The 108,843-nt window shown below is 72.3% G+C and carries 105 protein-coding genes (1 of these 105 only partly in view); 46 read left to right on the top strand and 59 right to left on the bottom strand.

Annotated elements, in window-relative coordinates; genetic code table 11:
• The 11 genes from AC5JJ1_RS06730 to AC5JJ1_RS06680 form a co-directional block, all read right to left on the bottom strand.
• Window positions 1–1,108 carry the 5' portion of a hypothetical protein gene (locus AC5JJ1_RS06730; RefSeq protein WP_495784337.1) on the bottom strand. Its footprint begins 191 nt before the window's first position, so only the first 1,108 of its 1,299 coding nucleotides appear in the window; its start codon is at window positions 1,106–1,108; its stop codon lies beyond the left edge, outside the window.
• Window positions 1,105–1,470: a VOC family protein gene (locus AC5JJ1_RS06725; protein WP_495784336.1), complete on the bottom strand. Its 366-nt coding sequence runs from the start codon at window positions 1,468–1,470 to the stop codon at window positions 1,105–1,107. The genes AC5JJ1_RS06730 and AC5JJ1_RS06725 overlap by 4 nt, the downstream gene beginning before the upstream one ends.
• The gene (locus tag AC5JJ1_RS06720) at window positions 1,467–1,922 is read right to left on the bottom strand and encodes a molybdenum cofactor biosynthesis protein MoaE (RefSeq protein ID WP_495784335.1); all 456 of its coding nucleotides are present in this window, start codon (window positions 1,920–1,922) and stop codon (window positions 1,467–1,469) included. The genes AC5JJ1_RS06725 and AC5JJ1_RS06720 overlap by 4 nt, the downstream gene beginning before the upstream one ends.
• Window positions 1,919–2,170 carry a molybdopterin converting factor subunit 1 gene (moaD, locus tag AC5JJ1_RS06715; RefSeq protein ID WP_495784334.1) on the bottom strand — a complete coding sequence of 84 codons (252 nt, stop codon included), beginning with the start codon at window positions 2,168–2,170 and terminating at the stop codon, window positions 1,919–1,921. The genes AC5JJ1_RS06720 and moaD overlap by 4 nt, the downstream gene beginning before the upstream one ends.
• A gap of 9 nt (window positions 2,171–2,179) precedes the next feature.
• Window positions 2,180–2,866, bottom strand: a complete 687-nt coding sequence (locus AC5JJ1_RS06710) for a hypothetical protein (RefSeq protein WP_495784333.1) — start codon at window positions 2,864–2,866, stop codon at window positions 2,180–2,182.
• A 91-nt stretch (window positions 2,867–2,957) separates the two neighbouring features.
• The gene (gene pgsA, locus AC5JJ1_RS06705) at window positions 2,958–3,578 is read right to left on the bottom strand and encodes a CDP-diacylglycerol--glycerol-3-phosphate 3-phosphatidyltransferase (protein WP_495784332.1); all 621 of its coding nucleotides are present in this window, start codon (window positions 3,576–3,578) and stop codon (window positions 2,958–2,960) included.
• A gap of 48 nt (window positions 3,579–3,626) precedes the next feature.
• Window positions 3,627–5,525: an excinuclease ABC subunit UvrC gene (gene uvrC, locus AC5JJ1_RS06700; RefSeq protein ID WP_495784331.1), complete on the bottom strand. Its 1,899-nt coding sequence runs from the start codon at window positions 5,523–5,525 to the stop codon at window positions 3,627–3,629.
• 298 nt (window positions 5,526–5,823) lie between these two features.
• On the bottom strand, window positions 5,824–6,222 hold the full coding sequence (gene folB / locus AC5JJ1_RS06695) for a dihydroneopterin aldolase (RefSeq protein ID WP_495784330.1): 399 nt from the start codon (window positions 6,220–6,222) through the stop codon (window positions 5,824–5,826).
• Window positions 6,219–6,998, bottom strand: a complete 780-nt coding sequence (locus AC5JJ1_RS06690) for an SDR family oxidoreductase (RefSeq protein ID WP_495784329.1) — start codon at window positions 6,996–6,998, stop codon at window positions 6,219–6,221. The genes folB and AC5JJ1_RS06690 overlap by 4 nt, the downstream gene beginning before the upstream one ends.
• Window positions 6,999–7,030: 32 nt before the next feature.
• Complete coding sequence (locus AC5JJ1_RS06685) at window positions 7,031–8,293, bottom strand: DNA polymerase IV (protein WP_495784328.1); 1,263 nt, start codon at window positions 8,291–8,293, stop codon at window positions 7,031–7,033.
• A gap of 1 nt (window position 8,294) precedes the next feature.
• Complete coding sequence (locus tag AC5JJ1_RS06680; protein WP_495784327.1) at window positions 8,295–9,185, bottom strand: ROK family protein; 891 nt, start codon at window positions 9,183–9,185, stop codon at window positions 8,295–8,297.
• Window positions 9,186–9,226: 41 nt separating this feature from the next.
• Here AC5JJ1_RS06680 and AC5JJ1_RS06675 point away from each other — a divergent pair, with 41 nt between their 5' ends.
• The 4 genes from AC5JJ1_RS06675 to AC5JJ1_RS06660 are packed head-to-tail and all read left to right on the top strand — an operon-like array spanning window position 9,227 to window position 12,309.
• Complete coding sequence (locus tag AC5JJ1_RS06675; RefSeq protein WP_495784326.1) at window positions 9,227–9,460, top strand: sulfurtransferase TusA family protein; 234 nt, start codon at window positions 9,227–9,229, stop codon at window positions 9,458–9,460.
• Window positions 9,457–10,383, top strand: coding sequence for a histone deacetylase family protein (locus AC5JJ1_RS06670; protein WP_495784325.1), 927 nt, complete (start codon window positions 9,457–9,459; stop codon window positions 10,381–10,383). Before AC5JJ1_RS06675 ends, AC5JJ1_RS06670 begins: the two co-directional genes overlap by 4 nt.
• Window positions 10,384–10,443: 60 nt before the next feature.
• On the top strand, window positions 10,444–11,406 hold the full coding sequence (locus AC5JJ1_RS06665; protein WP_495784324.1) for a methyltransferase: 963 nt from the start codon (window positions 10,444–10,446) through the stop codon (window positions 11,404–11,406).
• Window positions 11,407–11,409: 3 nt separating this feature from the next.
• Window positions 11,410–12,309 (top strand): iron-containing redox enzyme family protein, encoded by a 900-nt coding sequence (locus AC5JJ1_RS06660; protein ID WP_495784323.1) that lies wholly within the window; start codon window positions 11,410–11,412, stop codon window positions 12,307–12,309.
• A gap of 9 nt (window positions 12,310–12,318) precedes the next feature.
• Here the strand turns inward: AC5JJ1_RS06660 and AC5JJ1_RS06655 are convergent, their stop codons facing one another.
• On the bottom strand, window positions 12,319–12,579 hold the full coding sequence (locus tag AC5JJ1_RS06655; protein WP_495784322.1) for a hypothetical protein: 261 nt from the start codon (window positions 12,577–12,579) through the stop codon (window positions 12,319–12,321).
• 63 nt (window positions 12,580–12,642) lie between these two features.
• On the opposite strand from AC5JJ1_RS06655, the gene AC5JJ1_RS06650 reads away from it, so the two are divergent.
• Both AC5JJ1_RS06650 and AC5JJ1_RS06645 read left to right on the top strand, forming a co-directional pair.
• A complete protein-coding gene (locus AC5JJ1_RS06650) occupies window positions 12,643–13,065 on the top strand; it encodes a VOC family protein (protein WP_495784321.1) in 423 nt (140 codons plus the stop codon).
• A gap of 54 nt (window positions 13,066–13,119) precedes the next feature.
• Window positions 13,120–14,364: a Zn-dependent hydrolase gene (locus AC5JJ1_RS06645; protein ID WP_495784320.1), complete on the top strand. Its 1,245-nt coding sequence runs from the start codon at window positions 13,120–13,122 to the stop codon at window positions 14,362–14,364.
• A 175-nt stretch (window positions 14,365–14,539) separates the two neighbouring features.
• Here AC5JJ1_RS06645 and AC5JJ1_RS06640 read toward each other — a convergent pair whose 3' ends face one another.
• Complete coding sequence (locus AC5JJ1_RS06640; RefSeq protein WP_495784319.1) at window positions 14,540–15,277, bottom strand: VIT1/CCC1 transporter family protein; 738 nt, start codon at window positions 15,275–15,277, stop codon at window positions 14,540–14,542.
• A 335-nt stretch (window positions 15,278–15,612) separates the two neighbouring features.
• Here AC5JJ1_RS06640 and AC5JJ1_RS06635 point away from each other — a divergent pair, with 335 nt between their 5' ends.
• From AC5JJ1_RS06635 to AC5JJ1_RS06605, 7 genes are all read left to right on the top strand, one after another.
• Entirely contained in the window at window positions 15,613–16,143 is a 531-nt protein-coding gene (locus AC5JJ1_RS06635; protein ID WP_495784318.1) for a hypothetical protein, read from the top strand.
• A gap of 215 nt (window positions 16,144–16,358) precedes the next feature.
• Complete coding sequence (tkt, locus tag AC5JJ1_RS06630; RefSeq protein ID WP_495784408.1) at window positions 16,359–18,305, top strand: transketolase; 1,947 nt, start codon at window positions 16,359–16,361, stop codon at window positions 18,303–18,305.
• Window positions 18,306–18,341: 36 nt separating this feature from the next.
• Window positions 18,342–19,382 carry a type I glyceraldehyde-3-phosphate dehydrogenase gene (gene gap / locus AC5JJ1_RS06625; RefSeq protein WP_495784317.1) on the top strand — a complete coding sequence of 347 codons (1,041 nt, stop codon included), beginning with the start codon at window positions 18,342–18,344 and terminating at the stop codon, window positions 19,380–19,382.
• Window positions 19,383–19,442: 60 nt separating this feature from the next.
• A complete protein-coding gene (locus AC5JJ1_RS06620) occupies window positions 19,443–20,639 on the top strand; it encodes a phosphoglycerate kinase (RefSeq protein WP_495784316.1) in 1,197 nt (398 codons plus the stop codon).
• A 63-nt stretch (window positions 20,640–20,702) separates the two neighbouring features.
• Window positions 20,703–20,981: a hypothetical protein gene (locus tag AC5JJ1_RS06615; protein WP_495784315.1), complete on the top strand. Its 279-nt coding sequence runs from the start codon at window positions 20,703–20,705 to the stop codon at window positions 20,979–20,981.
• Between the two features lie 37 nt (window positions 20,982–21,018).
• Window positions 21,019–21,564 carry an NUDIX hydrolase gene (locus AC5JJ1_RS06610; RefSeq protein ID WP_495784314.1) on the top strand — a complete coding sequence of 182 codons (546 nt, stop codon included), beginning with the start codon at window positions 21,019–21,021 and terminating at the stop codon, window positions 21,562–21,564.
• Window positions 21,561–21,971: a hypothetical protein gene (locus AC5JJ1_RS06605; protein WP_495784313.1), complete on the top strand. Its 411-nt coding sequence runs from the start codon at window positions 21,561–21,563 to the stop codon at window positions 21,969–21,971. Before AC5JJ1_RS06610 ends, AC5JJ1_RS06605 begins: the two co-directional genes overlap by 4 nt.
• Here the strand turns inward: AC5JJ1_RS06605 and AC5JJ1_RS06600 are convergent.
• The 6 genes from AC5JJ1_RS06600 to AC5JJ1_RS06575 all read right to left on the bottom strand — a co-directional run bounded on the left by AC5JJ1_RS06600 (window position 21,965) and on the right by AC5JJ1_RS06575 (window position 28,172).
• Window positions 21,965–22,765 (bottom strand): creatininase family protein, encoded by an 801-nt coding sequence (locus AC5JJ1_RS06600; RefSeq protein WP_495784312.1) that lies wholly within the window; start codon window positions 22,763–22,765, stop codon window positions 21,965–21,967. The two genes, AC5JJ1_RS06605 and AC5JJ1_RS06600, sit on opposite strands and share 7 nt — an antisense overlap.
• A gap of 15 nt (window positions 22,766–22,780) precedes the next feature.
• Window positions 22,781–23,227 carry a hypothetical protein gene (locus AC5JJ1_RS06595; protein WP_495784311.1) on the bottom strand — a complete coding sequence of 149 codons (447 nt, stop codon included), beginning with the start codon at window positions 23,225–23,227 and terminating at the stop codon, window positions 22,781–22,783.
• On the bottom strand, window positions 23,224–24,204 hold the full coding sequence (ftsY, locus tag AC5JJ1_RS06590; RefSeq protein WP_495784407.1) for a signal recognition particle-docking protein FtsY: 981 nt from the start codon (window positions 24,202–24,204) through the stop codon (window positions 23,224–23,226). Before ftsY ends, AC5JJ1_RS06595 begins: the two co-directional genes overlap by 4 nt.
• Window positions 24,205–24,482: 278 nt before the next feature.
• Window positions 24,483–25,721: a tRNA (N(6)-L-threonylcarbamoyladenosine(37)-C(2))-methylthiotransferase MtaB gene (mtaB, locus tag AC5JJ1_RS06585; protein ID WP_495784310.1), complete on the bottom strand. Its 1,239-nt coding sequence runs from the start codon at window positions 25,719–25,721 to the stop codon at window positions 24,483–24,485.
• Between the two features lie 10 nt (window positions 25,722–25,731).
• The gene (gene dapF / locus AC5JJ1_RS06580; RefSeq protein WP_495784309.1) at window positions 25,732–26,541 is read right to left on the bottom strand and encodes a diaminopimelate epimerase; all 810 of its coding nucleotides are present in this window, start codon (window positions 26,539–26,541) and stop codon (window positions 25,732–25,734) included.
• Window positions 26,542–26,582: 41 nt separating this feature from the next.
• A complete protein-coding gene (locus AC5JJ1_RS06575; protein WP_495784308.1) occupies window positions 26,583–28,172 on the bottom strand; it encodes a helicase HerA-like domain-containing protein in 1,590 nt (529 codons plus the stop codon).
• A gap of 176 nt (window positions 28,173–28,348) precedes the next feature.
• On the opposite strand from AC5JJ1_RS06575, the gene rpmI reads away from it, so the two are divergent.
• The 6 genes from rpmI to AC5JJ1_RS06545 all read left to right on the top strand — a co-directional run bounded on the left by rpmI (window position 28,349) and on the right by AC5JJ1_RS06545 (window position 35,622).
• Window positions 28,349–28,555: a 50S ribosomal protein L35 gene (rpmI, locus tag AC5JJ1_RS06570; protein ID WP_495784307.1), complete on the top strand. Its 207-nt coding sequence runs from the start codon at window positions 28,349–28,351 to the stop codon at window positions 28,553–28,555.
• A gap of 13 nt (window positions 28,556–28,568) precedes the next feature.
• Window positions 28,569–28,943, top strand: a complete 375-nt coding sequence (gene rplT, locus AC5JJ1_RS06565; RefSeq protein ID WP_495784306.1) for a 50S ribosomal protein L20 — start codon at window positions 28,569–28,571, stop codon at window positions 28,941–28,943.
• Window positions 28,944–29,026: 83 nt separating this feature from the next.
• A complete protein-coding gene (pheS, locus tag AC5JJ1_RS06560) occupies window positions 29,027–30,103 on the top strand; it encodes a phenylalanine--tRNA ligase subunit alpha (RefSeq protein ID WP_495784305.1) in 1,077 nt (358 codons plus the stop codon).
• A 1-nt stretch (window position 30,104) separates the two neighbouring features.
• Entirely contained in the window at window positions 30,105–32,600 is a 2,496-nt protein-coding gene (gene pheT / locus AC5JJ1_RS06555) for a phenylalanine--tRNA ligase subunit beta (protein ID WP_495784304.1), read from the top strand.
• 98 nt (window positions 32,601–32,698) lie between these two features.
• Window positions 32,699–34,504 (top strand): translation elongation factor 4, encoded by a 1,806-nt coding sequence (gene lepA, locus AC5JJ1_RS06550; RefSeq protein WP_495784303.1) that lies wholly within the window; start codon window positions 32,699–32,701, stop codon window positions 34,502–34,504.
• A gap of 143 nt (window positions 34,505–34,647) precedes the next feature.
• On the top strand, window positions 34,648–35,622 hold the full coding sequence (locus AC5JJ1_RS06545; protein WP_495784302.1) for a tripartite tricarboxylate transporter substrate-binding protein: 975 nt from the start codon (window positions 34,648–34,650) through the stop codon (window positions 35,620–35,622).
• A gap of 44 nt (window positions 35,623–35,666) precedes the next feature.
• Here the strand turns inward: AC5JJ1_RS06545 and AC5JJ1_RS06540 are convergent, their stop codons facing one another.
• The 3 genes from AC5JJ1_RS06540 to AC5JJ1_RS06530 are packed head-to-tail and all read right to left on the bottom strand — an operon-like array spanning window position 35,667 to window position 38,442.
• Entirely contained in the window at window positions 35,667–36,881 is a 1,215-nt protein-coding gene (locus AC5JJ1_RS06540; RefSeq protein ID WP_495784406.1) for a PAS domain-containing HWE histidine kinase family protein, read from the bottom strand.
• Between the two features lie 9 nt (window positions 36,882–36,890).
• Window positions 36,891–37,532, bottom strand: coding sequence for a PAS domain-containing protein (locus tag AC5JJ1_RS06535; RefSeq protein ID WP_495784301.1), 642 nt, complete (start codon window positions 37,530–37,532; stop codon window positions 36,891–36,893).
• Between the two features lie 46 nt (window positions 37,533–37,578).
• Complete coding sequence (locus AC5JJ1_RS06530; RefSeq protein WP_495784300.1) at window positions 37,579–38,442, bottom strand: HpcH/HpaI aldolase/citrate lyase family protein; 864 nt, start codon at window positions 38,440–38,442, stop codon at window positions 37,579–37,581.
• A gap of 52 nt (window positions 38,443–38,494) precedes the next feature.
• Between AC5JJ1_RS06530 and AC5JJ1_RS06525 the strand changes: the two genes are divergently transcribed.
• Window positions 38,495–39,139, top strand: a complete 645-nt coding sequence (locus tag AC5JJ1_RS06525; RefSeq protein ID WP_495784299.1) for a GntR family transcriptional regulator — start codon at window positions 38,495–38,497, stop codon at window positions 39,137–39,139.
• 3 nt (window positions 39,140–39,142) lie between these two features.
• Here AC5JJ1_RS06525 and AC5JJ1_RS06520 read toward each other — a convergent pair whose 3' ends face one another.
• The 9 genes from AC5JJ1_RS06520 to AC5JJ1_RS06480 are packed head-to-tail and all read right to left on the bottom strand — an operon-like array spanning window position 39,143 to window position 51,023.
• Entirely contained in the window at window positions 39,143–39,865 is a 723-nt protein-coding gene (locus tag AC5JJ1_RS06520) for a PP2C family protein-serine/threonine phosphatase (RefSeq protein WP_495784298.1), read from the bottom strand.
• Window positions 39,862–40,401, bottom strand: a complete 540-nt coding sequence (tagF, locus tag AC5JJ1_RS06515) for a type VI secretion system-associated protein TagF (protein WP_495784297.1) — start codon at window positions 40,399–40,401, stop codon at window positions 39,862–39,864. Before tagF ends, AC5JJ1_RS06520 begins: the two co-directional genes overlap by 4 nt.
• Window positions 40,380–43,847 (bottom strand): type VI secretion system membrane subunit TssM, encoded by a 3,468-nt coding sequence (gene tssM / locus AC5JJ1_RS06510; RefSeq protein WP_495784296.1) that lies wholly within the window; start codon window positions 43,845–43,847, stop codon window positions 40,380–40,382. Before tssM ends, tagF begins: the two co-directional genes overlap by 22 nt.
• The gene (tssL, locus tag AC5JJ1_RS06505; RefSeq protein ID WP_495784295.1) at window positions 43,847–45,250 is read right to left on the bottom strand and encodes a type VI secretion system protein TssL, long form; all 1,404 of its coding nucleotides are present in this window, start codon (window positions 45,248–45,250) and stop codon (window positions 43,847–43,849) included. The genes tssM and tssL overlap by 1 nt, the downstream gene beginning before the upstream one ends.
• Window positions 45,247–46,584, bottom strand: a complete 1,338-nt coding sequence (tssK, locus tag AC5JJ1_RS06500) for a type VI secretion system baseplate subunit TssK (RefSeq protein WP_495784294.1) — start codon at window positions 46,582–46,584, stop codon at window positions 45,247–45,249. The genes tssL and tssK overlap by 4 nt, the downstream gene beginning before the upstream one ends.
• 27 nt (window positions 46,585–46,611) lie before the next feature.
• Window positions 46,612–48,135: a type VI secretion system-associated FHA domain protein TagH gene (tagH, locus tag AC5JJ1_RS06495; protein ID WP_495784293.1), complete on the bottom strand. Its 1,524-nt coding sequence runs from the start codon at window positions 48,133–48,135 to the stop codon at window positions 46,612–46,614.
• A 1-nt stretch (window position 48,136) separates the two neighbouring features.
• Entirely contained in the window at window positions 48,137–48,424 is a 288-nt protein-coding gene (locus AC5JJ1_RS06490) for a PAAR domain-containing protein (RefSeq protein ID WP_495784292.1), read from the bottom strand.
• Window positions 48,424–49,020 (bottom strand): DUF6931 family protein, encoded by a 597-nt coding sequence (locus AC5JJ1_RS06485; RefSeq protein ID WP_495784291.1) that lies wholly within the window; start codon window positions 49,018–49,020, stop codon window positions 48,424–48,426. Before AC5JJ1_RS06485 ends, AC5JJ1_RS06490 begins: the two co-directional genes overlap by 1 nt.
• Window positions 49,021–49,025: 5 nt before the next feature.
• A complete protein-coding gene (locus tag AC5JJ1_RS06480) occupies window positions 49,026–51,023 on the bottom strand; it encodes a type VI secretion system Vgr family protein (protein ID WP_495784290.1) in 1,998 nt (665 codons plus the stop codon).
• A 191-nt stretch (window positions 51,024–51,214) separates the two neighbouring features.
• Between AC5JJ1_RS06480 and AC5JJ1_RS06475 the strand changes: the two genes are divergently transcribed.
• Both AC5JJ1_RS06475 and AC5JJ1_RS06470 read left to right on the top strand, forming a co-directional pair.
• Window positions 51,215–51,922, top strand: a complete 708-nt coding sequence (locus AC5JJ1_RS06475) for an RraA family protein (RefSeq protein ID WP_495784289.1) — start codon at window positions 51,215–51,217, stop codon at window positions 51,920–51,922.
• Window positions 51,923–52,092: 170 nt separating this feature from the next.
• Window positions 52,093–52,299 carry a hypothetical protein gene (locus AC5JJ1_RS06470; protein WP_495784288.1) on the top strand — a complete coding sequence of 69 codons (207 nt, stop codon included), beginning with the start codon at window positions 52,093–52,095 and terminating at the stop codon, window positions 52,297–52,299.
• Here the strand turns inward: AC5JJ1_RS06470 and AC5JJ1_RS06465 are convergent.
• Window positions 52,281–53,273, bottom strand: a complete 993-nt coding sequence (locus AC5JJ1_RS06465; RefSeq protein ID WP_495784287.1) for a diguanylate cyclase — start codon at window positions 53,271–53,273, stop codon at window positions 52,281–52,283. The genes AC5JJ1_RS06470 and AC5JJ1_RS06465 overlap by 19 nt on opposite strands.
• Before the next feature lie 130 nt (window positions 53,274–53,403).
• On the opposite strand from AC5JJ1_RS06465, the gene AC5JJ1_RS06460 reads away from it, so the two are divergent.
• Window positions 53,404–53,853: an acyl-CoA thioesterase gene (locus AC5JJ1_RS06460; protein ID WP_495784286.1), complete on the top strand. Its 450-nt coding sequence runs from the start codon at window positions 53,404–53,406 to the stop codon at window positions 53,851–53,853.
• A 100-nt stretch (window positions 53,854–53,953) separates the two neighbouring features.
• Here AC5JJ1_RS06460 and AC5JJ1_RS06455 read toward each other — a convergent pair whose 3' ends face one another.
• Both AC5JJ1_RS06455 and AC5JJ1_RS06450 read right to left on the bottom strand, forming a co-directional pair.
• On the bottom strand, window positions 53,954–54,895 hold the full coding sequence (locus tag AC5JJ1_RS06455) for a tripartite tricarboxylate transporter substrate binding protein (RefSeq protein WP_495784285.1): 942 nt from the start codon (window positions 54,893–54,895) through the stop codon (window positions 53,954–53,956).
• An 11-nt stretch (window positions 54,896–54,906) separates the two neighbouring features.
• Window positions 54,907–55,857: a tripartite tricarboxylate transporter substrate binding protein gene (locus tag AC5JJ1_RS06450; protein ID WP_495784284.1), complete on the bottom strand. Its 951-nt coding sequence runs from the start codon at window positions 55,855–55,857 to the stop codon at window positions 54,907–54,909.
• 109 nt (window positions 55,858–55,966) lie between these two features.
• Here AC5JJ1_RS06450 and AC5JJ1_RS06445 point away from each other — a divergent pair, with 109 nt between their 5' ends.
• The gene (locus AC5JJ1_RS06445; protein ID WP_495784283.1) at window positions 55,967–56,716 is read left to right on the top strand and encodes an enoyl-CoA hydratase; all 750 of its coding nucleotides are present in this window, start codon (window positions 55,967–55,969) and stop codon (window positions 56,714–56,716) included.
• A 14-nt stretch (window positions 56,717–56,730) separates the two neighbouring features.
• Window positions 56,731–57,738, top strand: a complete 1,008-nt coding sequence (locus AC5JJ1_RS06440) for an NAD(P)H-dependent flavin oxidoreductase (protein ID WP_495784282.1) — start codon at window positions 56,731–56,733, stop codon at window positions 57,736–57,738.
• Window positions 57,739–57,759: 21 nt separating this feature from the next.
• Here the strand turns inward: AC5JJ1_RS06440 and AC5JJ1_RS06435 are convergent, their stop codons facing one another.
• The 5 genes from AC5JJ1_RS06435 to AC5JJ1_RS06415 all read right to left on the bottom strand — a co-directional run bounded on the left by AC5JJ1_RS06435 (window position 57,760) and on the right by AC5JJ1_RS06415 (window position 66,657).
• Complete coding sequence (locus AC5JJ1_RS06435; RefSeq protein ID WP_495784281.1) at window positions 57,760–59,289, bottom strand: DHA2 family efflux MFS transporter permease subunit; 1,530 nt, start codon at window positions 59,287–59,289, stop codon at window positions 57,760–57,762.
• Between the two features lie 78 nt (window positions 59,290–59,367).
• Window positions 59,368–60,459 carry an HlyD family secretion protein gene (locus AC5JJ1_RS06430; protein ID WP_495784280.1) on the bottom strand — a complete coding sequence of 364 codons (1,092 nt, stop codon included), beginning with the start codon at window positions 60,457–60,459 and terminating at the stop codon, window positions 59,368–59,370.
• Between the two features lie 11 nt (window positions 60,460–60,470).
• Complete coding sequence (locus AC5JJ1_RS06425) at window positions 60,471–60,926, bottom strand: MarR family winged helix-turn-helix transcriptional regulator (protein WP_495784279.1); 456 nt, start codon at window positions 60,924–60,926, stop codon at window positions 60,471–60,473.
• A 71-nt stretch (window positions 60,927–60,997) separates the two neighbouring features.
• The gene (locus AC5JJ1_RS06420; protein WP_495784278.1) at window positions 60,998–64,795 is read right to left on the bottom strand and encodes a translocation/assembly module TamB domain-containing protein; all 3,798 of its coding nucleotides are present in this window, start codon (window positions 64,793–64,795) and stop codon (window positions 60,998–61,000) included.
• A 2-nt stretch (window positions 64,796–64,797) separates the two neighbouring features.
• Window positions 64,798–66,657 carry an autotransporter assembly complex protein TamA gene (locus tag AC5JJ1_RS06415; RefSeq protein WP_495784277.1) on the bottom strand — a complete coding sequence of 620 codons (1,860 nt, stop codon included), beginning with the start codon at window positions 66,655–66,657 and terminating at the stop codon, window positions 64,798–64,800.
• A gap of 73 nt (window positions 66,658–66,730) precedes the next feature.
• On the opposite strand from AC5JJ1_RS06415, the gene AC5JJ1_RS06410 reads away from it, so the two are divergent.
• Window positions 66,731–67,885 carry an amidohydrolase gene (locus AC5JJ1_RS06410; RefSeq protein ID WP_495784276.1) on the top strand — a complete coding sequence of 385 codons (1,155 nt, stop codon included), beginning with the start codon at window positions 66,731–66,733 and terminating at the stop codon, window positions 67,883–67,885.
• On the top strand, window positions 67,882–68,514 hold the full coding sequence (locus AC5JJ1_RS06405; protein WP_495784275.1) for a hypothetical protein: 633 nt from the start codon (window positions 67,882–67,884) through the stop codon (window positions 68,512–68,514). The genes AC5JJ1_RS06410 and AC5JJ1_RS06405 overlap by 4 nt, the downstream gene beginning before the upstream one ends.
• Here AC5JJ1_RS06405 and AC5JJ1_RS06400 read toward each other — a convergent pair.
• Window positions 68,489–69,505: a P1 family peptidase gene (locus AC5JJ1_RS06400; RefSeq protein WP_495784274.1), complete on the bottom strand. Its 1,017-nt coding sequence runs from the start codon at window positions 69,503–69,505 to the stop codon at window positions 68,489–68,491. The genes AC5JJ1_RS06405 and AC5JJ1_RS06400 overlap by 26 nt on opposite strands.
• A 62-nt stretch (window positions 69,506–69,567) precedes the next feature.
• Between AC5JJ1_RS06400 and AC5JJ1_RS06395 the strand changes: the two genes are divergently transcribed.
• Window positions 69,568–69,999 carry a GNAT family N-acetyltransferase gene (locus tag AC5JJ1_RS06395; RefSeq protein ID WP_495784273.1) on the top strand — a complete coding sequence of 144 codons (432 nt, stop codon included), beginning with the start codon at window positions 69,568–69,570 and terminating at the stop codon, window positions 69,997–69,999.
• On the opposite strand, the gene AC5JJ1_RS06390 is transcribed toward AC5JJ1_RS06395, so the two are convergent.
• Window positions 69,977–70,927 (bottom strand): alpha/beta hydrolase, encoded by a 951-nt coding sequence (locus tag AC5JJ1_RS06390; RefSeq protein WP_495784272.1) that lies wholly within the window; start codon window positions 70,925–70,927, stop codon window positions 69,977–69,979. The genes AC5JJ1_RS06395 and AC5JJ1_RS06390 overlap by 23 nt on opposite strands.
• A gap of 68 nt (window positions 70,928–70,995) precedes the next feature.
• Between AC5JJ1_RS06390 and AC5JJ1_RS06385 the strand changes: the two genes are divergently transcribed.
• On the top strand, window positions 70,996–73,623 hold the full coding sequence (locus AC5JJ1_RS06385; protein ID WP_495784271.1) for a bifunctional acetate--CoA ligase family protein/GNAT family N-acetyltransferase: 2,628 nt from the start codon (window positions 70,996–70,998) through the stop codon (window positions 73,621–73,623).
• Here the strand turns inward: AC5JJ1_RS06385 and AC5JJ1_RS06380 are convergent, their stop codons facing one another.
• The 3 genes from AC5JJ1_RS06380 to otnI form a co-directional block, all read right to left on the bottom strand.
• Window positions 73,624–74,502, bottom strand: a complete 879-nt coding sequence (locus tag AC5JJ1_RS06380; RefSeq protein WP_495784270.1) for a helix-turn-helix domain-containing protein — start codon at window positions 74,500–74,502, stop codon at window positions 73,624–73,626.
• A gap of 239 nt (window positions 74,503–74,741) precedes the next feature.
• On the bottom strand, window positions 74,742–75,629 hold the full coding sequence (locus AC5JJ1_RS06375) for a 2-hydroxy-3-oxopropionate reductase (protein WP_495784269.1): 888 nt from the start codon (window positions 75,627–75,629) through the stop codon (window positions 74,742–74,744).
• A gap of 41 nt (window positions 75,630–75,670) precedes the next feature.
• Window positions 75,671–76,450 carry a 2-oxo-tetronate isomerase gene (gene otnI, locus AC5JJ1_RS06370; protein WP_495784268.1) on the bottom strand — a complete coding sequence of 260 codons (780 nt, stop codon included), beginning with the start codon at window positions 76,448–76,450 and terminating at the stop codon, window positions 75,671–75,673.
• Window positions 76,451–76,662: 212 nt separating this feature from the next.
• Between otnI and AC5JJ1_RS06365 the strand changes: the two genes are divergently transcribed.
• The 5 genes from AC5JJ1_RS06365 (at window position 76,663) to AC5JJ1_RS06345 (ending at window position 81,748) form a co-directional block, all read left to right on the top strand.
• Window positions 76,663–77,745, top strand: a complete 1,083-nt coding sequence (locus AC5JJ1_RS06365) for an AI-2E family transporter (RefSeq protein WP_495784267.1) — start codon at window positions 76,663–76,665, stop codon at window positions 77,743–77,745.
• Window positions 77,746–77,809: 64 nt separating this feature from the next.
• The gene (locus AC5JJ1_RS06360; protein ID WP_495784266.1) at window positions 77,810–78,793 is read left to right on the top strand and encodes an ABC transporter permease; all 984 of its coding nucleotides are present in this window, start codon (window positions 77,810–77,812) and stop codon (window positions 78,791–78,793) included.
• Between the two features lie 3 nt (window positions 78,794–78,796).
• Window positions 78,797–79,708, top strand: coding sequence for an ABC transporter permease (locus AC5JJ1_RS06355; protein WP_495784265.1), 912 nt, complete (start codon window positions 78,797–78,799; stop codon window positions 79,706–79,708).
• The gene (locus tag AC5JJ1_RS06350) at window positions 79,708–80,709 is read left to right on the top strand and encodes an ABC transporter ATP-binding protein (RefSeq protein ID WP_495784264.1); all 1,002 of its coding nucleotides are present in this window, start codon (window positions 79,708–79,710) and stop codon (window positions 80,707–80,709) included. Before AC5JJ1_RS06355 ends, AC5JJ1_RS06350 begins: the two co-directional genes overlap by 1 nt.
• Window positions 80,702–81,748, top strand: coding sequence for an ABC transporter ATP-binding protein (locus AC5JJ1_RS06345; protein ID WP_495784263.1), 1,047 nt, complete (start codon window positions 80,702–80,704; stop codon window positions 81,746–81,748). Before AC5JJ1_RS06350 ends, AC5JJ1_RS06345 begins: the two co-directional genes overlap by 8 nt.
• Here the strand turns inward: AC5JJ1_RS06345 and AC5JJ1_RS06340 are convergent.
• Complete coding sequence (locus AC5JJ1_RS06340) at window positions 81,715–82,179, bottom strand: CreA family protein (protein WP_495784262.1); 465 nt, start codon at window positions 82,177–82,179, stop codon at window positions 81,715–81,717. The two genes, AC5JJ1_RS06345 and AC5JJ1_RS06340, sit on opposite strands and share 34 nt — an antisense overlap.
• A gap of 183 nt (window positions 82,180–82,362) precedes the next feature.
• Here AC5JJ1_RS06340 and AC5JJ1_RS06335 point away from each other — a divergent pair, with 183 nt between their 5' ends.
• Window positions 82,363–83,493: a UDP-galactopyranose/dTDP-fucopyranose mutase family protein gene (locus AC5JJ1_RS06335; RefSeq protein WP_495784261.1), complete on the top strand. Its 1,131-nt coding sequence runs from the start codon at window positions 82,363–82,365 to the stop codon at window positions 83,491–83,493.
• On the opposite strand, the gene ggt (AC5JJ1_RS06330) is transcribed toward AC5JJ1_RS06335, so the two are convergent.
• From ggt (AC5JJ1_RS06330) to AC5JJ1_RS06315, 4 genes are read right to left on the bottom strand one after another with little or no spacing between them, the layout of a single operon-like run.
• Window positions 83,494–85,164 (bottom strand): gamma-glutamyltransferase, encoded by a 1,671-nt coding sequence (gene ggt, locus AC5JJ1_RS06330; protein ID WP_495784260.1) that lies wholly within the window; start codon window positions 85,162–85,164, stop codon window positions 83,494–83,496.
• Between the two features lie 30 nt (window positions 85,165–85,194).
• Window positions 85,195–86,727, bottom strand: coding sequence for a YifB family Mg chelatase-like AAA ATPase (locus AC5JJ1_RS06325; RefSeq protein WP_495784259.1), 1,533 nt, complete (start codon window positions 86,725–86,727; stop codon window positions 85,195–85,197).
• Window positions 86,728–86,760: 33 nt separating this feature from the next.
• The gene (locus tag AC5JJ1_RS06320) at window positions 86,761–87,741 is read right to left on the bottom strand and encodes a dipeptidase (protein ID WP_495784258.1); all 981 of its coding nucleotides are present in this window, start codon (window positions 87,739–87,741) and stop codon (window positions 86,761–86,763) included.
• Window positions 87,741–88,766 carry a histone deacetylase family protein gene (locus AC5JJ1_RS06315; RefSeq protein ID WP_495784257.1) on the bottom strand — a complete coding sequence of 342 codons (1,026 nt, stop codon included), beginning with the start codon at window positions 88,764–88,766 and terminating at the stop codon, window positions 87,741–87,743. The genes AC5JJ1_RS06320 and AC5JJ1_RS06315 overlap by 1 nt, the downstream gene beginning before the upstream one ends.
• Window positions 88,767–88,851: 85 nt before the next feature.
• Between AC5JJ1_RS06315 and AC5JJ1_RS06310 the strand changes: the two genes are divergently transcribed.
• Genes AC5JJ1_RS06310 through AC5JJ1_RS06280 form a run of 7 tightly spaced genes read left to right on the top strand, consistent with a single transcriptional unit; the run spans window position 88,852 to window position 97,927 of the window.
• Window positions 88,852–90,441 (top strand): ABC transporter substrate-binding protein, encoded by a 1,590-nt coding sequence (locus tag AC5JJ1_RS06310; protein ID WP_495784256.1) that lies wholly within the window; start codon window positions 88,852–88,854, stop codon window positions 90,439–90,441.
• Window positions 90,441–91,427, top strand: a complete 987-nt coding sequence (locus AC5JJ1_RS06305; protein WP_495784255.1) for an ABC transporter permease — start codon at window positions 90,441–90,443, stop codon at window positions 91,425–91,427. Before AC5JJ1_RS06310 ends, AC5JJ1_RS06305 begins: the two co-directional genes overlap by 1 nt.
• Window positions 91,424–92,269 (top strand): ABC transporter permease, encoded by an 846-nt coding sequence (locus tag AC5JJ1_RS06300; protein WP_495784254.1) that lies wholly within the window; start codon window positions 91,424–91,426, stop codon window positions 92,267–92,269. The genes AC5JJ1_RS06305 and AC5JJ1_RS06300 overlap by 4 nt, the downstream gene beginning before the upstream one ends.
• Window positions 92,266–93,864 (top strand): ABC transporter ATP-binding protein, encoded by a 1,599-nt coding sequence (locus AC5JJ1_RS06295; RefSeq protein WP_495784253.1) that lies wholly within the window; start codon window positions 92,266–92,268, stop codon window positions 93,862–93,864. The genes AC5JJ1_RS06300 and AC5JJ1_RS06295 overlap by 4 nt, the downstream gene beginning before the upstream one ends.
• A 10-nt stretch (window positions 93,865–93,874) precedes the next feature.
• Entirely contained in the window at window positions 93,875–95,167 is a 1,293-nt protein-coding gene (locus tag AC5JJ1_RS06290; protein WP_495784252.1) for an ArgE/DapE family deacylase, read from the top strand.
• 4 nt (window positions 95,168–95,171) lie between these two features.
• Window positions 95,172–96,428 carry a Zn-dependent hydrolase gene (locus AC5JJ1_RS06285; protein WP_495784251.1) on the top strand — a complete coding sequence of 419 codons (1,257 nt, stop codon included), beginning with the start codon at window positions 95,172–95,174 and terminating at the stop codon, window positions 96,426–96,428.
• A 5-nt stretch (window positions 96,429–96,433) separates the two neighbouring features.
• Window positions 96,434–97,927, top strand: a complete 1,494-nt coding sequence (locus AC5JJ1_RS06280; protein WP_495784250.1) for a M81 family metallopeptidase — start codon at window positions 96,434–96,436, stop codon at window positions 97,925–97,927.
• Here the strand turns inward: AC5JJ1_RS06280 and AC5JJ1_RS06275 are convergent, their stop codons facing one another.
• From AC5JJ1_RS06275 to AC5JJ1_RS06255, 5 genes are all read right to left on the bottom strand, one after another.
• Window positions 97,928–98,329, bottom strand: coding sequence for a hypothetical protein (locus tag AC5JJ1_RS06275; protein WP_495784249.1), 402 nt, complete (start codon window positions 98,327–98,329; stop codon window positions 97,928–97,930).
• Between the two features lie 41 nt (window positions 98,330–98,370).
• The gene (locus tag AC5JJ1_RS06270) at window positions 98,371–99,300 is read right to left on the bottom strand and encodes a sugar kinase (protein ID WP_495784248.1); all 930 of its coding nucleotides are present in this window, start codon (window positions 99,298–99,300) and stop codon (window positions 98,371–98,373) included.
• Between the two features lie 11 nt (window positions 99,301–99,311).
• Window positions 99,312–99,941, bottom strand: coding sequence for a bifunctional 4-hydroxy-2-oxoglutarate aldolase/2-dehydro-3-deoxy-phosphogluconate aldolase (locus AC5JJ1_RS06265; RefSeq protein WP_495784247.1), 630 nt, complete (start codon window positions 99,939–99,941; stop codon window positions 99,312–99,314).
• 84 nt (window positions 99,942–100,025) lie between these two features.
• Window positions 100,026–100,304 (bottom strand): hypothetical protein, encoded by a 279-nt coding sequence (locus tag AC5JJ1_RS06260; protein ID WP_495784246.1) that lies wholly within the window; start codon window positions 100,302–100,304, stop codon window positions 100,026–100,028.
• Window positions 100,305–100,371: 67 nt separating this feature from the next.
• Window positions 100,372–100,815, bottom strand: coding sequence for a DUF3429 domain-containing protein (locus AC5JJ1_RS06255; RefSeq protein ID WP_495784245.1), 444 nt, complete (start codon window positions 100,813–100,815; stop codon window positions 100,372–100,374).
• An 87-nt stretch (window positions 100,816–100,902) separates the two neighbouring features.
• On the opposite strand from AC5JJ1_RS06255, the gene AC5JJ1_RS06250 reads away from it, so the two are divergent.
• On the top strand, window positions 100,903–102,210 hold the full coding sequence (locus AC5JJ1_RS06250; RefSeq protein ID WP_495784244.1) for a hemolysin family protein: 1,308 nt from the start codon (window positions 100,903–100,905) through the stop codon (window positions 102,208–102,210).
• A gap of 4 nt (window positions 102,211–102,214) precedes the next feature.
• Here AC5JJ1_RS06250 and gpt read toward each other — a convergent pair whose 3' ends face one another.
• Window positions 102,215–102,691: a xanthine phosphoribosyltransferase gene (gene gpt, locus AC5JJ1_RS06245; protein ID WP_495784243.1), complete on the bottom strand. Its 477-nt coding sequence runs from the start codon at window positions 102,689–102,691 to the stop codon at window positions 102,215–102,217.
• A complete protein-coding gene (locus tag AC5JJ1_RS06240) occupies window positions 102,691–103,032 on the bottom strand; it encodes a tRNA-binding protein (protein WP_495784242.1) in 342 nt (113 codons plus the stop codon). The genes gpt and AC5JJ1_RS06240 overlap by 1 nt, the downstream gene beginning before the upstream one ends.
• Before the next feature lie 118 nt (window positions 103,033–103,150).
• On the opposite strand from AC5JJ1_RS06240, the gene ggt (AC5JJ1_RS06235) reads away from it, so the two are divergent.
• The 3 genes from ggt (AC5JJ1_RS06235) to AC5JJ1_RS06225 are packed head-to-tail and all read left to right on the top strand — an operon-like array spanning window position 103,151 to window position 106,757.
• Entirely contained in the window at window positions 103,151–104,764 is a 1,614-nt protein-coding gene (gene ggt / locus AC5JJ1_RS06235) for a gamma-glutamyltransferase (RefSeq protein ID WP_495784241.1), read from the top strand.
• 5 nt (window positions 104,765–104,769) lie between these two features.
• Window positions 104,770–105,264, top strand: a complete 495-nt coding sequence (locus AC5JJ1_RS06230; protein WP_495784240.1) for an O-acetyl-ADP-ribose deacetylase — start codon at window positions 104,770–104,772, stop codon at window positions 105,262–105,264.
• Complete coding sequence (locus AC5JJ1_RS06225; RefSeq protein ID WP_495784239.1) at window positions 105,261–106,757, top strand: amidase; 1,497 nt, start codon at window positions 105,261–105,263, stop codon at window positions 106,755–106,757. Before AC5JJ1_RS06230 ends, AC5JJ1_RS06225 begins: the two co-directional genes overlap by 4 nt.
• Before the next feature lie 3 nt (window positions 106,758–106,760).
• Here AC5JJ1_RS06225 and AC5JJ1_RS06220 read toward each other — a convergent pair whose 3' ends face one another.
• From AC5JJ1_RS06220 to AC5JJ1_RS06210, 3 genes are read right to left on the bottom strand one after another with little or no spacing between them, the layout of a single operon-like run.
• Entirely contained in the window at window positions 106,761–107,012 is a 252-nt protein-coding gene (locus AC5JJ1_RS06220; RefSeq protein WP_495784238.1) for a hypothetical protein, read from the bottom strand.
• 58 nt (window positions 107,013–107,070) lie between these two features.
• Entirely contained in the window at window positions 107,071–107,325 is a 255-nt protein-coding gene (locus AC5JJ1_RS06215) for an Lrp/AsnC ligand binding domain-containing protein (protein ID WP_495750186.1), read from the bottom strand.
• Window positions 107,326–107,368: 43 nt separating this feature from the next.
• Entirely contained in the window at window positions 107,369–108,601 is a 1,233-nt protein-coding gene (locus tag AC5JJ1_RS06210) for a Coenzyme F420 hydrogenase/dehydrogenase, beta subunit C-terminal domain (RefSeq protein ID WP_495784237.1), read from the bottom strand.
• Window positions 108,602–108,843 lie beyond the last annotated feature (242 nt).

The raw sequence follows: 108,843 nt of genomic DNA, 5'->3' as shown, positions 1-108,843 counted from the left end.
GGTCCCCCACGCGCCAGGCCCGCCAGCCGCCGAGCACCGCCCCCGCCGCGCCGAGCGCCAGCACCAGCAGATGCAGGACGAGGAAGGGTGCCGCCATGATCCGCAGCAGCCCGCGCGCCTGCAGCCCCTCGGCGAAGCGCCGCTGCTCGCCCGCGGGGAAGCCGAGCGCGAGCTGATGGCCGACCGAGCCGGCCAGGTTCTCCGGCCCGAGCGTATCCCCCACCCGGTTGCGCAGCAGCTGCCGCCACCCGTTCCCGAGCATGGCGCGGAGCACGCCGAGCGGCTCCCGCCGCAGCGTCTCGGCGAGGATGGCGGTCGCCTCCGGCGCTAGGCCGATCGGCCCGTCCGGCGCGCTCCAGACCGGGCCATCCGCCTGCCAGAGGAAGTCGTCCGAATCGGCCGGCAGCTGCCCGACCCAGGCGCAGAGCGACCAGCCCGCCTCCGGGCAGCGTGCCTCGATGGTCCGCGCCGCCGGCCCGTCCGCCACCAGCCGCGCGAGCGGGAAGAGCGCGCCGTGGGGCGAGAGCGCCGGCCGCCCATGCATCGCCCAGTTGCCGGCGACCAGCAGCCCGATCGCCAGCCCGATCGGCAGCAGGCAGCGCCTTGCCATTCCCCTGAGCGCCGCGACCAGCAGCAGCAGAGCAAGGCCGAGCGGCAGGTGCGAGGGATGCGCGGCGACGGCAAAAGTCGCCAGCGCCTGCAGGCCGAGCCGCTCCCGCCGGCCGAGCTCGACGAAGCCCAGCAGCACGACGGCGAGCACCAGCATCGGCGCCAGCAGGTCCGGCATCAGCAGCGCGCCGAACCAGGGCGCCGCGCTCCCCGCCGCCAGCCCGGCGCAGAGCAGCAGATGCCCCTCCTGTCCCGTCATCGCCCGCTGCACCTGCCGCAGCAGCCAGGAAAGCAGCAGCCCTTGCGCCAGCAGCGGCCCCCACAGGCTCAGGCGCCAGTGGAAGGCATGCAGCGCCAGCCCATAGGCCGGCGGCTTGTCCCAAACCGGCCAGCGCTCGACGGTGAGCGCGAGGAAGGCACCGGTGTCGCTGAAGACCAGCGGATACCCGTTGAGCAGCGCCGGCCAGGTCAGCAGCAGCGCGCCGAGCAGCAGACTCACGCCGGGACGAAAAGCTCGATGAGGTTGCCCTCCGGATCGGCGACCCGCATGACGCGGGGCGGCGCCCCCGCCGGCCCCGGCGCCTCCAGGACGGCGATGCGCAGCGTCAGCATCCGCCGGTGCCAGCGATCGAGCTCCGCATCCTCGACCGGGAAGGCGAGCAGCGTCGCCGGCTCCCCCGGCGCGACGGAGGCGGCGAAGAGCGCATCCCCCCGCGGCCGCAGCGCCAGCTCCACCGGCCCGAGCGCGAAGGCGGAGCCCGGCCCCATCGCCGGCAGGCCGAGCACGCGCCCATAGAAGTCCCGCTGCCGCGCCAGGTCGTGGCAGGCCAGCTCCACGCGGGCGAGGGGGCCGAGGGTCAAGCCGGCGTCCAGCGCGCCGCCGCGGCATCGTCGGCTGGCCTGGCCTCCACCCAGCGCTCGGCGCCGCCCGCGAATTCCTCGCGCTTCCAGAAGGGCGCGCCGGTCTTCAGCCAGTCGATGAGGAAGGCGCAGCTTTCGAGCGCCGCGGTGCGATGGGCGGAGGCGGTCAGCACCAGCACGATCGGCGCCCCCGGCTCCAGCCGCCCGACCCGGTGGATCACCGTCAGGCCGAGCAGCGGCCAGCGCTCCGCCGCCTGCCCGGCGATGCGGCCGATGGCCCGCTCGGTCATGCCGGGATAGTGCTCGAGCACCATCGCCGCCAGCCCGTCATCCGCCCGGCACAGCCCGACGAAGCTCCCCAGCCCGCCGACATCCCGCCGCCCCTCGGTCAGCCGCGCCATCTCGGCCGCCAGGTCGAAGGGCTCCTCCTGGATGGCGATGCGCGGCGTCATCCGCCCGTCACCGGCGGGAAGAAGGCGACCTCGTCGCCCGCCGCCACCGGATGGTCGGGCCCGGCGAAATCCTGGTTCACGGCGGCGCGGATGGTGCGCCGGTTGGCGAAGGCCTCGGCATGGCCCGCACTGCGGCCGGCGAGCCAGTCGATCAGCCCGGCCACGTCCCGCACCTCTGGCGGCGGGGCGACCTCCTCCTCGGCCACCCCGACGCGCTGCTTCACCCAGGCAAAGTAGAGAACCCGCACCGAATGGCCTCAGCGCGGCGTCGGCATGGTCTGGACCTGACCGTTGGGGCCGAACAGGGTGGTGGTATTGCCGTCATTGTGCAGCGTGCCGACGCCGCCGCCCGGGGTGACGTAGCTCTGCACCCGGTCGGTGCCGCCCGTGCTGGTGACAGGGCCGGAGGGCGCCTGGATCACCCGCCCCTCGAGCCGGCGGGGGGGAGGGGAGTTGGCGCCGGGCGGCGGCGGGTAGACGGTGGCGCGCGGCGGCTCCAGTTGCTGGACCGGCGGGGGGGGCGGGGAGGAGCTGCCGCTGAGGCCGGGCGGCACGCCGCGCACCGGGGGCGGGTCGGTTGGCTGCCAGGTGGAGCGGCCGGCCGGGGCCGACATGCGGTCGAGTTCGCCAGGGCGGTAGGCCGGGATGTTGCGCATCGCCGCATCCGGATTGGCGAGGGTCGCGCGCGGGCCCTCCTGTGCCGGCCAGACATTTCCCTCCTCCGGCTGCAGCAGGGCCACCTGCGGCGAATTGCCGGTGACGCGGGCGATCGTCTCGCTTTGCTCCATCGGCACTGGCCGGTTGCGGCCCCAGGGCATGCCTATGGCGGCGCCGGCATTGGTGATGCCGTCCACCGCGGAATAGCTGGCCCGGTCCGCCCAGCCGCACCCCGCGAGCAGCGCGGCCAGGCCGAGTGCCGCCGCCGATCCGCCAATCCGTCGCATCGTCAACTCCTGTGGTCCGCCAGGGCGCCGGCCCGGTCGGGAATCGGCTGCACCATGCGCTGCCGCCGGCCGCGCCTCAAGCGAAAGAGCGTCACGGACGGATGGCGGGTTCCGCGTGACGGTCGGGCGGCTTCGGTGGCGAAGTCGTCCCCGCATTGCGCAGCCCGGCGAGCAGGTAGTCCCAACCGGTGACCAGCGTCAGCGCCGCCGCCGTCCAGAGCATCGCCTCGCCGATCAGCGCCACGGGCAGGAAGGAGAGGTGCAGCACCGCCGCCCCCGTCTCGCCGGCGATCAGCGTGCCGAGCGCGCCCATCTGGAAGCCGGTCTTCCACTTGGCGAGCTTTGTCACCGGCAGCCCGATCCGCAGCTCGGCCAGGTACTCGCGGAGGCCGGAGACCAGGATCTCCCGCAGCAGGATGAGGATCGCCGGATAGAGCGCCAGCCCCGGCAGACGGTCGAGCCCGGCCAGCAGCATCAGCGCCGCGCCGACCAGCAGCTTGTCGGCGATCGGGTCCAGCATACGGCCGAAGCCGGAGATGCTCTGCCGCTGCCGGGCGATCTTGCCGTCGAAATAGTCGGTGATGGCGGCGAGCGAGAAGACCAGGCAGGCGCCGACATCGCCCCAGGGCGTGCGCAGCGCCACCAGCAGCACCAGCAGCGGGATCGCCGCGATGCGCGACAGCGTCAGCAGGTTCGGCAGGTCGGTCGGCATGTCGGCGCAGTCATGACGGAGCGGCGGGCCTGCGTCCAGTCACGGTCTTCAGCCGCCACCGGGGTGGAAGTGATCGTGAATCTTGCGCGCGACCGTCGGGCCGATGCCGGGCGCATTCTCGAGGTCCTCCAGCGCCGCATTCCGCACCCCGCGGGCCGAGCCGAAATGGTTGAGGAGCTTCCGCTTCAACGCGCTGCCGACGCCCGGGATCTCGTCGAGCTCCGAGGTGGTGAGCGCCTTCGACCGCCCCGCCCGGTGCGTGGTGATGGCGAAGCGATGCGCCTCGTCCCGCAGCCTCTGCAGGTAGTAGAGCACCGGGTCCCGCGGCGGCAGCTGGAAGGGGGCCTGCCCGGTGCGATGGAACCATTCCCGCCCGGCATCCCGGTCGGGCCCCTTGGCGACGGCGACCAGCGGGATGTCATGCGCGCCGAGCTCGGCCATGATCTCCCGCGCGGCATTGAGCTGGCCGAGCCCGCCATCGATCAGCACCAGGTCGGGCCAGGTGCCGCTCTCGCGCTCCGGGTCCTCCTTCAGCGCGCGGCCGAAGCGGCGCTCGAAGACCTCGCGCATCATGCCGAAGTCGTCGCCCGGCCTGACGGGGCCGCGGATCGAGAATTTCCGGTAGGCCTGCTTGAGGAAGCCGCTCGGCCCGGCGGCGACCATCACCCCGTAGGCATGCGCGCCCTGGATGTGGCTGTTGTCGTAGACCTCGATCCGCTCCGGCATGGCGGGCAGGTCGAAGAGGGTGGCGACGCCCTGCAGCAGCGTCTGCTGCGCCGTGCCCTCGGCCATGCGGCGCTCCAGCGCCTCGCGCGCATTGGTCTCGGCATGCTCGACCGCCGCACGCTTGTCGCCGCGCTGCGGCCGGTGCAGCTCCACCTTTCGGCCGGCCTTGATGGTGAGCGCCTCGGCGATCAGCGCCCGCTCCGCCGGCTCGTGGCTGAGCAGGACGAGGGGCGGCGGCGGCAGGTCGTCATAGAGCTGGCCGAGGAAGGCGCCGATCACCTCCTCCGGCCCCTGCTCGCCCTTGGAGAGGAAATAGGGCCGGTTGCCGTTGTTCCGCCCGCCGCGGAAGAAGAAGACCTGGACGCAGGTCTGACCGGCGAGCTGGTGCAGCGCCACGACATCGGCATCGCCGATCCCTTCCATATTGATCCGGTCGCGCCCCTGCACATGGGTCAGGCCGCGGATGCGGTCGCGGATCGCCGCCGCGCGTTCGAATTCCAGACGCTCCGCCGCCTCCTCCATCTCGCGCGCCAGGGTCTTCTGGATGGAGGGGGTCTCGCCGGAGAGGAACTGCTTTGCCTCCTGCACCAGCTCCGCGTAGTCCTCCTTCGAGATGCGGTCGACGCAGGGCGCCGAGCAGCGGCGGATCTGGTAGAGCAGGCAGGGCCGGTCGCGGCTGTCGAAGACCGTGTCCCGGCAGGAGCGCAACAGGAAGACGCGCTGCAGGGCGGTCAGTGTCTGGTTGACCGCCCAGGCCGAGGCGAAGGGACCCCAGTAGCTCGCCCCCTTGCGCCGCTCGCCGCGATGCTTGGTGATCTGCGGATAGGGGTGGTCCTCGGTCAGCACCAGCCAGGGATAGGACTTGTCGTCGCGGAGGACGATGTTGTAGCGCGGCCGCAACTTCTTGATGAGGTTGGCCTCGAGCAGCAGCGCCTCCGCCTCCGAGGCGGTGGTGATGACCTCGAGGCTCCGCGTCTCATGCACCATGCGCCGCAGCCGCTCGGGCAGCCGGCCGACCTGGGTATAGGCGACGACCCGCTTCTTCAGCGCCCGCGCCTTGCCCACGTAAAGGGCATCGCCCTTGGCATCGAGCATCCGGTAGACGCCGGGCGAGAGGGGCAGGGTGGCCAGCGCCGTCTCGATGACCCGGACGCCCTCCATGACCGGGGCGGTATCGGCTTCTGCTAGGGTTGATTCGGGCGTGGTGCCGGCGTCACTCATACCCGGTGATAAGGGTAAGCGGCCGCCGCATCGCAACGGAGGTTTCTCCACCGATCCTGTGGAAAACTCTGTGGATGCGGTGCGGGCAGAGGGCCGGAAATGGCTGTCATCCGCCAGTCATAAGGGATTGCGCGAATTTTGAGCATTTCCGCAACATGTTGATATTAAACATTTTTCTGTTTTGAGCCCTTCGGTTGACAGGTCAAGACCTATGTTGGCCTTGACAGACCTCACGACATCGTGGGTGTCAAATTTTCCGGTGGATGATTTTCGCGGGAACCGTTGATGCTCTGCCAATTCATTCGGCCCGATTGCGCGTTCGCTCTATCGTAACGCCTACGGTTGCGGCGTCTTGAAATGCGTCCGGCTTCTCAACCGTGACGCGAGCGGATGCGACCCGAGGGTCCGCCAGCGCCGCCGCGGCGATCCGCTCGGCAAGGGTCTCGACCAGCAGCGTGTGCCCGTCCTCGGCGGCGGCGCGGGCGGCGCGCACGACGCTTTCGTAGTTCACCACCCGCCGCAGCTCGTCCGGCCCGACCGAGGCCGGTGCCGACTCGTCCTCAACCGCAAGTTCGACGCCGATGACGACGCGCTGCGGCTGCGCCTTCTCGTGCGGGTAGATGCCGAGCCGCGCCTGCAGGACGAGGCCGCGGACGAAGACCAAGCGCAGCCGCCGCGCCGCATCCGGGGCATTCATTCCTCCGGCGCCCCGGCCTCGGCGCTCGGCGCCCATTGCAGGTGCTGCCCGCCGTCGAGGGCGATCATCTGCCCGGTCATCGAGGGCAGGGCGAGGATGGCGAGCGCCGCCCGGGCGATCTCCTCCGGGCTGGTGCCGCGGCGGAGCGGGACCGACTGGCATTGGCGGCGGAACTGCTCCTCGCTCTGGCGCGGGCTCGGCAGGGCAGGGCCCGGCCCGATGCCGTTCACCCGGATGCGCGGGGCGAGGGCCAGCGCCAGCGTCCGGGTCAGCGCCCAGAGCCCGGCCTTGGAGAGGGTGTAGCTGGTGAAATGCGGCGTCAGCGACCAGACCCGCTGGTCGAGCATGTTGAGCACCAGCCCCTCCGCCTCGGCGGGCAAGGCACGGGCCATGGCCTGGGCCAGCAGGAAGGGCGCGCGGAGATTGGGCTCGAGATGCCGGTCCCAGCTCTCCCGCGTCGCATCCGCCCATTCGTCGCGCTCGAAGGTGCTGGCGTTGTTGACCAGCACCCCGATGGGGCCGAGCGCCGCCGTCGCCTCCGGCAGCAGCCGCGCCGTCCCCGCCTCCCGGCCGAGATCGGCCTGCAGCGCCAGGGAGCGGCGCCCGAGGGCGCGGATCGCCTCCGCCGTCTCCGCCGCCGCCTCGGCGCTGCCCGCGTAATGGATGGCCACGTCGAAGCCGGCCTCGGCGAGGCCGAGCGCGATTGCCCGGCCCAGGCGCTTGGCGCCGCCGGTGACCAGGGCCGCACGGGGGATGGCATCGGAGATCGGGATCATGCGCCGCGCTGTAGCGCGACGGCGGCCCGGCGTCACGCCCGCGGCTTCAGCCCGCGCCCCTGCATCACCGCCGCCTCGCCGAAGCGTGCGCGCAGCGCCTCCACCGCCTGCCAGCGCGCGGCGCGCCTCGGCGCCTCCAGGTCGGCGAGGTCGCCCCGGTCGGCGCCGGCGGCCGGCGCCAGCGGCTGCGCGCCGATGCCGATCAGCCGGAAGGGCGTGCCATCCGCCTCGCGCAGCAGCAATGGCCGGGCGGCGGCGAAGAGCGTCTCCGGTAGGCGGGTGGGGGAGGGCAGGCGGGCATTGCGGGTGCGGAGCGCGAAGCCGGCGGTCTTCAGCTTCAGGACGATGCCGCCCGCCGCCAGCTCCTTCTCCCGCAGGCGCCGCGCCAGCTTCTCGCACATCCGCCAGAGCGGCGCCTCCAGCTCCGGCACGGTGGCGAGGTCGCGGTCGAAGGTGGTCTCGGCACTGATGCTCTTGGTCTCGCGCTCCGGATTGACCGTGCGGCTGTCCTCGCCCCGCGCGCGGGCGACGAGGCCCGGTCCCTCCTCGCCGAAGCGCCGCGCCGCCTCGATCGGGGTGAGCGCCGCGAGCTGGCCGAGCCGGGTGAAGCCCGCCGCCTCAAGCCTCCGCGCCAGCGCCGGCCCGACGCCGGGCAGCAGGGTGACGGGCTGCGGCGCCAGCCACCCGGCCGCCTCCCCGGCGCCGATGACGGCGAAGCCGCGCGGCTTGTCCCGCTCCGCCGCCAGCTTGCCCATCAGCCGGTTGGCGGCGAGGCCGATGGAGACGGTGACGCCCACCTCCCGCTCCACCTCGCGGGCGAAGCGGGCGAGCACCGCGGCCGGCGGGGCGCGGTGCAGCGCCGCCGTGCCGCGCAGGTCGAGCACCGCCTCGTCGATCGAGAGCGGCTGGACGAGCGGCGTCAGCCCCTCCATCAGCCCGCGGATCTGCCGTGCCGCGGCCGCGTATTTTGCCATCTCCGGCCTGATGACGACGGCATCGGGGCAGAGCGCCAGCGCCTTGAACATCGGCATGGCGCTGCGCACGCCGCGGGTGCGGGCGATGTAGCAGCAGGCCGCGACCACGCCCCGCCTGCCGCCGCCGACGATGACGGGCATGGCCAGCAGCTCCGGCCGGTCCCGCTTCTCGATGCTGGCGTAGAAGGCGTCGCAGTCGACATGCGCGACGGTGAGGCCGAACAGCTCCGGGTGCCGCACGACGCGGCGCGAGCCGCAGGCCGGGCAGGCGGCCCGCGCCTCGGGCACCTCGCGGAAGCAGTCGCGGCAGAGGGCGGGCATGTCAGTCCCACAGCCGCGCCGCGCCGAGCACGCCGGAGCTGTCGCCATGCCTCGCCTTGAGCAGCGGCGTCCCCACCACGTCGGAGAAGACGAAGCCGCCCCAGCGCCGCGGCACCTCCTCGTAGAGATGCGCCATGTTGGAGAGGCCGCCGGCGAGGACGACGCAGTCCGGGTCGAGCAGGTTGATCACATGGGCAAGCGCCCTGGCCAGCCGGTCGGCATGGCGGGCGAGCGCTCCCGCCGCCGCCGCATCCCCCGCCGCCGCCCGCGCCGGCAGCCCGCCGGCATCGCGCGCGCCCGGCCCATCCGCATCGGCGGCCAGCGCCGGGCCGCAGAGGAAGGTCTCGATGCAGCCGCGCCGCCCGCACCAGCAGGCGGGGCCCGGATACTCCTCCGGCGTCATCCAGGGCAGCGGGTTGTGCCCCCATTCCCCGGCGATGCGGTTGCGCCCCTCCTCGATCCGGCCCTCCGTGGTGATCCCCGCCCCGCAGCCGGTGCCGAGGATGACGGCGAAGACCCGGCGATAGCCGGCCCCCGCCCCGTCCGCCGCCTCGCTCATGGCGAGGCAGTTGGCATCGTTCGAGACCCGCACCGGCCGGCCGAGCCGCGCAGCCAGGTCCACGTCCAGCCGCCCGCCGTTGAGCCAGGTGGAGTTCGCCCCCCGCACCAGCCCCGTCGCCGGCGAGAGGCTGCCGGGGATGCCGATGCCGACCGAGCCCTGCCCCCCGAGCTCCGCCTCCGCCGCCTCCACCAACCCGCCGATGAGGGCGATGACGCCGCCATAGTCGGGCGGCGTCGGCGCGCGGCGGCGGAGCCGCAGGGCGCCCGCGGCATCGAGCGCCGCGATCTCCGTCTTGGTGCCGCCGAGGTCGATGCCGAGGCGGAAGGGCATGGTGCTTGTCATGGGAGGGGCCGGGTGCTGTCCTCCCCAGCATGTCGGAAACGCTGCTCGATGTGCAGGGGCTCTCCTGCCCGCTCCCGGTGCTGAAGGCCAACAAGGCGCTGCGGGCCCTCCCGCCCGGCGGGCGCCTCGTCGTGCTCGCCACCGATCCGGCCGCCGCCCGGGACTTCCCCGCCTTTTGCGCCGAGACCGGCCATGCCCTGGTCGAGGCCGGGGAGGCGGAGGGCGTCTGGCGCTTCGTCCTGCAGAAGAGGGAGGCCGCATGAGCGTGCTGCTGCTGAGCCACCGCGCCTGCCTGCGCCACGAGACGGGCGAGTACCATCCGGAATGCCCGGACCGGCTGCGCGCCGTGCTCGCGGCGCTGGAGGCGGAGGAGTTCAGCGACCTCATCCGCGCCGAGGCGCCGGAGGCGACGGTCGAGCAGCTCGAGCGCGCCCATCCCCGCCACTATGTCGAGGCGATTCTCAGCATCCGTCCGGCCCCCGGCGAAAGCATCGCCCTCGATGCCGATACGGTGATGAGCGCCGGCAGCGCCGAGGCCGCGCTCCGCGCCGCCGGCGCCGCCACGGTGGCCGTCGACGCCGTGATGCGGGGCGAGGTGCGCCGCGCCTTCTGCGCCACCCGCCCGCCGGGCCACCATGCCGAGCCGGCGCGGCCGATGGGCTTCTGCTTCTTCGCCAATGCCGTGGTCGCGGCCCGCCATGCCCAGGCGGCGCATGGGGCGGAGCGCGTCGCCATCATCGATTTCGACGTCCATCACGGCAATGGCAGCCAGGCCTGCGTCGAGGCGGATGGGACCATCCTCTACGCCTCCTCGCACCAATGGCCGCTCTACCCGGGCACGGGCGACCGGCGGGAGCGCGGCTGCGGCAACATCTTCAACGCTCCGCTTCGGGCCGGGGCGGACGGGGCGGCGTTCCGCGAGGCCTGGGAGGGGCTGCTGCCCGCGATCGAGGGATTCGATCCGGACCTGCTGGTGATCTCGGCCGGGTTCGATGCCCATGCGCGGGACCCGCTGGCCCAGCTGCGCCTGCGCGAGGCGGATTTCGCCTGGGTGACGGAGGCGCTCTGCGCCATCGCCGAGCGGCGCTGCGGCGGGCGCGTCGTCAGCCTGCTGGAGGGCGGCTACGACCTCGACGCGCTGGCCTCCAGCACGGCGGCGCATGTACGGGTGCTGATGCAGGCTTGAGGACCGGCCCGCCTCCGACGGGCGGAACCTGATGCCACAGCAGCCGTTCGATCTGCCCGAATGGCTCGCCCGTCCTCCTTTCACCAGTCCGATGCATCGCTGCTCGCCCTTGCAGAGGCGGTACGAGATACGGGCTACGGCTTCGTCACGCCGACGCCTGCGACGCATGCCCGGGTCAACCGCCGGCCCGGCAATGCCGTGGCGCGGGACCTCCGCGGCGTCCTCGGCTGGAGCCGCCCCTTCGCGCCGGAGGTGATGCCGCCCGGCCTGTTCGAGCTGATGCGCCGGGCCGAGGCAGCGGTGCCCGAGGCGGAGGGCGGGCTGTGGCGCAGCCTGGTGCGGCTCTCCTCCCTCGCCGGCGAGCTCTTCCTCCATTCTGCCTTCCCGACCAGCGCCGCCGATGCGGTGTTCTTCGGCCCCGACACCTATCGCTTCGCCGCGGCCATCCAGGCGGAGCTCGCCACCCGCACCGCGCCCATCCGGCGCGCGGCCGATATCGGCTGCGGCGCGGGCCCGGGCGGGATCGTCATCGCCAAGGCCCGGCCGGAGGCGGAGGTGGCGATGCTCGACATCAACGAGGTCGCGCTCCGCCTCGCGCGGGTCAATGCCGCGCTCGCCGGCGCCACGCGCGCCATGGCGCTGCGGAGCGACCTTCTGGGCGGGGTGGGTGGCGAGTTCGACCTCATCGTGTCCAACCCGCCCTACCTGCTCGACCCGGCGCGGCGGGCCTACCGGCATGGCGGCGGGGCGCTGGGCGAGGGGCTCTCCATCGCCATCCTGGAGGCCGCGCTCGGGCGCCTCGCGCCGGGCGGCACCCTCCTTCTCTACACCGGCGTCGCCATCGTGGACGGCCAGGATGCCTTCCTCGACGCCGCGACGCGGCGCCTCGCCGGAAGCGGCCTTGCCTGGGGCTACCGCGAGGCCGATCCGGACGTCTTCGGCGAGGAGCTGGAAGGCGACACCTATGACCGGGCCGACCGCATCGCCGCGGTCGTCCTCACCGTCACGAAGCCAAGGAGTTGACCGATGCCTGAAGGCAGCCTGTACCCGACGAACACGCCGGAGGACGCCGCGCAGGATCGGCTGCAACGCCGGCTCGCCGAGCTCAACCGCCGCCGCTTCACCCCGGCCCTGCCCGAACGCGACTGGGCCGAGGACCGGGAGGAGATGGCCGCGCTGGAGCGCGAGGAGATCGCCTTCATCGAGGAGCGCCGCGCCGCGGTCGCCGCCCGCGCCGCCGAGGCCCCGACCGACCCGGACGGCTTCGTCGCCTGGTTCGAGGAGCTGGACCGCAGCGGCCCCGGCCAGGGCGACCCGCTCTTCCCCTGGCTCGCCGAGCGGGCCTCGATGGCGGAGATGCGCTGGTTCCTGACGCAGGAGGTCGCCGGCGAGGCGGGCTTCGAGGACCTGGCGGCGCTGACCCAGGTGCGGATGCCGCAGCAGCCGAAGCTCGAGATCGCCCGCAACTACTGGGACGAGATGGGCCGTGGCAATCCGAAGGGCATGCATGGCCCGCTGCTGGAGACGCTCGCGCACCGGCTCGGCCTGGAGCCGCGGATCGAGACGACGGTGTGGGAGTCCCTCGCGCTGGCTAACACCATGGCCGCGCTCGCGGCCAACCGGCGCTATGCCTACCACTCGGTCGGCGCGCTCGGGGTGATCGAGCAGACGGCACCGGGCCGCTCGGCCCTGGTCGCCAAGGGGCTCAAGCGGCTGAAGGTGCCGGCGGGCGACCGGCACTATTTCGACCTGCATGCCATCCTCGACGTGAAGCACTCCGCCGCCTGGAATGCCGAGGCCATCCGACCGCTCGTCGCCGAGGATCCGCGCTATGCCACGGCCATGGCCGAGGGCGCGCTGATGCGTCTGGAATGCGGCGCGGCCTGCTTCGCGCGCTACCGGCGGGCGCTGCGCCTCGCGCTCTGAGCCGGTGGATTAGAAAGGAGGCAACGGGAGGCCGCGCCGCCTGTCGCTCTGCCGGTTCCAGCGCTCGAACTGGTCGCGCGTCAGGTTGCGGCGCGCCTCGCGCGGGCCGTTGATGGCGCGGTCGGTCGCCTCCTTCTCGCGCTGGCGGGCCCACCAGGCGTCCAACTGGCGCTGCCGCTCGGCGGGCGTCGCCGGGGCCGGGGGCAGCTGCTGCGCCGCGGCCGGCCAGGCCGCGCCGATCAGGCCGAGGAGGAGGAGGCGCCGCGTCATTCTTGGCATATCGTGTTCCGCGCCCTGTCTTGCGAGGGGCGCCGCCGGACAGGAGGATGGGCCATGACCGATGCCCCGCCGCTCGCCGGACTGCTGGAGACCGCGCTCTATGCCGATGACATGGCGCGGGCGCGCGGCTTCTACGAAGACGTGCTCGGCCTCGCGCCGATGTTCGCCGATGAGCGGCTGACCGCCTATCCGGTCGGCGGCCGGAGCGTGCTGCTGGTCTTCCTCCGCGGCAGCACGACGGCGACCGTGCATCTGCCGGGCGGCACCATCCCGCCGCATGACGGCATCGGCGGCGTGCATGCGGCGCTGGCCGTCACGGCGGAGGCGCTGCCGGCCTGGGAGGCGCGGCTGGCCGAGCACGGCATCGCCATCGAAGGGCGGACGCGCTGGCCGCGCGGCAGCGAGAGCGTCTATTTCCGCGACCCGGACGGCAACCTGCTGGAACTGGCGACGCCCGGGCTCTGGCCGGTCTGGTAGCCTTGCCCGCGGTGCCCGTCCGGCCTATGGCGCGGGCAGCAAGGGGATCGGGCGATGAGCGGCACCAACCAGCGGATCGACGGCAAGCGGCTGTGGGACAGCCTGATGAGCATGGCCGAGATCGGCGCGACGCCGAAGGGCGGCGTGAAGCGCCTGACCCTCACCGAGGTCGACCGGCAGGGGCGGGAGCGGTTCCATGGCTGGTGCGAGGCGCTCGGCCTCGCGGTGCGCGTCGACGCCATCGGCAACATGTTCGCAAGGCGCGAGGGACGCGACCCGAACCGCCTGCCGGTGCTGATGGGAAGCCATCTCGACAGCCAGCCCTCGGGCGGGAAATTCGACGGGGCTCTCGGCGTCATCGCCGGGCTCGAGGTGATGCGGACGCTGCATGACCTCAACATCCAGACCGAGGCGCCGGTCGAGCTGGTCAACTGGACCGATGAGGAGGGCAGCCGCTTCGGCCATTCGCTGATGGGCAGCGGCGCCTGGGCCGGCGTCTATCCGCTGGAGAAGGTCTACGGGCTGCGCGACGTCGAGGGCGTCTCGGTGGAGGAGGCGCTGACCGCGATTGGCTACAAGGGCGAGGCGCCGGCAGTCCCGTTCCCGGCCGATGCCTATTTCGAGCTGCATATCGAGCAGGGGCCGACCCTCGAGCGCGAGGGCAAGCAGATCGGTATCGTCACCGGGGCGCAGGCGCAGGTCTGGTACGATGCGGTCGTCACCGGGCAGGACGCACATGCGGGGACGACGCCGCCCTCGGCGCGGCGGGATGCGCTGGTCTGCGCGGCGCGGATCATCGACCTCGTCGACCGCATGATGCGGGCCCGCGGCGAGGACGGGCGCGGCACGGTCGGGCAGCTGCATGTGCTGCCGAACAGCCGCAACGTGGTGCCCGGCGAGGTGCGGTTCAGCGTCGAGTTCCGCCACCCGGACTTCACCGAGATCGAGCGGCTGGCGGCGCAGTTCCCGCGCGAGGCGGGCTTCATCGCCCGCGACTGCGGGACGCCGCTGAAGCTCGAGGAGCTGTTCCTGCTGCCGGCGCAGCCCTTCGACCCGGGCTGCGTCGACCTGGTGCGGCAGGCGGCGGCGAGGCTTGGGCTGCCGGCGCGGGAGATCGTTTCGGGCGCCGGGCACGACGCGGTCTATGTGGCGCGGAGCGTGCCGACGGCGATGATCTTCACGCCCTGCAAGGACGGGCTGAGCCACAACGAGGCGGAGAGCATCGAGCCGGGCGAGGCGGAGGCGGGGTGCCAGGTGCTGTTCGAGGCGGTGGTGGCGCGGGCGAACCGGGCGGCCTGAAAAGGACAAGCCTTGATGCGGCAGCCGGGCGGGCCGTTGAGCTTGCCCGGTCTTTCGCCCGGCCTTGAGGATTTGACGGATTGAGGCGGGGCTTCCGCTCCCCCCGGGCGCATTCCCACCCCGGGTGATTAGGCTATGGCAACAAAGAGGGGGCGGCGTCCAGTGCCCGGCCGGATCAGGCGCCGACCCACTGGGCGATGAGGTAGGCGACCGTCGCCGCGAGCGCGCCGATGCCGAAGGTCTGCACCGCGCCGCGGACCGGGGGGAGGCCTGTAGCCCGCGCCTTCAGCCAGCCGAAGGCAAGCAGGGCGAGGCCGGTCAGCGTGGCCGAGGCGGCCAGCGCAGGCCGCGTCTCCGCCATCAGGATGTAGGGAGAGAGCGGGATCAGCCCGCCCACCGCATAGGCGCCGCCGATGGTGGCTGCCGAGCGGGCGGCACGGCCCTGGATGGGCTCGGCCAGCTCCAGCTCGAAGCGCATCATGAAATCGACCCAGCGGCGGCGGTCGGCGGCGATGGCCTCGGTGGCATTGCGCAGGGTCTCGCCGCGCAGGCCGTAGCGGTGGAGGATGGCGGCGACCTCCCACCGCTCGCGGTCGGGGTAGTCGCGGGTCTCCTGCTCCTCGCGGGCGCGCTCGGCCAGGAAATGCTGGGCCTCGGTGCGGGCGGCGAGGTAGCCGCCGAGGCCCATGGCGACGCAGCCGGCAGCGATCTCGGCGAGGCCGGCGGTGACGATCAGCGGATTGGCGGCGACGGCGCCGGAAAGGCCGGCGGCCAGCGCGAAGGGGACCGTGAGGCCATCCGCCATGCCGATGACGAGGTCGCGGACTGTTTCGGAGGCGGTGAAATGCTGCTCGCCCTCGGGCGGGCCGGGGGGCGCGGGCGGCAGTTCCTCACGGGGAAGGGCGGTGTTCATACGGCATGGTACCGCCGGCCGCGCGGGCGCGCATGTCCGGCCTCGGATCTCCGCCGCGAAGATGCGCCGCCGGACGGACCCCAAGGGCTGGCCCCATGCCCCGGGGCCGCGGCAGCCGGCTTCGATTTCGCTGGTCTCCCGGGCGGAAGACGGTCTTCATTGCGAGATCGAGATATGGAAGGGTCACCCAGGATGCCGCCGGATTTCGGGACTGCCGCGTTCCTGCAGGACCCCCTGGCCTTTGCCAACGCCAACATCATCCTCCCGGCGAATTTCGGCGCGACCGCCAGTGCCGGCCGCATCCACGAGATGACCTGCGGTACTCGCCGAATGCCGTGGGCAAACGCCATGGCGCCGTCATTCCCATCTATTCCCTGTCCAGGCCGGCGCCGAACGACCCTCCCGGGCAGAGCTTCTTCGCCTACTGGTGCCCCTATGCGCAGAACAAGACCTTCTCCGTCACGCTCGGGAACGGCGCGAAATTCATGTTCACCGCCACGATGGATGGGTGCAGCTTCGGTGTCGGCAGCCCAGGCGGGCCGGGCACGGTGCGGGTCGGGCATGCCAACACGGCCGCGCTGGGCGCGGCGCTGGAAGAGGCCGGGCTGGATGTCGCGCGGCAGCAGCAGGCCCTTGGGCAGCGCAATGCGCTCTGGGCCGAGCTTGGCTCCTCGAACCTGTCGATCATCGGCCCCGGCCAGTACCGGAACGACCATGACGGCGCCGCCGTGCTGACCTCGACGACCTTCGGCTGGCACGACCTCGGCAAACCTTGGGTCTTCTTCACCCAGCGCTACTACAAGCACTCGCCCCCGGGGTCCTTCCAGACCACGCGCTACCTCCGCGACGTGATCCAGCAGGTCTGACCGACCGCCGAAGCCGGTCAGGGCGCGCCGGACCGCGCGGGCCGTGCCGCCCGCCCGGGTTGCCCCTCCCGGCCTCGCGCCCTATAGGGCGCGCAGCGCAGGAGAAACCCGCCTTGGCCAGCCTCGAACCCGACTCCCAGCCCCAGGCCAGGCCCAACCCGGCGCTGGCGCTGCAGGCCGGGATCCTCGCCCGGCCGGCGACGGAGGAGCGGCGGATGGCGGATGCCATCCGGGCGCTGGCGATCGATGCCGTCGAGACGTCGAAATCCGGCCATCCCGGCATGCCGCTCGGCATGGCGGATGTGGCGACGGTGCTGTTCGGTCAGTTCGTGAAGTTCGACGCGGCCGATCCGCACTGGCCGGACCGGGACCGCTTCGTGCTCAGCGCCGGGCACGGCTCGATGCTGCTCTACGCGGTCCTGCACCTCACCGGCCAGCCGGGGATGACGATCGAGGACATCCGACAGTTCCGGCAGCTGCATTCGCCGGCGGCGGGGCATCCGGAATTCGGCGAGGCGCCGGGCATCGAGACGACGACCGGGCCGCTCGGCCAGGGCATCGGCAATGCGGTGGGGATGGCGCTGGCCGAGCGCATCCTGGCGGCGCGCTTCGGCAAGAGCCTGGTCGACCACCGCACCTGGGCGATCTGCGGCGATGGCTGCCTGCAGGAGGGGATCAGCCATGAGGCGGCCTCGCTCGCCGGGCATCTCGGCCTCGACAAGCTGACGCTGCTCTGGGACGACAACAGCGTCACCATCGACGGCTCGACCGAGCTGTCCTTCACCGACGACACGCTGCGGCGCTTCCAGGCCTATGGCTGGGCGGTGCGCCGCGTCGACGGGCATGACACGGCCGAGGTGGCGGCGGCGCTGGCCTGGGCCTGCAGGACGCCGAAGCCGGTGCTGATCGCGTGCAAGACCATCATCGGCTTCTCCGCCCCGAAGAAGGCGGGGACGGCGGCGAGCCATGGCAGCCCGCTCGGCCCCGAGGAGGCGGCGGCGGCGAAGTCGGCGCTGGGCTGGAACCACCCGCCCTTCGAGGTGCCGGAGGGCTTGCGCGAGCGTTGGGAGGCGGTGGGGCGGCGCTCGGCGGCGACGCGGCGGGCCTGGCTGAAGCGGCTGGCGAAGCACCCGATGAAGGCCGAGTTTGAGCGCGCCATCGCCGGACGGCTGCCGGAGGCCTGGCACGAGGCGCTGGCGGCGCTCAGGGTGAGGACCGCGGAGGAGCGGCCGAAGCTCGCCACCCGGATCGCCGGCCAGCGGGCGCTGGAGGCGCTGGTGCCCTCCATCCCGGAGCTGGTCGGAGGCTCGGCCGACCTCACTGGCTCCAACAATACCAACGTGAAGGGCGTGCCCTCGGTGAGGCCGGGGGATTTCTCAGGCCGCTACGTGCATTACGGCGTGCGCGAGCATGGCATGGCCGCGGCCATGAACGGGATGGCCCTGCATGGCGGCATCATCCCCTACGCCGGCACCTTCCTCGTCTTCGCCGACTACATGCGGCCGGCGATCCGGCTGGCGGCGCTTATGCGCCAGCGCGTCATCCATGTGCTGACGCATGACAGCATCGGCCTCGGCGAGGACGGGCCGACGCACCAGCCGGTGGAGACGCTGGCGGGGCTGCGCGCCATCCCGCATCTCTTCGTCTTCCGCCCCGGCGATGCGATGGAGACGGCGGAGTGCTGGGAGCTCGCGGTGAAGCGGTCGGACGGGCCGAGCGTGCTGGCGCTGTCGCGGCAGCCCCTCGCCCCCTTCCGCGGCGAGGCGGGCGAGAATCGGTGTGCGCGTGGCGGTTACGTCGTCGCGGAGGCTTCCGGGCCGCGGCGCGCAACCTTGATCGCCACTGGCTCGGAAGTGTCCCTCGCGGTGGTTGCCCGGGCGGCGCTGGAGGCTGAAGGTATCCCCACGGCCGTCGTCTCGCTGCCCTGCTGGGAGCTGTTCGTCGCCCAGGATGGCGGGTACCGCGAGCAGGTGCTGGGCAGCGCGCTGCGCGTCGGGATCGAGGCGGCGCTCGGCTTCGGCTGGGAGCGCTGGCTGGGGCCGGAGGGGCTCTTCATCGGGATGGAGGGCTTCGGCGCCTCCGGCCCGGCGGAGGAGCTGTACCGCCATTTCGGCCTGACCGCCGAGGCGGTGACGGCGGCGGTGAAGAAGCGTATCGGGTGAGCCCATCGGGCTCCAATCGGGAAGAGGAAGACGAGCATGGCCGTGAAGGTCGGGATCAACGGGTTCGGGCGCATCGGTCGCCTGGTGCTGCGCGCGATGATCGAGAGCGGGCGCGACGACGTCGAGTGCGTCGCCATCAACGACCTCGGCTCGGTCGAGGCGAACGCCCACCTGTTCCGCTACGACAGCGTCCATGGCCGCTTCCCGGGCGAGGTGCAGGTCGAGGGCAACTCGATGATCATCTCGGCCAATGGCCGGCGCTACGCGCCGATCAAGGTGACGGCCGAGCGTGACCCGACCAAGCTGCCCTGGCAGGGCGTCGACGTCGCGGCCGAGTGCACGGGCATCTTCACGAACTCCGACAAGGCCTCGCTGCTGCTGCAGTCGGGCGCGCGGAAGGTGCTGGTCTCCGCCCCCGTCACCTGGGCCGAGGCGCATGCCGACGACAGCGCGCAGGCGACCATCGTCTACGGCGTGAACCACAAGATCCTGAAGCCGTCGCACCAGATCGTCTCGAACGCCTCCTGCACCACCAACTGCCTGGCCCCCGTCGCCAAGGTGCTGCACGAAAAGTTCGGCATCCTGCGCGGCTACATGGTGACCATCCACGCCTATACGGGCGACCAGAACACGGTCGACACGCTGCACAAGGACCTGCACCGGGCGCGGGCCGCGGCGGTGTCCGCCATCCCGACCTCGACGGGTGCGGCGAAGGCCGTCGGCCTCGTGCTGCCGGAGCTGAAGGGCAAGCTGGACGGCACCGCCATCCGCATCCCGACGCCGAATGTCTCGCTCATCTCGCTCGACGTGAACCTGAAGGCCGAGGGCGTGACGAAGGAGATGGTGAACCAGGCGATGAAGGAGGCCTCCGAGGGCGAGCTGCGCGGCATCCTCGGCTACAACACGGCGCCGCTGGTCTCGATCGACTTCAACCATGACAGCCATTCCTCGACCTTCGACGCGACGCAGACCCAGGTGGTCGACGGCGCGCTGGTGCGGGTGATGAGCTGGTACGACAACGAGTGGGGCTTCTCCAACCGGATGTCGGACACCGCGGCGCTGCTCGGCAGCCTGTAAGACCAGACCAACGCGGCGCCCGCCCCCTGCTGGGCGGGCGCCGGCATGAGGACCCCTCGGATGCCCCGCTTCCGCACGCTCGACGACCTCGACCCCAAGGGCCGCCGCATCCTGCTGCGCGCCGACCTCAACCTGCCGGTGCGCGACGGCGTCATCACCGACCGCACCCGGATCGACCGGCTGGCGCCGACCATCCAGGAGCTGGTGGAGAAGGGCGGGCGAGTCATCCTCTGCAGCCATTTCGACCGGCCGAAGGGCAGGCGCGTGCCGGAGATGTCGCTGAAGCCGATGCAGGAGGCGCTGGCCCAGGCGCTCGGCCGGCCGGTCGGCTTCGCCGATGACTGCGTCGGGCCGGAGGCGGAGGCAGCGGCCGCCGCGCTGCGGGACGGCGAGGTGCTGCTGCTCGAGAATACCCGCTACCATGCGGGGGAGGAGGCGAACGACCCGGCCCTCGCCGCCGCGCTGGCGAAGCTCGCCGAGGTCTATGTGAACGACGCCTTCTCGGCGGCGCATCGCGCGCATGCCTCGACCGAGGGCGTGGCGCGGCTGCTGCCTTCCTATGCCGGGCGGCTGATGCAGGCGGAGCTGGAGGCGCTGGACGCGGCGCTCGGCAACCCGGCGCGGCCGGTGGTCGCCATCGTCGGCGGGTCCAAGGTCAGCACCAAGCTCGACCTGCTCGGCAACATGGTGAAGCGGGTCGACGTGCTGGTCATCGGCGGGGCGATGGCGAATACCTTCCTCGGCGCGCAGGGGCATGCCATGGGCAAGTCGCTGCAGGAGGCCGGGATGTACGACACCGCGCGGTCCATCCTGGAGACCGCCCGGGCGTCCAATTGCGAGATCATCCTGCCGAGCGACCTGGTGGTGGCGGCGGCCTTCGCCGAGCATGTGCCGACGCGGAAGGTGGGCATCGATTCGGTGCCGGCGGACATGATGGCCCTCGATGTGGGGACGGATACCATCGCCGCGATCGAGGCGCGGCTGCGGCAGGCCTCGACCCTGGTCTGGAACGGGCCGCTCGGCGCCTTCGAGACGCCGCCCTTCGATGCGGCGACGGTCGCGGTGGCGCAGTCGGTGGCGGGGCTGACGCAGTCGATGGGGCTGAAGTCGATCGCCGGCGGCGGGGATACCGTCGCAGCGCTGAAGCATGCCGGGGTCGAGGAACGGATGACCTATGTCTCGGCCGCGGGCGGCGCCTTCCTCGAATGGCTGGAGGGGAAGACGCTGCCGGGAGTCGCAGCGCTGGAGAGCGCCTAGGTTTCAGGCAGATGCGACCAAAACCTACTGGACGGTTAACGGGCGTGGGCGCGATGCTGCGGCATGCGCATTCCGCCCCGCGACCGCCGCTATCGCGCTTCCGCCTTTACCGGGGATTCAGACCTCGAGGGCATGATCCGGCGCATGATCAGCGCCAATGCGCTCGCCGCCGTCACGACGCAGGTGGCACAGACCAGGCCGGCCCAGCCGGTCAGGGGCGTCGGCCCGGGGCAGAACGGCCCGTCCGAGGCCGCCCAGCCCGGACAGCGGACGCTGGAGGCGGTTCCGGCGGCGCCGGCCCGGCCGCCGCCGCGCGGTTCCCTGCTCGACCTGCGCGTCTGAGCTTGCGTCGGCCGGAGGGGCCACCCATCCTCTGGCCATGGCGAGCTTCGTGCGCAGCGTCCCGGAAGGTGAGGACCGCGAGCGGCTGACCTGTGCCGATTGCGGTTTCATTGCCTATGAGAACCCCAAGATCGTCGTCGGCAGCGTCGTCGAGGTCGAGGGACAGGTCCTGCTGTGCCGCCGGGCGATCGAGCCACGGCGCGGCTTCTGGACCCTACCGGCCGGCTACATGGAAATGGCCGAGACGGTGGAGGAGGGCGCCCGGCGCGAGGCCTGGGAGGAAGCCCAGGCGCGAATCGCGATCGAGGGCGTGCTCGCCATCTATTCCATCGCCCGCATCGGCCAGGTGCAGGTGATCTTCCGCGCCGGGCTCGCCGAGCCGGGCTTCGCGCCGGGGCCGGAGAGCCTCGAGGTGCGGCTGTTCCGCTGGGAGGAGATCCCCTGGGGCGAGATCGCCTTCCCCTCCGTCCAATGGGCCCTGAATCGGTGGCGGGAGGCGGCGGGGGCACCGCTCGGCCTGCCGGCGATGAACCCGCCCGAGGATGCCAGGGGCCTGCGGCCGCTGCCGGGAGGTGCGCTGTGAGGCGGACGCTGCTCGCGCTGCTGCTGCTCGCCGGGCCGGCGCTGGCCGAGGAGGCGGCGGTGCTCTCGCCGGGGCCGGAGGCGCGGCCGCCGGAGCGGGCGGCGCCGGCACGGCCACGGCCCCGCACGCCGGCGCTGCGGAAGCCGCCGCCGCTCGACCTGTCGAAGCAGGCGGCGCGGCCCCTGCCGCCGCGCCAGCCCCAGCTCGGCAGCCTGGCGCCGGTGCCGAACCGCGATGTCGAGCGGCAGCCGACCCTGCCGGACCCGCGGACGACCCTCGGCCCCAGCCTGCTCTACCGGAACCTGCCGGGGCGGGGTCTGGCGGAGGAGGGCGCGCCCAACCTCCTCGAGGAGAAGCTTTACCGGCCGGCGCCGGGGGCGCGGCTCAGGGTGCCCTTCGCCTATTGAGGCTTGAGGCCGCGGCCGACGTTCCAGACCGGGTCGGGGGTGGTCCAGAGCACCGGGTCGCGCATGGCCGCGGCCAGCGCCCGGGTGACGGCGGCGAAGATGGCCTCGCCCTTCTCGGCGGTGGCGGCGCGCGGGTCGCCGCGGACGCCGGTTCGGGGCGCGCGCTCCTCGAAGGAATAGAAGCGGACGAAGCCCGTGGGCGGGTTGGGCGGAGGGTTGGAGAGGCTCTCGGCGATCCTGTCCTGGCGGACCTGAGCCGCGTCGAGAGCCAGCCAGAGGCTCGTCTCGCCCTCGCAGGCGTGCTGGACGCCGGGCTGCGTCGTCAGGATGGCGCCGATCTCCTTGGCCGCGACCTGGGGCCAGGTGGTGGTGACGATGGGGATGCCGAACTCGACCGCGAGCTCCCGCCCGGCGACGGCCAGCGGGTCGATATTGCCGCCATGGCCGTTGACGATCAGCAGGCGGCGGAAGCCGTCCGCCACCAGCGAGCGGACGACGCAGCGGAGCACGGCCTGGAAGGTGGCGTGGTCGAGGGTGATGGTGCCGCCGAACGGCAGGTGATGCTCCGAGAGGCCGAGCCAGAGCGGGGGCAGGACGGCGACGGGGAGGTCGTCGGCGACCGCAGCGGCGGCGCGAAGGGCGAATTCATGGGCGCAGGCGCTGTCGGTCCAGACCGGAAGGTGCGGCCCGTGCTGCTCGAGGCTGCCGATCGGGAGGATGACGAGGGCATCGCGGGCAGCGAGGGCCTTCAGCTCGGGGCCGGTCATGCGGTCCCAGCGGATCTCGGTCGGCATCGCTGTCTCCCCCTCTCATTGCGCAGCGGCAATGGCCGCCATGGCTTCCGCCACAGTCTCGCGCACCGCGACGTCGGTGGCAAAGCGGAGGCCAGCGACCACGATGGCGGCGCGGGCGCCGGCCGCATGGCGCTCCTCGGAGGGCCGGACCAGGACGATGCGGTCGAGCGCTAGGTAGGTGCGGCTGCCGTTGAGGTCGGTGAGCGCGACGAGGCGGAGGCCGGCCCCCTGCAGGCGGCGGATGACGAGCTCCAGCCCCTCGCTGCTGCGCTGCTGGACATAGGCGGTGGTGTCGAGGACGGTCGCGCCGTCGAGCCGGGCGACGCGGACCACCTGCCTGGCGTTCAGCCGGACCGCGGCACGGCCTTCCGTCGGGACCAGTTCGATGAAGCTCGCGGGCGGTTCCTGGGCCGCGGCGGCGGGGGTAAGGAGGAGGAGCGGCAGCAGGCGCCGGGGGATCATGGCAGGCCGACCAGGCCTCTCGCATAGTCGCGGGCGGTGAAGGGTCGGAGGTCGGCGGCCTTTTCGCCGACGCCCACCACATGCACGGGCAGGCCGAATTCCTGGGCCAGCGCCACAACGACGCCGCCCTTGGCGCTGCCGTCGAGCTTGGTGACGGCGAGGCCGGTGACGTCGACCATCTCCTTGAAGACCTTCACCTGTTGCACGGCGTTCTGGCCGGTGGTGGCGTCGAGCACCAGGAGGACGGAATGCGGCGCCTCGGGGTCCACGCGCTTCATCACGCGGACGACCTTGCGCAGCTCCTCCATCAGCGCCGTCTTGTTGTGGAGGCGGCCGGCGGTGTCGACCAGCAGCACCTGGGTGCCGGCGGCACGGGCGGCGGTGAGCGCGTCGAAGGCGAGGCCGGCGGCATCCGCGCCCTCCTTGGCCGGGGTGAAGACGCGGGCGCCGGTGCGCTCGCCCCAGATCTGCAGCTGCTCGACGGCGGCGGCGCGGAAGGTGTCCCCGGCGACGAAGGCGCAGGAGAGGCCCCCCTCGCGGTATTGCTGGCCAAGCTTGGCGATGGTCGTCGTCTTGCCGGTGCCGTTGACGCCGACCACCAGCACGACATGCGGGGCGCGGCCCGGCTCGAGGGTGAGGGGCTGCGCGACCGGGGCGAGGATGGCCGCGATCTCCTCGGCGAGCGCGGCCTTCACCTCTTCATCCGTCACTTCCTTGCCGAAGCGGGTGCGGCGGAAGCCCTCCACGATGCGGCGGGCGGCGGCGACGCCGAGATCGGCGCTGATCAGCGTATCCTCCAGCTCCTCCAGGGCTTCCTCGTCGAGGCGGCGCTTGCGGAAGAGGGTGGTGACGCTCTCGGTGAGCCGCGCGGTGGAGCGCGAGAGGCCGGTGCGGAGGCGGGTGAACCAGCCGGTGCGGGCGGCCTCTTCCGATGCGTCGGCGGGGAGGAGGGCGGGGACCTCGGGCGACGGCTCGATGGCGGGCTCGGGCGGCGGCGGGGCGGGCTTCTCCTCCTCCTCGATCTCGGCCGGGGCAGGCACGGCGCCGATGCGGGCGAGCGGGGCCTGGGGGGTGAAGGGGGGCGGCACCGGGAGGGGTGCCATCGGCAGCGAGGGGCCGGCCGGTCCGGGAAGGGTCGGGGCGCCTTGGGGGGGCTCCGGCTCCGGCAGCTGGCCGGGCGGGGTGGAGAGGGGGGCCTCGGTCTCGGTGGGCGCCTTGCCGCGGAGGCGGCCGATCCAGTCCTTCAGCGCCATGGTCAGGCGGCCTCGGCGAGGAGGCCGTCGGCATCGGCGGCGGTGACGCGGAGGCGGCGGAGCGTGCCCGGCTCGGCCCGGCCGGCGGCCAGGCGGATGGGGGCGAAATGCGCGGTGTGGCCGCGATCCTCACGCTCGAACAGCACCGCTTCCTCCTCGCCAAGCCGCGCCGCGTAGAAGCGGGCCGCGCCCTCCGCGCCCGCCGCGCGGAGGCGGGCGGCGCGGGCCTTTCGCACCGGCATCGGCACGGCGGGCATGCGGGCGGCGGGCGTGCCGGGGCGCTCGGAATAGGGAAAGACATGCAGGAAGGCGAGTTCCATCTCGCCGACCAAGTCGAGCATCTCGGCGAAGTGCTCCTTCGTCTCGGTGGGGAAGCCGGCGATGAGGTCGGCGCCGAGGGCAATCCCTGGCCGCAGCGCCCGGGCGCGGCGGACCACCTCGATGGCGTCGGCCTTGAGGTGGCGGCGCTTCATGCGCTTCAGGATGAGGTCGGCGCCGTGCTGCAGCGAGAGGTGGAGATGCGGCATCAGCCGCGGCTCCTCGGCGATGAGGCGCCAGAGGTCGTCGTCGATCTCCACCGGGTCGAGGGAGGAAAGGCGGAGGCGGGGCAGCTCCGGCACCAGGGCGAGCAGGCGGCGGATCATCTGGCCGAGGCGCGGCTGGCCGGGGAGGTCGGGGCCGTAGCTGGTGATGTCGACGCCGGTGAGGACGACCTCCTTGTAGCCATGGGCGACGAGGGCGCGGGCCTGCTCGACGATGGCGCCGATCGGGACGGAGCGGGAGGGGCCGCGGCCATAGGGGATGACGCAGAAGGTGCAACGGTGGTCGCAGCCCTGCTGCACCTGGACGAAGGCGCGAGCACGGCCGGCGAATTCGGTGACCAGATGCGCCGCGGTCTCGGTCGCGGCCATGATGTCCGTCACCGGGGCGGGAGGGGCGTCGAGCACCCAGGCTTCCGGCTTCAGCTTCTCGGCATTGCCAATGACGCGGGTGACGCCGGGCAGAGCGGCCCATCGGTCGGGCGCGATCTGGGCAGCGCAGCCGGTGACGATGATCGGTGTGCCCGGATTCTCGCGGGCGGCGCGGCGGATGGCCTGGCGGGCCTGGCGCTCGGCCTCCGCCGTCACGGCGCAGGTGTTGACGATGATCCCGCGCTGGCCCGCCTTGCCGGCCAGGTCGCGCATGGCTTCCGACTCATAGGTGTTGAGGCGGCAGCCGAAGGTGAGGAGCTCGAGCGTCACGGCTGGGGTATCATTGGGGCAGGGCGTCGAGGTCGATGGTGCCGGTGAAGGCGGTGGCGACGGGGCCGGTCATCAGCACATGGCCGTCGGCGCGCCACTCGATGAAGAGGTCGCCGCCGGGGAGGGTGACCGTCGCGGCCCGGTCGGTCAGGCCGCGGCGGGCGGCATTCACCAGCGCGGCGCAGGCGCCGGAGCCGCAGGCGAGGGTCAGGCCCGCGCCGCGTTCCCAGACGGTGAGGCGGATATGCTCCGGGTTGAGGACCTGGACGAAGCCGATATTGGCGCTTTCCGGGAAGAGCGGGTCCCGCTGGAGGCGGGGGCCGAGCGTCTCGACCGGGACGGCGTCGAGGTCGGGGACGAAGACGGTCGCATGCGGGTTGCCCATGGAGCAGGCGGCGGCGTCGGCCACGGGCAAGTGGAGGGTGTCCATCGCCCGGGCGAGGGGGACGTCCTGCCAGCCGAGGCGGGCGGGGCCCATATCGGCGCGCCAGAGGTCGCCGAGGCGCTCGACGGGAAGGTCGCCGGCGATGGTGCGGACGGTGATGCGGTCGGCGCCGGTCTCCTCGGCGACCAGGGAGGCGATGCAGCGCGTGGCATTGCCGCAGGCGCCGGCCTCGGAGCCGTCCGGGTTGCGGATGCGCATGAAGACATCGGCGCCGTCCGTGCCCGGCTCCATGACGATGAACTGGTCGCAGCCGATGCCCCGCCGCCGGTCGGCGATGGCGGCGGCGCGGGCGGGCGTCATCGGCAGCTCGGCGCGGCGTGCGTCGAGCAAGACGAAATCGTTGCCGAGGCCGTGCATCTTGCGGAAGGGAACCATCACGGGGGGAGATATGCCCCGTGCGGCGCGCTCTTCCAACCCTACCGTTTCAGGATGGAGCCCAGCACGCCGCGCAGGACGGCCTGGCTGATCTGCCGGCCGACCGAGCTGCCGATGCTGCGGGCGGCGGATTTCGCCATGGATTCGGCCACGCCCTCCCGCTTGCCGCCGCGGCCGGTCAGGATGTCGCCGAGGATGCCGCCCATGCCGCCGCCGTCCTGCGGGATCTGCGGGACGCGGCTGGTGCGGCCAGGGCGCGGCGCCGGCAAGGGGGGCAGGGAGGTGGCGCCGCCCCAGGGATTGCTGTCGCGGGTCGGCGCCGGGCCGCTGCGCCAGGGACCCGAGGCCGGGGCTGCGGTGGTGCGGCCCTGCAGCCGCTCATAGGCGGAGTCGCGGTCGATCGCCTGGTCGTAGCGGCCGGCCAGCGGGCTCGCCGCCAGCGCCGCGGCGCGCTCCTCGGGCGTGATGGCGCCGATGCGGCCGCGGGGGGGCAGGATGCGCGCCTGCTCCACCATGCTCGGCGTGCCGTCCTCCTGCAGCGTCGAGACCAGGGCTTCGCCGACGCCGAGATGGGTGATGGCGTCCTCCACCCGGAGCTTCGGGTTGGGGCGGAAGGTCTCGGCGGCGGCGCGGACGGCCTTCTGCTCGGCGGGGGTGAAGGCGCGGAGCGCGTGCTGGACGCGGTTGCCGAGCTGGCCGAGCACGGTCGCCGGGAGGTCGAGCGGGTTCTGGGTGACGAAATAGATGCCGACGCCCTTGGAGCGGATCAGGCGGACCACCGTCTCCACCTTCTCCACCAAGGCCTTGGGGGCATCGCGGAAAAGGAGATGCGCCTCGTCGAAGAAGAAGACGAGCTTCGGCTTCGGCAGGTCGCCAACCTCGGGCAGCTCCTCGAACAGCTCGGAGAGGAGCCAGAGCAGGAAGGTGGCGTAGAGGCGGGGGGAGGCGATCAGCTTGTCGGCGGCGAGGACGTTGACGGCGCCGTGGCCGTCGGGGGTGAGGAGCATGAGGTCGGCGAGGGAGAGCGCAGGCTCGCCGAAGAACTGCTCGCCGCCGGCCTGCTCCAGCATCAGCAGGCGGCGCTGGATGGTGCCGATGGTCGCCTTGCTGACATTGCCGTAGGTGGCGCCGAGCTCGCCGGCGCGCTCCGCCACATGCGTCAGGATGGCGCGGAGGTCCTTGAAGTCGAGCAGCAGCAGGCCCTCGTCATCGGCCAGCTTGAAGGCGATGGTGAGCACGCCCTCCTGCGTCTCGTTCAGCTCGAGCATGCGGGCCAGCAGCAGCGGGCCCATCTCGGCGACCGTCGCGCGCAGCGGGTGGCCCTGCTGGCCGAAGACGTCCCAGAGGATGGCGGGGGAGGGCTGATAGGCGAAGTCGGCCTCGCCGAGCTCGTGGGCGCGCTGCTCCAGCTTCGGGTTGGGGCGGCCGGGCTGGGAGAGGCCGGCGAGGTCCCCCTTGATGTCGGCGCAGAAGACGGGAACGCCGGCGCGAGAGAAGCCCTCGGCCAGCGTCTGGAGCGTGACGGTCTTGCCGGTGCCCGTCGCGCCGGCGACCAGCCCGTGGCGGTTCGCGCGGGAGAGGAGGAGGGTGCAGGGGCGCTCGCCGGCGCCGATCAGGATATGGTCCGCCATGGGATGGTTATAGGCGAGGGCGGCGGCGCTTGCATCCCGGGCGTGGCGCCGCTATACGCCGCCCTCTCCCGCGCAGGATTGTCTTGCGCGCTCCGCGCGACGGGCCTGTAGGGCATGCCCGGCCGCGGCTTCGTGCGCCCTTGCGGCGCGCATCCACGACCGGCCAGGAGGTCCAAATGCCCAAGATGAAGACGAAGTCTTCCGTGAAGAAGCGCTTCAAGGTGACGGCCACGGGCAAGGTGCTCGCCGGCCCCGGCAAGAAGCGGCACCAGCTGCGCAACCGCTCCTCCAAGGTGAAGCGGCAGAACACCGGGACCCAGGTGCTGCGGCACCAGGACGGGCTGACGGTGATGCAGTGGGCGCCCTATGGGCTGGTCCGGTAAGGGGGTCTGATCCATGGCACGCGTCAAGCGGGGCGTCACTGCGCACGCCCGTCACAAGAAGGTCCTCAAGCTCGCCAAGGGCTATGTCGGCCGGTCTTCCACCAATTTCCGTCCCGCGCTGGAGCGGGTCGAGAAGGCGCTGCAATACGCCTATCGCGACCGCCGCAACAAGAAGCGTGACTTCCGCGGCCTCTGGATCCAGCGGATCAACGCCGCCGTCCGCGAGCATGGGCTGACCTACTCGCAGTTCATCGCCGGCATCAAGGCGGCGGGGATCGATCTGGACCGCAAGGTCATGGCGGCGATCGCCTTCGACGATCCCGCGAGCTTTGCGGCGCTGGTCGAGAAGGCCCGCGCCGCACGTCCGGCGGCCAGCCCGGCCGCCTGACACCTCCCGTCCTTCGGGAAAGCTGTTGCGCAAGGGGCCGCTCCCGGCAGGGTGCGGCCTTTTGCCTGTTCGGGACCTGATGCATGAGCGATGACCTCGACGCCCTCCGGGGCGAGACCGCCGCAGCCCTCGCCGCCGCCGCCGATCTCCGCGCCTGGGATGCGGTGCGGGTCGGGACGCTCGGCAAGAGCGGGCGGCTGACGGCGCTGCTGAAGGGGCTCGGCGGCGTGCCGGCCGATGAGCGCCGCGAACGCGGGGCAGCGCTCAACCGGCTGAAATCGGAGCTGGAGGCGGCGCTCGAGGCGCGGCGGGTGGCGCTCGACGGGGCGGCACTGGAGGCGCGGCTGGCCTCGGAGCGGATGGACGTGTCGCTGCCGCCGCGGGCGCATCCGCCGGGCGAGCCTGGGGGCATCCACCCGATCAGCCGGACCATCGAGGAGCTGACCGCGATCTTCGGCGCCATGGGCTTCCGGGTGGCGGAGGGGCCGGACATCGAGAGCGACTGGCTGAACTTCTCGGCGCTCAACATCCCGGAGCACCATCCGGCGCGGCAGGACCACGACACCTTCTACCTGCCGGCGGGCGCCGATGGGCGGCGGCCGGTGCTGCGGACGCATACCTCGCCGGTGCAGGCGCGGACCATGCTGGGCCAGGAGCCGCCGATCCGCGTCATTTGCCCAGGGCGGACCTGGCGGGCGGACCACGACGCGACGCACAGCCCGATGTTCCATCAGGTCGAGGGGCTGGTGATCGACCGCGGCATCACGCTCGGGCACCTCAAGGGCTGTATCATCGACTTCCTGCGCGCCTTCTTCGGCATTGGCGACCTGCCGGTGCGGTTCCGGGCCTCCTACTTCCCCTTCACCGAGCCCTCGATGGAGGTCGATGTCGGCTGGAACCGGAAGACCGGCGAGCTCGGCAAAGGGGGCGACTGGCTGGAGATCCTGGGCTCGGGCATGGTGCATCCGCGGGTGCTCGCCAATTGCGGCATCGATGCGCGGGAGTGGCAGGGCTTCGCCTTCGGCATGGGGATCGAGCGGATCACCATGCTGAAGCACGGCATGCCGGACCTGCGCCCCTTCTACGAGAGCGACCTGCGCTGGCTCAGGCACTGGGCGGCCGACCCGCTCTCGCCCCCGTCCCTCACGGAGGGTGTGTGAGATGAAGTTCACCCTGTCCTGGCTGCGCGCGCATCTCGAGACCGAGGCGCCGCTCGACGACATCCTTGCCGCGCTCAACACCATCGGCCTCGAGGTCGAGGGAGTGGAGGATCGCGGCGCCGCGCTCGCCTCCTTCCGCATCGCCCATGTGGTGGAGGCGGTGCAGCACCCGAATGCCGACCGGCTGCGGGCGCTGAAGGTCGATCCCGGTGACGGCCGGCTGCTCTCCGTCGTCTGCGGCGCGCCGAATGCGCGGGCGGGGATGAAGGGGGTGCTGGCGCTGCCGGGGGCCTTCATCCCCGGCACGGGGATTACGCTGAAGAAGGGCGAGATCAGGGGCGTCGCCTCCGAGGCGATGATGCTCTCAGCCCGCGAGATGGGGCTCGGGGACGATCATTCGGGCATCGTCGACCTGCCGGAGGATGCGCCTCTCGGCGAGAGCTATGTGCGCTGGGCGGGGATGGACGACCCGATCATCGAGATCAGCGTGACGCCGAACCGGGGCGATGCGCTCTCGGTGCACGGCGTGGCGCGCGACCTGGCGGCGGCGGGGCTCGGGCGGCTGAAGCCGCGACCGGAGGCGAAGGTCGCGGCGGCCTATCCGGCGCCGCTGCGCTGGGAGATCGCCGATCCGCGCGCCTGCCAATGGGTGCTGGGGCGGGGGATCCGGGGCTTGCGCAACGGGCCCTCGCCGAAATGGCTGCAGGACTGGTTGGTGGCAATCGGGCAGCGGCCGATCAATGCGCTGGTCGATGTGACGAACCTCTTCACCTTCGGCCTCGGCCGGCCGCTGCATGTCTTCGACGTGGCGAAGGTCAGGGGCGGGAGGCTGACGCTGCGGATGGCGCGGGAGGGCGAGGAGCTCGCCGCGCTGAACGGCAAGACCTATGCGTTGACCGCGGAGGATGGCGTGATCGCCGACGAGGCGGGCGTGGAATCGCTCGGCGGCATCATCGGCGGCGCGCATTCGGGCTGCGACGAGGCGACGGCCGAGTGCTTCATCGAATGCGCGGTCTTCGACCCGGTGCGGATCGCGCTGTCCGGCCGGCGGCACGACATCCGCACCGATGCGCGGGCGCGGTTCGAGCGGGGCGTCGACCAGGCACTGCCGCCCGCCGCGCTCGATCTTGCCACGGCGCTGATGATCGAGCTCTGCGGCGGGGAGGCGAGCGAGGTCTCGGCGGCCGGGGCGGAGCCTGGCTGGCGGCGGAGCGCCTCGATGCGCTTCGAGCGGCTGGCGGGGCTAGGCGGGGCCGAGGTGGCGCCGGATGAGGCGGTCGGCATCCTGGAGCGGCTCGGCTTCGCCATCGAGGCGCGGGATGCGGAGCGGGTGACGGTCGCGGTGCCGCCCTGGCGCAACGACGTCGCCCAAGGGCGTGCGTCGCACGACGCCGGGGCCGGCGGGCTGGACCAGGCGCCGGGCCTCGCGCCCGAGCGGGCGCGGGCCGCGGCGGAGGGCTGTGCGCAGGTGGAGCCGGAGGCGGACCTGGTCGAGGAGGTGCTGCGCATCCGCGGGCTGGACCGCATCCCCGCCGTCTCGCTGCCGGTCGGGAGCATCGTGCCGCCGCCGGCGCTGAGCCTGAAGCAGGCGCGGGCCGCGCTGGCGCGGCGGGTGCTGGCGGCGCGGGGAATGATGGACTGCGTCAGCTTCGGCTTCCTCGAGGCAAAGGTCGCGGCGTTGTTCGGCGAGACGCCGGCGGCGCTCCGGCTCGAGAACCCGATCGCGGCGGATCTCGACCAGATGCGCCCGACGCCGATCGCCAGCCTGCTGCAGGCGGCGGCGCGGAACGCGGCGCGGGGCTATCCGGATGTCGCGCTGGCGGAGCTCGGCGCGGCCTACCGGGATGCCTCGCCGGAGGCGCAGCTGCAGGTGGCCGCCGGGGTGCGCACCGGGCATACGCCGCGGCACTGGGCGGAGGCCTCGCGTCCGGTCGATGCCATGGATGCCAAGGGGGATGCGCTGGCCGTGCTGGCGGCGCTCGGGGTGCCGATGGCGGCCGTGAGCGTCACCGCGGATGGCCCTGGCTTCTACCACCCGGGGCGGAGCGGCGTGCTGCGGCAGGGGCCGAAGGTGGTGCTCGCCACCTTCGGGGAGATCCATCCGCGGGTCCGGGCGGCGCTCGACCTCACGGGGCCGGCGGTCGGGTTCGAGGTCTTCCTCGATGCCATCCCGGAGCCGAAGCGCCGCAAGAAGGGTGCGCCCGACCTGCCGGCCTTCCAGCCGGTGCGGCGGGATTTCGCCTTCCTCGTCGATGAGGGGGTCGCGGCCGAAGCCGTGCTGCGGGCGGCGCGGGGGGCGGACAAGGCGCTCATCGCCGAGGTGGTGCTGTTCGACCGCTATGCGGGGGACAAGCTGCCGGAGGGAAAGGTGAGCCTCGCCATCCAGGCGGTGCTGCAGCCGCGCGAGGCGACGCTGACCGATGCCGAGATCGAGGCGGCGGCGGCGAAGATCGTCGCCGCCGTGGCCAAGGCGACGGGGGCGACGCTGCGCGGCTGAACCCAGGGCCGACCAATCCAGTGCTTTGACTTGGCCGGCTCCTGCCTTATCTGCAACCCCAAGAGGCTGGGCACCCCTGACCCGGCCGCCGGAATCCCATGCCCGATACCCCGCTCGCCCGCATCCGCAACTTCTCGATTATCGCCCATATCGACCATGGGAAATCGACGCTCGCCGACCGGCTGATCCAGGCCACCGGCACCGTGACCGCGCGCGAGATGAAGGAGCAGCTGCTCGACAACATGGAGCTGGAGCGGGAGCGGGGCATCACCATCAAGGCGCAGACGGTGCGGCTCGCCTACCAGGCGAAGGATGGGGAGACCTATATCCTCAACCTGATGGACACGCCCGGCCATGTCGACTTCGCCTATGAGGTGAGCCGAAGCCTGGCGGCCTGCGAGGGCTCGCTGCTGGTGGTGGACGCCTCGCAGGGGGTGGAGGCGCAGACGCTCGCCAATGTCTACCAGGCGATCGACGCCAACCACGAGATCGTCCCGGTCCTGAACAAGATCGACCTGCCGGCCGCCGAGCCGGAGCGGGTGAAGCAGCAGATCGAGGACGTCATCGGCATCGACGCCTCGGATGCCGTCGAGATCAGCGCGAAGACCGGCCTCAACATCGAGGGCGTGCTGGAGGCGATCGTCACGCGGCTGCCTCCCCCCACCGGCGATGCCGCGAAGACGACGACGGCGCTGCTGGTCGATAGCTGGTACGACGCCTATCTCGGCGTCGTCGTGCTGGTGCGGGTGAAGGACGGGCACCTGAAGAAGGGCCAGCGCATCCGCATGATGTCGAACGGCGCGGCGCATACCATCGAGCAGGTCGGCATCTTCACGCCGAAGATGGTTGCGGCCGAGAGCCTCGGGCCGGGCGAGATGGGCTATGTGACGGCGGCCATCAAGACGGTCGCCGACACCAATGTCGGCGACACCATCACCGACGACCGCAACCCGGCCAGTGCGGCGCTGCCGGGCTTCAAGCCGAGCATCCCGGTGGTGTGGTGCGGGCTCTACCCGGTCGATGCCGACGATTTCGAGAAGCTGCGGGAGAGCGTCGGCAAGCTGCGGCTGAACGACAGCAGCTTCCACTATGAGGCGGAGACGAGTGCGGCGCTGGGCCTCGGCTATCGCTGCGGCTTCCTCGGGCTGCTGCACCTCGAGATCGTGCAGGAGCGGCTGTCGCGGGAGTTCGACCTTGACCTGATCGCGACCGCGCCCTCCGTCGTCTACAAGATCCGCCGCACCAACGGCACGCTCGAGGAGCTGCACAACCCGGCGGACATGCCCGACCCCTCGCTGATCGACGAGATCGAGGAGCCCTGGATCAAGGCGACGATCATGGTGCCGGACGACTATCTCGGCGCCGTGCTGACGCTCTGCAACGAGCGGCGGGGCCAGCAGGTGGAGCTCACCTATGTCGGCGCGCGGGCGATGGCGGTCTACCGCCTGCCGCTGAACGAGGTGGTGTTCGACTTCTATGACAGGTTGAAGTCGGTCAGCCGCGGCTATGCCAGCTTCGACTATCAGGTGGATGGCTACGAGCCGGGCGACCTGGTGAAGATCTCCATCCTGGTGAATGCGGAGCCGGTGGATGCGCTCTCCTTCATGGCGCATCGCAGCCAGGCGGAGCGGCGGGGTAGGCAGATTTGCGAGAAGCTGAAGGAGTTGATCCCGCGCCAGCTCTTCAAGATCCCGATCCAGGCGGCGATCGGCGGGCGGGTGATCGCGCGCGAGACCATCTCTGCGATGTCGAAGGACGTGACGGCCAAGTGCTACGGCGGCGACATCAGCCGCAAGCGGAAGCTCCTCGACAAGCAGAAGGAGGGCAAGAAGCGCATGCGGCAGTTCGGCAAGGTCGAGATCCCGCAGAGCGCCTTCATCGCCGCGTTGAAGATGGACGCCTGAGCGGGCACCCTCTTTGCGGACGAAACGCGAGACGGTTCCCTGAGTTGATAGGCCCGGTGCCGCTGTTCTGATTGGGGCTTGCGCAATAAAGCCCATGTCATCTAAGCGGCAGGAACGAAACGCTACCGCACCGGGAGACCTTCATGAACCGCCTTGCCCGCCGCGCCCTGATGGCGCTGTCCCTGCTCGCCGCCGGCCCTGCTGCGGCGCAACAATTCCCGGGCCGCACCATCACGATCATCGTCCCCTTCGCTGCCGGCGGGCCGACCGATACGGTGTCCCGCCTGGTGGCCGAGGCCATGGGGCGCGACCTGGGCCAGACGGTGGTGGTGGAGAATGCGGGCGGGGCGGGGGGCACCATCGGCTCGCAGCGCGTGGCCCAGGCTCGGCCGGATGGCTACACGCTGCTGCTCCACCATATCGGCATGGCGACGGCGCCGACGCTCTACCGGCGGCTCGGTTATGACCCGGTCGGCGGGTTCGAGCCGATCGGGCTGATCACCGAGGTGCCGATGACCCTCGTCGCCAAGAAGGACTTCCCGGCGACCAACCTGGCCGAGGCGATTACGGTGATCCGGCGGGAGCGGGAGAACCTCAATTACGCCAATGCCGGCATCGGCGCGGCGAGCCATCTCTGCGGGCTGCTGCTGATGAAGGCCGTCGATGCGCCGATGACGACCGTGCCCTTCCGCGGCACGGGGCCGGCGATGCAGGAGATCCTCACCGGGCGCATCGACCTGATGTGCGACCAGACGACCAACACCACCGAGCAGATCAATGCCGGGGCGCTGAAGGTCTTTTCGGTGACGACCGAGGCCCGCATCCCGGCGCTGCCGAATGTGCCGACCTCGGCCGAGGCGGGGCTGCCGTCCTTCCAGGTGAGCGTGTGGCACGGGCTCTACGCGCCGAAGGGGACGCCGGCGCCGGTGGCGCAGCGGCTGTCGCAGGCGCTGCAGGTGGCGCTCCGCGATGAGCGGCTGGTGGCGCGCTTCAACGAGCTAGGCACCGCGCCGGTCGCGCAGGAGCGGGCGACGCCGGAGGCGCACCGGGCCTTCTGGCTGGCGGATATCGACAAGTGGCGGCCGATCATCCAGGCGGCCGGACAGTACGCCGACTGAGAGCGAGTCCGGCGGATGCGCCCCGCGACGCATCCCCGTCCGGGCTAAGGATCGGCCGGGCGGAGCGGAAGCTCCATCATGCAGGCCAGCCCGGCCGGATTCCAATCGAGCACGACGGTGCCGCCGAGCTGGCCGCGCACCGTCCCGTCCAGCACGCGGGTGCCGAAGCCGCAGCGTGCCGGCGGGGCGATGACCGGGGGGCCCCCTGCTTCGGTCCAGCTGAGGCGGAGCCGGGCGGTCGGCTCGGCCATCAGCTCCCAGCGCAGCGCGACCGTCCCGCCGGGGACGGAAAGGACGCGGTATTTCACCGCAATGGTGGCGAGTTCGTGCAGGGCCATGGCCAGGGGCTGCGCCGCATGGACGGGCAGGGCAACGGCCGAGCCCTCGAGCGCGATGCGCTGCTGCGGTCCGATGAAGGGCGCAAGTTCGCCCTCCAGCAGGGTGCCGAGATCGGCGCCTGTCCAGCGGTCCTGGGCAAGCAGGCTTTGCGCCCGCGCCAGGGCGGCGACGCGGCCGTTCACTGCCGTCACGAAGCTGGGCACGTCCGGCGCCCGGGTCAGCCGCAGGGCGGACTGGACCACCGCCAGCGCGTTCTTCGCCCGGTGGTCCACCTCGCGGGAGAGCAGGGCCTGGCGCTCCTCGGCCTGCTTCCGCCCGGTGATGTCCCAGACCAGCCCGGCCATCCGCAGCTCGCCGGTGACCGGGACACGCTCGGCCGTTGCCCGCTCTTCCAGCCAGACCACCTTGCCGTCGCTCGGGCGGATGACGCGGAATTCCGAATGCCAGGCGGTGCCCTGCTCGACGGCGGACCGCACCAGGACGGCATGGCGCTCCCGGTCTTCTGAGTGAAGAAGGCGGAGGCCCGCGGCGGCGTTGTCCACCGCCTCGCCGGGGCGCAGGCCGAAGAGCTCGGCCGCCCGGGCGGAGTAGGTCACGCGGTCGGCGGCGGGATCCCAGCTCCAGGCGGCCATGCGGGCAGCGGAGAGGGCCGCGTCGAGCCGTGCCTCGCTGTCGCGCAGCGCCGCCTCGGCCCCCATCTCCTCGGTCATGTCGCGCGTGGTGCCGGCCACCGCCTCGACCCGGCCATCGGCGCCGAGGACGGGGACGAAGATGTAGTCGTAGATGCGCCGGCCGAAGGTGCCGGTGAAGGGGACTTGGCCGCGGATCGGCTCGCGGGTGGCGATCACATGCTCGATCTCGCGGTCATGCATCGCGGCATGCCAGTCGGGATAGCCGAGCTCGAGGCAGGTACGGCCGATCGCCTCCTCTCAGCTGCGGCCCCACATCCGCAGCAGGCCCTCATTGGCATAGATGAAGCGGTGGTCGAGGTCGAAGACATAGGCGAGGTCGGGGGTATTGGTCAGGATGGCCTCGTAGAGGCGGCGCTGGCGCTCGGCCTCGCTGCGGTCGCGGCAGCCCTCAGCATCGAGCGCCTGCTGGGCGAGGACCTTCTCCGTCGTCTCGACCGCCATGCAGAGGAAGCCGGCAACGGCGCCGGCCTCGTCGCGCAGCGGCGTCCAGGAGAAGGTGAACCAGCTCGTCGGCCGGCCGGCGAGAGGGATCGCGCGGTCGACGACATGCTGCGCCTCGCCGGCGAGCGTCGCGGCGACCACGGACCGGTAGTTGTCCTCGATCCCGGCGAAGAGCTCGGCATGGGGCTGGCCGAGGCCGGCCGGGTGCTTGGCGCCGAGGATCGGGATACAGGCGTCGTTGTAGAGCGAGGTGAGCCGCTCGCCCCAGGCGAGGCAGGCCGGCTGGCGCGTCTGCAGCATCAGGCCGACCACGCTGCGCAGGCTCTGCGGCCAGGTCTCGATGGGGCCGAGCGGGCTGGAGGCCCAGTCATGCGCCAGGAGGCGCTGGCTCATGTCGCCCGGGGCACGGAGGAAGGCGGGCGGGGCGTCTTCGGGCATGAGGCAACAGGTGGGCTTCGGGGGCGCCTGTCAACGGGCCGGGCCATCACGGATGGCGGGCGAGCACCCGCCGGGCGCGTTCCACCACCGGCTCGTCGATCATCTGCCCCTCGAAGCTGACGGCGCCGATGCCCTGGGCGAGGCTGGCCTCGAAGGCCGCGACCATGCGGCGGGCGCGGGCGATCTCCTCCGGGCTGTCGCCGTACTCCTCGTTGATGACGGCGACCTGCGAGGGGTGGATGCAGCTCGCGCAGGCGAAGCCGAGCTTGCGGGAGCGGCGGAGCATCGCCCGGTACCCCTCCGGGTCGTCGAGGCCGGCGACGGTGCCGATGAAGCCGAGGGGCAGGATGCCGGCAGCGCGGGCGGCCATCAGCGCCATCATCTTCGGCAGGTAGAGCGCGTCGGGCGTGGGTTCGGCGCCGAGGTCGGTGGCGAGGTCCTCGCCGCCGGCGCCGAGGGCGACGAGGCGCGGCTCGGCGCGGGCGATGGCCTCGAGCGAGGGCAGGGCGTCGGCGGTCTCGACCAAGCCGATGCAGCTTGTGCGGCCGACCGGCACGCCATGCGCGTCCTCGCTCTCGGCGATCAGCTCGGAGAGCAGGCGGAGATGGTCGGGGCCCATCAGCTTGGTCAACACCAGCGCATCGGCGCCGGAGGCGACGGCGGCGTCGATGTCGAGGGCGGCGAGGCGGAGGAGGCGGTTGATGCGGACGCAGGCGGCGGCGCCATTCTGCGTCACGCGGGGAATGGCGGAGGCGAGGGCAGCGCGCGCGGCCGGCTTCTCGGCCGGGGCGACGGCATCCTCGAGGTCGAGGATGATGGCGTCGGCACCGCGGGTATGGGCGCGGGCGACGAAGCTTTCCCGCGTCGCAGGGACGTAGAGCAGGGACCGCCAGGCGGGGAGCGTGCGCATGGGGCGATGCTCAGCCCCTCGCTCCGCCCGGTCAATGCCGGTATGCAAGGGCATGCCGCGCGCTTCCGGAAGCCTCGCCGACCAGGCCTATGACCGTTTCCGCGAGGGGTTGCGCAGCGGCAGCCTCCGCCCTGGCCAGCGCGTGCTGGAGGTGGAGCTGGCCGAGCGGCTCGGCATGAGCCGGACGCCGGTGCGGGAGGCGATCCGGAGGCTGCAATCCGAGGGGCTGATCGCGCATGGGCCGGGCGGCGGGCTCTGCGTCGCGCAGTACGACCATGCCGAGGTCGCCGAGCTCTACGGCATGCGCGAGGCGCTGGAGGGCACCGCGGCAAGGCTGGCCGCGCGGCAGGCGGGGCGGCCCGACCTCCTGCTGCTCGAGGCGCTGGTGCAGGCGGAGGCCGCGCTGCCGCCGGAGATGGTCGCCGAGCACAACCGGCGATTCCATCGGGCGCTGCACCAGGCGGCGCATAACCGCTACCTGCTGCGGGCGCTGGCGCCGATCGGCGATGCCCTGCTGCTGCTCGGGCCGACGACGCTCGCCCATCCCGGCCGGGCGGCGGCGGCGCGGGAGGAGCATGCGCGGATCGTCGCGGCCATCGCCGCCGGGGATGCGGATGGGGCGGAGGCGGCGGCGCGGGCGCATATCGCGGCGGCGCATGCGGCACGGCTGGCGATGGCGGCGGAGGAGCCCGCCTGAGCGTCAGACGGCGCGCAGCAGGACCACACTGACATTGTCGCGGGCGCCGCGGTCGACAGCCGCGTCGATGATGGCGGCGGCCGTCGCGCCCTGGAGGAGCATCGCGGCCAGCTCCTCCTCCGGCAGCGCCTTGAACAGCCCGTCGCTGCAAAGCAGCAGCATGTCGCCCGGGGCGATGCGGCCGCTCACCTTGTCGAGCAGCAGCTCGCCCGTGGCGCCGACGGCGCGGAGGATGACGTTGGCCTGCGGATGCACCTCGGCCTCCGCCTCAGTCAGCGTGCCCTGGTCGACCATCTCCTGCACCAGAGAGTGGTCGCGGGTCACGCGCTGAAGCAAGCCGTCGCGCATGAGGTAGGCGCGGCTGTCGCCGGCCCAGAGGCAGGCGAAGTGGCCATGGCGGGCGAGCAGCAGCACGACGGTGGTGGCGATGATGCGCCCCTCGCCCAGCGCCGCGGCCTGGGCCTGGAGCTCGGCATGCACGCCGGCGAGGCGAAGGCGGGCCTGGGCGAGGATCTCGGCGGCGGAAAGGCCGGGGGGGATGGCGTCGAGCGCGGCGGCGACGGCCTGGCTCGCCACATCGCCCGCGCCATGGCCGCCGGCGCCGTCGGCGACCGCCCAGAGGCCGAGATCGGGGCGGTGGACCAGGCTGTCCTCGTTCCGCTTGCGCACGGCGCCCGGATGGGTCGCGGAGTCGGAGACGAGGCCGGGCTCGATCGAGGCGCTCATGGCTGGGCATCCAGCAACAGGACGAATTCGAAGGGCTCCGGTAGGGCAGGGAGCGGCCAGACCAGGCCGGGCTCCCCCGCAGTCCACCAGCCCGGCTCGGGCGCCTCGGCGGCGTCGGCCCCGCCCGGCTCGGGCAGGAGGGCGGCCAGGGCGTCGGCGGTCAGCGCCTCGGCCTGGGCATGGCGGAGGGTGCCCTCCAGCGCGGCGAACCAGGGGGCGGGCCAGAGCGGATTGCCAGGGGCGGTGGCGGCCAGCGTCAGCGGGAAGCGGCGGCCGACGCCGTCCATCGAGGGGGCCATGAGGCCGGCGACCGCATCCGGCCCGCAGGCGCCGGGAGGGAGCGCGAAGCGCCAGGCGGGGGCCGCGGCCCAGGCGGCATCGAAGCCGTCGCCGAGGCTGTCGCGCGCGGCGGTCATGCCGGCTTGCAGCCAGGCATCCCAGGGCTCGCAGAAACTGGGCGGCAGCGCGCGGCGCACGAAATCCCCATGCGCCGGGAGCTTGCCATGGAGGCCCGTCACGGCGCGAGTTGCGGGCATCGGAATTCCTGCAGCTCGCGCAGGCCGAAGGGGTGGATCGTGCTGCCGGTCCGCAGCTCGAAGACGACCGAGCGGTCGCCCTGCGTCACCGTGGCCCGCAGCCGATCGGCCTGGCCGGTCGCCTGGAGCGCCGCCTGACGGCCGGTGACGAGCTTGAAGGCCGACCAGCCGCTGTCGAAGCCGAGCGGCCCGGCCGAGGAGGCCGGCTCGAAATTGAGGGTCAGGTTGCCGCGGCTCGGCCAGCCGAGGGGGATGGGCCGGCCGGAGCCGCCGCGCGGCATTTCGTAGCGGGTGCCGTCGACTTCCAGGATCGCTCCTTGGGCATTCGGGTCGAGGCCCTGCGGGACCAGCTCGAAGCGGAGCCCGCCCATCATCGCGCCGCCGGGGAAGAAGGCGTCGCGGATGGCCTGGGCGCGCTCGAATTGCAGCACGTCGGCCTGGGTCACCGGCGGGGCGAGGCCCGCCGTCGCCACCAGCCGCCAGGGGCGCTGGGTGGTGTCGACATAGGGGCGGATCCACTGGGCGAAGAACTGGTCCAGCGCTCCGCCCGGGCTGAAGAGCCGGGCGAAGTCGTCGACCGGCATGTCCTGCGCCGAATCGCGGCGGAAGGGGAAGGGGATGCCGCGCGGGTCGGCGAGCGCGCGGCAGACCGGGCCGAGCGCCTGGCCGCCGGCGGCGGCGATGGCGGCCTTGGCGCCGCCGCTGCGCTGGGTCGCGGTCGACTGGCCGAGGGCGGTGAGCCAGCGGGCCAGCGGTTGGGGCTGGCGGGCCGCCTCGGCGAGCAGGCGCTGGCCGGGGTCGAGGCCCGCGGTCGGCGCCGGCACCACCGTCCCTGGCGGGGAGGAGGCGAGGCGGGCGACCTGCACATAGAGCTCGTTGACGATGGCCAGCACGCCGTCGAGCGGCTGGCCGGCGGCGGTGCGGAGCGCCTGGAAGCGGGTCTCCACCACCTGGGCGACGGGCTCGGCGCCGGTGGGGGCCGCAGCCTGGCCCTGGGCGGCCTGGACACGCTGGGCCTCGGCGCCGCGGCCGGGGGCGGCCCAGCCCTCCGGCGGGGTGCCCGGGGAGAGCTGGCGGGCGGCGGCGCGGAGCAGGTCGCGGATGGGGGAGGTGGGCGCGCCGAGGACGTTCAGCCCCTCGGCGGCGTCGGTGAGGTTGCGGAAGGGGGGGAGGACGAGGTCGTCGAGCATCGCCTGCCAGGCGCGGGCATAGTCCTCGGCATAGAGGGCGAGGATGGCGGCTTCGAGCCGGGCCGGGTCCTCGGCGCCGGAGGCCCGGGCCTCGGGGCCGAGCACCCAGGCTTCGCCGGCGGCGGCGCGGACGGCGTCGCCAAGGGCGGGCATCAGGCCCTTGTAGAGCCCGTCCACGGTGTAGAGGCCGGGGACGCCCTCGGTCAGCGGGCGGCCGGAGGCGCGGGTGAAGAAGCGCTGGCCGGCGGGGCCGACCGCCTCGGCGGGCGTCCAGGGGCGGAGCTGCTGGCCGAGGGGGCGGAGGCGGGAATAGACGCGCTCGGCCATCGGCAGGCGGGAGAAGACGCGGCGGGCGCCGTCGACCAGCGCGCCGTCGAGCGGATAGCCGGAGAAGTCCATCGCCAGCAGGGCGTCGAGATGACCGAGGAGCGTGTCGCGCTGCGGCGCGCCGGTGGCGCCGGGGAAGCTGCGGAGCCAGTCGGCCAGCAGCCATTCGCGGACCAGCGGCTTGTCGAGCGGGCCCTGGCGGCCGAGCATCAGGTAGACGCGCGTCGCCTCGTAGAGAAAGTCGGGGCGCTGGAAATTGGCGCGGATCTGCGCCTCCAGCCCGGCGAGCAGGCGGGGCAGCATCACCCGGTCGAGCGTGCGGCGATAGGCGGCCTCGGCGCCCGTCGCCAGCTCCGCCTCCTGCGACAGGCCGAGGCCGCCGCCGGGGGTGCGGGCGGCCGCCGGCAGGGGTTTCGCGGCGTCGAGATAGGGCAGGACGGCGGCGAGGTTGGCATCCAGCACCGGGTCGAAGCGGACGGTGCGACCGGCGCCCTCGGCCTTGGCCAGCGCCTCCTCGAGGGCGGCGGCGCGGCGTTGCTCGGCGGTATAGGCGCTGTAGGACCAGCCGAGGCCGCCAAGCGTCACGACCGCGGCGAGGGACCAGGCGGCGATCGCCACCATGCGGCGGCGGCGTTCCGCTCCGCGGTCGCGGGCGGCGAGGCGGGCCTCGTTGAACACCACCTCGCGCAGCAGCCGGCCGAGGAAGAAGCTGCGGCCGCGCTGGCCGAGCACGCCGACGGGGCGGCGCGGGTCGAGGCCGAAGGCGCGGCTGAGGGCGCCGGTGAGGCGGTCGATCGGCGTGCCTTCCTGGGTGCCGGAGGCGAAGTAGACGCCGCGCAGCATCGGCGCCGGGTCGAGCCTTGTGCCGCCGAAGGCCGCCTGGACGAAGCCGCCGACCGGCTCGGCCAGCGAGGCCACCTGGCCGGGGAAGGCCATGATGGCGGCGCGCTGGGAGGGGCCGCGCTCGGCCTGGAGGCGCTCCAGCAGGCGGGCCTGGAGGCGGGTCATCAGCGCGGCGAACTCACCAGCGAATTTGCCGGAGCTGCCTTCCGGGCCGCTCTCCAGCGGGAAGGTCATGCCCCAGACCTGGGCGCGGGTCTCCTTGTCGAGGTCGTCGAAGAATTCGGTGAAGCCGGAGAGCAGGTCCGCCTTGCTGACGAACAGGTAGACGGGCAGGCGCTGGCCTAGCTTCTCCTCGAGCTCCTTGATGCGCTTGCGGACGGCGCGGGCATGGTCTTGCCGCCCTTGCGCGTCGAGCTTGCTCAGCATGTCGACGCCGAAGCAAACCAGCACGCCGTTCAGCGGCTGGCGCGGGCGGTTGCGGCGGAGCATGGCGAGGAAGCGGTCCCACCCGGCCTTGTCGGCCGCGGCGTCGCTGTCCTGCGTGGTATAGCGGCCCGCGGTGTCGATGAGGACGGCGCGGTCGGTCAGCCACCAGTCGCAGTTGCGGGTGCCGCCGACGCCGGCGACGCGGCCCTCTGCGAGCGGGAATTCGAGGCCCGACTGTGCGATCGCCGTGGTCTTGCCGCTGCCGGGCGGGCCGATGAAGACATACCAAGGGAGGTCGTAGAGGTAGCCGCCCTTGCCGCCGGTCGCCTGCTTGAGGGCGGCGAGGGCCGCGGTCAGCTTCTCGCGGAGCGCGGCCTCCTCCTCGGCGCTGGCCTGAGCGGAGGGGTCGGGTGCGGCGGCCTCGGCGACGAGCGCCTTGTCGCGCTTCGCCCGGCGCAGGCCGATGATGGCGACGGTGACGAGGAAGACAATGACCGGCAGCGCGGCGAGGGCGAGCCGGGGAAGGAAGGACTCGAAGGGGTAGAACTCGCCGGCGCCGATCAGCGGGCCGTACACCCAGAAGAGCGCGGCCATGGCCAGCGCCGCGACCAGCCCGGCCAGCGCCGGGACGGAGCCGAGGACGGAGAGCAGCGCGTCCATCAGCGGGCGCTCCCAAAGGTCACCACGACCTCGATGCGGCGGTTCTCCTCGCGGCCCTCGGCCGTGGCGTTGGCGGCGACCGGCTCGCTCTCGCCTCTGCCTTCGGAGCTGAAGCGGCTGCGGTCGCCACCCGTGGCTGTGGCGATGACGTCGAGCGCCGCCTGCGCCCGGGCCGCGGAGAGGTGGTAGTTGGAAGGGAAGCGGGCGGTCTTGATCGGCTGGTTGTCGCTATGGCCGAGGATCTGCACCGAGCCCGGCTCCTCGCGCAGCGCCTCGCCGATGCGGTTCATCAGCGGCAGGAAGCGCGGGTCGAGCGCGGCGCTGCCGGAGGCGAACATGCCGCGGTTGCGGATGCGGACGATGACGCGGTTGGGGTCGGAGAGCACGGTGACGAGGCCCTGCTGGATCTCGGGGGCGAGGAATTGGCGGAGGCGCGCGGGCAGGTCGGGCCGTGCCGGCGTGGCCGCAGGCGGCGGCGGGGCGGGCGGCACGGGCGGGGCGGCGCGCTGGATGGTCGGCAAGGCGCCGGGCGGGAGGGCGGCGAGGCGGGCGAAGAGATCCTCCGACTTCCCGCCGAGGCTGCTGGCGAGGCCGGCATAGGCGATGCCGAGCACGGCGACGGTCATCACCGCGGCGACCCAGCTCGGCACGCTACGGCTGGTGCGGCGGTGCGGGGCATCGACGCCGCGCCAGTGTGGTGAGAGCTCCCGTTCATAGGGACCGCGGAGTTGGACGAGGAGCTGGTAGAGGCCCTCCCTGATCCGGTCGAGCTCCGCCGTGCCGCGCTGCGAGAGGCGGTAGCGCCCTTGTAGGCCAAGCGCGAGGCAGAGATAGGAGACCTCGAGCGCCTGGCGGTATCGGCCCGGGTCCTTCTGCATGCCGGCGAGCATGTCGAAGAAGCGGTCGCCCGCCTTCACCTCCTGATGGAAGGTGGAGACGAGGGAATGGGCGCCCCAGCCGCTCTGCTGGCCCCAGGGCGTCGCCATGGCGACGTCGTCGATGGCGGCGCAGAGGCCGTAATGCGCGGCGCGGATCTCGTCCGAGTTGATCTCGGCGGCGCGGGCCTCCGCCTCGAAGCCGCGCATGGCGCGGATGGCGCGCTGGCGCAGCTCCTCCGGGTTCGGGACATGGACGCTGGCGACCAAGCGCGAAAGCAGGTCGAGCAGCGGCGCGGCAGCGGCGGAGAGCGGGCCGAGGCCGATCTTCGGCAGCGTCTCCGCCTCGCCCGCCATGCGGGGTGTCGGCCCGAAATCCGGCATGGGCGCGGATGGCGGTGGGGCGCCGAAGGCCGGGGGCGGTGGGGTGGCCGGGGCGGCGGCCGGCATCGGCGTGGTGGCGCGGGCCGGGCCGCGCACCACCGTGCGGTCGCTGTCGTCGGGCTCGGAGAAGGGATTGTCGCTCATGCGAGGATCGCCCAGAGCTCCATGCGAAGATTGGGGAATTCACCGGCGACGTGGATGGCGAAGCCGCCCGAGGTCTGCATCTGCTGCCAGTGCGGGCTGCCGCGATCCAGCTCGAAATAGGTGGCGCCGGCATGGAAGGGGATCTGCCGCGGCGCGACGGGCAGGGGCCGCACGGCGATGCCGGGCAGCGCCACGTTCACCAGCTCGCGGATATGCTCCACCGCGCCGATCTTCACCTGGTTCGGGAAGAGGCGGCGGAGGTGCTCGGAGGGCATGTCGGCCTGCACCGAGAGCACGAAGGAGCCGGCGCGCAGCCAGTTGCGGTCGGTGATCGGGCCGATGCGCACGCCGTGCCGCGCATCGCGCAGCGGGATGGAGACGGCATTCTGGTCGATATCGGCAGATAGGGCGCGGCGCAGGTCGGCGATGACGGGGGCGAAGCTGCGCTGCAGGTCCTCGTGCCGGTAGCCAGGATAGGAGGCGGCGCGGCGGTTCGGGTCGGTGAAGGTGGCGAGCTCGCCGGCGAGCTGGACCAGGCCGCTGTAGAGAGCCTCCGGATGGACGTTGCCGGCATCGGCCCAGTGGGCGAGCAGCGGCTGCCAGCGGTTCAGCGCCTGCAGCAGCAGGAACTGGCTGACATCGGCGACGCCGCGCGAGCCGGGCTGGGCGAGGCGCCCGGCCAGCGCCTCGGCGCGCTGGCCGATCATACCGACCAGCTCGGCGATCAGGTTGGCGAGCGGCGCGGCGGCGGAGATGCGGAGGCAGGTCGGAATGTAGCGCTCATCGACGACGACGCGGCGGTCGGCCTGGACCTCGACGATCCGGGCGATGCCGATGCCGGTGAAGCCGGCGCGCTCCTCCGTCTCCAGCATGAAGCGCAGCCGCGGGCGGCCGACCTGCAGCTCGGCGGGGAGGGTGCTGTCGGAATGGGTGTCGAAGGCCTCGAAGCTGCGCAGCGCGTAGCGGGCGCCGCCGCTCTCTGGCCCCTCGGTGAAGGCGACCTCGGGACTGCCGGGCTGGCGGATCGGCGCGGCGAGATAGACAACTGCGTTGCGCGTGCCCTCGGGCAGGTCGAGCGGCAGGGGCTGGTCGGCCTGGCCCGGGATGGCGAAGGGCGTGCCGTCCTCCAGCACGCCCGCGGCATTGGCGAGGGCGAATTTGCCCGCGCCCAGCAGGTCGCGGTCGAGGGAGAGCTCCGTCACGCCCCAGGGATGCGGGCGCAGCGGCGCGGTGCGCGCCTGGAGCAGGTGCTCCAGGTAGCGGTCCTGCTGCTGGAAGTGCTGGGCGCGGAGGAACATCCCCTCCTGCCAGACCACCTTGTCGTACCAGCTCATTCCCCGAACTCCCCCCGGCGGCGCCGGCTACCGCCCGCCATCCTTGCGCGACGCTTCCTCATAGGCCCGCGCGAAGGCCTTGCCGAAGGCGCTGTCGAAATCATCCTCGAACTGGTCGATGAGCTGGCCGTGCAGTGCCTTGTAGGCATCCCACAGCCGCTTCTCCTTCGCCCCGAGGAAGCCGCCGCCCTTGTCCGCCGCCTCGAGCCCGGCCGGCGCCAGCTTGTCGAGCAGGGCGCGGGCCGCGGCCTGGGTCGCGGCGAGCGAGGCCACCTGATGCGCGTTGAGGTCGGCGACCGTCTCCTCGACGGCCTTCACCTGCGGCTTGGGGCCGAGCAGCGCGGCGAGCGCGGCGTCGTCGGTCGCGGCGAATTTCAGCGGGTTGTTGCCGGCGGCCCGGAGCATGGTCTGCTCGATGCGGAACTCCCGCTTCACATCGGCCCGGGCGATGAGCAGGGCACGCAGCCCGGCCACGGCGGCGCGGAGGCTGGCGCCGGCGGCGGTGAGCGCGGCGGCCGGGTCGGCACCCGCGAGCGCGGTCGGCGGCAGGCCGGCGCCTCGCAGCAACAGGGCGAGGGCGGCGTCCGGCGCGAGCGGCGCAGTGGGAGGTGGCACTGATGCCGCAACCGGCTGGGCGATGGGAGCCGGCGTTGCAAGGGCGGCCGGTGCTGGGATGGCGATGCTTGGCACGCCCTCCTCGGCGAAGGGGTCGGACGGATCCGGCGCGGCCGGCACCGGCGCCGGCTGCGGCGGGTTCCAGGCGGGCGCCGCGGCCGGGGCTGGCGCGACGGGCGACGGCAGCACGGCCTCGGCGACGGGCAGCGGTGCGACGGCGGCCGCGACCGGGATCGGCGGCACGGGCCGCGCGGCCGGGGCCGGCGCGGTGGCTGGCGCCGGCCGGATCGGGGCCGCACCCGGCGGCGAGAGGTCGAAGTCGAGGTCCCAGTCATCCGGCAGCGGCGCCGCGGCGGGCACTACCGCGCGGGGCGGGGTGAAGGCATCCGAGGCCGCCGGCCGGTGGTCCGGCATCGGCGCATCGTCGATGAAGGCGTCGAAATCCGCCGGCAGGGCGACGCCGCCGCTCGGCAGGGGCGGGGTGGCGAAGCCGGGCGAGGCATCGAGCGCCGGCGCCGGGGCGAAGGGATCGGCGAAGGGGTCGGGCACGGCGCGGCCGGTGCCGGGGAGGGATGAGGCGCCCCAGCCCGGCGCGCCGCCGAAGCCCTGCTGCGCCGCGGCCGCGCTAATCCGCACCTCGATCTCGTAGCTGCCGAGACGCAGCCGGTCGCCATCGGAGAGGGAGGCGACGAGGTCGCGGCCGATCGGCGCCGCCGCGTGGTTGAGGAAGGTGCCGTTGGTCGAAAGATCGCGCACCTGCCAGAAGCCGCCGCGGAATTCGAGCACGCAATGCCGCTTCGACAGCACGCGCTCGGGGTCCTGCAGCTGCCACTCGCATTCGAGGCCGCGCCCGATGGTGAGGTCGCCGCCCGAGGAGCGCCGGCTCTCCGGCACCGCGGCCTCCGGGCAGCGCAGGACGTTGAGGGTCAGCTCCATGTCAGCTCACGATAACGGTGGGATAGCCGATGACCACCGAGCCGCCATGGGCCGTCAGGCTGCCCATGTAGGCGGCAGGCTGGCCCTTGATCAGCACCTTGACGGATCCCATGACGATGACGTCCGGCGGGCCGACGCAGACGCACATGTCGCCGACGCGGGCGGCGGGCAGGCCGCCGATCAGCACCGTCATCCCGCCAGGGGGCAGGATCGGCCCGCCGACATGCGGGACGGGGCCGGTGAACATCGGGCAGACATGCATGTCGGTGATGCGGGCGGCGGGGGGCATCAGCCGGCCCCTTCCGGCGCAATGCGGCCGGCGCCGCCGGTGCCGATGTCGCGCGCGCTGGCGATGAAGCGGGGGTAGCGCGCCGCGGCCTTCTCCGGCGCGGTGCGGACGGCAGCGAGCACCACGGCGCCGGCGATGGCGACGCCGGTGAGGTGCTCGGCGGGTGGCACCACGGGCTGGCCCTCGGGCGACATGCTGCCGCCGGACCAGAAGGCGCCGACCGCGGCCCAGGCCTCCGTGCTGCGGAAGGCGGCGCGTTCGGCCGCGGCCATGGCGGCGCGGCGGGCGGCCTCGTCGGGCCGGCGGACCCAGGCCTCGGCGGCCTCCAGCGCCTGCACGTCCTCGGGCCGCGCCGCCGGGTCGGGCACGGCGCGGGCGCACATGCAGGCCCACCACACGGCCTCGCGCTTCGGCAGGGCATGGGCGAGGAGGCGAAGCGCCTCCGTCATGCGGCCGGCGCCCTCGAGCCTGGCGAGGGCCGCCTCGGCATCGGCAAGGCCAGCGAGCAGCGCGCCGCCCGCGGCATCGAGCTCGAGCCGAGGGAGCAGCGGGGCCAGGGCCACCAGGAGCTTGGAGGCGGTGCGTGTCGCGCTCATGCCGCTCATCCGATCATCACGATGCCGCCGCCGGCCTGCAGCATGGCGGTGCCCTTTACCGAGGTCATCAGGCCCTGCATGCTGAGCTGCATCGTGCCGTCGAGCTTCAGCATCATCCCGTTAAGGGAGATGCCCATCTGGTCGAGCTTCAGCTCGGACATGCCGACCTTCAGCGTGATGCCCTGCATCGCCTCGATGGTGACGGCGCCGAGGCTGGTGGTCACCGTGTAGTTCCCCAGGTCGAGCACGGTGCTCATGTTGCCCATGGAGAGCTTCAGGTCGTTATTCCCCATCTTCAGCGTCTGCGACAGGTTGCCGGTGCTGAGGGTGTAGGTGTCGTTGCCGGTCTTGATCGTGGTCTCGCGGTTGCCGGTGTTGACCGTCAGCGTCTCGTCGCTCTCGATCGTGGTGGTGCGCTTGCCGGCCTTGACCAGCCGCGTCTCGTCGCCGTCGCGGACGGTGGTGCTGAGGTCGTGCTTCACCAGGACGTTCATGTCGAACTCGGCCTGGATGTAGACCTCCTCCGAGCCCTTCTTGTCCTCGAAGCGCAGCAGGTTGGCGTTGTCCTTGCTGCCGCCCTTGGAGGAGCGGGTGGTGATGCCGCTCTGCGTGTTCAGCGAGGGCAGGGCATAGGGCGGCGGCGCTTCCTGGTTGTGGATGCTGCCGAGCACCACGGGCTTGTCCGGATCGCCGTCGAGGAAGCCGACCAGCACCTCGTCGCCGATCCGCGGCAGGAACCAGGTGCCGCCCCACTTGCCCGCCCAGGGCTGCGAGACGCGCACGTAGCAGGTGGTGTTCTGGTCCTTCTTGCCGTAGCGGTCCCAGAGGAACTGGATCTTCACCCGCCCGTGCTGGTCGCAATGGATCTCCTCGCCGGAGGGGCCGGTGACGATGGCGCTCTGCAGCGCGGGCATCGCCGGGCGGCGGCGGGGCGCCGCGTTGCGCCAGGTGCGGTCGGCCGGGATGGCGACGAAGCTGTTGGCGTAATGCGTCTGGCCGTCGCCGACGAGCTGGGTCTCGTCCATCGCCTCGTGGCGGATGGCGGTGATCAGCCAGGGGAGCGCGGAGCCGCCCAGGCCCTCCTGCACCTTGATCTTCCCGCCGGCGAAGAGGGTCGCCATCTCGGTATGGCCCTCGGCCGAATCGGCCTGCGCCTCGTGCTGCTCCATGCCGATGGTCGACGGGTCTCCATCGGGCTGCGCGGCCTGGCCGGCGCCCCAGCGATAGACCTCCCAGGTGCTGGCATTGGGCGTGCTGAGCCGGGTCTGGGTGGTTGCCTGCAGCAGGGTCGAGGGCTTCAGCATGTCGAAGTCGTGGCCGACATGCTTGCCCGGCTGCAGCGTGCCGGAGACGCGCCATTCGGTGACCGCGTTGAGGTCGTTGGCCGCGGCCCGCACCACCAGCGGCTCGCCCGGCACCTGCGGGAAGTCGGCATTGGCGCCGGTCACCGTCAGGGTGTGGTCGTTCGCGCCGTGCTGGAAGAAGTAGCCGGCGCCGATCTCGTCCATGAGCCGGCTGGCGAAGTCGAAATCGGCTTCGTGGAACTGCACGCAATAGGGCCGCGGGGTGGAGGGCAGGGTGCCGAAGCGCACAGGGGCGACGCTCGCCTCGCCGAACAGCGTCTGCAGGATGGCCTGCACCGACTGCTCCTGGAAAATGCGGCAATCGGCCGTACGGGTCATGTTCCAGAGCAGCGGCACGGCCTCCAAGCGGTAGGCGGTGAGGTCGCGCTCCCGCCCGGCGACCTTGGCGAAGGCGCGCACCATGCCGTTGAAGTGCCGCTTCGGCTGGTCGGCAAGGTCGACGGTGCAGGTGACCGACTTGCCGAGCAGGTCCTTCGGCGCGAGGTCGCTCCTGGCCGACAGCACCTCCGCCTCGATGACGAAGGGCCGGCCGATCGCCTCGGTGACGCTGAGATGGCGCAGGACCAGCACGTCGGGACCGAGCGGCGAGGTAATCCCGAGGAGCCTGCCCGACTGGCTGATCTCCGGCGAACCTGACATGCCCCCCCCTACGCCCCGTTCCGCTATCATACAGGGCTGCTACTTCCGGTGGAATAGCGCGATCCGTCCGGGGCGGCGCAACTTTCGCGACGACGTGAGGAAGATGGCGGCGGACCTGGCGAGCGCCGATCGGGCATTTGACCCGCGGCGCGCCCTCCCCGAAGCTGAGCCCCTCCGGGAGGACCAACGCCATGACCGAACGCCCCTTTACCCGCGCCGATCTCGATCTGCTGCGGCGCTGGGATACGCCGACCATCTGCAACGCGCTGGAGCTCGTCGTCCCGGCCCGGCGAGGCCGCGGCTTCACGCTGCAGCCCTTCACCGTCGCCGACCCGTCGCTGCCGCCGCTCTGCGGCCTGGCGCGCACTGGGCAGATCCGCGCCGCCGCCCCCTCCGGCCGCACCCGGGAGCAGGACCGCGAGGCGCGCATCGGCTGGTACGAATATGTCGCCGATGCCGACCTGCCGACCATCGTCGTCATCGAGGACCTGGACGAGACGCCCGGCATCGGCGCCTTCTGGGGCGAGGTGAACAGCGCCATCCACAAGGGCCTCGGCTGCCAGGGCTGCGTCACCAGCGGCTCCTTCCGCGACATCGACATGCTGGCGTCGGGCTTCCAGATCATCGGCGGCATGGTCAACCCGAGCCATGCGCATGTGCACATGGTCGATTTCGGGCGGGACGTGATCGTCCACGGCATGCCCTGCATGCATGACGACGTGGTCCATGCCGACCGGCACGGCGCCGTCGTCATCCCGGCCGAGGCGGTGCGGCAGCTGCCGGCGGCGATCGACCTCTGTGCCCGGCGCGAGGCGGTGATCCTCGAGATGGCGAAGCGGGACGATTTCGACATCCATCAGCTGAAGGACGCGCTGTCGCGGTCGGACGAGATCCACTGAGGGCGCGGCGCCTCGCCCTGGCGCTGCTGCTGGCGGCCGGGCCGGCGGCGGCGGAGCCGGGCTGGGAGGCGCGGCTCGGATCGCTGGCGCCGGCGCTCAGGGCCTGCCTCGACGGCGACCCCGCGGCCTTCGTCGACGATGTCGGGCCGGCGCCGAACGGGCGGCTGGCGGTGCGGGTGCGGCGCGGGCGGGTGACGGAGCGCTGCCTGGTCGGCGAGCAGGGGCGGGTGGCGATGCGGCTGACACAGGCCGATGCGCCGCCGCCGGATCCGGCGGCCACCGCCTATTTCCTCGAGCGGCGCTGCGTCGATGCGCGGCGGATCGCGGCGTCGGACGGGACGGTGCTCGGCTGGCTCGCCTATCCGGCGTGTTCGTAGGCCGCGCTGCGGACCTGATCCTTGCCGCCGGTCTTGGCGGCGTACATCATGGCGTCCGCCGCGGCGAGCGCCGCCTCGGCCGAGGCCGGCATGGTCCCGAAGCCGACCGAGCCGATCGAGGCGGTGACCGGCCAGCCCTCGCGCACCATGCGCTCGGTCAGCGCCAGGCGGATTCGCTCCGCCAGATGGGCGGCGCCCGCGGTCTCGCCGAGCAGGACGCAGAACTCGTCGCCGCCGAGCCGGGCCAGGCTGTCCGTCGCACGCGTGGTGGCGCGCAGCACCTCGCTGACGGCGCGCAGGACGGCATCGCCGGCCGCATGGCCCAACCGGTCGTTCACCCCCTTGAAGCCATCGAGGTCGATGAAGAGAAGCGTGAAGGGGCGGCGCTCGGCGATGGTCGCGTCGAGCGCCGTCATCATGGCGGAGCGGTTGGGCAGGCCGGTCAGCCCGTCGGTGACGGCGAGGTCGTGCATGCGCCGCATCGCGCGCCGCAGCTCGAGCGCGGTCGAGACGGAGCGGGCGAGGCCGGAGAGAATCTCGAGCTCCTCCTCGCTGGTCTGGCGCGGGGCGTGGTCGAGCACGCAGAGGGTGCCGAGGGCATACCCCTCGGCATTCACCAGCGGGACGCCGGTATAGGAGCGGAGGCCTGGATCGCCATGGACCAGCGGGTTGTCGGCGAAGCGCGGGTCGGCGCGGGTGTCGTCGACCACCAGCGGCTGGTCCGGCTGCAGGATGGCATGCGCGCAGAAGGCGAGGTTGCGCGGCGCCTCGGTGATCTCGAGCCCGTGCCGGGCCTTGGCCCAGAGGCGCTCGGCATCGATCAGCGAGACCAGGGCGATGGGCCGGCGGGTGAGCCGGGCGGCCAGGCGGGCGATGTCGTCGAAGGCGGCCTCGCAGGCCGTATCCAGCACGGCATAGGAGCGCAATGCGGCGAGGCGGCCGGCTTCGTCGGAAGGCAGCGGGGCGGCAGGCATGATCGCGGCAACGGTCCTGATTGATCCAGATTCATCCTATCACAACCGTGGGATGCCGACCCGCCCAATTTCCAGGGATGGACAAGGCGCCCCGGCTCCGCCCGAATGGCTGGGCAGTACGGGAGGCGGCATGGCGGCGGGGCAGGTGCTGGCGGTGGTGCGGCCGGACTGGGTCGACCATTACGGCCATATGAACATGGCCTTCTACCTGGCCGTCTTCGACATGGCGACGGACCAGCTCTGGCCGCGCCTCGGCCTCGGCAAGCCGCTGCATGCGGAGGGGTTCGGCACCTTCGCGGCGGAAACCTGGGTGAATTACGTGCGCGAGGTGCGGGAGGGCATGCCGCTCCGCTGCGAGAGCGAGGTGCTGGCCCATGACGCCAAACGGCTGATCGCGGTACACCGGATGTACCATGCGACGGAGGGCTGGCTCGCGGCCGAGAACGAGGTGCTGTACCTCTGCATGGACCTCGCGGTGCGGCGGGTGGGGCTGTGGCCGGCCCGGGTGGTGGAGCTGTTCGCGGCGGCCTGCACCGGCAATGCGCCGCGGCGGCTCGCGCTGCGGCGGCGCGATGGCTAGGGCGGTTTCCGTTCGCATGGGCTCACGGAACCCGCTCCAGCGTGTTGTTTGATCGAGCAAATAGCTCCGATCAGATGATTCCACCTGATCGGAGCTTGCTCTAGTCCGCCGAGATGTTGGCGCGGCGGATGACCTCGGCCCAGCGGGCGAGGTCGCGGGCGATGACCTCGGCGAAGGCGGCCGGGCTGCCGCCGACCGGGGCCATGCCCTGCGCCGCGAGCGCTTCGGTTGTCGCGGGCTGGCGTAGCCAGTCGTTCAGAGCGCCGTTCAGCCGGGCGATGAGGGGAGCGGGCAGGCCGGCGGGGCCGAGCAGCCCGTACCAGAGGTCGACCTCGGCGCCGGGGAAGCCGCTTTCGGCCATGGTCGGCACGGCGGGGGCGGCGGGGCTGCGCTGCGGGCTGCCGAGGGCCAGCAGGCGGATGCGGCCATCGGCGGCGAGCGGCAGGGCGGTGTGGACCGGCAGCACCATGGCCGCGACGCGCCGGCCGAGCAGATCCTGGATCGCCGGCGCGCTGCCGCGATAGGGGATGTGGTTGAGCGCGGCGCCGGTCTCGACGGCGAAGAGCGCCATCGCCAGGTGCTGCGGCGTACCGATGCCGGGGCTGGCGTAATCCAGGCTGCGGCGGCGGGCGAGGTCCGCGAATTCGGCGGCGCTGCGGGCGGGGATGTCGGGGTTCACGGCGAGGACCAGCTCGCCGAGGGTCAGCCGGATGATGGGCGCGAAGCTGCCGACCGGGTCGTAGGGGACCTGGCGGAAGAGGCTCGGGTTCATCACGAAGGTATTGGCCTGGAGCAGCAGCGTCCGCCCGTCTGGTGCGGCGCGGGCGGCGGCCTGGGTGCCGATATTGCCGCTGGCGCCGGGGCGGTTGTCGACGATCGCGGGCTGGCCGAGTGCCGCCTGCAGCACGGGGGCGACCAGCCGGGCCAGCACGTCGGGGCCGGTGCCGGGGGTGAAAGGCACAATGATGCCGACCGGCCCCTCCTGCGCCACGGCTTGGGTGGCGAGGGGCAGGGTCAGGAGGGTTCTGCGTCCGAGCGGCATGCGCGGCCTCCTCAGTCGATCTGGAGATTCATGCGGCGGAGGACGGGGGCCCAGCGGGCGGCCTCCTGCCGCATGAAGGCAGCGCAGTCCTCCGGCCCGCTGCCGATGGCGAATTGCCCCTCGGCCAGCAGGCGGTCGCGGAAGCCCTGCTCCCTCAGCGCTTCGCCTGCGGCCGCGGCAAGGCGGGCGATGGCGGGCTGCGGGGTGCGGGCGGGGGCGACCAGGCCGAAATAGGTCTGTGCCACCGCCTCCGGCGCCGTCTCGGCGAAGGTCGGGATGTCGGGGAGGCCGGGCATGCGGCGGTCGCCGGTCCAGCCGATGATGCGGCCCTGGCCATTGCGGTGCGTCCCGATCGCCGAGGCGCCGCCGACCACCAGCACATCGAGCGTGCCGGCGAGGAAGTCGTTCAGCTGCTGCGCATCGCCCCGGTAGGTGACGTCCTGCATGCGGATGCCAAGCTGCTCGGAGACGAGCACGGCGGCGATGTTGTTGAAGGAGGAGGGGCCGTTGGTGCCGTAGTTCAGCCGCCCCGGCTGCGCCTTCGCCAGCGCCACGAATTCCGGGATGGTCTTCGGCAGGCGGTTCTGCAGGACGAAGGCGAAGGGCAGGATGCTGAGCAGGGAGACGGGGGCGAAATCCTCCGTTCGGTAGGAGAGGTTCCGCATCAGCAGCGGGTTCAGCGTCAGCGTGGTGCCGGAGTTGACGAGGAGGGTGGCGCCGTCCGGCGCGGCGCGGGCGACATACTCCGCGCCGACCACGGTCGCGGCGCCGGGGCGGTTCTCGACCAGGACGGGCTGGCCGAGAAGGGGCGCCATCCGCTCGGCCAGCAGCCGGCCCATCAGGTCGGTCGAGCCGCCGGGCGGGAAGGGGACGACGAGCGTCACCGGCCGGGCCTGGGCCAGGGCCGGCGTCGCCAGCGCGGCGGCGAGCAGGCTGCGGCGAGCAATCCTATGCTTTGGCATTGTTTCCTCCCGGTCGTTGCGGCAAGCCTCGCATGCCCGGGGCGCGGCGGGGAGGTGGCGCTTGACGCGGCGCATGGGGCCGCCTGCAATGGCCGGGAGGAGAACGAGCATGTCCGAGAACATCAAGGTGTCGGTCGCCGACGGGGTGTGCACCGTGGTGATCGCGCGGCAGGAGAAAAAGAATTCGCTGACGCGCACCATGTATGCCGGCCTGGCCGCGGCCATCGAGGACAGCGCCGCCGACCCGGCGGTGCGCTGCCTGCTGCTGACCGGCGAGGGCGAGGCCTTCTGCGCCGGCAACGATATCGGCGAGTTCCAGAACCGCGCGCCGGAGGACCCGTGCGCCCCGCCGCCGAGCAAGCGCTTCTATTACGGCCTCGCCAATTACGAGAAGCCGATCGTCGCCGCGGTGCCCGGCCTCGCCATCGGCATCGGCTGCACCATGCTGATGCATTGCGACATCGTCTATGCGGCGCCGGAGGCGCGGTTCCGCATGCCCTTCGTCGATCTCGGCCTGGTGCCGGAGCTTGGCTCCTCCATGATCGTGCCCTGGATGGTGGGGAGGCAGAAGGCGGCCGAGCTGATGCTTCTCGGCGAGTTCTTCAGCGCCGAGGCGGCGCGTGAGATGGGCTTCGTCAACCGCGTGATGGACCGCGCCGAGCTGCTGCCCAATGCGCAGGCGACGGCGGCCGTGCTGGCGCGGAAGCCGCCCGAGGCGATGCGGCTGACGCGGCGGCTGCTGCGCCAGCACCATGCGATCCTGCTCGAGCGGATGGAGGACGAGCGGCAGATCCTGAGCGCGCGGCTGCAGACCGAGGAAACCCAGGCCATCATGGCCGGCGTCTTGAAAAAGCGCTGAAGGAAAGCCGACTCATGACCCTCGTCGAATCGCTGAAGGGCCGGCTCTCGCTGCCGCTCATCGGCTCGCCGCTCTTCATCATCTCCGTCCCCGACCTCGTCGTCGCGCAATGCACGGCGGGCGTCATCGGCGCCATGCCCTCGCTCAATGCGCGGCCGGCGGAGCAGTTCGAGGAATGGGTGGTCGAGATCAAGGAACGGCTCGCGGCGCATGATGCGCGGCATCCGGACCGGCCGGCGGCGCCCTTTGCCATCAACCTCATCGTGCACAAATCGAACGACCGGCTGGAACATGACCTCGCCATCTGCGTGAAGCACAAGGTGCCGCTCATCATCACCTCGCTCGGCGCGCGGCCAGAGGTGAACCAGGCGATCCATTCCTATGGCGGCTACGTCCTGCACGACGTGATCAACCAGCGCTTCGCCCATAGCGCCATCGACAAGGGCGCGGATGGGCTGGTGCTGGTCTGTGCCGGCGCGGGTGGGCATGCGGGGACGCTCTCGCCCTTCGGCTTCCTGCAGGAGACGCGGGCCTGGTTCGACGGGCCGATCGCGCTCTCGGGCGCCATCGCCAATGGGCGGAGCGTGCTGGCGGCGGAGGCGCTCGGCGCCGACTTCGCCTATGCGGGCAGCGCCTTCATCGCCACGACCGAGGCGCGGGCGCAGTCGGAGTACCAGCAGATGATGCTGAAATGCGGGGCGGAGGACATCATCTACACCAACCTCATCACCGGCGTGCACGGCAACTACATGAAGCCGAGCCTGGTGCGGGCGGGGCTCGACCCGGACAACCTGCCGGGCAGCGACCCAAGCAAGATGGACTTCAGCTCCGACCGGAAGAAGCGCTGGAAGGACATCTGGGGCGCCGGGCAGGGGATCGGCGCGGTGAAGGCGGTCGAGCCGGCGGGCGAGGTGGTGGCGCGCTGGCGGCGGGAGTACCACGCGGCGCGGGCGCGGCTCGGCGCCGGCTGCCCGCCGGTCAACCCAGCCTGGGAGGCGGTGCTGGAGGCGGCGGCGGAGTAGGCCGCCGCCCCTGCGCGGGGTTCATTCCATCGCCGCATGCGCCGGGTCGGGCGCGGCGGCCTGCGGCGGACGCTTCATCAGCGGCAGCAGGAGGAGCATCGCCAGCGCCAGGATCATCAGCAGCCAGTAGTCGTCGGCATAGGCGATGATGCTGGCCTGACGCGTGATCTCCTGGTTCAACAGTGCGGCGCCGGGGACGGTGGAAGGGTCCCACCACCGGTGGATCGCCGGCATGTCGAAGACCCGGTTCAGCGGCGAGACATGCATCGCCAGGTCCGCATGCACGACCTGGGTGTTCCGCGTCAGCATGGCCGACATGGCCGAGATGCCGATCGCGCTGCCGAGGTTGCGCAGCAGGCTGATGAGCGAGGTGCCATCCGTCCGGAGCGCCGGGTCGAGGGTTGCGAAGGCGACGAGGTTCAGCGGGATGAAGACGAAGCCGAGGCCCACGCCCTGGAGCACGGTTGCCGTGACCAGCGTCGTCATCGAGACGTCGGGCGTCCAGCCAGTCATCTCCCAGAGCGTCCAGGCGAGGATCAGCACGCCCATCGCCATCACCTTGCGCGGGTCGAAGCGGCTGGCCAGCCGGCCGGCAAGGAACATCGCCGCCATGGTGCCGAGGCCCCGTGGCGCCATCGCAAGGCCGGCGGTGAAGACCGGGTAGTTGCCGAGCGTCTGGAGATAGGGCGCGAGCAGGGCCGAAGTGGCGAAGAGGATGACGCCGACCGCGAACATGATCCCGAGCCCGGCGGCGAAGTTGCGGTTCCCGAAGATGCGGGGCGGAATGAAGGGCCGGTCCGCCGTCGCCATGTGGACGAGGAAGAGGTAGAGGCCGAGCCCGGCGAGGGTCGCCTCCACGATGATCTCGGTCGAGCCGAACCAGTTCAGCAGCTCGCCCCGGTCGAGCATGATCTGTAAGGCGCCGACGCCGAGCGCCAGCACGCCGAAGCCGAACCAGTCGAACCTCCGCCCGGACTGCGCCTCGCCCTTGGGTAGGAAGAAGATCAGGCCGAGCAGCGCCAGGATGCCGAAGGGCAAGTTGACGTAGAAGACCCAGCGCCAGTTGAGGTTCTCGGTCAGGTAGCCGCCGAGCGTCGGGCCCAGGATCGGGCCAACCATCACGCCCATGCCCCAGATCGCCATGGCGGAGCCGCGCTGCTCTGCTGGGTAGATGTCGAGCATGGTGGACTGGCTGAGCGGCACCAGCGCGGCGCCGAAGGCGCCCTGGAGCAGCCGGAAGATCACCATCTGCTCGAGCGACTGCGCCGCGCCGCAGGCGACGGAGGCGAGGGTGAAGCCGCCGACCGAGGCAAGGAAGACCGCCCGCCGTCCGAAGCGCGTAACGAGGAAGCCGACCGGCGCCGTCAGGATGGCGGCGGCGGTGATGTAGCTGGTCAGCACCCAGGTGATCTGGTCGGAGGTCGCCGCCAACCCGCCCTGCATGTAGGGCAGGGCGACATTGGCGATGGTGCCGTCCAGCGCCTGCATCAGCGTCGCCACCATGGCGCAGACGGTGATGATGCCGCGATGCGGCACCGCTTGCTCGTTCATTGGGAATGCCTGCCCTCGCTGGTGCCCTTCCGCCGTCAGGCGGCGGAAGGGCTGGCCCGAAGCATGGGTCGTGGAAGACTAGAAAATGTCGGAGAGATGCCGCTCATGGCCGGTGTCAATGGAGACGACGGCGCTCATTCCCGAGCGCAGCGGCGGCGCGTCCGCCGGCTGCTCGACGCGAATGCGGACCGGAATGCGCTGCACCACCTTCACCCAGTTGCCGGAGGCGTTCTGCGCCGGCAGCACGCTGAAGGTGGAGCCGGAGGCGGGGCTGATGCTCTCCACCACCGCCTTCCAGCTGCGGCCAGGATAGGTGTCGATGGTGACCGTCGCGGCGTCGCCTGGCTTCACATAGGTGAGGTCGGTCTCCTTCGGCAGCGCATCCACCCAGACGCGGTCGGAGGAGACAAGGGCGAAGGCGGGCGAGGCGGCGGCGAGGTACTGGCCGGGCTGCAGGGTCGAGACCTGGGTCACGGTGCCGGCAAAGGGCGCGCGCAGCACGGTGTGGTCGAGCTGGCGCTGCGCCTCGGCGAGCCTGGCCGCGGCCTCGAGGTAGTCGGGGTGCTGCTCCACCGGCTGGTCCGCCTTGCCGCCGAGCTTCGCCAGCTGAACCCGGGCCTGGGCGCGGAGCGATTCGAGCTGCTGCTGCGCCTGCTGCAGGCCGTAGCGCGCCTGGTCATAGGCGGAGCGGGTGACGGCGCCGCTGTTCACGATCTGCGCGGCGCGGTCATAGGTCGCCTGGGCGAGGGCGGCGGCCGCCTCCTGCGCCGCGGCGTCGCGCAGCAGGCGCTGATAGTCGGCCTGCATGGCCTCGAGGCTCAGCGCGGTCTGCTGCAGCTGCGCGCGCGCCTGGTCGAGGGCGTGCTGGAAGGGAGCGGGGTCGAGCTGGACGAGGGGCTGGCCTTCCGTCACGCGGTCGCCCTCACGCACGGCGATGCGCTGGACGATGCCGGCGACATCGGTCGCCAGCATCAGCCGGTCGGCCTGGACATAGGCGTCGTCGGTGCCGGCGTAGCGGCCGCCATTCAGCCAGAACAAGCCGGAGCCGGCGACGACGGCCAGCACGCCGCCCAGCATCAGGACCGGGCGCAGCCAGCGGCGGCGGCGCTTCGGCGGGGCGGAGGCGGCCTCGGTCTCGGGTTTCTCGACGCGGATCGAACCTTCGGGCATCGGATGCTCTCTCAGGCAGCGAAGTCGGCTTCCGTCTCGCCGGCCAGCAGGTTGGACTTCATCAGCAGCAGGGCGTCGCGGACGGCAGCGCGCTGCGCCTCGGGCAGGTTGCGGGTCGTGGTCGCATCGAAGGTGGCCTTGGCCTCGTCGATCTCGGCCAGCACCGGCGCCGCCTCGGGCCGCAGGTGCAGCCGCCAGACGCGGCGGTCATTCGGGTCGGCGCGGCGCTCGATCAGGTTGCGCGCGGCCAGGCGGTCGACCAGGCGGCCGACGGTGATGGGCTCGACCTCCAGCAGCTCGGCCAGCTCGCGCTGGGTCAGGCCGTCATGGCGCCGAAGGCGGACCAGGATCACCCATTGGGCGCGGGTCATGCCATGCGCTCGGGCGACGCGGTCCGCCATGGTGCGGACCAGCCGCGCCACGTCGGTCAGCAGCAGCAAGAGGTCGTCATTCGGCGGTATCGTCACGCCGCTGAATATAAGCAGCCTTATTATCAGCAGCCATAGGACTGCCGGTCACGAGGCTGCGCGGAAGATGTCTAGTATTCCATCTCGTAGGACAGGCCGATGCGGTCGCCGGCGGGGCCGGTGGCCGTCTGGCCCTCAATCTTGATCCGGGGCGTGATCTCCACCTGCACGCCAACGCCGGTGCCGCCACCATTTGTCCCCTGGCGGACCCCGAGGAAAACGCCGGGGACGACGTAGCGCCCGGCCTCCACGGTGGGGCTCGTGGAATTGCCCTGGCCGCCGCTGACGCCGAGGCGATCGAGGCCGAGGGCGGTGCGGACCCGGTCGAGCGGACCGCCGCCGGAGCCGCCGATCCCGGTGAGCTGGGCGACGGCGGCGGCGATCTGGGCGATCTCGAACGGGGAGAGGCTGCTGGTCGAGCGGCCGAAGAGCAGGCGCGCCAGCACCTCGTCCTGCGGCAGCTCGGGCGTGGAGGTAAAGGCGATCTGCGGCGCATTGGCCGGGCCGGTGACGGTCACGGTGATGGTCGTCGTGCTGGCCGTCGCCTCCGCCGCCATGTCGAGCTGCGGGACGAAAGTGCCGGCATTGAAGCCGATCGTGCCGCGCTTGAAGGTCAGCGTCCGGGTCAGGATGTTGAGCGTGCCGCGGACCAGGTTGAGGTTGCCGGAGGGGACCGGGGCGGCGACCGTGCCGCCGATATCGAGGGCGCCGCCCATTTCCACCTCGAGCCCGCGCCCGCGGATGAAGACGCGGCGCGCCCTGACCTTCACCGCCAGCGAGAGGGGCGGCGCGGCGGCGGCGGGCGGGCCGGCCTTGGCCGCGGGCGGCGGCTCGGGGGGCAGCACGCCGGGCGGCAGGCGGCCGCGCTGGCGGACATTGGCGAGGGTCGGGACGTTGGCGGGCAGCTTCTCCGGCACGCGGAGTTCTGCCTGCTCGATCCGCACCTCGCCGGCGACGGTGCCGCCGCCGGTGATCGGGCCCTTCACCGTAATGTCGGCGCCGATGGTGGCCGTGCCGAGGTCGGAGGCGACGGGGCGGGCATTGCGGGCGGTGATGGCGAGGTCGGCGGGCAGGCCGGGGGCGCCGACATCGATGCTGCCGCGGATGCCGATGGTGCCGCCTCCGAGCGTCTTGCCCTCCAGCCGCTCGATGACCAGGCGGGTGCCCTCGCCGGTGATGGTCCCACCGATCTCGGAAAGGCGGACGCCGGTGATCGGGTTGCGGTAGTCGCCGCCGGAGAGGGTGGCGCGGCCGCCGAGGCGGGGGGTGCCGAGGCTGCCCTCGGCCTTGAGCGCGAGGGCGAGGCGGCCGGCGACGCGGTCGGCGCCGGCGGCGAGGAAGGGGCCGGCGAGGGGCGCGAGGTTCAGCGACCCGTCGAGGCTGGCGGCGAGGGGGGAGTTGGGGTCGAAGCCGCGCGGCAGGCGGGCGGTGGCGGTGACGGTGCTGGCGGGGCCGGCGGCGATCTCGGCGCGGGCCTCGGCGGCGTTGCCGGTCATGCTGCCCTCGGCCCGCAGCGTCACCGGCGGCAGGCCGCGCGCCCATTCGGCGCCGAGGCCGAGGCCGGTGCCGTTCAGCCGGGCACGGATCTCGGGCTTCGCCGTCGGGCCGGTGGCGCGGACCTCGCCGGTGATCATGCCCTGCGGCTTCAGGTCCGGGGCGAAGCGCTCGGCGAGCACCAGCGGCAGGGCCGCGATGGTGACGCCGAGATCGGCCCGCTCCGGCCCCCAACGGCCGGCGGCCTGGATCCGGCCGCCATTGCCAATGGCGAGGGCCAGCTTGGCGATGTCGATCCCGCCATCGGCGCCATAGGTGATGCGGGCGGGATTGGCGAGGCGGACCGTCTCGCCCTGCGCCTCGGCCTGGAGGGCGGCGAGGTCGAGGCGGTAGGCGCCCTCGGCGGCGGCGAGGCGGCCGCGGCCGGAGAGTTCGCCCTGGGTCGCCTTGCCGCGGAGCGTCCAGTCGAGGGCGGCCTGGGTGCCGTTGACGGTGGCGGCGAGACTGCCCTCCTGGCCGGCATAGGCCAGCCGCGGGGCATCGAGGCGCAGGTCGAAGCCCTGGACGCCGTCGCGCGGCTCCAGCTTGGCATCGAGGGTCAGGCGGCCGGCGAGGCCTGCCTGTCCTGCCAGGCGGCCGAGCGGGGCGAGGTCGGGTGCCTCCAGCCGCGCCGTGCCGTCAAAGAGCTTGGCCCCGGGGTCGAGCCGGCCATTGGCGGCGAGATGGGCGGGACCGAGCCGGGCCTCGGCGGCTTCGATCTCCACCGCCTGGCCATCCGGGCGGCCGCGGAAGTCGAGGGCGACGGGCAGGCCGTCGAGCGTGGCTCGAAGCTGGGCGGTGCCGCGCGGGGCGGAGGCGGGGGTGGCGACCTGGGCGTCGAGGGCTAGGCCTTCCAGCACCCGTCCGGCGGCGGCGATGCGGCCGGAGCGGGCGGAAAGGGTGAGGTCGGGGTCGGTGAGCTTGCCGGCGGCGTGCACGGTCGCCTCCAGCGCGCCCTCGGAGCCGGCGCCGAGGACCTCGAGCCGGGGGAGGGAGAGGGTGGCGTCGACGGCGATGGGCTCGGCGACATTGCCCTTCGCGGTGAGACGGCCGTTGGCGGCGTCGAGCGTCGCCTCGAAGGCCGGGCCGGGGAGCGCGGCATTGAGGGCGAGGCGGGGGGCAGGGCCGAGCACGGCGTCGGCCTGGGCGACGCCGGTGGCCAGGGCGTCGGGCGTCGCGGTCAGGGCAATGGCGGGCTTCGCCATGGTGCCGGTGACATGCGCCCGGGCGGCGAGCCCCTGCCAGGCGAGGCCGGCGGGGAGAAGGGGGCTGAAGCGGGCGCTCTCGGCCAAGGCGAGGTCGAGGCGGAGGTCGAGGGCCTCGCTCCGCAGGTCGGCGGTGCCGGTGGCGGCGAGACGCCCGGCGGGGAGGGTCAGCTCTAGCTTGCGGAGGGCGAGGCGCTGGTCGGGCGGCAGGTCGGCGTCGAGGCTGAAGCCGAGGGGGATGGCGAGCGGGCGGATGTTCTCGGGCAGCAGCGGGCCGGCGCGGGCCTCGCCCTGGAGGGTGGCGCCGTAGGCCCCCTCGGGCGTCGCGCGGATGGTGCCAGTGCTGGCGAGCGTCACCTGCGGGCCGAGACTGGCCTGCAGGTCGAGGGCGGCGCCGGAGGCGGGGCCGTCCAGGTTCAGGGCGAGGTGGAGGGGTGCGTCGCCCCAGCCGCCCTCGGGGGGCGGGATGAAGCCGGCTATGAGGCCGCCCGGGGCCTCGTCCAGCGTCAGCCGGGCGGCGAGGCGGTCGGCGCCGGGGGTGAGGGCAAGGTCCAGCGCTGCCGTCAGCGGGGCATCGAGGCGCCTGAGGTCGAGCTTTGCCGTGAGGTCGCCGGCGGCGAGGCGGGCCTTGCCTTCGAGGGCGAAGGCGGCGGGCTCGCCGAGGACGGGTTCGGCCAGCTCGATCCGCCGGATGGCGAGGCTGTCGAGCTGCACCGCGACGGGAAGCTGCGGGAGGTGGGGCAGGACTGTGTCGGAGGGCGGCTGCGGTTCGGCCGGCGCCGCCTCGCCGCCGGCGGGGAGGCGGGCGAGGGCGACGCGCGCCGCCTCGATGCGCTCGATGCGGAGGGTGCGGGAGAGGAGCGCCTCAAGGTCGAGATCGATGCGGCCATCCTCGAGCACCACCCATTCGCCCTCCGCATCGGCATAGGCGAGGCGGACGAAGCCGAGATGGCCGGGCAGCGAGCCGCGCAGCCCCGCGATCCGGAGGCCGGGCACGAAGCCCTCCGCTTGGCGGGCGAGAAAGGCGCTGCCGCCCTCGGTATTCACCCAGGCGAGGGCACCGATCACCGCAATCACCGGTAGGAGGATGAGCAGCGCCAGCGCGCCGAGGAGCCATGTGAGCCAGCGCATGGTCAGAAGGCCTGGCCGATGCCGACATAGAGGCCGTAGCCGGAGGAGCGCGGCTCCCGCACCACCGGCACGGCCACGTCGGCGCGGATCGGCCCGATCGGCGTGTAGTAACGGAGGCCGAGGCCGGCGCCGACCCGGAGGTTGGAGGTGTCGGGGACGGAGCCGGTGCCGACCGTGCCGGCATCGACGAAGGCGACGGCGCCGATATCGCCCCAGACCTTCTGCCGCCATTCCACGCTGGTCTCGAGCAGGCTGGCGCCACCGGTGGGGCGGCCGCGCTCGTCACGCGGGCCGATCGACTGATAGTCGAAGCCGCGGACCGAGCCGCCGCCGCCGGCATAGAAGCGGATGTGGCGCGGCACCGCGTCGCGGTTCGCGCCGAGCAGCGAGCCGATGGTGCCGCGCACCGCAAGGATGCTGCGGCGGTCGGCGAAGACGTCCCAATAGGTGCTGGCGGTCAGCCGGGTCGGCGCGAAGGGCTGGGCGTCGCGGATGCTGTAGGAGGGGCTGACGGTGCCCTCCAGCCGGTAGCCCTGGGAGGGGTCGAGCAGGCTGTCGGTGCCGTCATAGCGGCCGCCGGCGAGGACGCCGACGATCTGGTAGGGGCTCAGCTTGCCCTCTGGCGGGCCGGTGGAGCCGAGATCGACGGTCGGGCCGGCGCGCACCCTCAGCCGCTCGGAGAAGCGGCGCTCGAAGAGGAGGGAGGCGGTGATCGCGTCGCGGTCATAGGCTTCCAGCCGCTCGCGCAGCGCGCCGATGCTGGCGATCAGCGTCAGGTCGCGGCCGAAGACGCCGGGGCTCGTATAGGTGACGCCGGTCCGGTAGGTCATCTGGCTGAGCGCCCCGCCGGCGCCGATGCGGGCCAGCTCGCCCTCGACGCGCAGCCGCTCCGCCCCGCCGAAGAGGTTGCGGTGCTCCCAATAGACCCGGACGGAGGGGCCGTAATTGGTCTCGTAGGCGGCGTTGATGCCGAGGGCGTGGCGGGCGCGCTCGGCGACGGTGAAGGTGGTGGGCAGGCGGCCCTCGGCATCGAGTCGCTCGGCGGCGCGGGCGCGGACGGAACCGAAGGGGCCGAGCGCCATCAGCTCGCGCCGAGCCCGCTCCAGCCGCTCCGGGCTGTAGGTCTCGCCGGTGATGCGGCCGGCCTGGCGGCGGAGGAATTCGGCATCGACGCGGACGGCGCCCTCGACCTGGGGCGGGGCGAAGCGGGCGACGGGGCCGGGGGCGAGGCGCCAGGCGATCTCCATCGTCTTGGTCCCATGGTCCACCACTGCGTCCCGCCCGGCCATGGTGGCGAGCGGGTGGCCGGCCTCGAGCATGCGGTCGAGCAGGATGCGCTCGGCCGCCAGCACCGGCTCGGCCCGGGCGGGGTCGCCGGGGGCGAGGCCGAAGGGTCTGGCGGCCGCGGCGTCGACGGCGGCCTGCCCCTGCGGCTCGGTCGCCCGGATGCCGATGGTGCGGATGCGGTAGCGCTCGCCCTTCTCGACGGCGATGCGGATGGGGACCGGCTTCGCCGCCGGCCCGTCGAGCCGGCCGGCGAGGTCGGGGTCGCCGAGCGGCAGGCCGGCGATGGTGATGCTGGTCGTGCCGCCCCAGTAGCCCTCGGATTGCAGGGCCTGCTGCAGCCGCTCCCGGTCGCCCTGGGCGCGGCCGATCACGCCGCCGGCGCTGGTCGGCGCCGAGTCCTGCAGGGCCTTGAGCTGGGAGACCTCGGCGAGGGCGGCATCCAACGCGGCATCGCCGGTCGGTGCGATCTCCACCGCATAGGGAAGGACCTCTGGCTCCGCCTCCTGTGCCCGGGCCGTGGGCGCGAGCCATGCGGCAAGCAGCAGGGCCAGAATGATCGGCAGGCGTTGCAGCATGGATAACACGGGGGCGTAAGCAACTTTCGGGGTCAGGGTTCCCTCGGCAGATAGGTGGGGTTAGGCTTGCCGCATGGACCAGACCCTCGCGGAAACGCTCGCCGGGTGGCGCCGCCACCTGCATGCCCATCCGGGCCTTACCCTGCACGAGGCGGAAACGGCCGCCTTCGTTGCCGCCCGGTTGCGCGAGATGGGGGTCGAGGTGACCGAGGGCATCGGCGGCCACGGGCTGGTGGGCACGCTGCGGCGGGGGGAGGCCGGGTCCAACCGCTCGGTCGGGCTGCGGGCCGACATGGACGCGCTGCCCATCCAGGAGCTGAACGAGGCGCTGCCCTACCGCTCCACCACGCCCGGCGTGATGCATGCCTGCGGGCATGACGGGCATACCGCGGCCCTGCTCGGGGCGGCGGCGATGCTGCAGCAGGACCGAAGCTGGACGGGGACGATCCGGCTCGTCTTCCAGCCGGCCGAGGAGGGCGGCGGCGGGGCGCAGGCGATGATCGCCGACGGGCTGTTCCAGCGCTTCCCGATGGAGCGGATCTTCGGCTGGCACAACTGGCCGGGGCTGGAGGCGGGCACCATCGCCGTGCATGAGGGGCCGGTGATGGCGGCCGGGGCGCGCTTCGAGATCGCGCTGGCCGGCCATGCCGGGCATGCCGCGCTGCCGCACCTGACGCGGGACCCGATGATCGGCGCCGGGCACTGCATCATCGCCTTGCAATCCATCGTCGCCCGCAACATCGACCCGATGCAGGCGGCCGTGGTCAGCGTGACCGTGGCCGAGGCGGGCGAGGCGCAGAACCAGGTGGCCGGCCGCGCCGTGCTGAAGGGTACCGCGCGCTGGCTGACGCCCGAGACCGGCGAGGCGATCGAGGCCGCCATGCGGCGCATCGCCGCCGGCATCGCCGCGACCTTCGGGCTGGAGGCGGAGGTGCTGTTCAAGGTCGGCGTCCAGCCGACGGTGAACCACCCGGCCGAGCGCGACCTCGCCGCCGAGGCGGCGGGCAGGCTGACGCAGGTCCGCCGCGACATGCCGCCGGCCATGACGGGGGAGGATTTCTCCTTCTTCCTGAAGGAGGTGCCGGGCGCCTTCGTCTGGATCGGCAACGGCTCGGCCGAGGGCGGGCGGGAGCTGCACAACCCGGCCTATGACTTCAACGACGCCATCCTGCCGGTGGCCAGCGGCTACCTCGTCGAGGTAGCGAAGCGAGCCCTGGCCGGGGCATGACGCGGCCCGGAGGGCCTGGGCGCGACTTCGGCGGGCGCCGGCCGGGCGGCATGACCATGCGCCTGCCCGAGGGGATTTCCGGTCCGGGGCTGCCGCTCCTCCTTTTGGCTGGCCTCGCGGCAGCGCCGGTCCATGCCGGGGCGGCGCCCGCCGGCCAGGCGGAGCTCGAGGCAGCGGCCCGGCGCAGCCTTCCAGTGGCCGGCCGCTTCGCCAGCGGGCAGCCCCGGCGCTGGACACCTGAACGCGGCCGCACCCTGTCGCTGCTTCCGGTCCGCTTCCAGCCGGCCGCGCCGAGCTTCGTCAACCAGCGGCACTGGTGCGCCCTGGCGATCGGCGCGGCGGGCCGGCCGGCCGAGACCATCGTCACCGTCGGCACCGACTGGACCGGCACCGTGAGCTGCAACGGCCTCCGCGAGGCGGGCGAGCTGCCGACCGCGCGGGGCGTGCCGCGCTTTGCGCTGGTCTATGCCGCGAGCTCGCCGAACACCCAGGTCGCAGTGCCGGTCATCCTGCGCTGGAACGCGGCTTCGGGGCGCGCCGAGCTGGACGAGGAAGCCTCGCGCAGGGTCGACGAGGCCGGGCAGGGCGGCAGCCTCGCGGCGATCAGGGTGGCGCTCCGGCCTCGTTGAGATCCCGCCAGCCGGGCCGGTCGCCGAGCGCCTCCGCGTGGAAGACGCCGCGGGCGACGGCGCGGGCCAGTGTCGAGGCCGCGAGGTGGCCGAGGCGGGCGAGCATGCCGGGGCCGGTGCAGCGCACCCGGCCGGTCGCCAGGGCGAAGACGCTGTCGCCGTCGAAGGGCGTGTGGATCGGGCGGATGGCCTGGGCGAGGCCGTCGGCGGCCATGATGGCGAGGCGCTGGAGCTCGCCCTTGTCGAGCGCGGCATTGACGGCGACGACGGCGATGGTGGTGTTCGCCATCGGGTTCACCGCGGAGCCGAGGGGGAGGGGCATCTCCGGGTCCGGCCGCCAGTCGGCCGTTGGTGGGCCGAGGCCGCCGAACTCGTTGTCCATCTCGTGCGGCCAGGACCAGAAGTGGCGGCCGCCAGGCATCACCGCGCTGCCGAAGCTGTTGACGGCGGCCAGCGCCCCGATCTGCAGCCCATCCGCGGTGGCGCTACTGGCGCTGCCGAGGCCGCCCTTCACCCGGCCGGAGCGGGCGCCGAGCCCGGCGCCGGCATTGCCGAGGGCGAAGTCGGGGCCCACCGCCTCCAGGGCCGCGCGGCCGAGTGCGGCATAGGGCGGGGTCTCGCCCCAGGCCTTGTCGCCGCCATTCATCAGGTCGAAGAGGATGGCGCCGGGGACCACGGGCACCCTTGTCCCGCCGAAGGCGGCGCCGCGGCCGCGGAGGCCGAGCGCTGCGACTACGGCGCCCGCCGCGTCGAGGCCGTACATCGAGCCGCCGGAGAGCACGATGGCATCGACCGTGTTGCCGATGCTGGCCGGGTCGAGGGAGTGGATGTTGAGCGTGCCCGGCGCGCCGCCGCGGATCTCGGCGGCGGCGGGGCAGCGTTCCTCCGGGTAGATGACGGTGGTGCCGGTGCGGATGCGGTAATCCTCGGCCTGGCCGACGAGGATGCCATCGACATCGGTGATGAGGTTGCGCGGGCCGGGACGGATCATGCGACGCAGCCTCGCATGGCGGGCGGCGGTGCGCTATCCGGGCAGGCATGGACTGGCGACCGATGACCGAGGCGGATCTGCCGGGGGTGGTGGCCCTCGCCGGGGCGGTGCATCCGCATCATCCGGAGGCGCCGGCGGTCTTCGCCGAGCGGCTGGCGCTCGCGCCGGAGGGGTGCTGGGTGCTGGGGGAGGGGCAGGGCTATGCGCTGGCGCATCCCTGGACCGGGCTGGCGCCGCCGCCGCTCGATACCCTGCTCGGGGCGGTCCCTGAGGGCCCCTGGCACCTGCATGACATCGCCCTGGCACCGGCGGCGCGCGGGGCGGGGCATGCAGCGCGGCTGCTGGCGCGCTGGCCGGCGGCGACGCTGGTCGCCATCGCCGGGACCGGCAGGTACTGGGCACGGCAGGGCTTCCGCAGGGTGCCCTGCGCCGATCCGGCGGCGCTCGCCAGCTACGGGGCCGGCGCGCGCTTCATGGCGCGAGGCGGGACCTGAGCCAGGCGCCCGCCGCGGCGACGGAGCGGCCGGCGGCGCCGACATGGCCCAGGGCGCGGAGGAAGCCATGCACGGTGCCCGGGAAGGGCTGCGTCTCGAGCGGCACGCCGGCGGCGCGCAGCGCCTCGGCCATGGCGCGGTTCTCGTCGGCAAGGACGTCGAGCTCGGCGATGTGCAGGAGGCAGGGCGGCAGGCCGGCGAGCCCGGCGCGGAGCGGGGCGGCGAGCGGGTTCAGCCGGTCGGCGGGGCGAGGGGCATAGGCGTTCCAGTAGAAGCGCATGCGCTCCTCGGTCAGGCCGTAGCCGGTGGCGAATTCGCGGTAGCTCGGGCGGTCCAGGCGGCTGTCGAAGACGCCGTAGTTCAGCAGGAGGCCGCGGAGGGGAACCGGGGCGCCGCCGTCGCGGAGCGAGAGGGCGAGGCCCATGGCGAGGTTGGCGCCGGCGGAGTCGCCGCCGGCCACGATGCGGGCCGGATCGAGCCCCCAGGCCGCGCCCTCCGCCGCGATCCAGCGCAGCACGCCCTCGCATTCCTCGAGCGCCTGGGGGAAGACGGCCTCGGGGCTCAGCGCGTAGTCGGGGCCGATGACGGCGCAGCCCGCGGCGGCGGCGTATTCGCGCATCAGTCGGTCATGGGTGTCGATGCTGTTCCAGACCCAGCCGCCGCCATGCAGGTAGAGCAGCACGGGATGCGGGCCGGGCCCCTCCGGCAGGTGGACGCGGCACTGGATTCGGCGGCCGCGGACGGGCAGCCAGCGATTCTCGCTCACCGCCAGCACCGGGCCGCCGGCGGAGAGCGGGGCGTTCAGCGCCTCCGTCAGGGCGCGGGGACGGTCGAAGGGCAGCTCCAGGCGGATCGGCGGCAGGGCGGCGGCGCGCTCCTCCATCATCCGGTTGAAGGCGAGCATCTCCGGGTCGAGGCGGGGGTCCATGGACGGTCTCCGGTCACCTTGGCGTATGGTTGCCGCCCCGGCCATCCCAGCCCATGTTGCGGTGCACCATGCCGATGATGATCCCACGCAGCACCGCGTCCGGCTACCAGGCCCGGTCCCTGTTCCGGCCGCGCAACCTGGTGCTGCTCGCCGATCCGGCGCAGCCGGAGGCGGCGGTGCTGGCCGCCAACATCGCCGCCGGCGGCTTCGAGGGCCGCGCCTATGCGGTGGGGCTGGCGGTGCCCGGGCTGCTGCCAGCCGAGTCGGTCGAGGCGCTGCCGGAGGCGCCGGACCTTGCCGTGCTCTGCCTGCCGCCGGCCGCGCTGGAGCCGGCCATGGCGGCGCTGGCGCGGCGGGGGTGCTTCGCCGCCATCGTTCCGGGGCAGGGGCCGGAGCTGGGCGCCATCTCCGCGCGGACCGGCGTGAAGGCGCTGGGGCAGGGGAGCTTCGGCCTCTGCATCCCGGCGATCGGGCTGAATGCCTCGCTCTCCCACATCCAGCCGGCGCCGGGGCGGCTGGCGCTGGTGACGCAGTCGGCGGCGCTGGCGCGGGTGGTGCTCGACTGGGCGGCGGCCGAGAAGCTCGGCTTCAGCCATGTGATCGGCATCGGCGGAAATGCGACGCTGGGCTTCGCCGCCTCGCTCGACTGGCTGGCGCGGGATGCGGGGACGGGGGCGGTGCTGCTCGACCTGCGGCGGGTGCGCAACCGGCGGGCCTTCGTCTCGGCGGCGCGGGCAACGGCCAGGACCCGGCCGGTGATGGCGATCCGCGCCGGCGGGCGGAGCGGCGATGCCTCGGGCCTCGCCGACGCGGTGATGGAGGCGGCGCTGCGCCGCGCCGGCGTGCTGCGCGTCTCGGGGCTCGAGGACCTGCTCTCGGCAGCGGAGACGTTGGCGCGTGTCCGGCTGCGGCAGGGGGTGCGGGAGGCACGAGTCGCCATCGTCACCAATGGGATCGGGCTCGGCCACATGGCGGCGGATGCGGTCGTCGCCGGGGGCAGCTGCCTTGCCGAGCTCAGGCCGGAGTCGCTCGCCGCCTTGGGGATGCTGCTGCCGCCGGGCTGGGTGGCGGGCAACCCGCTCTCGCTCGGGCCGGCCGCCGGGGCGCAGCTCGCCGAGGCGGCGGCGATGCTGGCCGGGCTGGCGGAGGTGGATGCCGTGATCGCCCTGCATGCCCCGGCGCCGGGCGGGGCGCCCCCCGAAGCGGCCGACGCGGCGGCGGAGGCGATGATCGCAGCGGCGAAGACCGGCACCGGGCGGGCGGCGCCCATCCTCGTCGGCTGGAGCGGGCAGGCGACGGCGGGGCGGCAGCGGCGGCGGATGGCCGAGGCGGGGCTCGCCGTCTTCGACACGCCCGAGGCGGCGGCGCGCGGGGCGATGCACCTGGCGGCCGACCGGCGGAACCGCGCTTCGGCGGCGGAGCTGCCCTCGCGCGAGGTGCTGGAGCTGGCGCCGGACCGGGCGGCGGTGCGGCGCATCCTCGCCGCAGCGCGGGCGGCGGGGCGGCTCGGGCTGACGGCAGAGGAAGGACTCGGCGTGCTCGCCGCCTACGGCATCCCGACCGTGCCAGGGCGGCATGCGGCCGGGCCGGCCGAGGCGGCGGATGCGGCGGCGATGCTCGGCTTCCCGGTGGTGCTGAAGATCCTCAGCCCGGACCTCAGGCACAAGAGCGATGCCGGGGGCGTCGTCACCAGCCTGGCCAGCGCCGAGGCGGTGCGGGCGGCGGCGGCGGCGATGCTGGCACGCATCCGCGCCATCAGGCCGGAGGTGCGGCTCGAGGGGCTGCTGGTGCAGCGGCAGGCGGCACGCGCCCTCGAGCTGCGGCTGCGGCTCGGCGACGACGCGATGTTCGGGCCCTGGATCGGCTTCGGCCATGGCGGCACGGCAGCCGACCTCGCGGCGGATGAGGCGTATGACCTGCCGCCGCTCAACCTGGCGCTGGCCAACCAGCTCATCGGCCGGTCGCGCATGGCGCAGCTTCTGGGCGGCTTCCGCGACCACCGCCCGGCCGACCGGGGGGCGGTGGCGGAGGCGCTGGTGCGGCTGTCGCAGATCGCGGTGGATTTCCCGGAGATCGCCGGCCTCACCATCAACCCGCTCTTCGCCGATGCCCGGGGCGTGCTGGCGGTCGATGCCAAGCTGGCGCTGCGGCCGGCGGGCGAGGCGGGGGAGCTGGCGATCCCGCCCTATCCGGCGGAGCTGGCGCGGCCCTTCCGCACCAAATCGGGCGAGGTGCTGACCATCCGCCCGATCCGGCCGGAGGATGCGGCGGCGCTGGGCGAGGCCTTCCGGCGGCTCGATCCGGAGGACGTCCGGCGCCGTTTCTTCTCCCCGTTGCGGGAGTTGTCGCCGGCCCTGACGGCGCGGCTGACGCAGATCGACTACGACCGGGAGATGGCCTTCATCGGCTGCGACGAGGCGGGGGCCATCCGCGGCGTGGCGCGGCTGATCCGCGACCCGGTGGGCCCGGCGGCGGAGTTCGCGGTGATCGTCGAGCAGGCGATGAAGGGGCAGGGCCTTGGCCGGCACCTGATGGAGCGGCTCTTCGAATGGGGCCGCGCCATGGGGGTGGCGGAGGTGGTGGGCCAGGTACTGGCGGAGAACCGCCCGATGCTGGCCTTCGTCCGGGCCCTAGGCTTCAGCCTCCGCCGCTCGCCGGATGAGGACGAGGTGATGGAGGCGCGGCTGGCGCTGTGATCAGTCCGGCCTGGCGCCGGCGATGAGCTCGCGCACCCGGGCGGCGGCGGCGGCGCCCTTCAGCGCGTCGCGCCAGGCGGCCTCGGCGACGCGCTGGTGGACGGAGATGGCCTCGTCGGCGGCGGTGATCATGGCAACGCCGAGCCCGGCTGTGGGCGGCGCATCGGGCGGGAAGGGGCTGCCGACGACATGGGCGCGGTCCCGCCCGCGCAGCACGATGAAGGCACCCGACGGGTCCGGCCCGGCGGAAAGGCCGAGCTGCAGGCCGATGGGGACGCTCTCCATCATGGCGGCGATGTTCTCCGCCTCGGCGATGGCGGCGGCGCGGCAGCGGGCGCGGGTCCGCTCCGAGACGGAAATGCCGGAGGCGACGCCGTCCTGCAGGAAGCGGCGGAGCGCGGCCTCGGACAGGATGCCGATGATGTTCGGCCGGCGCTGCTGGTGCAGCTTCTTGCGCGCGTTGAGCAGCCCGAGCGCCTGGTCGGCCATGGAGCGGGCGGGAAGGCGGTCCGGCGCGGCATCGGCCGCCTCGGTCCAGGCCTCGGCGAGGGCGCCCTCGAAAGCCTCGGTCGAGACCTGGTAGCAAAGCGCGCCGCCGACCGAGAGGATCTGGTCCGCCTGTTCCTCGACCTGGCGCAGCCGCTCCTGGAAGGCGACGGGCCGGGAGAAATATTCGACTCCGATCCCGAGCAGGGAAAGCGGCGAGATTTTCAGCAGCTCGGCCAAGCGCCGGATGGTGTCCAGCTTGATGACCTCGCCCTTCTCGTAGCGATAGAGCGCGGCGCGGGAGACGCCGAGGCGGGCCGCGATCTCCTCCGCCCGGAGGCCCGACTCCAGGCGATAGGCCCGCAATTGCTGCCCGATATCCGCAAACCGCATCCTAGCCTCCGGCTTCCCCGCAGCCTGCCATTCCCGGGCAATACGAATCGACCGCAAAATGGTTAGGTTTTTGAGAAGATATCTCGCGTCCCGTGCGGGACTCGTCAAAAACCTTGCCTCGCCCTCCTCGCGAAATCAAGTCATGGATACCGCTGCGACATAACCATACTGAGCGCCAAGCGTGTGGGATGTAGGCTGGTGCGGCCGCACACGCATCGCGCGTGCGGCCCGCGGGTCCCTCAGCCGGCCTCGGGGGCGACGGGGTGGGCGGCCATCACCTCGAGCGCCTTCACCAGGCCGGAATGGTCGAGCTGGCCGCCGCCGGCAGCGATGCAGGCGGAGAAGAGCTGCTGGGTGGAGGCGGTGTTGGGCAGGGCGACGCCGAGCTCCTTCGCCGAGGTCAGGGCGAGGTTCAGGTCCTTCTGGTGGAGGACGATGCGGAAGCCGGGGTTGAAGGTCCGCTTGATCATCCGCTCGCCATGGAGCTCGAGGATGCGGGAGGTGGCGAGGCCGCCCATCAGCGCCTGGCGCACCTTGGCCGGGTCGGCGCCGGCCTTGCTGGCGAAGACCAGCGCCTCGCCCACCGCCTCGATGGTGAGGGCGACGATGATCTGGTTGGCGACCTTGGTCGTCTGCCCGGCGCCGTTGGGGCCGACCAGTGTGATGTTCTTGCCCATCGCCTCGAAGAGGGGCTTCGCCCGGGCGAAGGCCGCCTCCTCGCCGCCGACCATGATGGTGAGGCTCGCTCCCTTGGCGCCGACCTCGCCGCCCGAGACGGGCGCGTCGAGATAGTCGCAGCCGAGGGCGTTGACCTTCTCCGCGAAGGTCTTGGTCGCGGTCGGGCTGATCGAGGACATGTCGACGACGAGCTTGCCCTTCGACAGGCCGGCGGCGACTCCGGCGGGGCCGAAGAGCGCCGCTTCCACGTCGGGGGTGTCGGGCACCATCAGGATGACGACCTCGGCCGCCCTGGCGACCGCGGTGGCGTCGGCCAGGACGGTGAAGGCCGCGCGCGACTCGGCGTCAAGGCTCCGCCGCTCCGGCACGATGACCTCGTGGCCGGCGTTTTTCAGGTGTCCGGCCATGGGCTTGCCCATGATGCCGAGGCCGATGAAGCCGATCTTCATGTGGGGCTGATCCTCTCTCTTAGTCAGGACTTGTACGGTAGTCAGGACTTGTAGGGGGCGAACCAGCCGAGGCCGGCCTCGGTCTCGCCTGCCGGGCGGTACTCGCAGCCGATCCAGCCGCGGAAGCCCATCTTATCGATCGCCTGAAAGACGAAGGGCCAGTTCACCTCGCCGGTGCCGGGCTCGTTGCGCCCCGGGTTGTCGGCGACCTGCATGTGCGCGATCAGCGGCAGGTGGCGCTCGGCGGTCTTCACCAAGTCGCCCTCGGTGATCTGGCAGTGGTAGAGGTCGAATTGCAGGCCGAGGCGCTCCGGCCCGACGGCCTGGATGATGGCCGCCGCCTCGTCGGTGGTGTTGAGGAAGAAGCCGGGAATGTCCCGGTGGTTGATCGGCTCGATCACCGGCTTGACGCCGGCCTTTCCGCATTCCTCGGCGGCCCAGGCGAGGTTCGCGGCATAGACCGAGAGCAGCGTGTCGCGCGGCACGCCGGCAGGCGCGATGCCGGACCACAGATGCAGGCGTGGGCAGGAGAGGGCGGCGGCATATTCCAGCGCCTTCTGCACGCCTTCGCGGAACTCCGCCTGGCGTCCTGGCTGCGCGGCCAAGCCGCGCTCGCCGGCCGCGAAATCGCCCGGCGGCGCGTTGAACAGCACCTGCTGCAGCCCGTTGTCCTTGAGCCGCCGGGCGATTTCGGCGGCCGGGAAGTCGTAGGGCATCAGGAATTCCACCGCCTCGAAGCCGGCCGCCCGGGCGCGGGCGAAGCGGTCGAGGAAGGGCACCTCGTTGAACATCATCGACAGGTTGGCGGCGAAGCGCGGCATGGTCCCCCTCCCTTGAGCATGTTCGCCGAAGGCTGGAACGGCCGCAGGCGTCGCTCGTGCGATCAGACAACAGGCTGGGCCATGATCCCTGATCACGGCCCAGGGTCGGAGCTGCCATGGCAGCCGCGGCGCACGCTAGCCAGGGCGGGCGGCGCTGGCTACAGGGGCGGCGAGGGGATGCGCCAGCCTGGCCGGGATGATACGGATCGCGGATGACCCAGCCGCGACCCCACCAGGAGCGTTTCACCCCGGCCGCCCTGCTCGGCCTGCTGGCGGCGCTGGCGCTGGCGGTGGGCTGCCTGCTGGTGCTGCGCCCCTTCCTGTCCTCGCTGCTCTGGGCGGCGATCCTCGTCTATTCGACCTGGCCGGCCTACCGGATGTTGCGGGAGCGGACGGGCCTTTCTCCCGGCCTTGCCGCAGGGGCGATGGTGCTGGCGGAATTCCTGCTGATCGGCCTGCCGCTGGTCTTCGCCACGCCGACCCGGCGGGAGGATGTGGAAGGGCTGCGCCATGCGGTCGAGACCTTCCTCACCCAGGGCATGCCCGGGCTCGGCGATTGGCTCGGCAACCTGCCGCTCGTCGGCGGCTACCTCGCGGAATATGTGGAGGGCGTCGATTTCGGCCTCTCCGGCCTTGCCGAGCTGGTCCGCCCCTATGCGGGGACGCTGGCGCAGAACGCGCTGGCGGTGCTGCTGGCGGTGCTGTCCGGCATCGCCGAGCTGCTGGTGGCGATCTTCCTCGCCTTCTTCCTCTACCGGGACGGGCCCGCCATCGCCCGGCGCGGCGAGGCGGCGCTGGAGCGGCTGGCGGGCGACCGGACGCGGCACCTGGTGGCCCTGACCGGCAATGTAACGCGGGGCGTGGTCTACGGGCTGCTCGGCACCGCGGTGGTGCAGGGACTGATGACCGCCTTCGGCCTCTGGATCGCGGGCGTGCCGCGGCCGGTGCTGCTGGGCGTGGTCGCGGGGTGCATCTCCATCCTGCCGGTCGGGGCGCCGGTGGTCTGGATACCGGCCACGCTCTGGCTGTTCAGCCAGGGCTCGACGGGCTGGGCGATCTTCCTCGGGCTCTACGGCGCCTTCGGGATCAGCAGCGCGGACAACGTCATCCGGCCCTGGCTGATCTCGCGCGGGGCCGACCTGCCGCTGCTGCTCACGCTGCTCGGGGCCCTGGGCGGGGTCTTCGCCTTCGGGTTCCTGGGGCTGTTCCTCGGGCCGGTCCTGCTCGCGGTGGGGTTCACCTTGCTGAAGGATTGGGCGACGGAAGGGGCGGAAGAGGCAGGAACCCGCGGCTGACACCCTTCCGTCATGGAGGGCCGGGGCCTATAGGGGCGGAAAAGCCCCCAGGGACGGCCACCGCATGCTTGCCTTCATCATCTCGCGCATCCTCCAGGCCTTGCCGGTCATGGCGGTGGTGGCGCTGATCAGCTTCGCCATGTTCGCCTATGTCGGCGACCCGGTGGCGATCATGCTCGGCCAGGACTTCACCGAGGAGCAGCGCCAGGCGCTGGTGGCGAGCCTCGGGCTCGACCAGCCCTTCGTCGTGCAGTTCGCCCGCTTCGTCTGGAATGCGCTGCATGGCGAGTTCGGCCTGTCCTACCGCCTGTCGCGCCCGGTGGCGGAGCTGATCGCGGAACGGGCGCCGGCGACGCTGGAGCTGGCCTTCTGCGCCGCGCTCGTCTCGCTCTGCATCGGCGTGCCGATGGGGGTCTATACCGGGCTCTACCGGAATTCCTGGCTGAGCCGCTTCTTCCTCACCTTCAGCTTGATCGGCGTCTCGCTGCCGACCTTCCTGATCGGCATCCTGCTCATCCTCACCTTCTCCGTCTGGCTCGGCTGGCTGCCGAGCTTCGGGCGCGGCGACACGGTGGAGATCGGCTGGTGGCGGACGGGGCTGCTGACCACCTCGGGGCTCAAGGCGCTGGTGCTGCCCTCCGTCACGCTGGGGCTGTTCCAGCTGACGCTCATCATGCGGCTGGTGCGGTCGGAGATGCTCGAGGTGCTGCGGACGGACTACATCAAATTCGCCAGGGCCCGGGGCCTGGCCAACCGGTCGATCAATTTCGGCCATGCGCTGAAGAACACATTGGTGCCGGTGATCACGGTGGCCGGGCTGCAGCTTGGCGGCATCATCGCCTTCGCGATCGTGACGGAGACGGTGTTCCAGTGGCCGGGCATGGGGCTGCTCTTCATCCAGTCGGTGAACTCGGCGGATATTCCGGTGATGGCGGCCTATCTGATGCTGATCGCGCTGGTCTTCGTCATCATCAACCTGGTCGTCGACCTGCTCTATTACGCCGTGGACCCGAGGCTCAGGGTCGGCGGCGCGAAGCGGGGGCATTGAGCGATGGCTGCCGTGGCACGCATGCTCGACAGCGACCTGTTCTGGTCCTTCCGGCACTCCCCCGTCACCGTGATCTCGGCGGTGGTGGCGCTCATCTGCATCCTGGGCGCGGTGCTGGCGCCGCTCATTGCGCCGCATGACCCGTTCGACGTGGCGACGCTCAACCTCATCGATGCCTTCAAGCCGCCGGCCTGGGCGGCGGAGGGGGATGCGGCCTATCCGCTCGGGTCGGACGACCAGGGGCGGGACGTGCTCTCGGCCATCATGTACGGCGCGCGGGTCTCGCTGCTGGTCGGCTTCTGCGCGGTGCTCTTCTCCATGGTGGTCGGCGTCGGCATCGGGCTGCTGGCCGGCTATGCGGGCGGGGCGGTGGACGGCGTCCTGATGCGCATCGCCGACATCCAGCTCACCTTCCCGAACATCCTGATCGCGCTGCTGGTGGACGGCATCGCCCGCGCCGCGCTGCCGCCGGCGGTGCATGACCGCGTTGCGCTCTTCGTCGTCATCTTCGCGATCGGCATCAGCGCCTGGCCGCAATTCGCCCGCACGGTGCGGGGCTCGACGCTGGTGGAGCGCAACAAGGAATACGTGCTGGCGGCGCGGGTGATCGGCATCTCGCAGCTCAGGATCATGCTGACCCATGTGCTGCCCAACGTGCTCGGGCCGGTGCTGGTGATCGCGACGCTCGGCCTGTCCAACGCCATCATCTCCGAGGCGACGCTCTCCTATCTCGGTGCCGGCGTGCCGCAGACCCAGCCCTCGCTGGGGACGCTCATCCGCATCGGCAACGACTTCCTCTTCTCCGGGGAATGGTGGATCGCCATCTTCCCCGGCCTGGCGCTGATCGCCATGGTGCTGTCGGTCAACCTGCTCGGCGACTGGCTGCGCGATGCGCTGAACCCGAGGCTCCGCTGATGACCCCCCTGCTCGAAGTCCGCGACCTGCGCGTCGAATTCCCGACGCGGCGCGGCACCCTGACGGCGCTCGACGGCGTCTCCTTCTCGATCGCGCCGGGCGAGGTGCTCGGCGTCGTCGGCGAATCGGGCGCCGGCAAGTCGATGACGGGGGCGGCGATCATCGGCCTGCTGGAGCCGCCGGGGCGGATCGCGGGCGGGCAGATCCTGCTGGACGGCAAGCGCATCGACAACCTCCGCTACGACCAGATGCGGCGCATCCGCGGGCGGAAGATCGGCGCCATCTTCCAGGACCCGCTGACGACGCTCAATCCGCTCTACACGGTCGGCGACCAACTGGTGGAGACGATCCAGACGCATCTCGGCCTCGACGGGGCGGAGGCGCGGAAGCGGGCGATCGGCTGGCTCGAGATGGTCGGCATCCCGGCCGCGGCGCAGCGGATCGGCAGCTACCCGCATGAGTTCTCGGGCGGGATGCGCCAGCGGGTGGTGATCGCGCTCGCGCTCTGCGCCGAGCCGAAGCTCGTCGTCGCCGACGAGCCGACCACGGCGCTCGATGTCTCGATCCAGGCGCAGGTGATCGCGCTGCTGAAGGGCCTGGCGCGGGACAAGGGCACCTCGATGATGCTCGTCACCCATGACATGGGCGTGATCGCGGAGGCGGCGGATCGGGTGGCGGTGATGTATGCCGGGCGCATCGCCGAGATCGGGCCGGTGCGGGAGGTGGTGAAGCACCCGAAGCATCCCTATTCGGCGGGTCTGATGGCCTCCATCCCGCCGCTCGACCGCCGCGTGGACCATCTGGCGCAGATCGACGGCGCCATGCCGCGGCTCTCGGCCATCCCGCAGGGCTGCGCCTTCAACCCGCGCTGCCCGGAGGTGTTCGGTCGCTGCAGGATCGAGCGGCCGGTGCTGCTGGCGACGGGTGCGACGGAGGCGGCCTGCTGGCTCTACGACCCGGCCTCGGAGAAACATGCGCCGGAGGCGATGCGCCATGGCTGAGACGCCGATCCTCGAGGTTGACGACCTCGCCCGGTCCTTCGACGTGTCCCGGCCCTGGCTCCAGCGCGTGCTGGCCGGCGAGGGCAAGCGCATCCTGCGCGCGGTCGACGGCATCTCCTTCGCCATCCCGCCGGGGACGACGCTGTCCCTCGTCGGCGAGAGCGGCTGCGGCAAGTCGACGGTGGCGCGGCTGGTGGTCGGCCTCTACCCGCCGAGCCGCGGGCGGGTGATGTTCGAGGGGATGGAGCTGGAGCGGGCGCGCGCCATCCCCGAGCAGCGACGACGCATGCAGATGATCTTCCAGGACCCCTATGCCTCGCTCAACCCGCGCTGGCGGGTGAAGGACATCGTCGCCGAGCCGATCCGCGCCTTCGGCATGACGCCGAGCACCGCGGCGCAGCAGGAGAAGGTGGCGGAACTGCTGACCCAGGTCGGGCTTTCGCCGCTGGATGGGGAGAAATTCCCGCACGAGTTCAGCGGCGGCCAGCGGCAGCGCATCTCCATCGCGCGGGCGCTCTCCTCCAACCCCGACTTCCTCGTCTGCGACGAGCCGACCTCGGCGCTCGACGTCTCGGTCCAGGCGCAGATCCTCAACCTGATGAAGGACCTGCAGGCGCGGCTCGGCCTCACCTATCTCTTCATCAGCCACAACCTGGCCGTGGTGCGGCAGGTAAGCGACCGGATCGGGGTGATGTATCTCGGGCGGCTGGTGGAGCTGGCGCCGGCGGAGACGCTCTTCACCACGCCGCGCCACCCCTATACGCGGGCGCTGATGGAGGCGATCCCCGATCTCGAGATGACCGGGCGGCAGCGCATCCCGGTGGGCGGCGAGGTGCCGAGCCCGATCAGCCCGCCCTCCGGCTGCCCCTTCCACCCGCGCTGCCCGCTCGCCGATGACCGTTGCAGGGCGGACCGGCCGGAGTTGATCCCGGCGCGGGGGACGGAGGCGAGCCTCACCGCCTGCCACGCGGTGGAGGAAGGCCGGGACGGCGGCGTGCCCGCGGCTCAGCGGGTGGGCACGACGGCGATCGCGTTGTAGGGCGAGCCGTCCACCAGCTTGGTCGACCAGGCCATGTAGACGACGACGCCACGCTCCTCGTCGACGAAGCGGTGGACGCGCGTCTCCTTGAAGAAGAGGCTGGTGTTGCTCTCGTAGACATTCTCGCCGCGCTCGCCGCGGCGGGCGCCCTCCGTCACGCGCACCGGGCCCGTCACCGTGCAGGAGAGGCCGAAGCGCGCCGGGTCTTCGGCGAGGCCGACCATGCCGGAGACGCCGCCGGTCCGCGCCTGGCTGATGTAGCAGGAGACGCCCTGCACATCCGGGTCGTCGAAGCGCTCCACTACCACGCGGTGGCTGCGCGTGAGTCCGAGATTGGTGATGGCCGTGTTCACATGGCCGACCTCCTTCGTCTCCTGCGCCACGGCGGGCGTCGAGACGAGCAGGGCGAGGAGCAGGGCGGGGACGCGCATCGGGGCCTCTCAGGGGTCGTATCAACCGCTGAACGAAGGCCGGCGGGCAAGGTTGCGAAGATGCGTCCGGTTCCCGCAACCAAGCAAATGTGGGCGTGAGCGGGTGCAACATTTGCGGGCGCGGGCTGTTTCCGCTAGCGTTCGCCCCGACCGGGGCCGCAAGCCTGCGGAAGGAGCCCCCAGTTGCAGTCCATCCTCATCGTCGGCGCGGGGTTTGCCGGCGCGGTCTTCGCGCGGCAACTCGCCGAGGCCGGTTACCGCTGCCAGGTCATCGACCGGCGGCCGCATATCGCGGGCAACGCCTATGACGAGGTCGGACCGAATGGCATCCGTATCCATCGCTACGGGCCGCACCTGTTCCATACCAACAACAAGACGGTGGTGGACTGGCTGAGCCGCTTCACCGAATTCGTCCCCTACGAGCATCGGGTGGAGGCGCTGCTGTCGGACGGCCGCTGCGTGCCGATGCCGATCAACCGGCGGACGCTGGAGGGGCTCTTCAAGGTCGACCTGCCGACGGCCGAGGCGGCGCAGGAGTTCCTCCGCAGCCTCGCCGTGCCGATCGAGGCGCCGGCCAATGCGGCGGAGCACCTGCTATCGCAAATCGGGCCGGACCTCACCAACCTCTTCTTCCGGCCCTATACGAAGAAGATGTGGGAGATGGACCTTGAGGAGCTCGATGCCTCGGTGGTGAAGCGCATCCCCATCCGCTTCGACGACGAGGACAGGTATTTCCCCAACGACCAGTACCAGTTCATGTTCCGCGGCGGCTACACGGCGGCCTTCGAGCGCATCCTCGAGCATCCGCTGATCCGGGTGGAGACGGGGCGGGAATTCGACAAGGCGATGCTCGGCGAGTTCGACCAATGCTTCAACAGCATGCCGATCGACGAGTATTTCGGCTACGAGTACGGGCCGCTGCCCTACCGCTCCATCCGCTTCCATCATCGGGAGGTGCCGGCAGACTTCGCGGCCGGCAGCGCGACGACGATCAACTTCACCGATGCCGGGCCGCGGACGCGCGAGACCGATTGGTCGCGCATCCCCGACCATCTGGTGCGGCAGACGGGCCGGAAGGTGCTGACGCAGGAGGAGCCCTGCGACTACCGCGACAACGCCATGGAGCGCTACTACCCGGTGAAGACCAGCGACGGGCGCTACCAGGCGGTGTACGAGAAGTACAAGGCGCTGGCCGAGCGGGTTGGCGAGTGCAGCTTCATCGGGCGCTGCGGGACCTACCAGTATCTCGACATGCACCAGGTCATCAACCAGTCGCTGATGCATGTCGACAAGTGGATCGAGGCACGGAAGTAGCTACTCCGCCGCGGCGGCGCCATCCCGCCTGGGATCGGCGCCGCCCTGAAGGCGCACCCCATCCGCCTCGCGCAGGATGCGGATGGCGGTGAGGCCGGAGTTCATCACCCGCACATCGACCGGGAAGCCGCGCGCCTCGAGCCCCGGGGCGAGGGCGGCGGCACCGGTGCCGGCCTCCAGCTCCAGCGTTGCGTTCAGCGCGCCGACGCGGGGGAGGGAGACGGCGGCCTGTGGCTCCATCCCCCAGTCGAGCATCGCCACCAGCGTTTGCGCGACATGGCCGATGATGCGGGAGCCGCCGGCGGAGCCCACCACCGCGACGGGCTGGCCGTCGGCGCCGAAGACGATGCTAGGCGCCATGGAGGAGCGGGGGCGCTTGGCCGGGCCGACGCGGTTCGCGACGGGGCGGCCGTCGATCTCCGGCAGGAAGGAGAAGTCGGTCAGCTCGTTGTTCAGCAGGAAGCCGCGGACCATCACCCGGGCGCCGAAGACATCCTCGATGGTGGTGGTCAGCGCGACGGCATTGCCGGCGGCATCGACGACCGAGATGTGGCTGGTGCCATGCTCCGGCTGCGGCGGCTGGGAGGCGAGCGGCGCGCCGCCCTGCCAGGGCGGGTTGCCGGGGCGTGGCGTGGCAACCGCCCGGTCGCGGTCGATCAGCTGGGCGCGGATGGCGAGGTAGGTCGGGTCGAGCAGGCCGCGGACAGGGACCGGGACGTGGTCGGCATCGGCGAGATACCGGTTTCGGTCGGCGAAGGCGATGCGCCCGGCCTCGCCGAGGAGATGCGCGGCGTCGAGGCCGCGCGGGTCGAGCTGCATGTCCTGATGGCCGAGCAGGGCGAGGATCTGCAGCACGGCGACGCCGCCCGAGCTCGGCGGCGGCATGGAGCAGACGGTGAAGCCGCGATAGGGGCCGCAGACGGGCCGTCGCTCGACCGACGCATAGCCGGCGAGGTCGTCGGTGGTCAGCAGGCCGGGATTGGCATGGCCGCGGACGGCGGCGGCGATCTCGGCGGCGATGGGGCCGCGGTGCAGGGCATCGGCGCCCTGCTCGGCGATGGCGCGGAGGGTGGCGGCCAGGGCCGGGTTGCGGAGGCGGGCGCCTTCGGCGAGGGGCTTGTCGCCGGGCAGGAAATAGGCGCGGGCCGCCGGGTCTCGGCGCAGGCGCTCGGCATCGGCGGCGATCTGGGCGGCGAGGCGAGGGGTGATGGTGAAGCCCGTCTCGGCCGCGGCGATGGTGGGGGCGAAGAGCTGGGCCCATGGCAGCCGGCCCTGGCGCTTGTGGACGGCCTCCAGCATGCGGATGGCGCCGGGCACGCCGACGGCGCGGCCGCCGACCGCCGCCTCGTGGAAGCCCATGGGCTGGCCGTCGCGGAGGAAGAGGGTGGGCGGAGCTGCGGCAGGGGCGGTCTCGCGCCCGTCCCAGGCAGCGAGGCGGCGGGTGGCGGCATCCCAATGCAGCATCAGCGCACCGCCGCCGAGGCCGGAGGCCTGCGGCTCGACCAGGGCGAGCATGGCCTGGGTGGCGACGGCTGCGTCCACCGCCGTGCCGCCGGCGCGCAACATGGCAAGGCCGGCCTCTGCCGCCATGGGATGGGCGGCGACGACCATCTGCCGTTGGGCCTGGGCAGGGAGGGCAAGACAGAGGAGCAGGAGGACGAGTCGGGCCATGATGCTCCTGGGCTGGGCTGTGTCCAGAACCTACCCGCCGGGGGCGGCGGCGGGAACCGGAGCGCGATGGCGGAAAGCCAGCGCTTCCGCAACATGGGCCCGCAACACGGTTTCGCATCCCGCAAGGTCGGCAATGGTGCGGGCGACCCGCAGCATCCGCGTATAGCCGCGGGCGGAGAGGCGGAGGCGGTCGGCGGCCTCTTCGGCGAGCAGGCGCGCGGGGGGCTCGGCGGCGAGGCTGCGCTCCAACACGGCGCCCTCGGCGGCGGCGTTGCAGCGGGGGCCGTCCAGGCCGTAGCGGTCGCGCTGCCGCTCGCGGGCTGCGGCGATGCGGGCAGCGACGGCGGCGCTGGTCTCGCCCGGTGCGGCATGGGCGAGCTCGCTGGCAGGGACGGGCTGCACCTCGATGGCGAGGTCCATGCGGTCGAGCAGCGGGCCGGAGAGGCGCATGCGGTAGTCGTCGCCGCAGCGGGGCGCGCGGCCGCATTCGCGGGGCGCATCGCCGAGATAGCCGCAGCGGCAGGGATTCATCGCCGCGATGCATTGGAAGCGCGCGGGATAGGTCACATGCGCATTGGCGCGGCTGATGGTGGTGCGGCCGGTCTCCATCGGCTGGCGGAGGGCCTCCAGGGCGGCACGCGGGAATTCAGGCCATTCGTCGAGGAAGAGCACGCCGTGATGGGCGAGGCTGATCTCGCCCGGCCTGGCGCGGCCGCCGCCGCCGATCAGCGCCGCCGGGCTGGCCGAGTGGTGGGGCTCGCGGAAGGGCGGGCGCACCACCAGCTGCCCGCCGCGCAGCAGGCCGGCGATGGAGTGGACGAGGCTCACCTCCAGCGCCTCGGCGGGCGAGAGGTCGGGCAACAGGCCGGGGAGGCGGGCTGCCAGCATCGACTTGCCGGCGCCGGGAGGGCCGACCATTAGCAAATTGTGGCCGCCAGCCGCGGCGATCTCGAGGGCGCGCTTGGCGCTCTCTTGTCCCTTCACCTCGGAGAGGCAGGGGCCGCGTTCCTGCACGGGCTGGACGGGTGGCGGTGGCGGCGGTGGCAGGCGCTGGGTGCCGCGGAAATGGTTCATCAGGGACAGCAGGTCTGGCGCCGCCAGCACCTCGATCCGGCCGGCCCAGGCGGCCTCGCCGCCCTGGCTCGCCGGGCAGATCAGGCCGAGGTCGCGGGCGGAGGCACCGAGGGCGGCCGGCAGCACACCGGCGACGGGGCGGATGGTGCCATCGAGCGAGAGCTCGCCGAGGGCGGCGTAGCCGGCCATCCGGTCGCGGGGCAGCAGATCCATCGCCGCCAGCACGCCGAGGGCGATCGGCAGGTCGAAATGCGAGCCCTCCTTGACGATGTCGGCCGGCGCCAGGTTCACCAGCACCCGCTTCGGCGGCAGGGAGAGCCCGAGACCGGTCAGCGTGGCGCGGACCCGCTCGCGGCTCTCGGCCACGGCCTTGTCGGGGAGACCGACGACCAGGAAGGCGGGGATGCCGGGCGCAGGCTGCACCTCGACCTCCACCGGGACGGCGTCGATGCCGGAGAAGGCGAAGGTGGCGATGCGGGCGATGGTCATGCGCCCGCAAGACTATATTATTTCGTATGTAGATCAATCGGCGATGGCGAGGGCCTGGCGCCAGAGGCGCAGGAAGTTGCCGGACCAGAGCAGCCCGAGCTCCCGCTCGCCATAGCCGCGGCGGACGAGGGCGGCGGTGAGGCCCGGCGTCTCGGCGGCGTTCTGCCAGCCCTCGACCCCGCCGCCGCCGTCGAAATCGGAAGAGAGGCCGACATGCTCAATGCCGATGCGGCGGACCGCATGGTCGACATGCTCGGCCATGTCCTCGACGCTGCCTGGGTTGCGCTGGCCCTCCGGCGTCGGGCGCAGGAAGGCGGGGACGGCGGTGATCTGGACGAGGCCGCCGACCGCCTTCAGCGCGTCGAGCTGCTCGTCATCGATCCCGCGCGGGTGGTCGTGCAGGGCGCGGCAGGCGGTGTGGGTGGCGACGATGGGGGAGCGGGACAGCTCCGCCGCCTGCAGCATGCCGCTCTTCGCCACATGCGAGACGTCGACCAGCAGCCCGGCGGTGTTCAGCGCGGCGATGGCCTGGCGGCCGAGCGGGGAAAGGCCGCCATGCTCGACGGGCGCATCGCCGAGGCGCTGCTGCGGGCGGGCGCTGTCGGAGAGATCGTTGTGGCCGTCATGGGTCAGCGTCAGGTAGCAGGCGCCGAGCGCGCGCCAGCGGGCGGGGGCCGAGAGGTCGTGGCCCATGGCGTAGCCGTTCTCCACCGCCGAGAGCACCCCGAGCGCGCCGGCGGCGTGGCAGGCCTCCAGCTCGTCGGGCGTCGTGCAGAAGCGGTGCGCGGTGCCGTCCGCGCGGGCCTGGATGCGGCGCAGCATCGCCTCGGCGCGCTCCGCGGCGGCGGCGTGGCCGGCCTCGTCGCGCCGACCCTGGCCGACATAGGCGATGAAGATCGCGGCGTTCAACCCGCCGCGCTGCATCTTCGGGAAGTCGACGCGCATCGGGCCTTCGGCCAGCGGGTCCGGCGGGTCGGGCCAGCGGATGTCGACATGGGTATCGAGGGTCAGCATCAGGCGGCACCCCAGCCGGTGAGGAAGCGCTCCAGCAAACTGCCCATGACGTCGACGTTGTAGCCGCCCTCCTGGATGATGGCGGACGGCAGGCCGAGGCCGGCGATGGCGCCGCCGGCGCGGGCGAAGCCGTCCGCCGTCACCTTCAGCAGGCCGAGGGGCTCGTGCTCGCTCGGGTCGAAGCCGAGGGAGACGATCAGCGCCTCGGCGCCGAAGCCGCGCGCTGCTTCGATGCCGGTGGCGATGGCCTCGAGCCAACCGGCATCGCCGGTGCCGGCGGGGAGGGGGAGGTTGCGGTTGGTGCCGGCGGGGCCGGTCTCCTCCGCATAGCCGGTGAAGTAGGGGTAGTAGCTCGACGGGTCGCCATGGACGGAGACGGTCAGCACCGCACCGTCCTCCCAGAAGATGCCCTGGGTGCCGTTGCCGTGGTGGCTGTCGATGTCGAGCACGGCAACGCGCTTCGCCCCGGCCTGGCGCAAGGCGACCGCGGCGATGGCGGCGTTGTTCAGGTAGCAATGGCCGCCGGCGCGGGCGCGGTAGGCGTGGTGGCCGGGCGGGCGGCAGAGGCCATAGGCCTGTCGGCCGGCCGCTGCCTGCGCGGCCGCGGCGAGGGCGACGCCGGCGGCGGCGAGGCAGGCTTCCCAGGTCCCGGCGCCGATTGGGCAGGAGGTGTCGGCGGTATACCATCCGGCTTGGCCGACGATGCCGTCTGGGCGGCGGCCGCCATTGGCGAGCGCATCGCCCGTCGCATGGGTGTTGCCGACCACCTCCTCGCCCGGATTCGGCAGGCGCTGCCAGGCGGCATGGGCGGTCTCGAGGAAGCCGAGGTAGTCGGGCGCGTGGACGGCCTCGAGCGCGGCGCGGGCGGGCGCGCCGGCCGTCTCCGGCGACAGGCCGAGGCGGCCGAGGGCGGCGAGCAACGCCTCCACCCGAGCCGGCACCTCGAAATTCGGCCGGAGCTGACCGCGCTGGAGGAAGAAGCGCGGGCTGTGCCGCAGCTGGTCGGGATGGGAGAAAGCGCGCATGCGGGCGAGGCTAGCAGCGGATACGCCCTTGTCCATGCGCCGAACGGGCCGTTAGCATATCCATAATTCATCCTGGGAGATCATAATGACCGTATCGCGCCGCGGCCTGCTTGCCGCGACCGCCGCCGCGCCTGCACTCATGCGGGTGCAGGACGCCCTGGCCCAGGGCGTAGCGCCGCGCCGCGGCGGGACGCTGACTTCGGTCCTCACGCCGGAGCCGCCGGTGCTGCAGATCGGCGTCAACAACCAGGGGCCGACCCTGGTTGCGGCCGGCAAGATCTTCCAGGGCCTGCTCACCTTCAGCCCGACGCTGGAGCCGCTCCCGGTGCTGGCCAAGAGCTGGACCATCAGCCCGGATGGCAAGGAGTACGTCTTCAGGCTGCAGGAGGGCGTCAAATTCCATGACGGCCAGCCGATGACGGCCGAGGACGTCATCTTCTCCATCACCAAATTCCACTTTGAGGTCTCGCCGCGGGCGCGCGCGATCTTCGCCCTGATCGACCGCGCCGAGGCGCCGGACCCGCTGACGGTGCGGATCACCCTCAAGCAGCCCTTCCAGCCCTTCCTGCTGATGTTCGACAACAGCGCCTGCGCTATCGTGCCGAAGCACCTGTTCGACGGGCAGGACTACCGCACGGCGCCGGCGGTGCAGCGGGCGGTCGGCACCGGGCCCTTCCGCCTGGCCGAGTGGCAGCGGGGCAATTTCATCCGGCTGGAGCGCTTCGCAGAGTACTGGAAGCCGGGGCAGCCCTATCTGGACGCGATCATCTACCGCATCGTCCCCGACAGCCAGAGCCGGCGGCTGGCGCTCGAGACCGGGCAGGTGCTGCTGACCCAGGGCAGCGACGTCGAGCCCTTCGACGTGCCGGCGCTGCGCTCGCGGCCCAATCTCGATGTCTCGATCAAGGGCTGGGAGTATTTCTCGCCGGTCTCCTGGATCGAGCTGAACCACCGGGTGAAGCCGCTCGACGATGCGCGGGTGCGGCAGGCGATCAGCATGGCGATCGACCGGAATTTCCTCACGCAGCGGCTCTGGTTCGGCGTCGGCAAGCCGGCGACCGGCCCGATCGCCTCCACCACGCGCTTCTTCGACCCGAGCGCGAAGATCGCCGGGCATGACGTGAAGGCGGCCGCCGCGCTGCTGGATGCGGCGGGGCTGAGGCCGAATGCCCAAGGCGTGCGCTTCACGCTGAAGCACCTGACCTTGCCATACGGGGAAGTCTGGTCGCGTCTGGCCGAGTACCTGAAGCAGTCGCTGCGTCAGGTCGGCATCGCGCTGGAGCTGGAGAGTACGGATGCCGGCAGCTGGGCGCGGCGGGTCGGCGCCTGGGAGTATGAGACGACGATCAACTTCGTCTACCAGTTCGGCGACCCGACGCTCGGGGTGGAGCGCACCTATGTCTCCACCAACATCCAGAAGGTGACCTTCACCAATACTGGCGGCTATGCGAACCCGAAGGTGGACGAGCTCTTCGCCGCGGCACGGAACGCGGCTGACCCGAAGGACCGGCAGGCGGCCTTCAGCGCGGTGCAGAAGATCCTCTGCGAGGAAGTGCCGCAGATCTGGCTGATGGAGATGGCCTTCCCGACCATCACCGACAAGAAGGTGCGCAATGCCGTCACCACCGGCCTCGGCGTGCATGCCAGCTTCGACGACGTCTTCCTGACCGCCTGATGGAGGCCTCGAAGCTGCCCGGCTTCCTGCTCCGGCGGGGAGTGAAGGCGGCGGTCGTCGTTCTGGCGATCGTCGTCTGCAATTTCCTGCTGGTGCATGCGGCGCCGGGCGATCCGGCGAGCGTCATCGCCGGGCAATCGGGGGCGGCGGATGCGGTGTTCCTCGAACAGCTTCGCAAACAGTTCGGGCTGGATCAGCCGCTCTACGTGCAGCTCTGGATCTACCTCAAGAGCGTGCTGTCGCTCGATCTCGGCTTCTCGCACCGGCAGCAGGCGCCGGTGGCGCAGCTGGTGCTGGAGCGGCTGCCGGCAACGCTGCTGCTGACGGGCGCGGCCTTCGCCTTCGCGCTCGCGGCGGGCGTCACGCTCGGGGCGCTGGCGGCGCAGCGGGTGGGGCGCTGGGCGGACAGCGTCATCACCGTCATCGCACTCACCTTCTATGCGACGCCGCTCTTCTGGGTCGGGCTGATGCTGGTGCTGGTCTTCTCGGTCTGGCTGGAATGGCTGCCGAGCTTCGGCATGTCGAGCGTCGGGGTCGAGATGCAGGGGCTGGAGGTCGTGTGGGACGTGGCACAGCACCTGCTGCTGCCGGCGCTAACCCTCGGGCTGTTCTACCTCGCCGTGTATGCGCGGCTGACGCGGGCGACGATGCTCGAGGTCGCGGACCAGGATTTTGTCAAGACGGCGCGGGCCAAGGGCGTGCCGGAAGGGCGCATCCTGCGGGCACATGTGCTGCGCAATGCGCTGCTGCCGGTGATCACCTTCGCCGGCATCCAGGCGGGGCAGCTGCTCGGCGGCTCGATCCTGGTGGAGACGGTTTTCGCTTGGCCGGGCATCGGGCGGCTCGCCTTCGAGGCATTGCTGGCGCGGGATTATCCCGTGCTGCTCGGCGTCTTCTTCTGTACCAGCGTCATGGTCGTGCTGTTCAACCTGCTGACCGACCTGCTCTACGCCGTCATCGATCCCAGGGTGGAGGTTGCGGGTTGAGGGATTTCTGGCGCCGCTTCCGGCGCAACAAGGGCGCGGTGGTCGGCCTCGTCATCCTGCTGCTGGTCGTGCTGGTGGCCGCGACGGCGCCCTGGCTCTTCCCCGGCAGCCCCTGGGACATGGCGGGCGCACCCTTCGCGCCACCGGGCGAGATGGGCATGCTGCTCGGCACGGACAGCCTGGGGCGCGACGTGGCGGCGGGCATCGCGCATGGGGCGCGCGTCTCGCTATTGGTGGGCGGGGTCTCGACCGTCGCGGCGCTGCTCGTCGGCGTCACGCTCGGGGCGGTGGCGGGCTACCTGGGCGGGATCGTGGACGATGCGGTGATGCGCTTCACCGAATTCTTCCAGACCATCCCGAGCTTCGTCCTCGCCATCCTGCTGGTGGCGATCTTCACGCCGACGATCACTTCCGTGGTCGGGGCCATCGCCATCGTCTCCTGGCCGCCGGTGGCGCGGGTGGTGCGCGCCGAGTTCCTGTCGCTGCGCGGGCGGGAATTCGTCCAGGCGGCGGAGGTGCTGGGCAAGTCGCGCCTCTCGATCGTGCTGACCGACATCCTGCCGAATGCGCTCTCGCCCATCGTCGTGCTGTCCTCGCTGATGGTCGCTTCGGCGATCCTGCTGGAGAGTGCGCTCAGTTTCCTCGGCCTCGGCGATCCGAACCTGATGACCTGGGGCTTCCTCATCGGCTCCGGCCGCAGCGTCATTCGCCTCGCCTGGTGGATGAGCGTGTTTCCCGGGGTCGCCATCTTCCTCACCGTGCTGGCGCTGAACCTGGTGGGTGAGGGGCTGTCGGATGCGCTCAATCCCCGTCTCGCCCGCCAGCGGGGAGGGGCGGCATGAGCCTGCTCAGGGTCGAAGGGCTGACCGTCGCCCTGCCGCCGGGCGGCGACCGGCCGCATGCGGTGGAGGACGTTTCCTTCCACGTCGATTCAGAAGAGATCCTCTGCGTCGTCGGCGAGAGCGGCTCTGGCAAGTCGATCAGCGCCAATGCGGTGATGGGGCTGCTGCCGAAGGGTCTGCCGGTGCGGGGCGGCGCCATCAGCTTCGAGGGGCAGGACCTGCTGGCGCTCCGGCCGGAGGCGATGCGGCGGCTGCGCGGCGAGCGGCTGGCCATGATCTTCCAGGAGCCGATGACGGCGCTCAACCCGCTGATGCGCGTCGGCGACCAGATCGGCGAGGTCCTGCGCGTGCACGGGAGCGGCGCCGATGCGGCGCGGCGCGTGCCGGAGCTGCTGGCGGCCGTCAACCTGCCCGACCCGGCCGCCATCGCACGCAGCCATCCTTTTCGCTTGTCGGGCGGACAGCGGCAGCGGGTGATGGTCGCCATGGCGCTGGCGCTGGAGCCGGCGCTGCTGATCGCCGACGAGCCGACCACGGCGCTCGATGTCACGACCCAGATGCAGATCCTGCGGTTGATCCGCGAGATCCAGTCGAGGCGGGGCATGGGCGTGCTCTTCATCACCCATGATTTCGGCGTGGTGGCGGAGATCGCCGACCGGGTCGCCGTCATGCAGCGCGGGCGGATCGTGGAGCAGGGGCCGGCGGCCGAGGTGCTGAACCGGCCGCAGCACCCCTATACCCAGGCGCTGATCGCCGCCGTGCCGCATGGCGCGGCTGAGGCGCGGGCGGCGATTGCCACGGCGCCGGTGCTGGAGCTGCGGGGCGTGGAGAAGACCTATCGCCGCGGCGGGCTCTTCGGCGCGCGGGCGGTGGTGCGGGCGGTCCACGATGCGGATATCAGCTTGCGTCAGGGGGAGACGCTCGGCCTCGTCGGGGAGAGCGGCAGCGGCAAGTCGACGCTGGCCCGCTGCGTCGTCCGCCTGGTGGAGCCGGAGCGGGGGACCATCGCCTATCACGGCACCGATCTACGGCCGCTCTCGCGCGCGGGGTGGAAGCCCTATCGCCGGCGCATCCAGATGGTGTTCCAGGACCCCTATGCCTCGCTCAACCCGCGCCGGACCGTGGGCGAGACCATCGCGGAAGGGCCGGTCACCCATGGGGAGCCGCGGGCCAAGGCGCTCGAGCGGGCGCGGGAGCTGCTGCGGCTGGTCCAGCTCGATGCCGGGGCGATGGACCGCTATCCGCACGAGTTCAGCGGCGGGCAGCGCCAGCGGATCGGCATCGCCCGCGCCCTGGCCATGGAGCCGGAGCTGCTGATCGCGGACGAGCCGGTCTCGGCCCTCGACGTCTCGGTCCAGGCGCAGGTGCTGGCGCTGCTGGCGGAGATCCGGGCGCGGCTGGGGCTGACCATGCTCTTCATCACCCATGATCTCCGGGTGGCGGCGCAGATCTGCGATCGCGTCGCGGTGATGCAGCGCGGGGCGATCGTGGAGCAGGGGCAGACGGCGGAGGTCTTCGCCCGGCCGCAGCATGCCTATACGCGTCAGCTACTGGACAGCATCCCGGGAAGAGGCTGGACTCCGCCGGAATTATAGGGGGAATGCCATGAGCCAGAGCCTCGATCCCGGCGCGCGCCGCGCCATCCTCGATGCCGTCGATGCGCTGCGCGGGGAGAGCGTCGAGACGCTGAAGCGCCTGGTGCGGTGCCCCTCGACCCTTGGCAACGAGCAGTCGGCGCTCAACGAGATGGCGCGGATCTATGAGGGGCTCGGCCTCCCGCCGCGGCGGGTCCCGACCGTGCCGGCGGAGCTGGCCTCGCATCCCGGCTTCTCGCCGCCGCTCATCTCCTATGAGGGGCGGGACAATGTGGTGGCGCTCCATCGGCCGCGGGAGCGGCGGGGGCAGAGCCTCACCTTGCAGGGACATGTCGACGTGGTGCCGGAGGGCGCGGCGGATATGTGGGCGACACCGCCCTACGAGCCCGACATCCGCGGCGGGCGAATGTATGGCCGCGGCGCGGGGGACATGAAGGCGGGCATCGTCTCCTATGTGACGGCCTTCCAGGCGATGCGCCTCGCCGGGCTGCAGCCCGCGGCCGAGGTGCAGATGCAGTCGGTGATCGAGGAGGAGTGCAGCGGCAATGGCGCGCTCGCTGCCATGCTCGCCATGCCGAAGACCGATGCCGTCATCATCCCGGAGCCTGGGCCGGGGCTCGATGCGCTCTACACGGCCGAGGTCGGCGTGGTCTGGGCCTGGGTGACGGTCTCCGGCCGACCGGCGCATGTGCGCGATATGCAGGCCGGGGTGAACGCGATCGAGGCGGCGACCATCATCGCCGGCGCCTTCAAGGACTATGAGCGGGAGATGAATGACGGCTCCCGCATCCATCCCGCCTTCCGCGGCGTGAACCATCCCGTGAACGTTAATCTCGGCACCATCGAGGGCGGGGAGTGGAATTCCTCCGTCGCCACCCGCTGCCGCATCGGCCTCCGCGTCGGGGTGATGATGGGCTACACGGCGGCGCAGACGCGGGCCGATATCGAGCGGCTGGTGGAGCAGGCGAAGGGGCATGAGCGGCTGCGCGGCGCGGTGGTGAAGCTCGAGTTCAAGGGCTTCATGGCAGACCCCTGCGTCTTCGACACCGACGCAGAGATCGTGCGGCTCGCCCGCCGCTCCTATGCCGAGGTCACGGGCGGGAGCCTCCGCGACTATCCGGCGACGGGGCTGACGGACGGCCGCTTCTTCACCCTCTACCAGGACACGCCGGTTGCCTGCTTCGGCCCGGATGCGGTCGATATCCACGGCATCGACGAGAATGTCGGGCTGGAGAGCATGCACGGCATCACCCGCACCATCGCGCTCGCCATGGCCGAGTGGTGCGGCGTCGAGAAGGCCTGAACGCATGTCGGCATCCAACCTCCCGCTCTCCGGCACCAGGCTCTGGGAGAGCCTGATGGAGATGGCGAAGATCGGCGGCACGCTGAGGGGCGGCTGCAACCGGCAGACGCTCACCGACCTCGATGCCGAGGGGCGGGCGCTGTTCCGCCGCTGGGGCGAGGCCTGCGGGCTGACGCTGACCGTCGACCGGCTTGGCAACATGGTCTTCCGGCGCGAGGGAAGGGACCCGACGCGCGCGCCGGTCGCCATCGGCAGCCATCTCGATACCCAGCCGACGGGCGGGAAGTTCGACGGCGTGCTCGGCGTGCTGGCGGGGCTCGAGATCATGCGGGCGTTGCACGAGGCCGGGGCCGAGACCGAGGCGCCGCTGCTGCTGATCAACTGGACCAACGAGGAGGGCGCCCGCTTCTCGCCTCCGATGATGGGCAGCGGCGCCGCCATGGGCATCTTCACCGAGGCCGAGGTGCTGGCCAAGCGTGCGGCCGATGGCGCCGTCTTCGGCGAGGAGCTGCGGCGCATCGGCTGGCAGGGCGAGGCGGATCCGGCGGAGCTGCAAAAAGTCGCCGCCTATCTCGAGTTGCATATCGAGCAGGGCAAGCAGCTCGAGGATGCCGGGCTCGATGTCGGCATCGTCACCCATGCGCTGGCCCAAAGCTGGTTCGAGGTGACGGTAGAGGGCGAGGATGCGCATGGCGGCTCGCCCATGGCGGGGCGGCGCGACGCGATGATGGCGGCGGCGCCGCTCATCGCCGCGGTCGAGGAGATCGCGCTCAGGACCCTCGCCCCGAATGGCGAGCCAGGACGTGGGACGGTGGGCGTGGTCGAGGTCTATCCCGCTTCGCGCAACGTGGCGCCGGGCCGCGTTTTCTTCAGCGTCGATTTCCGCCATAGCGACCCGGAGGCGCTCGCCCGCATGGGTGAGGCGCTGACGGCGCGCGCCGGGGAGATCGCGGCGGCGCGCGGGGTGAAGGCGACCGTCGCGCCCTTCTGGCATTCGCCGCTGACGCCCTTCGACCAGGCGCTCGTCGCCCGTGCGCTGGCGGGGGCCGAGGCGCGCGGGCTGAAGTACCGGCTGATGCCGACCGCAATCGGTCACGATGCGGTCTACATGGCGCGGCGGGTGCCGACGGTGATGGTCTTCACCCCCTGCCATGGCGGGCTTTCGCACAACGAGGCGGAAAGCATCACCCCGGAATGGGCGATGGCTGGGATGCAGGTGCTGGCGGATGCCGCCATCGCCGCGGCCAATGCGGAGGGATGAGGGGCATGCGCATCGCCATCGGCGGCTTCCAGCATGAGAGCCATTCCTTCGCCCCGCTGCCGACCGGCTGGGCGGAGTTCCTCCGCCCGGGCGGCTTCCCCGGCCTGCAACGGCCGGCGACGCTGATCGAGACGCTGCGGCCGACCTCCGTCCCCTGCGCCGGCGCGATCGAGGTGGCGGAGGCGGAGGGCGCGACGCTGGCGCCGCTCACCTGGTGCTTCGCCAACCCGGCGGGGCCGGTCACGGCCGAGGCCTTCGAGCGGATCGCGGCGCTGATGCTCGCCGCTCTGTCGGATGCGCTGGAAGCGGGGCCGCTGGACGGCATCTTCCTCGAGCTGCATGGCGCCATGGTCGCGGTCGGCTTCGACGATGCGGAAGGCGAGCTGCTGCGCCGCATCCGCGCCGTGGTCGGGCCGGCGATGCCGCTGACCGTCAGCCTCGACCCGCATGCCAACATGACGCGCGCCATGACGGAGCTGGCGGATGCGCTGGTGCCCTACCGCACCTACCCGCATGTGGACATGAAGCCGGCGGGCGCGCAGGCGATGCGGCTGCTGCTGGAGCGCATCCGGCGCGGCCGGCCCTGGGCCAAGGCCTTCGCCGAGGTCGATTTCCTGATCCCGCTCACCATGCAATGCACGCTGGTGCCGCCGATGTCGGCGGTGCTGGAGGAGCGGGAGCGGCTGGCCGCCGAATACGGCGCCGCCGAGCTCGCCTTCTGCTTCGGCTTTCCCTATGCGGATTTCCCGGGCTGCGGCGTCGCCATCGCCGGCTACGCGGAGACGCAGGCGGCGGCGGATGCGGCCGTCGCCGGGCTGAAGGCATACATGGACGCGCATGAGCCGGAATTCGCCGGCGGCGTCGCCCCGGCGGCGGAGGGCGTGGCGCAGGCCATCGCCATCGCCCGCAGTGCCGCCAAGCCGGTGGTCATGGCGGATACCCAGGACAATCCGGGCGGCGGCGGGTATGGCGACACGACCGGGCTTCTGGCCGAGCTCATCCGGCAGGATGCGCAGGGGGCGGTGCTCGGCCTCATCAACGACGCCGAGAGTGCGGCGGCCTGCCATGCGGCGGGCATCGGCGCGACGTTGCCGCTCCTGCTCGGTGGCAGGAGCGACGGGGCGCCGCTCGCCGTCACCGCGGTGGTGGAGGCGCTGACGGATGGGCGCTTCACCTGCACCGGACCGATGGGGCGGGGGAACCCGGCCGATCTCGGGCCGACGGCGCTGATCCGCGTTTCCTCCGGCGTGCGGGTGATCGTGGTGACGCGGAAGATGCAGGCGCTGGACCAGGCGCTCTTCACCCATATCGGCGTGGAGCCGAGGGAGCAGACAATCCTCGCCCTGAAGTCGAGCGTGCATTTCCGCGCCGATTTTCAGCCGATCGCCGAGCAGGTGCTGGTGGTCGCGGCGCCCGGGCCGGTGGTGGCGGATCCGGCCACGCTGCCCTTCACCAACCTTCGTCCGACGCTGCGGCTGCGGCCGGGGGCCAACCGGTGATCAGCGGCGGACCGCGCGGGCGACGTCGGCCTGCTGCAGAAGGGCGGCGCCGGCGGGGCTGCTGAGCAGGCCGTTCATCCGCTCGACTTCGGCCCGCTGTCCGGCGCACCAGCGATCGTGCTCCTGTCGGCCGGAGCCGAAATCGGGCGGCGCCATGCTGCGGAGGAACTCGTCGCGTGCGGCGGCGCCCCCGCGCTGCTCGAGGGCCGCGGCCTCGATGCGGGCGGCGCGGTCGAGGGTGGTGACGGAGAGCATCAGGTTGCAGGCTTGCCCGGCGCGCACCAGCCGGCCGATGGCCAGGGAGCGCATGGCAGGGTCGGGCGAGGCGAGGCTCGGCGCAGCGGCGTCCGGCGGCGCGGTGCAGCCGAGGAGGAGCAGGAGTGGGAGCAGGCCGAGGCGCATGCCCGGCGATATCGTGCCGCAGCAGCGCAAGTAAACCGGCCTCATCCCTGGGCCGCCAGGAAGGCCTCGACCGCTGCCCGGTGGGGGATCGGCGCCACCGCGCCGTAGCCGGTCGTGGACAGGGCAGCGGCGGCATTGGCGTAGCGGGCAGCCATCACCGGGTCGTCGCCGCCCAGATGGCGGGCGAGGAAGGCGCCGGCGAAGGTGTCCCCGGCGCCGGTCGCATCCACCGCCGCGACCTTGCAGCCAGGCACGAGCACGCACCCCTCGGGACGTGCCACCAGGACGCCCTCGGCGCCGAGCTTCAGCAGGACGAGCGGGCACCCGAGGCGGAGGTAGAAATCGGCGATCGCCTCGGGCGCGTGGAGGCCGGTCAGCGCCCGTGCATCCTCGAGCGAGGGGAGGGCGATGTCCGCCTGGGCGATGGCGGCGTGGATGAGGGCCGCCGCCCGCGCGGCGGGCCAGAGGCGGAGCCGAAGGTTGGTGTCGTAGGAGACGCGCACCCCGGCCGCCCGGGCGGTGGCGATGGCGTGGAAGGCGGCGTCGCAGGCGCTGGTCGAGATCGCCTGGCTGATGCCGGAGAGGTGCAGCACCTTGGCGCCCCGGATCGCCGCCTCGGGCACGTCCTCCGGCCGGTAGCGGCTGGCGGCGCTGCCGCTGCGGTAGAAGGTGAAGTCGTGGCCACCCTCGTCATGGGTGACGATGTAGAGGCCGGTCTGCGCGTCGGGGTGGCGCAGCACCGTCTCGGTGGAGATGCCCTCGCGTTGCCAGAGCGCCAGGAAGCCGTCGCCCGGACGGTCGCGGCCGATGGCGGTGACATAGCCGACGCTCGCGCCGCTGCGCGCGGCGGCGATGGCGGCGTTGCTGGTGTCGCCGCCCTGGCCCTCCAGGTAGAGCACGCGGCCGTCGGGGGCGGGCGGCTGCTGGTTCAGCTCCAGCATCGGCTCGCCCATGCAAAGGATGTCGGGCATGGCCTCCTCCCTCAGGCCTGCTCGATCCCCATCACCTCATGCGCGGCGCGGAGGATGGCGGTCTTGTCGCCGGCGGCGATGCGGGCCTCGTCCACCAGCTTGCCGCCGATGCCGACGAAGGCGGCGCCCGCGGCCAGATAGGCGGGGGCGTTGCCCGCATCGACGCCGCCGGTCGGGCAGAAGGCAACATCGGGGAAGACGGCGCGCAGTGCCTTCACATGCGCCGGCCCACCGGCGGAACTGGCGGGGAAGAGCTTCACCACATCGGCGCCGGCGGCAAGCGCGGCGCGGATTTCGGTGGGGGTCATTGCGCCAGGCATGGCGGCGGCGCCGGCGGCGTGGGCGAGGGCGATGACCGCCGGATCGACCCAGGGCGTCACCAGGAAGCGCGCACCGGCGGCGAGGCAGGCCTCGGCCGCGTCCTCATCCGGCACGGTGCCGGCCCCGACCAGCAAGCCCGGCTCGGCCGCCAGCTCCCTCATCAGGGCTACGGCGTCCGGCGTGGTGAGGGTGATCTCCAGCACCGTGATCCCCGCTTCGCGGAGCCAAGCGCAGGCGGTCGCGGCATGGGCGGCGGTCGAGGTGCGGACCACGGGCACTACGCGGGCCCGGCGCAGGACCGGCAACAGGGGATGGCTCATGGCGTGACGCTTTGCTCCCGCGGCGCCGTCAGCCCCGGCGCCCGGTGCTATCGGGAGCGCGTTTCGACGCCTGCCGCAAGGGGGTCAGCCCCGGCAGGCGGCCAGCATGGCATCCGCCGTGGCTTCGAGGCGGCGGGCCTCGGCATGGGCGCCGAGCGCGGCGTCCTGCGCCTCGGCAAGGCTGTGGCGATAGGACTCGAGCGAGCCGCCGAGGTCCTCGACCGCGCCGAAGAGCGCGCCGAGCTCCCGCCGCAGCCCGGCGACGGCAGCGCCCTGCTCGGTGAGCGCGGCGTCGAGGGCGCGCAGCGCCCGCCGCAGGCGATCCCCCGGCTTTTCCGGAAAGGGGAGGATCTCGACGGTCAAGGTCGTGGCGATTACCTCTCGAACGTCTAAGAAAACGTAAAACGTCTGAACAAAAAGGTAAAGATCTTTAAACGCTGATAAGGACTGCCGCTGCCCCGGCCAGCAGGCAGCAGGCCGCGCCGAGGCTGAGCACCCAGCGCAGGCGGAGATAGCCGAGGGGGACGAGACCGCGCCGGGCGGCGAGGCTCTCGACCGCCGCCGTCGCCAGGATCGCGGCGGCGAGCAGGCTGAGCCCCGGCACCGGCGGCAGCAGCAGCGCCGCCCAGGCGATGAGCGCCGGCACCACCCCGAGCCCGAGCCGCGGGGCGGCGTAGCGCGCCTCCGCCGCCGGCGCGTAGAGGGCGAGGCCCCAATGCACGGCGCCGAGGAAGCTTAGGATCACCATGCCGTAAGCGGCGAGCGCGAAGAGGGCGATGCCCTGCGTCTCCGGCGGCAGCAGCCAGGAGAGCAGTGCGGTGGCGAGGAAGGGCAGCAGGCCGGCGGCGCCGAGCCAGATGGCGGGAGTGGGCATGGGGCTCATTCTGCGCAGATCGGGCGATGTCCGGCGAGGGCAAGGCCGGGCCTACCGCCCGGGCGCCGCCCGACCTAGAAAGCGGCCATGGCGACATTCATCGAAGTGGCGATCCTCCTCCTGCTGGTGGTGTTGAACGGGCTCTTCGCCATGAGCGAGCTCGCCATCGTCTCCGCCCGGCGCGGCAGGCTGCTGGCGATGCAGCGGCGCGGCAGCCCGGGCGCGGAGGCGGCGCTTGCGCTGGCCGAAGACCCGCAGCGCTTCCTGCCGACGGTGCAGATCGGCATCAGCTTGGTCGGGATCCTGGCCGGCGTCTTCGGCGGCGCGCGGCTGGCGGGGCCCTTGGGCGAGGCCTTGTCGGCGATCCCGGGCTTCGCCCCCTTCGCCACTGAGGTGGCCTTCGCCCTCGTCGTGCTGCTGATCGCCTATGCCAACCTGATCATCGGCGAGCTGGTGCCGAAGCAGTTGGCGCTCCGCGACCCGGAGCGGGTGGCGGTCGCCGTCGCCCGGCCGATGACGGTGCTGTCGCGGGTGACGGGGCCGATCGTCTGGGTGCTCAGCCTCTCCTCCAACCTGGTCCTCCGCCTGTTCGGTCCGGCCCCAGCCAACGACCAGGCGGTGACCGAGGAGGAGGTGAAGGCGGTCGTCGCCGAGGGGGCGGAGGCCGGCGTGCTCGAGCATGAGGAACGGCACATGATCGAGCGGGTTCTGCGCCTCGCCGACAAGCCGGTCCGCGCGCTGATGACGCCACGCAACGACGTCGCCTGGCTCGACCGCAATGCCTCGCCGGCGGATATCGCCGCGGCGCTGAGGTCGCAGGATGTGACGCGCTTCGTCGTCGCCGACCGGCGGATCGACAACGTGGTGGGCGTCGTCGTGGCGAAGGACCTGCTGGACCAGGCGCTGGAGGGATCGCCGCTCTCGCTCGCCCGGGTGCTGCGCCAGCCGCTGGTGCTGCCGGACAACCTCAACGCCCTCGATGCGCTGGACCGGATGCGGCACGACACCATCGGCATCGCTGTCGTGCTCGACGAGTATGGCAGCTTCGAGGGGGTTGTGACCGCCTTCGACCTGCTGGAGGCGATCATCGGCGAGCTCGGCTCCGGGGAGGCGCCGCAGGTGGCCGGCGACCCGGTGACGCGGAGCGATGGCAGCCTGCTGCTGGAGGGCAGCATGCCGAGCGACGAGCTGCGGGCACGGCTCGACCTGCCGGAGCTGCCCTATCAGGGCAGCTACCATACGGTCGCCGGGCTGATGCTGGCGCTGCTGCGCCGCGTGCCGAAGGAGGGCGACCGCATCGTCTGGGCCGGCTGGCGCTTCGAGATCGTCGACATGGACGGGCGGCGGGTCGACAAGGTGCTGGCGACGCGGGAGGAGGCGGTGGGCGCCGTCTAGCCGCCTACTTTCCGGCCTTCCGCGCGATGGGCGCGACGAACTGCGCCTCCGTGTCCCAGGGGAAGAGGATCCAGGTGTCCTGGCTCACCTCGGTGATGAAGGTGTCGACCAGCGGCTTGCCGGCGGGCTTGGCATAGACCGTCGCCAGATGGGCCCGCGGCAGCAGGGCGCGGACGACCTTCGCCGTGGTGCCGGTATCGACCAGGTCGTCGACCACCAGCCAGCCCTCGCCATCGCCGGCGGCGACGGGCGGCTTCACCACCTGCGGCTCGCCCATCGCCTCCTCGTCATAGGTGACGACGGAGACGGTCTCGAGCAGGCGGCATTCCAGCTCGCGGGCGACGATGGCGCCGGGGATCATGCCGCCGCGGGTGATGGCGACGACTCCCTTGAAAGGTCCACGCTCCATGAGGCGCCAGGCCAGCGCCTTGCTGTCGCGGTGCAGCTGCTCCCAGCCGACGGTGTAGTATTTCTCGGCCATCAGAACATCTTCCCGCCCTTGGGGACGGCGAGGTCGGGCTTCAGCAGCACGACGGCGCCGTTCGCGTCCGGCACGCCGAGCACCAGCACCTCGCTCATCACCGGGCCGATCTGGCGGGGCGGAAAATTGACCACGGCCACCACCTGCCGGCCAATCAGCTGGTCCGGCTTGTAGTGGGCGGTGAGCTGGGCGGAGGAGCGCTTCACCCCGATCTCGCCGCCGAAATCGACCCAGAGTTTGATGGCCGGCTTGCGCGCCTCCGGGAAGGGCTGCGCATCCGTGATGGTGCCGACGCGGATGTCGACCCGCTCGAAATCCGCATAGCTGATGGGCTCGCTCATGCGTTCGGAATACTCCGGGCGGGATCGCCGGAGCAAGGCGGCTTGCCGAAGCCGTCTGCTGCCGCCAAAACGACATCCGACGGAAACGCCCCGGAAGAGCACAGGACGGACGAGCACCATGAAGCGCGATTTTCACGCCCCTGGCCGCAGCGCCGTATACGGCACCCGCGGCATGGCGGCCACCTCCATGCCGATCGCCACCTTCACCGCGCTCGAGGTCCTGCAGCGGGGCGGCAATGCGCTGGATGCGGCGATCGCCGCGGTCGCCGTGCTCGGCGTGGTGGAGCCGCAGAGCACCGGCATCGGCGGCGACTGCTTCTGCCTCTATGCGCCGGCCGGGACCGGCAAGGTCATTGCGCTGAACGGCTCCGGCCGGGCGCCGGCCGCCTCGACGCCGGAGGCGCTGCGCTCCCGCCAGGTGAATGCGCTAAGCCCGACCTCGCCGCATGTCGTCACCGTCCCGACCGCCGTCTCGGGCTGGGAGCTGCTGAACAAGACCTACGGCCGGAAGGAGCTGGGCGAGCTGCTGCGCCCGGCGATCCGCTGCGCCGAGGAGGGCTGGCCCGTCCATGCCCGGGTCGCGGCCGATTGGGCGGCGGCGGCCGACAAGCTGCGCGGCAACGAGGCCTCCGCGCGCCGCTTCCTGGTCGATGGCGCGGCGCCACGCATCGGCCACCGCTTCGTCCAGCCGGAGTTGGGCCGGACGCTCCGCACCATCGCCACCAAGGGGGCGCGCGGCTTCTACGAGGGCGAGGTCGCGGCCGACATGGTCGCGGCGCTGCAGGCGCTCGGCGGCCTCCATACCGAGGAGGATTTCGCCCGCAGCCTGCGCGGGGCGGAGTTCGTCGAGCCGATCAGGACGGCCTGGCGCGGGATGGAGGTCTATCAGTGCCCGCCCAATGGCTCCGGTCTGCACGTCCTCCAGCTGCTCGGCATCCTCGATGGCTTCGAGACGCCGGAGGCCGGGCCGGTCAGCGCCGAGCGCTACCACCGCCATATCGAGGCGGCGCGGCTGGTCTATCGCGACCGCGACGCCTTCCTCGCCGACCCGGCGCAGGTCGACGTGCCGGTCGAGGCGCTGATGGACCCGGCCTACCTCGCCCGGCTGCGCGGCCTGATCAGCGACGAGCGGGCGATGAAGGTCCTGCCGCCGGCCGGGACCAGCGACTCGGCGAAGCACAAGGACACCGTCTATCTCTGCGTCGTCGATGAGGAGGGCAATGCCTGCTCCTTCATCAACAGCCTCTTCGAGAGCTTCGGCAGCGGCATCCTGGCCGAGAATTCAGGCGTGATGCTGCACAACCGCGGCTACGGCTTCCGCCTGCAGGAGGGCCACCCGAACTGCATCGCGCCCAACAAGCGGCCGATGCACACCATCATCCCGGGCATGGTGATGAAGGATGGGGAGGCCATCATGCCCTATGGCGTGATGGGAGGGCATTTCCAGCCGATGGGGCAGACGCTCTTCCTGACCAACCACTTCGAATTCGGCCTCGACGTGCAGGAGGCGATCGACTGCCCGCGCCTCTTCCCCTCGCTGGCCAAGGGCGTGGTCGAGGTGGAGCGGAACATCCCGTCGGCCGTCCTCGACCGGCTCAGCCGGCTCGGCCATGAGGTGGCGCTGATCGACAAGCCGCATGGCGGCGGGCAGGCGATCTTCATCGACCGCAAGGCGGGGCTGCTGGTCGGCGGGAGCGACCCGCGGAAGGATGGCTGCGCGCTGGGCTTCTAGCCGCCATGCGCGCGATCAAGGCGGACATCATCACCCTCGACGTCGATGCGGTGGTGACGGCGGCGAATGCGGGGCTGCGCGGCGGCGGGGGCGTTGATGGCGCCGTGCATCGCGCGGCGGGGCCGGAGCTGCTGGCCGCCTGCCGCAAGCTCGGCGGCTGCCCCACCGGGGAGGCGCGCATCACCCCGGGCTTTCGGCTGAAGGCGCGGCATGTGATCCACGCCGTCGGGCCGGTCTGGCGCGGCGGGACGGAGGGGGAGCCGGGGCTGCTGGCCTCGGCCTACCGGTCGAGCCTCGCCCTGCTGCGCGCGGGCGGGCTCCGCTCCATCGCCTTCCCGGCCATCTCCACCGGCATCTATGGCTATCCGCCCGAGCAGGCCGTCCGCATCGCCGTGGTCACGGTGCGGGAGGACCTGGTGGCGCATGGGCCGATCGAGGTGGTCTTCGCCTGTTTCGATGACCGCACGCTGGCTCTTTACGAGAAGGAACTCGCCGGATGACCGAACCCTGCGACCTCAGCGCCCTCGAGGCGCGGCGGCTGATCGGCCGGAAGGCGCTCTCGCCCGTCGAGTTGCTGGAGAGCTGCCTCAGGCGGATCGACGAGGTGAATCCGGCGGTCAACGCCATGGTCACGCGCGACGACGAGGCGTCCCGCGCCGCGGCTCGCGCGGCCGAGGCGGCGGTGATGGGGGGCGAGCATCTGGGCGCGCTGCACGGGCTGCCAGTCGGCATCAAGGACCTGTACGACGCCCGCGGCCTCAAGACGACCTATGGCAGCCCGATCTTCGCCGACCACGTCGCGCCCGAGGACAGCGGCATGGTCGCCCGCATCCGCGCCGCCGGCGGCGTCATCATCGGGAAGACCAACACGCCAGAATTCGGCCTCGGCGCCAATACCCGCAACCGGGTCTGCGGCGCGACGGGGAATGCCTTCGACAATACCCGCTCGGCCGCCGGCTCCTCGGGCGGTTCGGCCGTCGCCCTGGCGGCCGGCATGGCGCCCCTCTGCTCCGGCTCGGACACCGGCGGCTCTCTCCGCAACCCGGCCGCTTTCAACGGCATCGTCGGCTACCGCCCGAGCCCCGGCCTCGTCACCAACGAGAAGCGCCCGCATGGCTGGTCGCCCCTCCCGGTGCTCGGCCCGATGGCGCGCGATGTCGGCGACACCTGCCTGTTCCTCTCGGTGATGGCCTCGGACGATGCGCGGGACCCGCTGGCTTATACGCTCCACGCCCGCCCGGTGCGCGGCGAGCCGGCGCTGTTCAGCCCGCCGCGCAGCCTCGACCTCTCGACGCTGAAGCTCGCCTTCTCCGAGGATTTCGGCCAGGCCCCGACCGAGCGGGTGGTGCGCGAGGCCTTCCAGGCGCGCGTCGCCGCCATCGCCCCGCTTTTCGCCCGCGCCGAGGCCACCCACCCGGACTGCTCGGGCGGTGACGAGGCCTTTGAGGTGCTGCGCGCCCAGGGGGTGCTGACCGCCCATGCCGAGAAGGTCCGGACCCGGCCGCAGGATTGTGGTCCGAACCTGCATGCGAATGTGGAGGAAGGGCTGCGCTACAGCCTGGCCGATGCCGCCCGCGCCGCTGAGCTGCAGACCCGCATCTACCGCAACTTCCAGCGCTTCTTCGACGAGCATGACGTGCTGGTGACGCCGGCCATCACCATCAGCCCGCGCAACTGGCGGGAGCTCTACCCGAAGGAAATCAACGGCCAGCCGACGCGGACTTATTTCCACTGGCTGGCGCTGGCCTATTACGTGACGCTGACCGGCCACCCGGCGATCAGCCTGCCGATGGGGCTCGATGCGCGGGGGATGCCCTTCGGCCTGCAGATCGTGGGGCCGCGGGGCGGCGATGCCTTCGTGCTCGGCGTGGCGGCGGCGATCGAGGCGGCCTGCCGTGGGGATGCGATGCTCGGCCGGCCGGTGCCGGACCTGGCGGCGCTTCGCCAGGCCCCGCCGATCAGCGGGATGCCGGAGTTCCGGACCTTCGACTGAGCCTCACCAGCCGCGATAGGGCCGGCCATAGCCACCGCCGTAGCCGTAGCGCGGCGCGTCCCGGTAATAGCCGCGGTTGCGGTAATAGGGCCGGGGATTGTCGCTCGCGGCGCCCGCGGCCAGGGCCGCCGCGACGCCGACGCCGGCCCCGAGCAGGGCGGTGTTGCCCCAGTTGGTGGAGCCGTCCGGGTTCTGGCAGCCGGCCAGCAGCAGGCTGGACGAGAGCAGTGCAGCGGCGGCGAAACGTTGGATCATGGCCTTCTCCTCGACGCCATGAGGCCTCAGCTTCGCGGCGATACCGTGGCAGGCCAGTTCAATCTCTCGTGGCCGAGAAGGCGTTGAATGTCTGCAGCGTGTAGGTGTCCTTCACTCCGGGCACGGTCTGCAGCGTCTCGACCACGAAGAGGCCGATATCCTGGTCGGGCTCCAGGTAGAACTTCCCCATCAGGTCGTACTGGCCGGAGATGGAATGCATCTCGGAGAGCTCGGGGATGGTGTCGGCCATGGCGCGGGCGACGCGGTAGGCATGGCCCATCTCGCATTTGATCTGGACGAATATCGCGCGCATCGGCCTCTCCTCTCGCGGGGTTCGGCGCGTCTTGTAGCGCGCTTCAGGCGCTGTCCCGAGTCCCCCGCCGCTCGCCGGGGCGGGGAGCCAGGCCATACGGCGCAACGAGCGCCCAGACATGGGGCGGGACCATGGATTTCATCCGCGCCGGCACCTCGCGGCGGAGGTGGAGCACCGTCTCCACCGCCTTCATTTCCAGCCGGGCGCGGGCGAATTCCAGGCCGCGCGGGCCGACCCTCGGCATCAGCCAGCCGACCAGCGGGCGCAGCCAGGCCGGCATGCGGCGGAGCGGCAGGCCCCCGGCGGCGCGCTCCGTATTGGCAAGGAAGCCGCGGACGGCGCCCTGCCGCCGGCCGGCCGAGCCCGGTGCCGAGAGGCGCAGCTCGCCTTCGACCAGGCCGAGCAGCTCCTCGCCGCGGGCGTTGCGGACCAGCAGCCATTGCTCGCCCTCGCCGGCCATGTAGCCGACGGTCACATCGGCGAGGACATTGGTGTAGTCGACGCAGCTCCGGCAGGTGAGGGGGAAGAAGTCGGCTGGCAGGCGGGAGAGCGGGAGCTGGAGGAAGGGAATGGCCTTCACCCGTCCGTCGGCAAAGCGCAGCTCGACATGGTAGTCGGCGCGGAACTCCAGATAGGTGATGGTCGCCGGGTCCTCGGCGAGCAGCGAGAGGAACTGGTGGAAGCGCTCGGTCGTCGTGTTGTCCGAGCAGGGTGTGCCGATGACGTAGAGCCGCTCGAAGCCGAGCTCCGCCTCCAGGGCCCGCAGGGCATAGACCTGGCAGGGGATGCCGATGACGGCAAGGCGCCTATGGCCGGCGGCCCGGGCGGGCTCCAAAAGGGCGAGGAGCGGGGCGTAGCCCATCCGCATGCCGCGGCACTCGGCCATGCCCTCCGGCCGGGTGACCAGCACCGGGACGGGGCGCCAGCGGTCCTCCGGGTCCGGCGCCATGGCGAGGACGGCATCGACGGCGCCGGTCTCCAGCAGCCGTTCCGCCAGGCGGGTGGTGATGCCGGTCCACTGGGCGCCGGGCCGCGCCGGGGCGAGGGAGGCGCGGAGCATCCGCCGGAAGGGGCCGAAATAGAGCTCGTCCGGCCGGGCCGGGTCGCGCGGGCGGCCATGGACGCGGGCCTCCAACCCGGCATAATCGGGACGGATGAACTGGCAGGCGCGGCCGCAGGCGCCGGGGTCGGCGCTGCGGGAGACGCCGCAATCGGTGCAGAGGTTGCGCGGGATGGCAGGGCGGAGCGGGGGCCGGTGCAGGGCGGCTTGGTCCATAGGCAGGATACGCCCTTCCTCGTCGTTCCCGGCCAGCCTAGGCCATCCGCCGGCACCGGGGGAGTGCCGTACCACGACTGCGTGGCGCCGCCTGTCGTGACCGGCGCTTCGGCGGGGTTTCGTTGCATGCCATCCAGCGGCGGGCTAGGCAGCCCGCCTGACGGATGCACCCAGACGGAGTAGGAATGATGCGCATTGCGGTCCTTGGTGCCGGCTATGTTGGGCTGGTCTCCGGCGCCTGC

The organism is Belnapia sp., from assembly GCF_059504005.1.
Note: the sequence above shows the minus strand (reverse complement) of the source record. Positions and strands in the feature narration are given on the sequence as shown.

What these genes read in the sequence shown, in the direction of transcription:
- AC5JJ1_RS06655 (WP_495784322.1), bottom strand. Translation starts at nt 12,579, where the DNA reads ATGACGCGGCGCCTCCTCCTCCTCGGCCTGATCGGCGCGGCCTGGCCG.
- otnI (WP_495784268.1), bottom strand. Translation starts at nt 76,450, where the DNA reads ATGCCGCGCTTCGCCGCCAACCTGTCGATGATGTTCAACGAGGTGCCC.
- AC5JJ1_RS06250 (WP_495784244.1), top strand. Translation starts at nt 100,903, where the DNA reads ATGGCGACATTCATCGAAGTGGCGATCCTCCTCCTGCTGGTGGTGTTG.
- AC5JJ1_RS06600 (WP_495784312.1), bottom strand. Translation starts at nt 22,765, where the DNA reads ATGCCGACCGAGATCCGCTGGGACCGCATGACCGGCCCCGAGCTGAAG.
- AC5JJ1_RS06280 (WP_495784250.1), top strand. Translation starts at nt 96,434, where the DNA reads ATGCGCATCGCCATCGGCGGCTTCCAGCATGAGAGCCATTCCTTCGCC.
- AC5JJ1_RS06680 (WP_495784327.1), bottom strand. Translation starts at nt 9,185, where the DNA reads ATGCCCTTCCGCCTCGGCATCGACCTCGGCGGCACCAAGACGGAGATC.
- dapF (WP_495784309.1), bottom strand. Translation starts at nt 26,541, where the DNA reads ATGGTTCCCTTCCGCAAGATGCACGGCCTCGGCAACGATTTCGTCTTG.
- AC5JJ1_RS06275 (WP_495784249.1), bottom strand. Translation starts at nt 98,329, where the DNA reads ATGCGCCTCGGCCTGCTCCCACTCCTGCTCCTCCTCGGCTGCACCGCG.
- AC5JJ1_RS06360 (WP_495784266.1), top strand. Translation starts at nt 77,810, where the DNA reads ATGCTTGCCTTCATCATCTCGCGCATCCTCCAGGCCTTGCCGGTCATG.
- AC5JJ1_RS06460 (WP_495784286.1), top strand. Translation starts at nt 53,404, where the DNA reads ATGGCGGCGGGGCAGGTGCTGGCGGTGGTGCGGCCGGACTGGGTCGAC.
- AC5JJ1_RS06575 (WP_495784308.1), bottom strand. Translation starts at nt 28,172, where the DNA reads ATGGCGGACCATATCCTGATCGGCGCCGGCGAGCGCCCCTGCACCCTC.
- AC5JJ1_RS06435 (WP_495784281.1), bottom strand. Translation starts at nt 59,289, where the DNA reads ATGAACGAGCAAGCGGTGCCGCATCGCGGCATCATCACCGTCTGCGCC.
- uvrC (WP_495784331.1), bottom strand. Translation starts at nt 5,525, where the DNA reads ATGAGTGACGCCGGCACCACGCCCGAATCAACCCTAGCAGAAGCCGAT.
- AC5JJ1_RS06390 (WP_495784272.1), bottom strand. Translation starts at nt 70,927, where the DNA reads ATGGACCCCCGCCTCGACCCGGAGATGCTCGCCTTCAACCGGATGATG.
- AC5JJ1_RS06480 (WP_495784290.1), bottom strand. Translation starts at nt 51,023, where the DNA reads ATGTCAGGTTCGCCGGAGATCAGCCAGTCGGGCAGGCTCCTCGGGATT.
- AC5JJ1_RS06225 (WP_495784239.1), top strand. Translation starts at nt 105,261, where the DNA reads ATGACCGAACCCTGCGACCTCAGCGCCCTCGAGGCGCGGCGGCTGATC.
- AC5JJ1_RS06710 (WP_495784333.1), bottom strand. Translation starts at nt 2,866, where the DNA reads ATGCGACGGATTGGCGGATCGGCGGCGGCACTCGGCCTGGCCGCGCTG.
- AC5JJ1_RS06305 (WP_495784255.1), top strand. Translation starts at nt 90,441, where the DNA reads ATGGAGGCCTCGAAGCTGCCCGGCTTCCTGCTCCGGCGGGGAGTGAAG.
- AC5JJ1_RS06610 (WP_495784314.1), top strand. Translation starts at nt 21,019, where the DNA reads ATGGCGAGCTTCGTGCGCAGCGTCCCGGAAGGTGAGGACCGCGAGCGG.
- AC5JJ1_RS06230 (WP_495784240.1), top strand. Translation starts at nt 104,770, where the DNA reads ATGCGCGCGATCAAGGCGGACATCATCACCCTCGACGTCGATGCGGTG.
- AC5JJ1_RS06520 (WP_495784298.1), bottom strand. Translation starts at nt 39,865, where the DNA reads ATGAGCGCCTCGATCGAGCCCGGCCTCGTCTCCGACTCCGCGACCCAT.
- AC5JJ1_RS06620 (WP_495784316.1), top strand. Translation starts at nt 19,443, where the DNA reads ATGCCCCGCTTCCGCACGCTCGACGACCTCGACCCCAAGGGCCGCCGC.
- AC5JJ1_RS06355 (WP_495784265.1), top strand. Translation starts at nt 78,797, where the DNA reads ATGGCTGCCGTGGCACGCATGCTCGACAGCGACCTGTTCTGGTCCTTC.
- AC5JJ1_RS06315 (WP_495784257.1), bottom strand. Translation starts at nt 88,766, where the DNA reads ATGCGCGCTTTCTCCCATCCCGACCAGCTGCGGCACAGCCCGCGCTTC.
- AC5JJ1_RS06410 (WP_495784276.1), top strand. Translation starts at nt 66,731, where the DNA reads ATGGACCAGACCCTCGCGGAAACGCTCGCCGGGTGGCGCCGCCACCTG.
- pheS (WP_495784305.1), top strand. Translation starts at nt 29,027, where the DNA reads ATGAGCGATGACCTCGACGCCCTCCGGGGCGAGACCGCCGCAGCCCTC.
- AC5JJ1_RS06525 (WP_495784299.1), top strand. Translation starts at nt 38,495, where the DNA reads ATGCCGCGCGCTTCCGGAAGCCTCGCCGACCAGGCCTATGACCGTTTC.
- AC5JJ1_RS06640 (WP_495784319.1), bottom strand. Translation starts at nt 15,277, where the DNA reads ATGAACACCGCCCTTCCCCGTGAGGAACTGCCGCCCGCGCCCCCCGGC.
- AC5JJ1_RS06660 (WP_495784323.1), top strand. Translation starts at nt 11,410, where the DNA reads ATGCCTGAAGGCAGCCTGTACCCGACGAACACGCCGGAGGACGCCGCG.
- AC5JJ1_RS06405 (WP_495784275.1), top strand. Translation starts at nt 67,882, where the DNA reads ATGACGCGGCCCGGAGGGCCTGGGCGCGACTTCGGCGGGCGCCGGCCG.
- AC5JJ1_RS06295 (WP_495784253.1), top strand. Translation starts at nt 92,266, where the DNA reads ATGAGCCTGCTCAGGGTCGAAGGGCTGACCGTCGCCCTGCCGCCGGGC.
- AC5JJ1_RS06615 (WP_495784315.1), top strand. Translation starts at nt 20,703, where the DNA reads ATGCGCATTCCGCCCCGCGACCGCCGCTATCGCGCTTCCGCCTTTACC.
- AC5JJ1_RS06670 (WP_495784325.1), top strand. Translation starts at nt 9,457, where the DNA reads ATGAGCGTGCTGCTGCTGAGCCACCGCGCCTGCCTGCGCCACGAGACG.
- AC5JJ1_RS06445 (WP_495784283.1), top strand. Translation starts at nt 55,967, where the DNA reads ATGTCCGAGAACATCAAGGTGTCGGTCGCCGACGGGGTGTGCACCGTG.
- AC5JJ1_RS06530 (WP_495784300.1), bottom strand. Translation starts at nt 38,442, where the DNA reads ATGCGCACGCTCCCCGCCTGGCGGTCCCTGCTCTACGTCCCTGCGACG.
- folB (WP_495784330.1), bottom strand. Translation starts at nt 6,222, where the DNA reads ATGAATGCCCCGGATGCGGCGCGGCGGCTGCGCTTGGTCTTCGTCCGC.
- AC5JJ1_RS06325 (WP_495784259.1), bottom strand. Translation starts at nt 86,727, where the DNA reads ATGACCATCGCCCGCATCGCCACCTTCGCCTTCTCCGGCATCGACGCC.
- AC5JJ1_RS06340 (WP_495784262.1), bottom strand. Translation starts at nt 82,179, where the DNA reads ATGCGCGTCCCCGCCCTGCTCCTCGCCCTGCTCGTCTCGACGCCCGCC.
- gpt (WP_495784243.1), bottom strand. Translation starts at nt 102,691, where the DNA reads ATGGCCGAGAAATACTACACCGTCGGCTGGGAGCAGCTGCACCGCGAC.
- tssM (WP_495784296.1), bottom strand. Translation starts at nt 43,847, where the DNA reads ATGGACGCGCTGCTCTCCGTCCTCGGCTCCGTCCCGGCGCTGGCCGGG.
- tagF (WP_495784297.1), bottom strand. Translation starts at nt 40,401, where the DNA reads ATGCCCGCAACTCGCGCCGTGACGGGCCTCCATGGCAAGCTCCCGGCG.
- AC5JJ1_RS06595 (WP_495784311.1), bottom strand. Translation starts at nt 23,227, where the DNA reads ATGATCCCCCGGCGCCTGCTGCCGCTCCTCCTCCTTACCCCCGCCGCC.
- gap (WP_495784317.1), top strand. Translation starts at nt 18,342, where the DNA reads ATGGCCGTGAAGGTCGGGATCAACGGGTTCGGGCGCATCGGTCGCCTG.
- AC5JJ1_RS06420 (WP_495784278.1), bottom strand. Translation starts at nt 64,795, where the DNA reads ATGCGCTGGCTCACATGGCTCCTCGGCGCGCTGGCGCTGCTCATCCTC.
- AC5JJ1_RS06365 (WP_495784267.1), top strand. Translation starts at nt 76,663, where the DNA reads ATGACCCAGCCGCGACCCCACCAGGAGCGTTTCACCCCGGCCGCCCTG.
- AC5JJ1_RS06345 (WP_495784263.1), top strand. Translation starts at nt 80,702, where the DNA reads ATGGCTGAGACGCCGATCCTCGAGGTTGACGACCTCGCCCGGTCCTTC.
- AC5JJ1_RS06215 (WP_495750186.1), bottom strand. Translation starts at nt 107,325, where the DNA reads ATGCGCGCGATATTCGTCCAGATCAAATGCGAGATGGGCCATGCCTAC.
- ggt (WP_495784241.1), top strand. Translation starts at nt 103,151, where the DNA reads ATGAAGCGCGATTTTCACGCCCCTGGCCGCAGCGCCGTATACGGCACC.
- AC5JJ1_RS06475 (WP_495784289.1), top strand. Translation starts at nt 51,215, where the DNA reads ATGACCGAACGCCCCTTTACCCGCGCCGATCTCGATCTGCTGCGGCGC.
- AC5JJ1_RS06380 (WP_495784270.1), bottom strand. Translation starts at nt 74,502, where the DNA reads ATGCGGTTTGCGGATATCGGGCAGCAATTGCGGGCCTATCGCCTGGAG.
- AC5JJ1_RS06285 (WP_495784251.1), top strand. Translation starts at nt 95,172, where the DNA reads ATGTCGGCATCCAACCTCCCGCTCTCCGGCACCAGGCTCTGGGAGAGC.
- AC5JJ1_RS06400 (WP_495784274.1), bottom strand. Translation starts at nt 69,505, where the DNA reads ATGATCCGTCCCGGCCCGCGCAACCTCATCACCGATGTCGATGGCATC.
- AC5JJ1_RS06220 (WP_495784238.1), bottom strand. Translation starts at nt 107,012, where the DNA reads ATGATCCAACGTTTCGCCGCCGCTGCACTGCTCTCGTCCAGCCTGCTG.
- AC5JJ1_RS06310 (WP_495784256.1), top strand. Translation starts at nt 88,852, where the DNA reads ATGACCGTATCGCGCCGCGGCCTGCTTGCCGCGACCGCCGCCGCGCCT.
- lepA (WP_495784303.1), top strand. Translation starts at nt 32,699, where the DNA reads ATGCCCGATACCCCGCTCGCCCGCATCCGCAACTTCTCGATTATCGCC.
- rpmI (WP_495784307.1), top strand. Translation starts at nt 28,349, where the DNA reads ATGCCCAAGATGAAGACGAAGTCTTCCGTGAAGAAGCGCTTCAAGGTG.
- AC5JJ1_RS06675 (WP_495784326.1), top strand. Translation starts at nt 9,227, where the DNA reads ATGTCGGAAACGCTGCTCGATGTGCAGGGGCTCTCCTGCCCGCTCCCG.
- AC5JJ1_RS06385 (WP_495784271.1), top strand. Translation starts at nt 70,996, where the DNA reads ATGCCGATGATGATCCCACGCAGCACCGCGTCCGGCTACCAGGCCCGG.
- AC5JJ1_RS06375 (WP_495784269.1), bottom strand. Translation starts at nt 75,629, where the DNA reads ATGAAGATCGGCTTCATCGGCCTCGGCATCATGGGCAAGCCCATGGCC.
- AC5JJ1_RS06270 (WP_495784248.1), bottom strand. Translation starts at nt 99,300, where the DNA reads ATGCCCGACATCCTTTGCATGGGCGAGCCGATGCTGGAGCTGAACCAG.
- AC5JJ1_RS06720 (WP_495784335.1), bottom strand. Translation starts at nt 1,922, where the DNA reads ATGACGCCGCGCATCGCCATCCAGGAGGAGCCCTTCGACCTGGCGGCC.
- AC5JJ1_RS06320 (WP_495784258.1), bottom strand. Translation starts at nt 87,741, where the DNA reads ATGCTGACCCTCGATACCCATGTCGACATCCGCTGGCCCGACCCGCCG.
- AC5JJ1_RS06395 (WP_495784273.1), top strand. Translation starts at nt 69,568, where the DNA reads ATGACCGAGGCGGATCTGCCGGGGGTGGTGGCCCTCGCCGGGGCGGTG.
- AC5JJ1_RS06255 (WP_495784245.1), bottom strand. Translation starts at nt 100,815, where the DNA reads ATGCCCACTCCCGCCATCTGGCTCGGCGCCGCCGGCCTGCTGCCCTTC.
- AC5JJ1_RS06485 (WP_495784291.1), bottom strand. Translation starts at nt 49,020, where the DNA reads ATGAGCGCGACACGCACCGCCTCCAAGCTCCTGGTGGCCCTGGCCCCG.
- tkt (WP_495784408.1), top strand. Translation starts at nt 16,359, where the DNA reads ATGGCGGATGCCATCCGGGCGCTGGCGATCGATGCCGTCGAGACGTCG.
- AC5JJ1_RS06450 (WP_495784284.1), bottom strand. Translation starts at nt 55,857, where the DNA reads ATGCCAAAGCATAGGATTGCTCGCCGCAGCCTGCTCGCCGCCGCGCTG.
- AC5JJ1_RS06535 (WP_495784301.1), bottom strand. Translation starts at nt 37,532, where the DNA reads ATGCCCGAAGACGCCCCGCCCGCCTTCCTCCGTGCCCCGGGCGACATG.
- AC5JJ1_RS06645 (WP_495784320.1), top strand. Translation starts at nt 13,120, where the DNA reads ATGAGCGGCACCAACCAGCGGATCGACGGCAAGCGGCTGTGGGACAGC.
- AC5JJ1_RS06455 (WP_495784285.1), bottom strand. Translation starts at nt 54,895, where the DNA reads ATGCCGCTCGGACGCAGAACCCTCCTGACCCTGCCCCTCGCCACCCAA.
- AC5JJ1_RS06240 (WP_495784242.1), bottom strand. Translation starts at nt 103,032, where the DNA reads ATGAGCGAGCCCATCAGCTATGCGGATTTCGAGCGGGTCGACATCCGC.
- tssL (WP_495784295.1), bottom strand. Translation starts at nt 45,250, where the DNA reads ATGAGCGACAATCCCTTCTCCGAGCCCGACGACAGCGACCGCACGGTG.
- AC5JJ1_RS06350 (WP_495784264.1), top strand. Translation starts at nt 79,708, where the DNA reads ATGACCCCCCTGCTCGAAGTCCGCGACCTGCGCGTCGAATTCCCGACG.
- pheT (WP_495784304.1), top strand. Translation starts at nt 30,105, where the DNA reads ATGAAGTTCACCCTGTCCTGGCTGCGCGCGCATCTCGAGACCGAGGCG.
- AC5JJ1_RS06465 (WP_495784287.1), bottom strand. Translation starts at nt 53,273, where the DNA reads ATGCCTGCCGCCCCGCTGCCTTCCGACGAAGCCGGCCGCCTCGCCGCA.
- pgsA (WP_495784332.1), bottom strand. Translation starts at nt 3,578, where the DNA reads ATGCCGACCGACCTGCCGAACCTGCTGACGCTGTCGCGCATCGCGGCG.
- tssK (WP_495784294.1), bottom strand. Translation starts at nt 46,584, where the DNA reads ATGAGCTGGTACGACAAGGTGGTCTGGCAGGAGGGGATGTTCCTCCGC.
- AC5JJ1_RS06210 (WP_495784237.1), bottom strand. Translation starts at nt 108,601, where the DNA reads ATGGACCAAGCCGCCCTGCACCGGCCCCCGCTCCGCCCTGCCATCCCG.
- AC5JJ1_RS06690 (WP_495784329.1), bottom strand. Translation starts at nt 6,998, where the DNA reads ATGATCCCGATCTCCGATGCCATCCCCCGTGCGGCCCTGGTCACCGGC.
- tagH (WP_495784293.1), bottom strand. Translation starts at nt 48,135, where the DNA reads ATGGAGCTGACCCTCAACGTCCTGCGCTGCCCGGAGGCCGCGGTGCCG.
- AC5JJ1_RS06440 (WP_495784282.1), top strand. Translation starts at nt 56,731, where the DNA reads ATGACCCTCGTCGAATCGCTGAAGGGCCGGCTCTCGCTGCCGCTCATC.
- ggt (WP_495784260.1), bottom strand. Translation starts at nt 85,164, where the DNA reads ATGGCCCGACTCGTCCTCCTGCTCCTCTGTCTTGCCCTCCCTGCCCAG.
- rplT (WP_495784306.1), top strand. Translation starts at nt 28,569, where the DNA reads ATGGCACGCGTCAAGCGGGGCGTCACTGCGCACGCCCGTCACAAGAAG.
- AC5JJ1_RS06490 (WP_495784292.1), bottom strand. Translation starts at nt 48,424, where the DNA reads ATGCCCCCCGCCGCCCGCATCACCGACATGCATGTCTGCCCGATGTTC.
- AC5JJ1_RS06290 (WP_495784252.1), top strand. Translation starts at nt 93,875, where the DNA reads ATGAGCCAGAGCCTCGATCCCGGCGCGCGCCGCGCCATCCTCGATGCC.
- AC5JJ1_RS06545 (WP_495784302.1), top strand. Translation starts at nt 34,648, where the DNA reads ATGAACCGCCTTGCCCGCCGCGCCCTGATGGCGCTGTCCCTGCTCGCC.
- AC5JJ1_RS06265 (WP_495784247.1), bottom strand. Translation starts at nt 99,941, where the DNA reads ATGAGCCATCCCCTGTTGCCGGTCCTGCGCCGGGCCCGCGTAGTGCCC.
- AC5JJ1_RS06685 (WP_495784328.1), bottom strand. Translation starts at nt 8,293, where the DNA reads ATGCCCGCCCTCTGCCGCGACTGCTTCCGCGAGGTGCCCGAGGCGCGG.
- AC5JJ1_RS06430 (WP_495784280.1), bottom strand. Translation starts at nt 60,459, where the DNA reads ATGCCCGAAGGTTCGATCCGCGTCGAGAAACCCGAGACCGAGGCCGCC.
- AC5JJ1_RS06415 (WP_495784277.1), bottom strand. Translation starts at nt 66,657, where the DNA reads ATGCTGCAACGCCTGCCGATCATTCTGGCCCTGCTGCTTGCCGCATGG.
- AC5JJ1_RS06650 (WP_495784321.1), top strand. Translation starts at nt 12,643, where the DNA reads ATGACCGATGCCCCGCCGCTCGCCGGACTGCTGGAGACCGCGCTCTAT.
- AC5JJ1_RS06665 (WP_495784324.1), top strand. Translation starts at nt 10,444, where the DNA reads ATGGCTCGCCCGTCCTCCTTTCACCAGTCCGATGCATCGCTGCTCGCC.